Genomic DNA, 90690 nt, shown 5'->3' with positions numbered 1-90690 from the left:
CTTCAAGCGGGCCTTTTTTTATCAAAAATCAAAAATCAAAAATAAACCAAAGCGCCTACCAAGCAAAACGCATCCAAGCTCAATGCGCTCCCAAAACCAACGTGCGCCCAAGTGACAAGGTGAGCCGGAGCGAGTGCGTGAGACCTATCTCGTGAATGTAGAGTGCTCGCGCAGAACCTCTCAATAAGGCCCTACCACGTGGCAGATGTAAGAAAAGCCTCCTTTTCCCATCGACGAATAGCGAAAAATTTTATCCCGATATCGTGATTACAAGAAATATTGTCGCAACTTTGGAAACTGATAAAAGCGCAGTGAAACAACTTCTATGGAGACGATAATGAAGCTCTTTTATAAAACCGGTGCATGTTCTTTGGCTGCGCATATCGTTCTTAACGAAGCGCACTTTACCTATGATCTGGAAGCGGTTGATCTGAAAGCGAAGACGACAGCTAGTGGTGCTGATTATCTGAAGATCAATCCGCGGGGCGCTGTGCCGGCTATAGAAGTTGAACCTGGTGTTGTGATCACGCAGAACGCGGCGGTTCTTCAGTATATTGGTGACCATTCTGATGTGGCTGCTTTCAAGCCACCCTATGGCACAATTGAACGTGCACGTTTGCAGGAAGCCCTCGGCTTCTGTGGCGATCTGCACGTCGCGTTTGGCGGCCTGTTTGCGCCTAACCCGACGGATGAAGCCAAGGCTTCGGTAATCGCTTCGATTAACCGTCGTATGGGGCAACTTGAGGCCATGCTTGACGAGGACCAGGCTTACTGGATTGGAGCCGATTTCACGCAGGCAGATGCCTATGCGTCCGTCATTGTTGGATGGGGGCTGGCTTTGAAAGTGGATCTTACCGCATATCCAAAAGCTCTGGCCTTACGTGAACGGGTGATGTCGCGTCCAGCAGCTCAGAAAGCGCTTAAAGACGAAGGTCTTATCTAAATTTGTAAGCCGAAGGCAAAAAAATGCCTTCGGCTTTTTTTATTCTCGATTGATCATCGCCGTGCTGCAGTCGACATAATCAGAGCGGAACATTCGAGCTCTGTTCTAGCTATTCTCCGGCACGTGCGGCGAATTTGGTGTCATCGCGTTGGATGATGGTGCCGCTTCTGCTGTTTGAGAAGTGACCGCAGCTGAACCTTCCAACTCGAATTTATCGACATGCATTGACTGGTTTTTACGCCAGCCCCCGTGAAGATAGAGCGCTCCAGCCATAAGCATGGTGGATAGCATGGCAACCGGGAAACTGAGCCAAAGCGCATCCGGGCCCAGCCAGTCTCGCATACCCACAGCAACACCCAGACGAACCGGATACATCGATACAAAAAGAATGATAAGCGGCCAGATAACCTGACCGTTTGCACGGACTGTTCCAAAGAGAACCATGGAAACACCAAACGCAATAAAGCCCCACGTGGCGATCTTGCCGATATGCTGGCCGATTGGAATGGCGGGGCTTTCGTTACCTAAGAAGATCTGCATGGCCTGTCTGTCTGCAAGGAGCAGAACAATGACGAGAATGCCGGTCATCAGGATAGCATAGAATACGCCGATCCGGGTGATGCTGTTGACGCGGTCCCACTTGCCTGCACCGATATTCTGCGCTGCCATGGCGCTGACGGCGGCACCCAATGCCATCGCTGGCATCTGCACATAGGTCCATAATTGTTGCGTCGCGCCAAAGGCTGCGGTCGTATTCACACCTTCCTGATTGACCAATCGCATCATGGTCAGCATGGCGCTGGATACCACGATCATCTGAATGCCCATTGGAAGCCCTTTACTGAAGATCAGTTTCAGCACTTTGGGATCAGGAACGAGAAGCCACAGCTCCTCGCCTTTGAGCCGCAGAGGCAGGTCTTTGCGATAGACGTAAATCAGCATAGCGGCGAGACTGATGTAATTTGCAATGGCGGTGGCCAAAGCGGAGCCGGATATGCCGAGAGCGGGTATTGGTCCAATGCCCAGAATGAGCAGCGGATTAAGCACGATATCAAGGATGACGGCCAGTCCCATGAATATGAGAGGCGTTATGGAATCACCGCTGCCGCGAAGTGCCATCATCAGGATGGTCTGCATGAGTATGGCAGGCATGGCGACAAACGTTACCTGAAGGAATGCACGCGCAAGTGGCTCGATGGTTTCCGGCGTCCCCAGAAGCCCCAATACGGATGGTGCCAAAAACCAGCCGACGATGGCGACGATGATGCTGACCGGAATGAATGCTCCGAGCGTTGTGCCCGTGATAGCGCGTGCTGTTTCTATATCGCGGCGCCCGAATGATTGACCAATGAGAATTGTGGACGCCATACCGAAACCAAAGACAAATGCCGTTAGCAAGAACATGACAAGATTGCCGTTGGTGGTCGCGGCAAGTGCATCTGTCCCGATCAGGTGTCCGATCCAGATTGTGTCAATGGAGCCATTAGCGGATTGCAGAATGGAAGCTCCGAGTGTGGGCAGGGCGAATAGCAACAGCGCTTGATTAATCGGCGCGGTTGTCAGGTCAACGGTGTTCTTCATCCGGCCTCAATCTGGTTCGCCTGTGTTGCAAATCATCGAAGTTCGATAATCGAATGTGGACGATAATGCTGCCAAGTCTCCAACAATTCAAATCGCTATCTTGAACAATCATGCCGAATTAGTATCAAAGATAACAAAAACAATGTTTTGGCTTTAAAAGCGGCGTTTGACTGCTATCTTGAACCTGAATCAGGCGGAGCCTCGTTTATCACGCACTGCTTCGCTCACAAGAATATCGATTTTGGAACGGTTTGATATGATCTCTCGTCTTCTCGTTGCTGGCATGACATTGGCGTTTGCAACCTCTGCGAATGCTCAAGCACATACAGCCCAATCAGCTCAGCTTGATAAGTTCATCACTGTTTCACAGGTTAGCGGCATTGAGATCGTGCGCCTTGCAGAGCTGCCGAAAGCTCCGAAAAAGAGCGAAGAGACAGTATCCTGCGATAACTGGACCAGCAAAACGCCAGGTAGCGAGGCGCGGGCGGTTGAACAGCACGGCTGGACTGTGACAGGCGAGGCGAAACTCGGCTCGCTGCAGGTCGTCAGTTTCGTTGCCGATACGGAGGAAGGCACGAGCGGATCATGCCTGCTGAAAGACGGCAATATTGCGTTTTATGAAGGCGGAAAGCTTATTGCGCTCGCTTACGCATCTAAAAAGACCACGTTGAGCCTTGGACGGGTTGAAGCGCGTGGAGATGTTCTGCGCTTTTGGGATGGCGAGCTGGTGCGGCAACCGGTCGCCGACGTGAAGCTTGTTGGAGGGAAAGGTATCGTTATTACCGCATTGCCCAACGAGGAGAAATTTTGCTCGGGGCAGGTAACGGTCCCCAATGTCTATAATGTACCGATCATTCTGGCGCGGATGATGCTCAAGGAACACGGCTGGCAGCCGGAGCAGAGCAAAGAGGAGCTCGATAGCGCATCGAAAAGCCTGGTAGATATGGGAATCACCGAGGTTGATGGCTGTGCCGGGACAGGTTTTGGTTTCTGCGGCTTTGCGTACAAGAATGCAGGCAACAGCCTCTCCGTCGCAACGGTAGGGGATTCACCTGATACACCGTCTGTCATATCCTATGACGTGAAGTGCTCGAATTGAGGTCTATCCGAAAAGAGTGAAACGGCTTTCGGATAAGATGCAGGGTTAAACGGTTATGAGAACACCGACGCTATTGAATTGCTTCGGTGTTCTCATATGTTAAGCCGTTATAATCTTTGCTTTAACGAATACGTCGTAGCGGGTGCTTTTACCCAGTATTTGATGAGAAGGCTTGCGTAGCCCCACCATAGGTTCCGCGCGCAATGGCCATTTCAGAACAACCCGGTTCTGTGCATATTCGAGTGCGACTTGCATAAGTTTTTCGGAATCAGGGTCGCTGCCGACAATCTCGCGGATCTGGCGCATTTCTTTTTTGACCAGTGCCGAGTTTCCGCGTGGCGGATGCATGGGATCGACCAGCACCACTTGTGGCTTGAGTTCCGGGAGTAACAGGCAGGAATCGCCTTGCAGCAAGGTCATACGCGCTACGGTTTCGGCATATAGTCCACCTTCAGACGCCGCGCGTGCCAATCCTTCAGCAAGCAGATCGTGCATCTTCTGCGAGCGCTCGATGAGTGTTACCTTCGCGCCGAGGGCAGCGAGCAGAAAGGCGTCCCGCCCAAGTCCTGCTGTGGCATCGACGATATCTGGCGTGACACCACCAGTCAGTCCCGCAGCCTTGGCGAGTGCCTGCCCCCGGCCTTCACCGGAGCGGAACCTATGGCCGACAGCACCACCAACAAAATCAACGATAAGTTCTGATGCTTCTGCTTTTTGCGACATGGAGGCTCTCAGAATGGGCAGGGGACAACGAATTTGACATCGCGGCCATTCGGATGAAGGAAAGCGACTTCTTCTGCATGCAACAGCAAGCGGTCGGACGCTGCGAGAGCAGCATCTTCGGCATAGAATTCATCACCAAGAATCACATGGCCTATTGCTTTCAGGTGAACGCGTAGCTGATGGGTTCGCCCGGTCAATGGAGACAGGCGGAGGCGGGTCGTATTGTCGCCACGTGCAAGAACCGTCCAGCGCGTTTGAGCTGGCTTGCCGTTTTCATGGTCCACACGATGGCGTGGTTTGTTGTCCGGATCGATTGCCAAGGGCAGATCAATCAGGCCTTCATCAGCACCCACATGCCCCCAGACTTCTGCCACGTAAGACTTTTTCGTCGTGCGTGCTTCAAATTGTGAGGCAATAGCAGCATGGGCTTTGCGATTGAGCGACATCAGCACAAGACCGGAGGTATCCTTATCCAGGCGGTTGATCATCAAGGCATTTGGAAATTCTTTTTGAACGCGCGTAGCAAGACTATCCGACAAGGCAGGATGACGCCCCGGCACGGACAATAACCCGCTCGGCTTATCCAGCACCAGAATGTCCGTATCACGATGAATGATCGAAACATATGGTTCCAGCGGCGGATTATAAATGGGAAACTCGGACGACAACACACTCATATCGGTCATCTAGCATGGTTTGGTTCTATACGAGAAGTGCGCAGAGGGCGAAGTTGCGGTGTCGTTGAGCGTGACGTGTATATAGGTTACTTTAATGAGAGATATCTCAATAAGCACATCCTTTTGGATCTGATAGTGTGACTGTCATTGTTGCTGCAACAGTAGAGAATATGAATGTCCATCAAGGATGACGCCGTGCTGAGCCAGTTGAAAGAAGAACTGGAACGTCTGCGGCTCGAATTAAAAGACAAAGAAGAGCTGATCAGTGAGCAGACGCAGGCGCTGTCTCACGTCAAAAAAATATACGGTCAATCTTCTATTGTCGCTCAGATCGGCATTTGGGAGTGCACACTGCCCGAGGAAGAGTTAACCTGGTCGGACTATGTGTACGATATTTTCGAGCTTCCACGAGGCGCATCGCTCAATCGTGCTGATACACTGGCTTGTTATACGGAAAGTTCGCGGCAGGAACTGCAAAAGCGTCGATCGGGTGCGATCGAAGGGCGCAGCGGCTTCACCCTGGAAGCAGAAATAACGACATTTCGCGGCAACAAACGTTGGATACGGATCACAGCTTCTATCGAATGCCAGGACAATATACCGGTCCGGATTTTCGGTATGAAGCAGGATATCACAGATCAGAAGGCGTTGTTTGACCGGATAATGTATCTCGCAGAATATGATCAAATGACTGGTTTGGCCAATAAAAGCCAATTCCATTTAAAACTCGCTTCGGCGTTTGAACGTGCCAGCATTGACAGTAAATCTGGATTTCTTCTGTTAATTGATCTGGATGGGTTCAAAAATATAAACGACGAGTTCGGGCATCTTGCCGGTGATAATTGTATTCGAGAGATCGGGGATCGTCTCAATAAGATAAAGAATACCGACAATAGCATTTTCAGAATAGGTGGAGATGAATTTGCGGTTATTACGTCAGATTTTTACAATAAGGGGCAAGCAGAAAAACTCGCACAAATCGTAATTGACCGTCTCTGTGAACCTGTTCCTTTCGACGATGGTGATTTAAAGCTTGGAGCGTCTGTGGGAATAGCACAAATATCAGGTGATTCCGCATCAAGTGTTTTTATCAATGCAGATGCTGCGCTCTATTCTGCCAAGGCTGCCGGAAAGACGACATTTCGTTTCTATCAGCCGCGTGTTGAAGAGCGCCAATCTCTAAGTGAATTTTGATCAGAGCCGGTTTTTCGCTTTAAATTGTTGCGCACTGTCTTAGCTTATAAGGGGGCATGCTTAGAAACGTCTTATATTGCTTCAACGAGGGAGATAGCGGATGTCACACTTGAACGTAGCTGTTCTGATTGGAAGCTTGAGAAAAGGCTCCTTTAATCGCAAGGTGGCTATGGGGCTTGATGCCATAACGCCGAGCGGCATGACTTTGACGACTGTCGAGATCGGCGACCTGCCGCTCTATAATCCAGACCTGGACACGGATGCGCCTCCCGCAGCATGGACACGGTTTCGATCAGAGATGAACAAGGCTAATGCCGTCCTGTTCGTGACACCAGAATATAACCGATCTGTACCGGCTGCTTTGAAGAACGCGCTTGATGTGGGCTCGCGCCCATATGGACAAAGCGTTTGGGGCGGAAAACCTGCTGCGATCATCAGTGGCTCACCGGGAAATATTTCAGCTTTTGGTGCCAATCATCATTTGCGGCAATCGCTGGTATTTCTCGACATGCCAGCCCTGCAACAGCCAGAAGCGTATCTTGCTCACGTTGATAAACTGGTCGATGACAGCGGCAAGCTGGTACCTGACACGGCGAAGTTCCTTGGTGATTTTCTTGAGGCGTTTGATCGGTTTGCTCAAAAGAACCTTTGAGGCTTCGATAGAGGGTTTTTGTCTGTGTAAGCGCGGCCTGAAGTATAGGTCTTCTATAGGCCGCGCAGCCTAAATACTATTTGCAGATCATCATGTTCAATAAGAAGATGGTGGGATTAAAACTTGCGGTGGCGTTTCCCTCACGTCGCATTTCAAGGGTATTCCGCATCTGCGGACGTGCCAGCATCCTCTGGATTTGCGCCTGTTGACAGTGTTTACGTGCGGCCCTAATTTATATTCAAGAATTCTTAAATACATATTTTAGTTTTCATGGTGATATGATGATTACACGCCGCCAAATCTGGCTGGGCGCCACTGCAGCCGCTGTTGGTATGTCGATGCAGTCACGATCGGGTAAGGCTGCTGGTTCGTCGGCTCGTGCTGCCGGGTTTTGGTATCCGGAAGAAACAGAACCACATGAGCGCACCTTCATGCAATGGCCGGTGAATCCCGCTGTGCATGACGATCCTGATTTTCTTTATGATATTCAGACAACTATAGCGAAAATCGCCAACACAATCGCGAAATTTGAACCAGTTGTAATGCTAGCGGCGGCACAGCACCATCGTGCAGTCCGCAAACTGGTTTCCGGTAAAGTGGAATTATGGGACATTCCGACCGACGATTTGTGGTGTCGCGATTCCGGCCCATCCTTTGTTGTCAATGGCAAGGGAGGTCTGGCTGTCACACAGTTCAACTTCAACGGATGGGGTAACAAGCAGACCCACGGCGCAGATGGCCAGATTGCTGCGCGGGTAGCCGAACGGTTGGGGTTGCAGGTTTTCAACGCAGGTTTGGTGGGGGAAGCGGGAGGCGTTGAAACAGATGGACACGGCACGCTGATAGCTCACGAAAGCAGCTTCATCAATGCCAACCGCAACCGGGGCAACAAAGCCGAAATTGAGCAGATGTTGCTGGACACGATGGGTGCGAGAAAGATGCTCTGGGCACCCGGAATTATCGGTGCTGATATCACCGATTACCATATCGATGCGCTTGCCCGTTTTGTTAAGCCGGGCCAGCTGCTAATCCAGATGGGAGATAAGATCGACGCAGACGACCCTTGGTCAGTTGCTGCTTTCGAAACGTATGACATTCTGGCCGCAGCCACCGATGCTGACGGAAAAAAGCTGGAAATAGTCATTTTGCCGGAGCCTTATGACATCCGCGCGAGCAGCCGGGATTTTGTGTCCTCCTATGTCAATTACTATGTTTGTAATGGCGCGGTGATTGCTGCTGAGTTTGGGGATCGTGAAGCCGATGAACGCGCGGTGGCCATTCTTGGAAAATTGTATCCCGACCGCGAGATTGTTACATTAAATGTCGACCCGTTGGGCGAGGTTGGTGGTGGCATTCATTGTGCAACCCATGAGCAACCCAAGGCCTGATCATGTGGAACTGGCTGCGACGCAATACTGAGCCCCTGACCGCGTTGGGCGGAATAGCTACGGCCTTTGCCGCGCTTTCCGCACTGGTCATTATTCCGTATCAGATCAGCCAGACTGATCTGATTCAGCGTGATCAGACCGCGCGCGAGATATATCGGGAATTTCTGAATCTGACGGTGCAAAAACCAGAGCTGGCGCAGGCCGATTATTGTTCGCTAAAAGACACAGCGCAGATCACTGGCTATGGGGCTTATGTGGAATATCTACTTTATACCGCTGAGCAGATGATCGAAACCTCGCCGGACTGGCGTGCGCCGATGGCGAGCTATCTGGGAGAACACATGGAATATCTATGTGATCCGGAGAGGCTGGGTACGCGTGATGGAGTGGCCGATCTTCTGGCACAGGCAGGACTGGTCTGTAAGCCCCAGAATACCTGTATGGAAAGCAGGCATCCTTGAAGAGCAGGGGACGGGCCGTGAATGTGATTTTGACTGACGGATGACTTTAAAGACGGAAGCTTGTTGTGCTCACTTGTAGACGGAAAACATAACCAGTGCATTATTTTCAATAAAGAAAATGGCGGAGAGGGTGGGATTCGAACCCACGGTGGAGTTACCCCCACGCCGCATTTCGAGTGCGGTACTTTCGACCACTCAGCCACCTCTCCGCGTTGTGCACTACGGTAAAACGATCTATGAAAATCGCGCCGTTGGAAAGCATCTAAAGCGAATGCTAAGTGTGTAGCGGCTCAATAACGGGCCAAACACAATTAGACAAGACCTAATTTGCATTCAGGGACGAAAATTCTTGACTTTTCCGCTGCCTCATATCTATAAGCACCAGACTTTATGTGTGGGGTAGTCCGCTCATATTGTTTTGATTGGAGATTTCCGGTTTTCCGGGCTCTGATCGGAAGGCTGAAAAGCCTTCAAAATCAATCGACTGATAAAAAGACGGCCCGTGCCCAAGGCGCTTGCGTTGCAGGGTATGAGAGCTGGACCGAACGACCCGAAAGGAAAACAAATGTTCGCAGTCATTAAGACTGGTGGCAAGCAGTACCGCGTTGCCGCAAACGACCTGATCAAGGTTGAAAAGGTTGCTGGCGAAGCTGGCGACATCGTAGAATTTGTAGAAGTACTGATGGTCGGCACGACCGTTGGCGCGCCAGTTGTTGAAGGCGCTCTGGTAACGGCTGAAGTCGTTGAGCAGGGTCGCGCTCGCAAGGTTATCGCGTTCAAGAAGCGTCGTCGTCAGAACTCCAAGCGTACTCGCGGTCATCGTCAGGAACTGACGACTATCCGTATCTCGGAGATCCTCACCGATGGTGCGAAGCCTTCCAAGAAGGCAGAAGCCAAGAAGGCAGCTCCGAAGGCAGACGCCGCTGAAGGCGAAGCCGCAAAGCCAAAGAAGGCAGCGCCTAAGAAGGCTGCAGCCAAGGCTGAGTCGGCTGAGTAAGTAGAAGAGATTAAAGGAGAAATCCAATGGCACACAAAAAAGCTGGTGGTTCGTCGCGTAACGGTCGCGATTCAGAGTCGAAGCGCCTTGGCGTGAAGAAGTTTGGTGGCGAAGCTGTGCTCGCTGGCAACATTATCGTGCGTCAGCGCGGCACCAAGTGGCATCCGGGCGCCAATGTAGGCATCGGCAAGGATCACACCTTGTTTGCGCTTACCCAGGGTTCGGTGTCTTTCCGCGCGAAAGCCAACGGCCGCACCTACGTGTCGGTCAATCCGATCGCGGAAGCAGCAGAGTAAGCCGGACCTCTATAAAGTACCGGCGTCCCATGGACCCGGTACATATGGCGACCTGCCAGAAGATCGAAGGGAAGATGGGACAACCATCTTCCCTTTTTTTCATCTGGAGGACAGAACAATGGTCGTCGAAGTTTTAGAAGAAGATTATTACGAGAGCTGTAGTGAGCGGGAGGACAGCTATGCTGATCTCTCGCCTGGTTTAGATTGCCCCGTCCTCGTGACTGACAGGCTGGTGCTTCGCCCGCCACACACAGAAGACGTGGATGCAATTTCCTATCTTGCCAATAACAACCGCGTCTCCGCCATGCTCGCCCGTATGCCTCATCCATACACCCGCGAAAATGCAGTCGATTTTGTCGAGCGCGTGCGAAAAGGCGAGATGGGCAATTGCATTTATGCAATCACCCAAGCTGAAACCGGCATATTTATGGGCTGTTGTGGTATTCACGCGCATAAACATGGCGAGGGGCTGGAGATCGGTTACTGGCTGGGCGAGCCCTATTGGGGGCATGGTTTTGCCACTGAAGCCGCGCATGTTCTGATTGATTTGGCCTTCCGGGCCACCCCTATCGAGCGGCTGCATGTTTCATGCCGTGTCAGCAATGACGGTTCAAGGCGGGTGATCCATAAATGCGGCTTCCAGTTCAGCGGAATGGGCATGTCGGATTCACTTGCCGTTGGAAATGTACCTGTCGAGCGTTACGTTCTTGACCGTCGGACATGGATCGGCCTGAGAAGCTGGCAGTCTTAACTATAAAGCACCATTATAAGAACTGGCCCTGTGCGCAATCACAGGGCCAATAATAATCGGGGAATGAAATGATTGATATTCACGCGGTAAGCCGCGACCGGATCACCTTACGTGCACTCGACAAGGGCGATCTGCATCGCTTCCGGGCTGTTCGGCTTTCGGCACTCCAGCTTGCGCCGCAGGCATTCGGATCGAGTTTTGATGAAGAAAATGCCTATTCCGACAGCGTGTTCGCGCGTCGTCTGGAACAGGTCAATGGCAATGTGATTTTTGGTGCCTTCGATGGCGAGAACCTGATGGGCATTGCCGGTCTCTCCCGACATGAGCGCAAGTCGGAGCGGCATCGCGGGACACTTGTAAGCGTCTATGTTGCTCCGGAAGCACGCGGACTGGCTCTCGGCAAGGCACTTGTTGAACGGATCATTGAACATGCAGCGCAGCATGTCGTGATACTGGATGCGAAAGTCGTGGCCACCAATGAGCCTGCGAAGCGCATCTATTATGGCCTTGGCTTCAAATCCTATGGCGTGGAGCCGAAGTCGCTTTTCGTGCAGGGGCAGTATCTGGATCAGGAACTGCTCTATATCGACTTCAGCGATCCGGCGCGGAAACTGAGTTTAGGCTGAAAACCTATGTCGTCGAGTGGATTGAATTTGACATTTGTTCTTTGCCCGCAGTGGAGTGATGCAAATGTCGGAATCAGACCACTAGCTGTTTGCAGGACAATGGTTTTGCTGTAATTGCAAATCGGATTGCACGAGATTGCGTGCAGTCCCAAGTTTAAGACGCACTACGATACAAGTTTCGAAGGCGTCGTAAGAGGTAAGGTTCAATGAAATTTCTCGATCAGGCCAAGATTTACATTCGCTCCGGCGCGGGCGGTGCAGGTGCTGTTTCGTTCCGCCGCGAGAAATTTCTTGAATTTGGCGGTCCTGACGGTGGTGACGGTGGTCGCGGTGGTGATGTCTGGGTTGAGGCCGTTGATGGTCTTAATACGCTGATCGATTATCGCTACCAGCAGCACTTCAAGGCCAAGACAGGCATGCATGGCATGGGCCGCAACATGACTGGCGGTAAGGGCGATGATGTTGTGCTCAGGGTGCCGGTTGGTACGCAGATTTTTGAAGAAGATAATGAAACGCTGCTTTGCGACATTACGCAACTTGGTCAGCGTTATCGTCTCGCCAAGGGCGGCAATGGCGGCTTTGGCAATCTGCATTTCACCACGTCTACAAACCGTGCGCCGCGCCGTGCAAATCCCGGTCTGGATGGCATTGAGCGCACGATCTGGCTGCGTCTGAAGTTGATTGCCGATGCGGGTCTGGTCGGATTGCCCAATGCTGGCAAGTCCACCTTCCTCGCAAGTGTGACAGCGGCCAAGCCAAAGATTGCTGATTATCCTTTTACCACGCTGCATCCCAATCTTGGTGTTTCGCGGGTTGATGGCCGTGAATTTGTGATTGCCGACATTCCTGGCCTCATTGAAGGCGCGAGCGAAGGCGTGGGCCTTGGCGACCGCTTCCTTGGTCATGTCGAGCGCACGCGTGTGCTGTTGCATCTGGTATCGGCGCAGGAAGAAGATGTGGCAAAGGCTTACTCTGTCATTCGTGGCGAGCTTGAAGCTTACGAGCACGGTCTTGCTGATAAGGCGGAAATTGTAGCGCTGTCGCAGATTGATACGCTTGATCCTGATGCGCGCAAGATCAAGATCAAGGCACTGAAAAAGGCCTGTGGGCGCGATCCTCTGCTGCTTTCTGCAGTCAGTCATGAAGGTCTGAACGATACGCTGCGTCAGCTTGCAAGCGTTATTGATAAGAGTCGTGCTGCTGAAGCGGGTACAGCGGAAGCCGACGACTGAGCATAATTGAGTGCGGCGAGGAAATGAAAACATGCTGAAACAACTCAGAGACTATCGCCGCATCGTTATAAAAATCGGTTCCGCCCTTCTGGTGGACCGATCAACGGGTCTCAAGCAGAACTGGCTTGAAACCCTCGGTCAGGACATCGCCAGTCTGTCGCGCGCAGGTGTCGAAGTTCTGGTCGTGTCTTCAGGTGCGATTGCACTTGGCCGCACCGTTCTTGGTCTGCCGAAAAAATCGTTGAAGCTTGAGGAAAGTCAGGCTGCGGCTGCTGCCGGCCAGATTGCGCTCGCCAAGGCTTATGCTGACGTGCTTGGCAGCCATGGCATCAAATCTGGCCAGATTCTGGTAACACTTTCGGACACCGAGGAACGCCGCCGCTATCTCAATGCACGCGCAACCATCGAAACGCTTTTGAAGCTTGGTGCCGTGCCGATCATCAATGAAAATGATACGGTCGCAACAACTGAAATCCGTTATGGTGACAATGACCGTCTGGCTGCACGCGTTGCGACCATGATGGGCGCTGATCTTCTGATCCTCCTTTCGGACATTGACGGGCTTTATACAGCACCTCCCCACAAGGACCCGAACGCGCAGTTTTTGCCGCTCGTTACAACGATTACGCTGCAGATTGAGGCCATGGCGGGTGCGGCTGCATCTGAACTTTCGCGCGGTGGCATGAAGACCAAGCTTGATGCGGGCAAAATTGCCAATGCGGCCGGGACTGCGATGATCATAACATCTGGCACGCGAATGGCGCCACTTTCAGCGATCGATCGCGGCGAACGTGCAACCTTGTTTGAGCCGTCACGTGCGCCGGTTAACGCCTGGAAGACATGGATTTCCGGCAATCTTGAACCTGCAGGTAAACTGCTGGTCGATGCGGGTGCGGCCAGGGCGTTGAAGTCTGGAAAATCACTTTTACCGGCAGGTGTCAAAGAGATTGAAGGCCAGTTCGAGCGCGGTGATACGGTTGCAGTTCTCAATGAAGAAGGCCGTGAAATTGCGCGTGGGCTGATTGCTTACGACGCTGAGGATGCACGCAAAATTGCGGGGCATAAAAGCGATGAGATTAGTGCGATTCTTGGTTATGATGCGCGCGCTGCGATGATCCACCGTAATGATCTGGTGGTGCGCGGTGTGAATGCTGTCGAGACAGAAGAAGCATAAAGGGGGAGCGGATGCTGAACAAAGTGGATGGGGGAGCCGATATTGCAGCTATCATGTCAGAGGTTGGTCGTAAGGCCAAAGCTGCTGCTGCACCACTTGCAATTGCAAGCGCTGAACAAAAGAATAAGGCCTTGCTTGCCGCCGCCGATGCGATCCTCGCCAGCAAAGATGCAATTCTGAGAGCCAATCAAGTTGATCTCACCAATGCTGCAGAGAGCGGCATGGCTGCGTCATTCGTTGACAGGCTGACGCTTGATGACAGCCGCATAGAAGCCATTGCCGATGGTATCCGTGCGATTGCTGCTCTGTCTGATCCTGTCGGTGAAGTGATTGCTGAATGGGACCGTCCAAATGGTTTGCACATCGAGCGCGTCCGTACGCCGCTTGGCGTGATTGGCGTGATTTATGAAAGCCGCCCCAATGTAACGGCCGATGCAGGCGCTCTCTGCCTCAAAGCTGGCAATGCCGTGATCCTGCGCGGCGGATCAGATTCCGCTCACTCTTCTGCTGCTATTCACCAAGCCCTTGTGACTGGCCTTGAAGCCGGTGGCTTGCCTGCCGATTCTATCCAGATCGTACCTGTGACAGACCGTGCCGCGGTTGGTGAAATGCTCAAAGGATTGAACGGTGCAATTGACGTGATTGTACCACGTGGCGGCAAAAGCCTTGTTGCGCGTGTGCAATCAGAAGCACGCGTTCCGGTCTTCGCGCATCTCGAAGGCATTTGCCATCTGTATGTCGATGCTTCTGCTGAACTCGACATGGCGCGCGCTATCGCCGTCAATGCCAAGATGCGCCGCACAGGCATATGCGGCTCCGCAGAAACGCTTCTGGTGGATCGTGCTGTTGCCGCAACGCATCTTGTACCCGTCCTGCAGGATCTGGCTGCCAAGGGGTGCGAAATTCGCGGAAGCGACGAGGTAAAGGCACTTTATCCTGATGCCAGAACCGCGACCGATGAAGACTGGTCGACTGAATATCTTGATGCAATTATTTCCGTGAAGCTGGTCGATGGTATCTCGGGTGCAATCGAGCATATCAATCGCTACTCGTCGCATCATACCGAGGCGATTATTGCAGAGGATGCGGGAGCGGTGGCGCGGTTTTTCAACGAGATCGACTCGGCCATTCTGCTACACAACGCTTCGACCCAGTTTGCTGATGGCGGAGAGTTTGGAATGGGGGCCGAAATTGGCATCGCAACCGGCAAGATGCATGCGCGCGGTCCGGTTGGTGTGGAACAGCTGACCTCTTTCAAATACCGTGTTCGTGGGAACGGGCAGGTCAGAGGCTGATGAAATTCGGCTTCGGGCTTTCCGCACTGAAAGAGCAGTATCCAGATGTCGATGCGCATTATCTGCGCATGCCTTATGTCGAGAAAGGCATGACAGTTGGTCTGTTTGGCGGATCGTTCAATCCTCCGCATGGTGGTCATGCGCTGGTGGCAGAAATTGCGATCCGACGGCTGAAACTTGATCAGCTCTGGTGGATGGTGACACCCGGCAATCCGTTGAAGGATCAGCGTGAACTGGCACCACTCGCGGACCGGCTGAAACTGAGCGAAGGCATTGCGAGTGATCCGCGTATCAAGGTGACTGCATTGGAGGCGGCCTTCAATGTGCGGTATACAGCCGATACGCTAGCGCTCATTCGCAAAGCCAATCCCGGGGTATATTTCGTCTGGGTAATGGGGGCGGACAATCTTGCGTCGTTCCACCGCTGGCAGCGCTGGCGCGAGATTGCGCAGAATTTTCCAATCGCAGTGATTGATCGTCCGGGTTCGACGCTGGCGTACTTATCATCGCGCATGGCACAGACATTTTCCGATAGCCGGCTTGACGAACACTATGCGCCCGTACTTGCGCGCCGCACACCGCCTGCCTGGACATTCATCCACGGGCCGCGCTCTTCGCTTTCTTCAAGCGCGCTCCGTAAACAGAAATCTAAAAAGTGAATGGGCTTAAACAGCCAAGACTCTTGAAAGAATACAGGGACTCTGCCTATCTTAGGGTTGTACGGTGCTTATCACTGCCGTACTGCGTTGTTCTTGTCGGAAAGGAACTACACTGAGAACAGCATTTGAGAAGAAGGCTCACCACGCGCCTTCACCGGTCGGGATGAACGAAACAGCTTTCGTGTCCCAGACCTTCGACGCGGCTTTGGCCAGTCTCGAAAACTCCAAAGCAGAATCCATTATCCCCATCGACATTCGCGGAAGATCTTCGATCGGCGATTACATGATCGTCGCATCTGGTCGTTCGCATCGTCATGTGACGGCTGTCGCTGATCATCTTATGCAAGCTCTACGTGAAATGGGCTGCAAGGATATCCGGGTCGAAGGACTCGAGGGCGGTGATTGGGTTCTCATCGATACAGGCGATATCGTCGTCCATATTTTCCGTCCGGAAATCCGCGACTTCTACAATCTGGAAAAGATCTGGATCAACGACGATATCGAAGATCAGCGCGCATCGGGAACGGTGCACTGATCAAATCGTAAGAGGGCGTTATGCGTGTGAGTGTGATGGCTGTGGGCCGGATGAAAGCCGGCCCCGAGCGAGAGTTGGTTGAGCGCTATTTTGACCGGTTTTCCAAGGCTGGGCCGCCATTGGGGCTCGAATTTTCGGGGGTGAATGAGATACCCGAAAGCCGCGGACAAACGGCTGATCTGCGCAAAACTGAAGAAGCACAGCGCATAAATGAAGCACTGGATAATGGAGCAGCCCTTATCCTGCTCGACGAGCGCGGCAAGGCGCTCGGCTCGGAAGCTTTTGCTGAGCGGATTGGCCGTATGCGTGACGATGGCAAGCGGCAGTTGATTGTTGCCATTGGTGGCCCGGACGGACACGATCCGGCTTTGCGTTCGCGTGCTGATCTGGTTTTGGCGCTGGGCGAACTCACATGGCCACATCAGATCGCCCGCATTTTGATTGCTGAGCAATTATATCGTGCCGCAACAATTCTTGCGGGCCATCCTTACCATCGGTCGTAGTTTCATCATGTTTTTGTTATAGGTGACTAAAACAATCAAGTTTCTGATTGTTCTTGTAACTGTCTCATGATCTGCCCGAAGAAATATATGTCGCATTCATCGCCCGCCAGGACGCTTCCCCAGATCGCTTTCGTGACCGATAGCGGTTTTCTAAAACCCACTTTGGTGGCCATGTGGGGCGTGCTGCGCCACTTATCGATGCCGGGAATAATTCATTTCTGGGGAGATGGGCTCAGCGAGCAGGATTGGGACGCGGTCAGGCGTGTGGCTGCGGTAAACCCAGCCGTCACGCTTAATTGCCTCGCTCTTTCTGCGGATGATCTGGATGGTGCAAAAGGACCAACTGCACATATTTCAGCCGCCACGATGGGGCGACTGCATATTCCGTCCCGTATTTCGGGTCGCGTTCTATATATCGACGGCGATACACAGGTGGTGGGTGATGTTGCTCCGCTTTTCTCGCTCAATCTCAATGGTTCCCCGATCGGTGCGGTGCGTGATTGTGTCGTGGCAAAATGGTCGGCGCGTAGTCTTAAAGTGCGCGATAAATGCATGCACCGTATAAGCGAGTTGCAGGGGCTGATGGAGCAAACCGATATATCGCGCTATTTTAATGCCGGTGTTCTGCTGCTTGATACCGATGCTATTCGCGCTGAGCCGGAACTGCACCAGGCCATGCACGATCTTGTCCGCGCATCCTCTTTTCCGCTGGGCGATCAGGACCATCTCAACAATGTGTTTCGTGGTCGTGTGCATCTTCTCAACCCGGCTTATAACTCTTCGTGGCGCGATGCTTCCCGACAGCGGCGGCACATTGCTCGACTTGGTGGCGATGTTGAGGAGAAAAACGCGGTTCCGGATATCATTGTTCATTTCCACGGCCCCGAAAAACCCTGGAAACGGCCACGCCGCGATCTTTGGAAAAGTCGCGCACGTGCCGTATGGCGTTATCGTCGTGAAATGCAGGAATATGCAAGCAAGTATCCAGATCTTGCGCCGTGAGGGCTCTTTTTGCCTGGAGCGCGTCCAGTTAAGCTGAATCGTTGGAACCGCGTCCCATTATTGCTTTGACGCATTATCCAACGCAAAACCGTTTCGTACTTTTGCTGGAAATGCTTCTATGCTGCCGTGCACAACGGTTGGATAAGCAAAGATGCATATCACTCGGCTCGATCATATACAGCTTGCAATGCCAAAGGGTCAGGAAGAAAAGGCCCGGGCGTTTTATGACGGGCTTTTGGGAATTCCGGAAGTGCCAAAGCCGCCAAATCTGGCAGTAAGAGGTGGCTGCTGGTTTGAGCGAGGTTCGTTGAAAATTCACCTCGGGATTGACCCGGAGTTTGTTTCTGCGCGCAAAGCGCACCCCGCGTTTATTGTCGAGGGATTGGCAGAACTGACCGAAACACTCACCGCAGCTGGCGTCTGCATTGTCGAAGATGAACCGCTGGTTGGTTATACAAGATGCTACATCTCCGATCCATTCGGTAACCGTATCGAATTGATGGAACAGATCGCGTCTTGACGGCTATAATCAATCGCTGCGGTTTATGGTTGATGGTTCGTTAACAGTATGCGGCTAGTTTTGGCCTTGTTTGTTCCTGATATAGCGCGCCATGAGTCCTTTTCGCCTTCTCAAAAAGCCTAAACTGTCCGCTGTGTTGCGGGCTGGCTTTGTTGCGACTGCTCTCATGGCCGGCATGCCGCAGGTTTTTGCGCAGGAAGCGCTTCAAGACCAACGTGAGAAGGCTGCAAGCGAATATGAGCAACTCAGCACCGAATTGTCCGTAACAGGTGATAAGCTCACACAGCTTGAAGACGAGGTGTCAAACCTCAAAAAGGATCAGGCAACCATCACGGCTGCACTCATCCAGTCAGCCAAGACGGACAAGAAATTACAACAGGATATTGCCGATAGTGCCGATAAGCTCGTGTCTTTGCGCGAGCAGGAAGATGGCATTCGCAATTCTCTGCGTGCGCGACGCAGCATTCTGGCTGAGGTGCTGGCAGCACTTCAGCGCATGGGTTTGAACCCGCCGCCGGCCATTCTTGTGCGTCCTGACGATGCTTTGGCGTCAGTGCGCAGTGCAGTGCTGCTTGGCGCGGTTGTGCCTGAAATGCGCGAGCAGGTGGAAGAGCTCACCAGCGATCTGCACGATATGCAGCGCGTCACCGCTTCGATCACGCAGGAGCAGGAAAAGCTCAAGGGAACGCGGACTGCGCAGGCTGAAGAGCAGAAGCGTCAATCACTTCTTCTTGAAGAAAAGAAGAAGTTGCAGGCACAATCGGAGCAGGAAATTGAGGCGCAACGCAAGCGTTCGGAAGAGTTGGCGGCCAAAGCGGGCAGCCTTAAGGAGCTGATCGACGGACTTGACCAGCAGATGGCTGGTGTTCGTGATGCGGCAGACGCTGCACGCAAGGCGGAGGCGGATCGCCTGGCAAAAGCGCAGGAAAAGGCCGGAGAAGCAACACCTGACGAGAACCGGCTGCACGCGCAGCTTGATTTTGCATTGCTGCGTGGAAAGCTGGCATTGCCAGCTGCAGGCAAGACAATCCGACATTTTGCTGAAAAAGACGGCGTTGGTGGCAACATGATGGGGCAGGTCGTCGAAACCTTGCCCGCCGCCACGATTACGTCACCTTCCGATGGCGTTGTGCTTTATGCAGGTACATTTAGATCTTATGGGCAGCTCTTGATCCTGGATGCTGGCGGTGGATATCATATCGTGATGGCTGGCATGGGTCGAATCGATGTGGCGCAAGGTCAGTTTGTGTTGGCGGGGGAGCCTGTCGGCGCAATGGGTGAAAAACTTCTCGCAAGTGTTGCACCGATAGAGGTGGGCAATGGCGCGCCATTGCTTTACATTGAGTTTCGAAAGGATGGAAAACCCGTTGATCCGGCCCCGTGGTGGTCTGAACGGCTTTCTGGAAGGACACAAAATGATACGTAAACTGTCGCTGCTGTTCGCCGGAGCCCTTTTGGGGGCGTCAGCCATGGTGATGGTTCAGGGCGCGCCTGCTTCCACTGCCTTTGCGGCAGCGGGGAAAGACAGCGATGTCTATAAGGACCTTGCACTCTTCGGTGATATTTTCGAGCGTGTGCGTCAGCAATACGTGACGCCGCCGGATGACAAGAAGCTGACGGAAAGCGCGATCAACGGCATGTTGACGTCGCTCGATCCGCATTCTTCCTATCTCAACCCGGAAGCCGCGCAGGACATGCGCGTGCAGACCAAGGGTGAGTTTGGTGGTCTTGGCATCGAAGTTACGATGGACAATGATCTTGTGAAGGTCATAGCGCCGATTGACGACACACCGGCCTCAAAAGCTGGCGTTCTTTCAGGCGATCTGATCAGCAAGATTGACGGTCAGGAAGTCCGCGGCCTGAGCCTCAGCGATGCCGTTGAGAAGATGCGCGGTGAAATCGGTTCGCCGATTGAGCTCACACTTATTCGTCAGGGTGCCGACAAGCCTATTACGCTCAAGATCGACCGTGCTGTGATCAAGGTCAAGGCGGTTCGTTCGCGGATTGAGAACGATGTTGGCTATCTGCGTGTGATTTCTTTCACTGAGCAGACTTCGGAAGATCTCAAGAAGGCGATCAAGGATATTCAGGAAAAGCTGCCGGGCGATAAGCTCAAGGGCTATGTGCTCGACCTCCGCCTTAATCCGGGTGGTCTTCTCGATCAGGCGGTTGCTGTTTCAGACACGTTCCTCGACAAGGGTGAAATTGTTTCGACCCGTGGTCGTGATCCGCAGGATGTGACCCGCTTTGATGCCCGCAAGGGTGACCTTGTCGATGGCAAGCCAGTGATCGTGCTGATCAATGGTGGTTCGGCCAGCGCGTCGGAAATTGTTGCGGGTGCTCTTCAGGATCATCGTCGTGCGACGGTGCTTGGCACGCAGTCGTTCGGCAAGGGGTCTGTCCAGACAATCATTCCGCTTGGTGAAAATGGCTCGCTGCGTCTGACGACAGCGCTCTATTACACGCCGTCGGGCAAGTCGATTCAGGGTAAGGGCATCACGCCGGACATCAAGGTTGAACAGCCATTACCGCCGGAACTGCGCGGCGAGGACGTTGTTCGCGGTGAGTCTGAGCTCAAGGGCCATATCAAGGGCAATGCCGAAGACGATCAGGGATCGGGTTCCGCAGCCTATGTTCCGCTGGAGCCAAAGGATGACGTTCAGCTCAATGAAGCCCTCAAGCTTCTGCGTGGTGAAGAGGCCAATGCTGCCTTCCCGCCAGACCCTAAAAAGGGTGTGCTGAACTGATCTGCCTTTGAAGGCGAATGAAACAACAAACGCGGGAGTTCAGGCTCCCGCGTTTTCTTTTGTCGCAGTTTAATAGCATTGAAACGCTATGAACTGCCGCATATCAATTGTTGCACATATCTGCGAATGCACGGAGAACACCATGTCGAAGCATAAAGGTCCTGTCGATCCTGAAAGCCTGCCTTATCGCCCTTGCGTTGGGTTGGTGGTGCTTAACAAGGAAGGGCTCGTCTGGGCCGGTCGGCGTATTGTTATTCCAGGCGACGAAATGGATGGGGCGACACAGCTTTGGCAGATGCCGCAGGGAGGGATCGATAAGGGCGAAGATCCGGCAGTTGCTTCTTTGCGCGAGCTTTATGAAGAAACCGGAATGAAGTCGGTTTCGCTGCTTGCGGAAGCCCCAAACTGGATCAATTACGATCTTCCCCCGCGTCTCGTTGGGCAGGCGCTCAAGGGTAAATATCGCGGCCAGACCCAAAAGTGGTTTGCCTATCGGTTTGAGGGCAATGAGAGCGAGATTGCCATCAACCCACCTCCCGGCGGCAATACGGCTGAATTCGAGGAATGGGCGTGGAAGCCGATGCAGGAACTGCCGGATTTGATCGTGCCGTTCAAGCGCAAGGTATATGAAGAGGTGGTTGCAGCTTTCCGGCATCTGGTGGGCTGATTCCGACACCTGCATCCGGGTATGACAGGCGCAGCCCGAACGCCAAATTCAATCCACCAGTGGCTTAATTCGCATAGGCTCTTGTCTGACAGGCCAACATATTGTCAACTCATCGCAGATGCGTCGCGGGATGCATTATGAGAGGGAGAATTGCTTATGGATGGTGGAAGTCTTCTCGTATTTCTGTTGGTCGGTCTGATCGCTGGCTGGCTTGCTGGCAAGGTGGTTCAGGGCGGTGGTTTCGGCCTGATCGGTAACATCATTGTCGGTGTGATCGGTGCTTTCTTCGCAGGTTGGCTGTTGCCACGATTGGGTTTTTCGGTTGGTGGCGGTATTATCGCTGCAATCGTCAATGCCTTTATCGGCGCTGCGATCCTTCTTGTTATTCTGCGCATCGTTAAACGGGTCTGACGACGCGTTCCAATCTTTAGTAAAGGCCCGGTTTTAAAAGCCGGGCTGCTCTTTTTTCAAAGTTCAATCCCATTTTTCAAAGTTCAATCCAATGACACCGAATTCGCGACTGTTTCTCGGTCTGGCTCTGACCGCGTCGGCAGGCTTCATTGATGGAATTGCTTTTCTCGAACTGGGCGGCTTTTTCGCCTCTTTCATGAGTGGCAATACAACACAGCTCGGGCTTGCTATTTCCGGACAACCCGATGCCATGGGACGGGTCGTTGTCTGGCTTCCTGCTGCTCTTATCGCTTTGTTTTTCACCGGTGCGTTTTTGGGTACACTTGCCGTTCGCGCTCATGGAAAGAACGGTAGCCTCGCAGTCATGGCCAGCGTGGCGACGATACTTCTTCTGGTCAGCATTTTGCGGCACGAGGGGCTCGATCTGATCCATCCGGTGCTGCTTCTGGCAGCTGCCATGGGTGCGCAGAATGCAGCCGTGCAGCCGATAGGCTCTGCGCGTCTCGGTGTGACTTACGTGACCGGAACCCTGTTTAACTCTGCTGCCGATCTTGCCGGTTCATTGCGCGGAGAAGCGCCACGATGGCGCTGGTTGCAACATTTCGCTGTTTGGCTGTCCTTGATGATTGGTGCCGTTCTGGGCGGCGTTGCGCATTATGTCATTGGTCTTGATGCTCTGTTTATTCCGGCGGCAATGATCATTGGGTTGATGGCAATTTACTGGCGGGCAAATTAACTAAAGAGCGATTTCTCGTTCTCCACCAGCTCGGAAATCAAAGCTGAAACGGCGGTAACACGACGCAGGGTGCGCGCGGATTCATGATAGGTCAGCCAATAGGCCCGACGGATGATACGATCGGGCAGTACAGGCACCAGATTGGGATCAGCACGTGCGATGAACGCGTGTAGAATGCCGATACCAGCACCCGCACGAACTGCTTCCACCTGTCCCAGCGCACTTGAAACCTCAAAAGCAGGCTTCCAGTCGCGGCTGATTTCCGGCGCATAGGCCAGAGACGGATTGATCACCAGATCTTCCACATAGCCGATTGTCCGATGATGGTTCAGATCTTCCACGCTTTCAGGCATACCATTCGCTTCGAGATATGAGCGATGAGCATAAAGGCCCAGCGTATAGTCGACCAGCCTGCGGGCGATCAGTCGCCCCTGTTCCGGACGCTCGACGGTGATGGCAATATCTGCTTCACGCCGTGACAGCGAGAAGGAGCGTGGCACCGGTACAAGTTGGATGGTGAGGTCGGGATATTGTTGTGTTAGCCGCGCAAGCCTTGGCGCCAAAAATGTGACGCCAAAGCCATCGGGCGCGCCAATCCGCACTGTACCCGATACCGCAATATCTGCATTGCCAACCTGGGAACGTGCGGAAAGCATTTCTGCTTCCATACGCTCGGCTGCAAGCAGGAATTCTTCGCCCGCCTGTGTGAGTGTCGAGCCGTTGGTACGACGTATGAGCAGTGTCGTTGAAAGGGCCGTCTCAAGTGCAGTCAGCCTGCGAGCAACTGTTGTATGGTTGAGGCCGAGCCTCTTCGCTGCGCCCAGAATCTGCCCAGAACGCGCCACAGCGAGAAATATGCGGATATCGTCCCAGTTCATGGCGTTCTTTGTATGAGCGTGATCATGCTCTATCGTACTATAGAAAATGCACAACGGATACGCTTTTCAGCGCCTTGCAATTGTGAATTTGCAGAGTCAGGATGACTGCCAAGATGGCAGGTTTTAAATCTGCCAGACGGAAACAGAATTCAGGGAGGTCTTTCAATGCGTACTGTAGGGCATTTTATCGGCGGCAAGCATGTAGCTGGCAACAGCGGTCGCACGTCGGATATTTTCCAGCCACTTGATGGCACGGTGCAGGGCACAGTCGCTCTCGCCACAAAAGACGAAGTTCGCGCGGCTGTGGAAAATGCCAAGGCTGCACAGCCAGCATGGGCAGCAACCAATCCGCAGCGCCGCGTTCGTATTCTGCGCAAGTTCCTTGAGCTGGTTGAAGCCGAATATGACAGCCTTGCTGAGTTGCTGGCACGTGAACACGGCAAGACCATTGCTGACGCCAAGGGCGATATTCAGCGCGGTCTTGAAGTGGTCGAGGTATGCCTCGGTTCGGCGCATATGCTGAAGGGCGAATTCACCGACAATGCAGGAACAGGTATCGACACTTATTCCATGCGCCAGCCGCTGGGTGTTGTGGCCGGTATTACGCCATTCAATTTCCCGGCGATGATTCCATTGTGGAAAGCCGGTCCTGCGATCGCCTGTGGCAACGCCTTTGTATTGAAGCCATCCGAGCGTGATCCGGGCGTGCCGATGCGTCTGGCCGAACTGTTCATGGAAGCCGGTCTTCCAGCAGGCATTTTCAACGTCATCAATGGTGACAAGGATGCCGTTGACGCGCTGCTCGATGATCCTGATGTACAGGCCATTGGCTTTGTCGGTTCCACGCCGATTGCGCAATATATTTACGGGCGCGGTTGCTCGAACGGTAAGCGTGTGCAGTGCTTTGGTGGTGCAAAGAACCACATGCTGATCATGCCGGATGCCGACATGGATCAGACCGTTGATGCGCTGATCGGCGCTGGTTACGGTTCGGCTGGTGAACGCTGCATGGCGATCTCGGTTGCAGTTCCTGTTGGTGAAGACACTGCAAACCGCCTGATGGAAAAGCTGATCCCTCGTGTGGAATCGCTGAAGATTGGTCCTTCGACCGATAATTCGGCCGATTACGGTCCGGTTGTCACCAAGGCAGCACTTGATCGCATTCGCGGTTATGTCGATCTCGGTGTCGAAGAAGGCGCAAATCTCGTCGTCGATGGCCGTAATTTCAAGATGCAGGGCTATGAAAACGGCTTCTACATGGGTGGTTGTCTGTTCGATAACGTTACGTCGGACATGCGCATCTATAAGGAAGAAATCTTCGGCCCGGTCCTCTGCGTTGTTCGCGCCAAGAACTACGAGGAAGCACTGGCTCTTCCAAATGAACATGAATACGGCAATGGCGTCGCCATCTTCACCCGCGACGGTGATGCAGCACGCGATTTCGCAAGCCGCGTTCAGGTTGGCATGGTCGGTATCAACGTGCCGATCCCGGTTCCGATTGCTTATTACACCTTTGGCGGCTGGAAAGCTTCGGGCTTCGGTGATCTCAACCAGCATGGCCCGGATGCATTCCGCTTCTATACCAAGACCAAGACTGTTACCTCGCGCTGGCCGTCTGGCGTCAAAGACGGAGCCGAATTCGTCATTCCAACGATGAAGTAGCGCCAGACGATTTTTACATTGCGCGTCCTCGCTTTGCTGCGGGCGCGCGGTGGTGTCAAAGACGGGGTGAATTTGTCATTCCAACGATGAAGTAATTCTGTACCATTCCTTGCAGAGTATCGACCCCGCCCATTGTGGCGGGGTTTTCTTTTCTAACGATGCAACCGGGAGGGAACGGAGTTTCTTTCCATTCGTTTAAAACAAGTACGAAGATTTCCGCATGGTCGTTTCACAGCCGAAGCGATTCACATAAGTTCGGATCAAGGGCGTCAGGCAGAACGCCTTATTGTTTAGCCAGAATTTGGATTAGCCAAAATTTGGATCAGCCAGAATATGCAGGAGTTCTCCATGGCCGCGAAAGTTAATCAACGTATCGTCCTTGCTGCACGTCCTGATGGACATCCGGCGGCTCAGAATTTCCGGCTTGAGGAGGTGGAAATCCCAAGCCCGGGCGAAGGTGAACTTCTTCTGAAACTGCATTATCTCTCGCTTGATCCTTATATGCGTGGGCGCATGAGCGCTGCGAAATCATACGCGGCTCCCGTCGAGATTGGTGCCGTCATGGATGGCGGAACCGTGGGAGAGGTGGTTGAGAGCCGCAGCGCTGGTTTTGCGCCGGGCGATCTGGTGCTTTCACATTCGGGCTGGCAGAGCTATGCGCTTGCAAAAGCCACCGACGTCCGCAAGCTCGATCCGAAGGCAGCACCTGTAACCACTGCGCTGGGCGTTCTCGGTATGCCCGGCTTTACTGCATATTCGGGCCTTCTCACGATCGGGCAGCCGAAAGAAGGCGAGACAGTCGTCGTTGCTGCGGCGACCGGTCCTGTGGGTTCCGCTGTGGGACAGATTGCAAAGCTGAAAGGCGCGCGCGCTATTGGCATCGCGGGTGGCGCAGATAAATGTCGTGCGCTGATTGATGAATTTGGCTTTGACGCCGCAATTGATCATCGTAGCGAAAACTTTGCAGAAGAGCTGGCCGCTGCCTGTCCGAAAGGCATTGATGTCTATTTCGAAAATGTAGGCGGCAAAGTTTTTGCGGCAGTTTTCCCGCTGCTCAATCAGTTTGCGCGTATGCCTGTCTGTGGTCTGATTGCCCAATATAACCAGAGTGGCGCATTCGATGGGCCAGATCGTCTGCCGGTTTTCATGCGGGATGTTTTGTCGAAAAGCCTCACCATTCGTGGCTTCATCCAGCGCGATTTTGTCGAGCAGCGCCCGGCCTTTTACCATGATATGGCGAAGTGGATTTCTGATGGGCATGTGCGCTATCGTGAGGACATTGTTGAAGGACTGGAAAATGCGCCGAAGGCCTTCTTCTCACTCCTTGAGGGTGGCAATTTCGGCAAATTGATTGTGAAAATTGCATGAGTGAACTTCGAAAAATGTGACGCTGTTTCCGGGCGAGTTAGGTCTGATCAAACATTCTGCTTGCAGAACGGCGCTGTGGGCGTGATGCTGTGGTTCTTCTCTGGGGCGCGAGTCTTTTCTTGAGGGCAAACAGATCATGGGTGAACGCCAGCAGGCGGGTATAGGCGAGGGCGGCGGTCCGGGGCGTGAGCGTCAGGATGAGGCGCAGCGTATTCTTGATCGGCTGGAGCGTGAACAGATCGGTGCAGAAGGCATTGTGCGGCGCGGGCTTTCCCGCACCGCCGATCACCTGTCGGCCAGCGATGCACCGGAGAATGATCCCATAGAGCTTTGGGCCACGCGCGTTGGGCGCGGAATAGGCTTCATCATCACGCTGGCGATTATCGTCTGGCTCCTTTTCTATCTCATGCAAAGCTAGGTTCAACATGACGCTTTCTGCGCCGTCGGATGCGACAACCGTTATTGTCATTTCAAGTCATGTCGTGCGTGGTTCAGTGGGCAACCGTGCTGCGGTTTTCGCATTGGAAACACTGGGGTTTCCTGTATGGGCCGTGCCGACTGTGGTGTTGCCCTGGCATCCGGGTCACGGTCCTGCCGGACGTATCGTGCCTCCGCCGCAGGAATTTGCGACATTGATGCAGGATCTGGAACGTGCGCCATGGCTTGGTGAAGTAGGGGCGATCCTGACCGGTTATCTCGGTCATCCCGAACAGACGGAAGCTGTAGCAGGGCTTATCAAAGCGGTGAAAGCGCGCAATCCAAATGCGCTTTATCTGTGCGACCCGGTGATCGGCGATCAGAAGGGGCTTTATGTTCCGGAGGCAACAGCCGTTGGTATCCGTGACAAGCTTTTGCCACTTGCCGATATCGCCACACCCAACCGGTTTGAATTGTCCTGGCTGACGGGCGTCCCGCTGGAAGACAACAAGGCGTTGATGGAAGCAGCACTTGATGCGGGTCCTGCAACAATGCTGGTGACATCTGCTTTCCCGCTTATGACTGGCAGTATTGGTAATATTCTGCTGACGCCCACAATCGCACTGATGGCGGAACATCGCTGTGTCGAAGGCCCGACCAACGGTCTTGGTGATCTGACGTCAGCAGTGTTTCTGGCGCGTAAGCTTTCCGGCTTTTCCGACGAGAAGATGTTGCAAAGCACGACAGCAGCAGTGTTTGAGATCATGGCGCGCTCTGCCAAGCGCGGTGCTGATGAACTGATGCTGGAAGCAGATGCTTCCAGTCTCGCGACACCGATGGCAATGGTACAGACGCGGCGACTGGTGCATCCGACCAAGGGATTACGGGCGTAAGATCTGTTTAAACCGTTGTCGTTGAAACCATTCTGATTATTTGCTTTGTGCCTTCTCCGACGTAAAGCCGCTATACAGTTTTGTCGGAAGTTCGAAACGTCTTCCCGTAATATGCCGGGGCGGTTTATTGTGGCAGCGAGAGATCGCAAATGCTTGAACTTGAACGCCAACGTTTTTGATTGCTCTCGGTTTTCGATAGGGATATTGGAAAGTCATGGCTGATCTACCAGATTCATTACTCGCCGGTTATCGTACCTTCATGAGTGAGCACTTCGCGCAGGAAACTGCGCGTTATCGGGAGCTCGCAGAAAAAGGCCAGTCACCTCAGACTTTGGTCATTGCATGTTGCGATTCGCGAGCCGCACCTGAAACGATTTTCAATACGGCACCGGGCGAAATCTTTGTCCTGCGCAATGTTGCAAACCTTATTCCGCCTTATGAGCCGGACGGTGAATTCCATGCAGCGTCGGCTGCACTCGAATTTGCAGTACAGAGCCTCAAGGTCAAGAATATCGTGGTCATGGGTCACGGTCGCTGTGGTGGGATCAAGGCCGCACTCGATACGGAAAGCGCGCCCCTTTCTCCCGGCGATTTTATTGGCAAGTGGATGAGCCTGATCGGGCCGGCGGCAGAAACGATCAGCGGCAATCAGCTGATGACCCCGACAGAGCGTCAAACGGCACTTGAGCGTATTTCGATCCGTTATTCGCTCAACAATCTGCGCACTTTTCCTTGCGTCGACATTCTGGAGAAGAAGGGCAGACTCACCCTGCATGGCGCATGGTTCGATATCTCGACCGGCGAGCTTTGGGTGATGGATCATCAAACCGGCGACTTCACGCGCCCGGATGCCGGGCTGCTGCTGCCTGCCTCGGATACTTCTGAGTAATACAAAAAAAGCCCGGTTTCCCGGGCTTTTATTTTGATCTGTTCGACGGGATTAATTTCCGTCGATTGCCTTGCCCATTTCGGCAATGGCGCGCTGGTAAACACTTGCAGCATTCCAGCCCTGAATTGCACCATAGTTGGGCTCGCCCTGCTGGTAGCCCGCGCCGCGCTTCCAGCCGTGGCCGACAAGGAAGTTCGCAGTCGAATAAAGTGCATCTGCCTTGGAGCGGGCCATGTCGATATGACCGCTGCCATCACCATCCACTCCGTACTTCAGTACGTTGACAGGCAGGAACTGTGTCTGGCCGATTTCGCCATGCATGGCACCGACAGCATTTGGATCAAGATCCTGATTGTCGATCAGCTTGAGCGCTGCATAAAGCTGCTGCGTGAAATAATCGCTGCGACGGCAATCATAGGCCAGCGTTGCAACGGCTGAAAGCGTGTGCTGCTTGCCGAGATAAGCGCCGAAGCCGGTTTCCATACCCCAGATTGCAATTAGCGGACCGGCAGGAACGCCATAACGCTTTTCGATTGCATTAAAGAGCGCTGCGTTCTGCTTTTTCATAGAACGACCGCGCTGGATGATCGTATTGGCACCGCGCTTCTGCATGAACTGTTCGAAGGAAAGCTTGAAGCTCTTCTGATTGCGATCAGCGTTGATCGTGGCCTGCGCATATTTTGTATTGGTCAATGCACCGATTGCACGCTGTCCAATACCACGTCCCTGCGCGTCCTTGATCGTCTGCTGGAGCCAGGCACTATAGCCAGCGCCGTTGTTTCCGCACTGGGCTGCCTCGGCTATGCCTGATCCGGCCATCATGCCCACTGCAAGAACTGCTGCTGCCGTCCAAGACCGGCCCTTGGCAAACAATGCCATTCGTTTCTCCTTCGGAGTTGATTCTACCTCGGCGCGAATTTGCCATTCTTTGCGTCAAATGTCATGTCGGAACCGGATACCAAGTCCCACCATTTCAAGTATTATATCGCTAAAATAAGGGGTTCTAACAATTTTAAGGCTTTAGAACGAACATTTTCGCCCCTGTTGACAAAGTGCTTCATACCTATGGACTATAGCAGGGCTGGTAAAAACTATTTACCACTGCGACTACAATTTGCTTTTTGAGGCCACGACATTGACGAGGGAGGACGCCACGTGTCGAATGGATTTCTTGCACTATTTGCATTTTTGCCGATTTTCGTAGCCGGTTTAATGCTGGTTGGATTTCGTATTCAAGCCCGGACCGCTATGCCGGTCACATATATTATCACCGTGATTATTGCGATGGCTCTGTGGGGTATGAGCGGCAATCGCATCATCGCTTCTACCATCCAGGGGTTGATCCAGACTGCCGGATTGCTCTGGATCATCTTCGGGGCCATCCTGCTGCTCAATACACTGAAACATTCGGGCGGCATTTCTGCGATCCGGTCTGGCTTCGCACAGATCAGTCCTGATCGACGCGTTCAGGTGTTTCTGATTGCGTGGCTTTTCGGCTCCTTTATCGAAGGGGCATCTGGCTTTGGAACGCCAGCTGCTGTCGTTGCACCTTTGATGGTTGCCGTTGGCTTTCCAGCGCTTGCTGCTGTTACATTCGGCCTCATTATCCAGTCCACACCAGTTTCTTTTGGTGCGGTTGGAACGCCTCTTATCGTGGGCGTTCAGTCGGGTCTCAATCGCGAGGCACTGACGGGGCAGCTGCAGGGAGTCGGTTCAAGCTGGGAATACTTCTTTCACATCATCACGTCGGAAGTAGCCATTCTGCATGCAGTCTGCGGCACTTTCATTCCACTCTTTCTCGTCCTTATCATGACGCGTTTCTTCGGACGGAACCGGTCCTGGACTGAAGGGCTGGCTATTCTGCCTTTTGCACTCTTCGCAGCCTTTTCATTCACAATTCCATATGTTCTGAGCGCTGTGTTTCTGGGAGCTGAATTTCCGTCAATGATCGGTGGTCTTGTCGGTCTGGCTCTTGCGACGCTTGCAGCACGTGCCGGATTTCTGATGCCAAAAGACACCTGGGATTTTGCACCCGCATCAGAATGGCCGGAGGGCTGGATGGGTAGCGTCGAGATGAAACTCGATGAGCTGACATCACGCAAAATATCGTTGGGACTTGCCTGGACGCCATACATACTTCTGGCGTTGTTCCTTGTGATAAGCCGTACATTCCCTGCTGTTGGCAGTGCATTGAAGTCGGTGACTTTCGCTGCAACCAATATCATGGGGGAAACCGGAATAAGCGGTGACTTTGCACCTTTGTTCCTGCCCGGCGGACTGCTTGTCATTGTCTGTCTGATCACCTTCTTCCTTCACCGCATGTCTGTGGTGCAGTTTTCGAAGGCGTTTGGTGAAAGTACAAAGACCCTGCTAGGAGCAGGTTTTGTGCTGCTCTTCACGGTTCCGATGGTTCGGGTGATGATCAATTCCGGTGTCAATTCAAAGGAACTGGTCAGCATGCCGCTGATGGTTGCAGATTGGGTGGCTGTCGAGGTTGGAAATATCTATCCATTCTTTGCTCCATCCGTTGGTGCGCTCGGCGCGTTTCTTGCGGGCTCCAATACTGTTTCCAATCTTATGCTGAGCCAGTTTCAGTACGGTGTTGCGGAAGGACTTGGAGTTTCCGGAGCATTGATGGTTGCAGGGCAGTCGGTTGGTGCTGCGGCAGGCAATATGATCGCTATTCATAATGTCGTCGCTGCGTCTGCGACTGTCGGATTGTTGGGACGTGAAGGCATCACGATGCGGATGACGATCATTCCAACGATCTACTATGTGACATTGGCAGGCACATTGTTGCTGATCGGATTCTACGTGCTTGGGATTAGTGACCCACTCGCCGGAGCCGTTCCGCAATAAGGCTTGAACAAGCGGCTCTGCGCTCGTGGTCTTTTTGATTCCGACATTGGTCCCATGCTTGTTGCTAAGGGATGCAAATGTCGGAATCAGACTACCAGATTGCACAGGGCCGTTTCCCGCCTTTTGCTTGACATTGCGGGCTTATCGCCTTAAAGCCTGCCCCAATCTATCCGCGATCTTCAGAACGCGAGCCGCCGACCGGGACCCATTGTGGTATAAAACGATCCCGGAGGTCCACATCCGACAGCGCGATGCGCCCTCGGGTGCTGTATCTCTTTGGTTGCTTCTTGAACTGGCAGATATGTGGGACGATCTATCCCTGATGAAGCATTAAGCCTCCTCTCGGATTAAAAGGAAATTCGATGTTTGAATCACTTCAGGAGCGTCTTGGCTCCATTCTGAACGGCTTGACCGGACGCGGCGCTCTCTCTGAAAGCGACGTAACGGCTGCGCTGCGCGAAGTGCGTCGTGCGCTGATCGAAGCCGACGTTTCGCTGGAAGTGGTTCGTTCGTTCACTGACAGGGTCCGCGAAAAGGCTGTCGGTGCGGAAATTCTCAAGAGCATCAAGCCCGGTCAGATGGTCGTCAAGATCGTCCATGACGAGCTTATCGAAATGCTGGGCACCGAGGGTGTCACAGTCGATCTGAATGCGCCTGCACCTGTCGTTATCATGATGGTTGGTTTACAGGGTTCTGGTAAGACCACCACCACCGGCAAGCTTTCCAAGCGCCTGACCGAGCGTCAGCGCAAGAAGGTGCTGATGGCGTCGCTTGATACGCGCCGCCCGGCAGCGCAGGAACAGCTCCGTCAGCTCGGCATTCAAACGTCGGTTGATACACTGCCTGTCATTGCTGGCCAGTCGCCGGTTGAGATTGCCAAGCGCGCCGTTCAGGCTGCGAAACTTGGCGGTCATGATGTGGTCATTCTTGATACCGCAGGCCGCACGCATATTGACGAGCCGCTGATGGTGGAAATGGCGGATATCCGCAAGGTCGCCAATCCGCATGAAATTCTGCTCGTGGCCGACAGCCTCACAGGTCAGGATGCTGTCAATCTGGCGCGCAACTTTGATGAACGCGTCGGTATTACCGGTATCGTTCTGACGCGTATGGATGGCGATGGCCGCGGTGGTGCAGCGCTTTCGATGCGCGCGATTACTGGTAAGCCTATCAAGCTGATCGCCACTGGCGAAAAGATGGATGCGCTTGAGGAGTTTTATCCCAAGCGTATCGCCGATCGTATCTTGGGCATGGGCGACATTGTTTCGCTCGTTGAAAAAGCTGCTGAAAACATCGATGCGGAAAAAGCCGCTGCGATGGCCAAGAAGATGCAGTCGGGCAAGTTCGATCTTAATGATCTTGCCGATCAGCTGGGCCAGATGAAAAAGCTCGGCGGCATGGGCAGCATTATGGGTATGATGCCTGGTATGGGCGGGATGAAGGACAAGGCAGCAGCAGCTGGTCTTGACGATAAGGTATTCGATCGCCAGATCGCAATCATCGGCTCGATGACCAAGGCCGAGCGTGCCAATCCCGATCTGCTCAAGCATAGCCGCAAGCAGCGCATTGCCAAAGGTTCCGGCACGAACGCTGCCGACATCAACAAGCTTCTCAAGATGCATCGCCAGATGGCCGACATGATGAAAGTCATGGGCAAGGGCAAGGGCGGAATGATGAAGCAGATGATGGGCGGCCTTGCTGGCAAGATGGGCCTTGGAGGCCTTGGTGGTGGAATGGGCGGTATGCCTGATCTCTCCAAGATGGACCCCAAGCAGCTTGAAGCGCTTGCCAGGCAGGCAGAAGCAGCTGGTCTCACCAAGGGTGGTCCTGGTGGCGGAATGCCGGGTCTTCCTGGTTTGGGTGGACCTAAGCTTCCAGGTCTTGGTGGCGGTCTTCCCGGTTTACCGAAGAAGAAGTGAGTAAGATGGCTGACGAACAGAACACAGTGCCTGCTGAGCTTCTCTCCTTGCGTGCATCTATCGATAACATCGATGCAGCACTGATCCACATGCTTGCTGAGCGCTTTCGCTGCACCCAGGCTGTGGGTGTCCTGAAAGCTGAGCGCGGCCTTGCCGCAGCTGACCCAGCTCGTGAGAAGCGTCAGGTCGAGCGCCTTCGTGGCCTTGCTGTCGATGCCCATCTTGATCCAGATTTTGCTGAAAAATTCCTGAATTTCATCGTGAAGGAAGTTATTCGGCACCATGAGCATGCCGCTGCCAACCACAGCGGAAACTGAATAGCCAACAAGGCTTAACCCATCGCCCTTCAGGGCAGAACTATTGTCTAAAGGAAAGAAAAAATGGCTCTTAAGATCCGTCTCGCCCGCGCTGGCTCCAAGAAGCGTCCTTACTACCACGTTGTTGTTGCTGACGCCCGCAGCCCACGTGACGGCCGTTTCATCGAAACCGTTGGTGCATGGAACCCAATGCTTGCAAAAGACGCTGAACGCGTAAAGCTCGACGCTGACCGCATCCAGCATTGGATTGCACAGGGCGCACAGCCAACCGATCGCGTTCTTCGCTTCCTCGATCAGGCTGGTATTGCCAAACGTGAAGAACGCAGCAACCTGACCAAGGGTCTGCCAGGCAAGAAGGCTCAGGAGCGTCTCGCTCTCGCCAAGCAAGCTGAAGAAGATGCAGCAGCCAAGGCTGCCGCTGCTGCTGAAGCTGCGGCCGCAGCAGCTGCTGCTCCAGCTGAAGAAGCTGCTCCTGCTGAAGAAGCTGCAAGCGAATAGTTTTTCGCAATTTGCGATTGAGAAAAGCGGCGGAGTAATCCGCCGCTTTTTTTATGCGCTTAACATGGGCTTGCCTGATTAGTTTTGCTTCAGGTCCAGCTCCCATGTCTGGCCAACCAGATCCGCGCCAAAAGAATGGTGTGGTGCTTCATCGACCAGCCGGAAACCAGCTCGCTCGTAAAGACGCCGGGCCGCCTTCAGGATATCGTTCGTCCATAGGGTGAGGCCATCATCACCGACCGTTCGGGCACGTTCGATGCAGGCATTCACAAGTCTGGCACCCACGCCGCTGCCGCGTGCGGCTTGCTCGACATAAAGCAAGCGCAATTTGCCAAGCTTCGGCCTGTCGCCCCGAACCAGAAAGACCGATCCCACGACGCGGCCATCGATTTCGGCAATCCAGGCTGCATCATGGTCCGGGTCGAAGGATTCCATGAAGTCGGCAAGAATACGGGTTATGAGTGCTTCGTAGTCATTGTTCCAGCCATATTCTTCTGAATAAAGTACGGCCTGTCGATGGATGATCCAGCCGAGGTCGCCAGGCTGTAAATCGCGTAATTGCACGTCCGCGCTCGTTCGTTCATCGAATATGTGCATGATCGTTCCCGCCGCTGTGAGCAGGTCCTTGCGCTGATCGGGACGCAATCCGTCTAGAAGTTCTCCTACTGCGTCGCAGGTGTTGCTTTCCAGCGCGGCAAATGTCGAGCGCCCGGCTTCGGTCAATTGGATCGGACGGCTGCGCCCACCTTGCGGGTGCTGTGATGTTTCGATCAATCCACGGTCGGAGAAGCGCTTCAGCGTCCTGCTGAGCTGGCCCCGATCAAGTCCCAGAGACCGCATGATAATTGCCGCTGTGGGCGCGGGGCGATGTGCGATCTCGTAGAGGATACGCGCTTCGGTCAGCGTGAACGGGCTTTTGTCGAGATGTGCGTTCAGAAGGCCTAGTCGGCGCGTATAGTTACGGTTGAAGGCGCGCAACGCGCTAATGTCGGTCTGGTTATCTGTGAGCGTCATATCTGCATACGCCGCTATGCGGCGCCTCCATATGTTGACACTATCAATATTAGATATGTTGACTAAGTCAACATAGTAATCAGCCGAAACTTTCCCTCTCGACAATCCATCCGCGAAAGGGGTCGAACCCTGCTTTCTTTCACGCTCAGCGCGCTTTCAGCAAATCGACTGGACGACGAGCGAAATTCGTCTATCCTGTTGATTTGATGGCTCGCATTTTCGTGAACACGACTATGCTGGTGCAAGAAGTATCAATTCAGGCGCTGAGAAAGCGCCTTTTTCAGGAGAACACCATGTCGGCTGCGACAGTTGTCAGTTCTTTGTCTCCCCGCCGCATTTTCATTGCGCTCGGGCTTGCGGTCCTTGTGCCGCTGCTTTCGGCTTGTGGTTTCAACACCATTCCGACGAATGAAGAAAAGGCCAAGGCTGCATGGAGCGAAGTGCAGAACCAGTATCAGCGCCGTGCTGATCTCGTGCCTAATCTCGTCGAAACAGTGAAGGGCTATGCCGCGCATGAAAAGGAAACTCTTCAGGCGGTAATCGATGCACGTGCCAAGGCGACACAGGTGCAGATTACGCCTGAGACGCTCAATAATCCGGAACTCTTCAAGCAGTTTCAGGACAATCAGGCCAACCTCACAAGTGCGCTTTCGCGGTTGATGGTGGTTGTCGAGCGCTATCCGGACCTCAAAGCAAATCAGAATTTTCTTGCGCTGCAATCGCAGCTCGAAGGTACTGAAAACCGTATTGCTGTAGCGCGTCGCGATTATATCGAAGCGGTACGTGTTTATAACACAGCGATCCGCACCATGCCGACGATGATATGGACATGGATCTGGTATCGCGATGCCGTACCGATGCAGACATTCAGTGCGGATGCGGGGAGCCAGACGGCACCACAGGTCAACTTTAACAATTGATCGGGTTTTCCGTGGCAGCTCTGCTTCCCATGCGCGCAGCGTTTCGTGGCCTGAACTGGCTGCGAAACCTGTTTGCTTTTGTCTTGCTCCTGCTCGCATTTTTCATTGCAGCGGGTGCAAATGCACAGGATGCGTCAAAGCCTGCACAGGCTTTGACGGGGCGGGTGGTCGATGCTGCCGGTATCATCGACCCGACAGCAAGGCAGCAGCTCACGCAGAAGCTCGCCGATTTTGAAGCAAAATCGTCCGATCAGGTGGTGGTCGTGACCGTGCCAAGCCTGAATGGCGAGGATATCGAAACCTATTCCAATCGTTTGTTTCGCGCATGGGCGCTGGGGCAGAAGCAGGAGAATAACGGCATCCTGCTCGTCGTTGCTCCCAATGATCGCAAGGTGCGCATTGAGGTCGGCTATGGCCTTGAGGGAACCATGACCGATGCGCTTTCCAGCGTGATCATCAACGGCACGATTATTCCTGCGTTCCGCACGGGCGATTATTCAGGCGGCGTGGTTCAGGGCGTCGACGGTATTCTGTCGGTTCTTTCGGGCGATGCAGCCGAACTTGAAGCACGTGCCAAACGCAACGTTCAAAGCAGTTCTGACGACGTCGACTGGGTGTTCGTTGTTTTCATCGCATTCTGGTGCCTGATCTTCTTCGGAGGTTTTGGCATGGCGATCCTGACCCCGATCTTTGGGCGCAAGATCGGTCCGGGTAAATATCGCTGGCTGGGCATGGTGATCGACCTCAACTCACGCGGTGGGTCAGGTGGCGGCGGCGGTTTCTCTGGCGGTGGCGGTGGATGGTCATCAGGCGGTGGTGGTGGCGGCTTTTCTGGCGGCGGTGGTTCGTCAGGTGGCGGCGGCGCTTCGGGTAGCTGGTAGGGGAGAAATCTGTGACGGGTAAAAACCTAATCGGCGATCAGGATCACAAACGCATCGCTCATGCGATCCGCGGTGCCGAGGCCAATACAAGCGGCGAAATATACGCTGTTCTGGCACGTAGCAGCGATGACTATTTCTTTGCTGCTGGCTTTGTCGCCACTTATGGCATTCTCATAACCTCGGTCATTCTTGCGTTCCTTGCGCATTGGTATTGGTTCGATATCAGGCTACCGATTTTCGGCCTCGCTATTCTGGCGGCTTTCATTTCTGTGATGCTGGTTCTTTGGTTTCTGCCTTCGACCCGCATAATGCTCGTGCCGCGCCGAATCCGTTACAAACGTGCGCATCTCAATGCATTGCAGCAATTTCTGGCGCGCAATGTACACATCACAGAACATCGCACCGGTATTCTGCTCTTCGTGTCTATGGCAGAGCATTATGCCGAGGTGATCGCCGATGCAGGCATCCACGCCCGCGTTGAACAGGAAGAATGGAATGGGATTGTCGCGACCCTTACCCATCACGCTTCGCGCTCGGAAATAGCCGAGGGCTTCGTGCTGGCTATCGGTCAGGCAGGCACATTGCTGGAGCAGCATTTTCCCGCCGGTGACAATGATATCAATGAGCTGGACGATCATTTGATCGAACTTTGATCCGGTTATTACGTGTCAGATTCGCCCGTGATTTGTGGCAAAATTTAGCTTTTGTGACGCTTACGTAAACCTGTCATGTCGATTGACGGGAAGCCAGACGGCATATTTCGAAATTTCCTGAAGCGTTTTCGAAGTTTTGTTCCAAATTAAATGGATTAGATGCAAGGTTTCTGACTTTCACGGAAATATTTGGTTGTTTTCAACGATTTGTCATCGAAACGGATATTCAATCTGCTAGTTTGGCGCGCATTGCCATCATGACAGGAGTATCCGACGTGACTGCAAAGCAGGATCGGTCGAGCAAAATTAAGGGTTCCAAGGCAAGCAAGGAGGAAAAGAAGGGAGGAAAGTCGAAGGCGCTTACAGCCTTTTCGCAGCTTCTCTTCGAATGGGCACCGCCCGAAGACCTCGCGGCTTACGATGCCGCAGCGCTCGATAAATCTGCCCAATATGGCTACGAGGCGCTTGAATCTTACCGCAAGGGCAAGAGCACTATCAGCGTCGATAACAGCATCGAACGCCATGGTCGCCCTGTCAGCGTTATTACCATCGTCAATGACAATATGCCGTTCCTGCTCGACTCTGTCATGGGTGAGCTGAACGATCATGTCAGCCAGATATTTATGGTCGTACACCCGGTTTTCGATATTGAACGGGAAAAAGACGGCCTTACAATCCTGGGCGAAGCATCGCAGCTCGCACCCGCCAAAGGCGTTGAGCGCGTAAGCCTTGTGCAAATTCATCTGCCAGCACTCGACAAGCAGACAAAGGCCAATCTGACCGCCGCTATCAAGCGCGTGCTCGGACAGGTTCGTTCAGCTGTCAGCGACTGGAAGCCGATGATGAAGCGCCTTGATGGCGCAATTGCCGATTATAAGCGGGTTCAGGAATTGACGGGTAATGCCGCAATGCCGGAAGCCATCGCGTTCCTCGAATGGCTGCGCGATGATCGTTTCATCTTCCTCGGTATGCGTGAGCTCACCTTCAAGGGCAAGGGCGACAATCGGGAGCTGGTTCCTGTCAAAGAAACGCTTGGTATTCTGAACGACAGTGAAGTGCGCGTTCTCCGTAAGGATGATGACGATACTGTTACGCCGCGCGAAATCACCGACTTCCTCGATAGCAATGAACCGCTGATTGTGACCAAGGCGAATTCGCTCTCGCTCGTCCATCGCCGGTCTTATCTCGACTACGTCGGCGTCAAGATTTTCGGTGAAAAGGGCGAAGCCATCGGCGAGCTGCGTCTCGTCGGCCTGTTCACCTCCGTTGCATATACCAGCTCTGTTGCTGGTATTCCGTTCATTCGCTCAAAAGCTGATGCGGTCATCAAGCATCTTGGTTTCAATCGCGAAGACCATTCGGGTAAGGCACTCATCAACGTGCTCGAAGAATATCCGCGTGATGAGCTTTTCCAGATCGATACGGAAAGCCTGACGGCCAATGCCGAACTGATCCTGGCATTGGGTGAGCGCCCACGCGTTCGTGCCGTTCCGCGCCTTGATCGTTTTGGACGCTTTGCAACCGTACTGGTCTATATTCCGCGTGATCGTTATGACTCGGTCGTGCGTGAAAAGATCGGCCGCTATCTCGTCGATATCTATAGCGGTGATAGCTTTGAATTCCACCCGGTGTTCCTGCAAAACGGCTTGACCCGCGTGCAGTTCGTTATTCGTCGCCATGAGCGTTCGACGCCACATGTGGATCGCGAAGCTCTGGAAGCGGAAGTGCGTGCCATCGTGCGCACGTGGGAAGATGCGGTGCGTGAAAGTTCAGACAGCGCGGACGCAAAGACCGTCGCTTTGGCTGCAAGTTTCCCGCCATCTTACCGCGAAATCTTTACAGCGCCTGAAGCTCTGGTCGATGCAGAACGTATCGCCGGTCTTAGCGCCGAGGCACCGCTTTTCGTGGACTTCTATCGCTATCGCACCGATGGACCGGATGCGGTTTCGCTGAAGCTCTATCATCATGGCGCACCGGTTGTGTTGTCGCAGCGTGTACCGCTTCTCGAAAACATGGGTTTCCGGGTTGTCAGCGAACAGACCATCGACCTTCCACATGTTGGCAAAGATGAGGCTGGCAAGGGTGGTGTGCCGGTCTACGTGCATGACATGCAGCTCGTGAATGCCTATGGCGCACCGGTTGATCTGTCTGACGATGGCGAGATGCTGGAAGATGTGTTCCGCAATGTCTGGGATGGGCTTGCCGATAATGACGGCTATAATGCACTGGTGCAGACAGCCCGTCTGACGGCGCGTCAGATCATGATCCTGCGCTCCTATGGCCGTTATTTGCAGCAGGCAGGCATTGCCTATTCGCAAGGGTTCATCGCAGCAGCATTGAACCGTTATCCGGAAATTGCCAGTGACCTCTATTCACTGTTTGATCTGCGCTTCAATCCCTCGGCCAAGCGTCGTGAAGCCGCAGAAAAGAAGCTGGTTGACGGTATCGAGACAGCACTCCTTGGCGTGCCGAGCATTGACGATGACCAGATATTGCGTCGGTTCCGCAATCTGATCGAAGCCACATTGCGCACCAACGCCTATCAGCCGGATGGCGAAGGCAAGCCGCGTGTGACGTTTGCGTTCAAGCTCAATCCACGGCTTGTGGAAGGGCTGCCTGATCCGCGCCCTTATCGCGAAATCTTTGTCTATGGACCGGAAGTGGAAGGTGTACATCTTCGCTTCGGTGCTGTTGCACGTGGTGGTCTGCGCTGGTCGGACCGTGCACAGGATTATCGTACGGAAGTCTTGGGCCTTGTGAAGGCACAGCAGGTCAAGAATGCGGTGATCGTGCCGGTCGGTGCAAAGGGTGGCTTCTATCCGAAGCGCTTGCCGGTTGGTGGCGATCGCAATGCGGTGTTTGAAGCTGGTCGTGATGCCTACAAGATATTCATCTCCACGCTTTTGTCGGTCACTGACAACATCCATGACAATGATGTTGTGCCGCCTGTGGAAGTGGTGCGTCACGACAATGACGACCCTTATTTCGTGGTTGCTGCTGATAAGGGCACGGCAACCTTCTCAGATACAGCCAATGCAATCAGTCAGGCCCATGATTTCTGGCTCGATGATGCTTTTGCCTCAGGTGGCTCTGCCGGTTACGATCACAAGGGCATGGCGATTACCGCACGTGGCGCCTGGGAAGCTGTAAAACGGCATTTCCGCGAGTTCGACAAGGATATCCAGACCGAGCCGTTTACGGTTGCGGGTGTGGGTGACATGTCGGGTGATGTGTTCGGCAATGGTATGCTCTTATCCGAGCAGATCAGGCTTGTTGCCGCATTTGATCATCGCGATATCTTCATCGATCCCGATCCGGTTCCTGCAGACGGTTTTGCAGAGCGCAAGCGTCTGTTCGATCTGCCGCGTTCGAGCTGGCAGGATTATGACCGCTCGAAGCTTTCGGCAGGTGGTGGCGTTTATAGCCGTAGTCAGAAGACGATTACGCTTTCGGCAGAAGCTGCAAAGGCGATCGGTCTTGGCAAGACCACAGCATCACCGCAAGAGATCATGACGACGATCCTCAAGGCGCAGGTCGATCTTCTGTGGTTTGGTGGTATCGGCACTTATATTCGTTCGACGGCGGAAACGGATGCGCAGGTTGGCGACCGTGCCAATGATGCGATCCGCATCACCGGTTCGGAAGTGCGGGCGCGGGTGATTGGCGAAGGTGCAAATCTTGGTGTGACGCAACGCGGACGCATCGAATATGCGCTGGCAGGCGGGCTTGATGGCGGGCGCAGCAATACCGATGCTATCGACAATTCGGCAGGCGTGAACTGCTCGGACGTCGAGGTCAACATCAAGATCGCGCTGGCTGCAGCCATGCGTTCGGGTAAGTTGAAGCGTCCTGCACGCGACAAACTGCTGGTAAGCATGACAGATGATGTTTCGGAGCTGGTGCTGCGTAACAATTATCTGCAGCCGCTGGCGCTCTCGCTCAGCGAACGTCAGGGCCTCATAGAGCTGCCTTATCAGGCACGCTTCATGGCAGAGCTTGAAGCGCGCAAGTTGCTGGATCGCAAGGTTGAATACCTGCCTTCCGATGCGCTTCTGAATGATCGTCAGAAATCGGGACAACCACTCACACGTCCAGAGCTCGCTGTTTTGCTGGCCTATGCGAAGCTGTCGCTCTCGGATGATCTGGTCGCGAGCAGGCTTCCGGACGAGGCTTACTTTGAGCAATTGCTGTTCGGCTATTTCCCCAAGCGCATGGTCAAAAACTATGCCGAGGAAATCTCCAACCACCGCCTGAAGCGCGAAATCGTAGCTACTTTGCTGGCTAATGATGTCATCAATCGTGGCGGCATCACCTTCATCAGTCGTCTGGCTGATACGACGGGCAAGTCGCCGGCGGATATTGTGCGAGCCTATGTGGCGGTGCGTGATGGCTTCGAGATCAACGCGATCTATGATGCTATCGATGCACTTGATAACAAGGTTACGGGCGATGTGCAGAACCAGTTCTACCATCTGGTAGGCGAAATGCTGCTGTCGACCACGGCCTGGGTGCTGCGCAACGACACAACGCGGGCCAACCTTACGGAACTGGTGAACACCATCACCACGGCTCGTGCGGCTCTTGAGCCACGCTTCGATGGTCTGATGCCGGACTTCCTTATTCAGTCCGTGCAGGCAGACAAGGCGGCCTTCGTCGAAAAGGGTGCGCCGGAGAAACTTGCGCAACGTCTCGCCAATCTGCAGCTGGCAGGCATCATGCCAGATATTGCGTTGATCGCGCATCTGGCATCTGCCGATCTGGTAGCAACCGCCAAAACCTATTTCGGTGTGTCGGAAGCTTTCCGCATTGGCCGGATCGAGGAAGCAGCACGTACCATCCCTGTCACTGATTATTATGACGGTCTGGCACTGTCGCGTGCGAGCGATACGATTACGCAAGCTGCCCGCGGCATTACGATTGCAGCGCTCAAGAAGTATGGCAAAGACAAGGACCCGGCGGCGACATGGTTCGCTGAAGATGGTGCGCGTATCGATCAGGTCAAAAACCGTATGGTGGCATTGACTGAAGGTGGCGATCTGACGGTGTCACGTCTCGCAGTTGCTGCAGGACTGATGTCTGATTTGACCCAGTAAGACTGCGACAACTCTAGTGGTCTGATTCCGACATTTTCATCCCTCCGTTACAGGCGTTGGACAAATGTCGGAATCAAAAAGACCACTAGCAAGTATATGAAACGAGTGGATTTTTCGAATTTGACGTTTGAAACAGCATTTATGTCGGTCGGGATTCAAACGTCAAATTCAATCCACCAGGTTAAAGGGGCGGCTTCGGTCGCCCCCTTTTGTTTATTGTGGGCTATGGCGGTGCAGTATAAGGTCCACCTTGAATACGGGGGTAGCTTGGGGGCGGACTACTCGGCTGTTGCGAGGAGCCGCTTCAAGCCGAGGAGCCGCTTCAAGCATTGGGGCCAGGAGCAATTCGTTGAGCGATCAATCAGTGAGCGCGAGAGGCTATGCTTCCCGGCGCGGTGTATGGGGCTGGATATTTTTCGACTGGGCGGCGCAGCCGTTTTTCACGGTTGTCATAACTTTTATTTTCGGACCTTATTTTATCTCCCGCATGGCCGAAACGCCTGAAGCGGGGCAGATTGCATGGGGTTATGGCTTTGCGGCCGCAAGTTTCGCAATTGCCATTCTATCGCCCATTCTGGGTTCGGTCGCTGATCAGACTGGCGCACGCAAGCCATGGATCGGGTTCTTTGCCGTCCTCAAGATCGTCAGCCTGATGACACTTTGGTTTGCGGTGCCCGGAGCCAATCTGTTCTGGGTATTGCTGGCCTTCAGCATTGCGATGGTTTCGGCGGAGTTTTCTATCGTTTTCAACGATTCCATGATGCCGCGTCTTGTGCCGCGTGAGGATATCGGAAGGGTTTCCAATCTCGCCTGGGGGCTAGGTTATCTGGGCGGTATGATCGTTCTGATTTTTGTTGTCTTTTGTCTCGCTGCATCACCTGAAACCGGCAAAACAATCATCGGTATGAAACCCTTGTTTGGTCTTGATCCGGCACAAGGAGAAGATGCTCGCATCACCGGGCCGATCTCCGCCATCTGGTATCTGATTTTCATTCTGCCGATGTTTTTGTTCACGCCTGATCAACCGCGTGGAAAGCCTTTACGCACAGCAATGGGCAAAGGCCTGTCAGAGCTGACGGCAACATTGGGCGAGGTACGCAAGCGCCGTGGGCTTGCACGATTTCTGGTTGCCCGGATGGTCTATCAGGATGGTGTTAATGCCATTATTGCCCTGGGCGCAGGATACGCGGCATCGATGTTTCACTGGTCGATTACAGAGATCGGTCTTTTCGGCATGATCATCAATGTGATGGCGATCTTCAGTTGCCTTGTAGCGAGCCGTATGGATGGGCGTTTTGGCTCTAAATTGATTGTGATTTTTTCGCTGGCATTGCTGCTTCTCGCTTCCATCGGCATTGTTTCGACTGGAAAGGATTACATGCTGTTTGGTATGGTGGCGCTTGAATATGGAGCCGCTCAAGGTCTGTTCTCGACCTCCGCCGAACATGCCTACCTGATTTACGGCATCATGCTGGGTGCAGCCTTTGGTCCTGTGCAGGCCTCGTCTCGTTCGTGGTTTGCGCGCAGCATCAAACCGGAAGAATCCGGCCGATATTTTGGCATCTATGCTCTTTCCGGAAGAGCAACCAGCTTCGTTGGCCCGTTTCTGGTGGCAACCGTGACTGCGATGACCCATTCAGCGGCAATGGGTATGTCTGTACTTGTATTGTTTTTTGCGGCCGGTTTGGTGCTGACCGCCAGAACGCCATATCCCGCTGACAGATAAGGAAATGCAGCTGGTAGTCAGAGCGCCGACCTGATTGAAACTGATCGGCGCTCTGACTGTTTTCGAACGCTACATCATGCCAGCAGCTTTAGCGCAGGCAATAGCGACAAGGCCGCCAATGACAGGTGCTGCGACAGGCACCCATGCATAAGACCAATCCGATCCACCTTTACCCGGAATGGGCAGCAGAGCATGTGCAATGCGTGGTCCGAGGTCTCGCGCTGGATTGATTGCGTAGCCGGTCGGTCCGCCGAGCGATACGCCAAGCGCCCAGACCAGGAGACCAACCATCAGCGGACCCAAAACGCCTGTAGCACCAACAGCCTTTGCACCAATTGCGATGACAACGAATACGAGCACGAAGGTGCCGATGATTTCTGTGATAAAATTAGCAGGGATGTTGCGGATGGCAGGGCCGGTGCTGAAAACAGCAAGCTTGACGCCCTTGTCTTCGGTAGGTCCCCAATGTGGCAAATAGGCGAGATAAACCAGCACTGCGCCCACGAAAGCACCAAGCATTTGGGCTGCAATGTAAGGTGCTACCTCTGCGGCAGGGAACGTGCCCGCGGCATAGAAGGCAAGTGTAACAGCTGGATTGAGATGGCCTGCAGCACCCGCCGAAACCGCAACCATGACACCGCAAAGAACGGCAAAACCCCAGCCCGCTGTTATGACGATCCAGCCAGAGTTCTGACCTTTGGATTTAGCCAGAAGCACATTTGCGACAACGCCGTCACCCAGCAGGATAAGCACCATCGTACCGAGAAACTCTCCGATAAAACCGTGACTCATTATCTTCTCCGAGAATAATTGGATACTAAAAATCCGTCCGGTGGGCACATGTGCTCACCGGCTTTAAAAAACATCGTTCATTTTCAGGCAGCGGCCTGTTTGATCAGGCCGGTTTTACAAGCCTCAATCGACCCAGTTAAGCGAGCGCTGCACTGCTTTTTCCCAGGAGGTGAACAGCCGTGTTCGTTCCCTGGATGTCATCTTGGGATGCCAGCGCTGACCGACCTGCCAGTTCTCGATAATGTCGTTCGTCGACTTCCAGTAACCCACGGCGAGACCTGCTGCATAGGCGGCACCAAGGGCTGTCGTTTCGATGATCTTGGGACGCACGACTGGAACGTTCAGAATGTCGGACTGGAACTGCATGAGAAGCTCATTGATGGTCATGCCGCCATCGGCGCGCAATTCGGTGATTTCGACGCCGGAGTCCTTGACCATGGCTTCCAGCACTTCGCGCACCTGATAGCAGCTCGCTTCGAGGGCTGCGCGAGCAATATGGCCCTTGTTTGCAAAGCGGGTAAGACCGGCAATGATGCCGCGTGCAGAATCTTCCCAGCGCGGGGCGTAAAGGCCTGAGAAAGCTGGTACGAAGTAAACATCGCCATTGTCTTCGACGGTGCGTGCCAATGTTTCAATATCGCCGCTGGTTTTGATGATGCCAAGATTGTCACGCATCCACTGCACCAGAGCGCCGGTGATGGCGATCGAGCCTTCAAGAGCATAGATCGGCTTTTTATCGCCAAGCTGATAGGCCACAGTGGTGAGCAGTCCGTAGGTCGATGGAACGAGCTTCTCACCGGTATTCATCAGCATGAAGCAGCCGGTACCATAGGTGTTTTTGGCTTCACCGGGTTCAAGGCAGGCCTGACCGAATAGGGCTGCCTGCTGATCGCCGAGGATGCCTGCGAGCCTGACGCCTTCGAGTGAGTGCAGCGAAATATCGCCGTAAACTTCGCTGGAAGAGCGAATGTCCGGCAGGCAAGCCGCTGGAATATCGAAGAGGCGCAGAATTTCGTCATCCCATTTCAGCGTCGCAAGATCCATCAACTGTGTCCGGGAGGCATTGGTCACATCGGTGATATGGATGCCGCCCTTGGTGCCGCCGGTAAGGTTCCAGACAAGCCAGCTGTCGATAGTGCCAAACAGGGCATCGCCTGCTTCAGCCTTTTCGCGCGCGCCGGGAACATTATCGAGAATCCAGCGTAGCTTTAGCCCCGAGAAATAGGTCGAGATTGGCAGGCCGGTCTTTTCACGCAGACGATCCGCACCGCCATCCTGCACGAAATGATCGACCAGTTCGTCGGTGCGCGTGTCCATCCAGACAATCGCATTATAAAGCGGTACGCCGTTTTTTTTGTCCCACAGCAGCGTGGTTTCGCGCTGATTGGTGATGCCGACGGATGCAATGTCGGATGCCTTGAGCCTGGCTTTCTTCAAGGTCGCGGTGATGACGTGCTGTGTGTTGCGCCAGATTTCATTGGCGCTGTGCTCTACCCAGCCAGCTTTCGGGTAAATCTGTTCGTGTTCCCGCTGGTCCATGGCGATGATGTCGCCCTGCTTATCAAATATAATGAAGCGCGAACTCGTGGTCCCCTGATCGATGGAACCGATAAATTGAGTCATTTGCTTTTGCTCCTCCCATTCGGGTGCTCGTTGCCGGCAGGGTGCAGAATCGTGCGAACCGCCCGCGTTTAAACCAACTTAATACAGGATGACGTCTCAGGCATTCCCAATAGCTTTGTGCCATCCTGCGCATTTTCGATATAGTCCTCAAAAAGCACTATACGAAATAATATGAATGTAAAACGAAAGCAATATGAATTCACTTTTCCGATAATGACGCAAAATTGATCAAAAAATGTCGCTATAAATAGGGAGGCTTTCGTTTCCGAATGTGAATCAAAGCCGCTGAAATTCGCGAGAATTCGCATATTGGAGCGCATTTCGATCTGCTTGAACAAGACCTGCACGCCAAGGGTGCGTTTCAATATTCCTCTTATCCGAAAGCCCTGTCACACCTTTGCAAATCGCGCTTTGAGATGGAAACTGAGTGACGAAAAAGGCTCCGGAAGAATGTCTCCCGGAGCCTTTTTTGAAGCTGAATGCCAGATTTTAAAACTGCGTCAGTGACGGAAATGGCGCATGCCAGTCATCACCATGGCAATGCCATGTTCGTCGGCAGCGGCGATCACTTCATCGTCGCGCATGGAGCCGCCGGGCTGAATAACAGCAGTTGCACCTGCCTGAACAGCGGAAAGCAGACCGTCTGCAAACGGGAAGAACGCGTCGGATGCAACGACGCAACCCTTGGTCAGTGGTTCGGCAAGACCGGCTGCTTCAGCTGCGTCTTCTGCTTTGCGTGCAGCGATGCGTGCTGAATCAACCCGGCTCATCTGGCCAGCACCGATACCGACCGTGGCACCGTCCTTTACATAGACAATGGCGTTCGACTTAACGTGCTTGCCGACGCGGAAGGCAAACTTCATGTCGTTGAGTTCGGCTTCGCTCGGTGAGCGCTTGGTCACGACCTTGAGATCGAGATCATCAACAACGCCGTTGTCGCGCGACTGAACCAGCAAACCGCCAGCGACCGTCTTGGCGGCAATGCCCTTGGCCCGTGGGTCAGGCAGACCGCCGGTTACCAGCAGACGCAGGTTCTTCTTGGCAGCAACAATGGCCTGCGCACCTTCGGTGGCGTCGGGTGCGATAATGACTTCGGTGAAAATCTTGACGATTTCTTCCGCTGCTGCTTCATCAAGCGTCTGGTTCAGCGCAACAATGCCGCCGAATGCTGATACAGGATCGCAGGCAAGGGCCTTGAGATAGGCTTCCTTGATGGTGGAAGCTTCCGCCACGCCGCAAGGATTGGCATGTTTGATGATGGCAACGGCTGCAGTGCGGGCAGGGTCAAACTCGGCAACGAGTTCAAACGCTGCATCGGTATCGTTGATGTTGTTATAGGAAAGCTGCTTGCCCTGAAGCTGCGTGGCAGTAGCAACGCCCGGACGCTCTTCGCCGGTTAGATAGAAGCCTGCAGTCTGGTGCGGATTTTCGCCGTAGCGCATGACCGAATGCAGCTTGCCGGCAACTGAACGGTAAACTGGTGTTTCTTCTTCAATCGCTTCGGCAAACCAATTTGAAATGGCTGCGTCATAAGCGGCAGTGCGCGAGAAGGCTTTGGCTGCGAGCTTCTTACGGAATGAAAGCTTGAGCGAGCCTTCGTTCTTTTCGAGCTCAGCGACAACGTCAGCATAGTCGGCAGGATCAACGACGGTTGCGACATAGGCATGGTTCTTTGCCGAAGCGCGGATCATAGCCGGACCGCCGATGTCAATATTTTCGACCGTGGTGTCGTAGTCGCCGCCCTTGAAGCGCACTTCTTCAAATGGATAAAGGTTGATGACAGCCAGATCGATGCCAGCAATACCATGTGCTTCCATGGCTGCAACATGTTCAGGATCGTTGCGCACTGCGAGCAGGCCACCATGAACAGATGGATGCAGCGTCTTTACACGTCCGTCCATGATTTCCGGAAAACCGGTAACCTCGGATACGTCCTTTACAGGAATACCCTCGGCGGCAATCGACTTGGCGGTACCGCCGGTCGAAAGGATTTCAACGCCATGGGCGTGAAGCGCTTTGGCGAAATCGATAAGACCGGTCTTGTCGGACACGGAAAGGAGGGCGCGGCGCACCCGATGAAGATCGGGAGCGGGAATATGCTTGGAGCTGACAGCCATAGGGAGTTGGTCTCTTCGTTGCTGAAACATAAGCGTTCAGGAAGGGTGGACGGCTGCGAGTTAGCACAGGAAAGAAACGAATCATACCTCAAAAAGCCTCATGAGAGAGGCTTTCTGAGTTAAGCGTAGCTTCCAATGGCGATGCGGCTGAATTGCCAGTTCACTTCCGGCAAGTCGGAGGCAGGGAAGGACAGCACGATTTGCTTCGATGTGACCGGGCCGCGGAAGCCGGCAAAGAAAATACTATCTTCGAGTTGCGGTGCCACTTCGAAGCAGGAAAAAGCCCATGTGTCATCATGAGGTGCGCTCAGGATGATCAAGCCATTTTCATCAAGGGAGATATCAACCGACGGGTGAATATGAAAACGCACGGCGATATTATCGCGCCCGTTGGCTTTCAAAGCCCTGGCATCGCCACGATAGAAACGGTCAGCGCCCTGAATCACGCTGCCATTGTGTGAAAGCACTACCCGACGCTCATGGAAAATTCCGAAGAGCCGAACGTAACCGTCATGGCTGGCGACAAATCCTTGCCGCCCCATATCTTCAACACGGTCCCGCTGTACTTTGGTCGGACCTGCAATGATCGGAGTGCCGATCATGTTGGAAAGGCCTGCATTCAGGCTGAAACGGCACGATGATGTGTCATTGATGGTCGCGGTCGAGTGCGCCGCCGTCGAGCGTCCCAAGGGACGAAATTCCGGTGGACCAAAGCGGTCTACGCCGGAATTGACAATATAGCGCTGACGCCCGGAGGACATTTCAAAAGCGAGACAGCCAGCATGGGCATCACGCGAAGAGGTGACTGGCGGCGGAAGGCCGGTATCCGCGATGATCGTTGTGGCACCCATCGACAGACGCTCATAGCCGGAATAGGGCGCATGGGTCAGCGGTGAGCCTGCAGTTTCATCATGGCGCAACACCGAAATGATGCGTTCCGACATGGTCGGGCCAACACCGTTGAACAACGCAAGGCTACCATCCTGATGACGGAAGAAGCGAAGCGCTGGCAACATGCGCTCGACAGCCTCGATCAATGCCTTGGGCGGCGATTCCGTGCCGTTGGCATAGGTCTGACGCAATGGCAGAAGATCAGCCAGCAATTCGAGAATAGTGACGGGACTGCGCGAAACATGGCCACCGTCAGGCAGGATCTGGCGCTTCAGTTCATATTCGAGATTTCGTCGCGCGGCACGTGCCGTCGGTGGTGAAACCGGTAATGCCAACGCTGCAAAGGCGAGTGCGATGCGAGCACGAAGCCGCTCTTCGCCGTCGTCCATGGCCGACGCGACCGTGCGAAGATAGCGCACCTGCATGGCGAGAGACCGCATGAATTTGCGATAGGCGGGCAATTCAGCGCCCGACAAGATCAGATTGGAATGCTGCAGCCACGCAATGATGCGTTGCGCCGTGACTTCCGGCGACCATGCCAATCCACCTATGCGCTTTCCATAAAGGCGCATCCAGTCATCGAGCAAAGCCCGTGCATTGGCGGTGGCAAGCTCGCTATTGGCGCTTTTCAGATGACGCAGCCAGCTGAAGCTGTGGAGTGCTGCTTCCCACTCGGGCGTCGGCGGCTCAACGGCGAAAGGCGACAGCCCGCCGGTTTCGACAAGGCGACCGGCAAGTGCGAAGCGTCCGTGATAGAATTCCTGCGCGAGCTGAGGGTCGGCGACACGGAGATCGGGCGGGGCAATGAGGATGCGTTCCGGCGTGAAGCCGGTGAAACGCCAGCGATAAAGCGGGCCCATGCGCAGACGGCGGCTGAACCTGCGCCAAGCCTGTGCAATAGCCAGTCCCCAAAGATGCGGGGTTTCGCTCAACGCGACTGCCACCCTTTCGTTCTCCGTATTAAAGTTCATTCTCATTGGACCCGATAAGGCAGGTCCGTCCTTTCATGCGATGATTCATTCGAATGCCAGTTTCCGGGCCTCGGAATCATGCATTAATAGAATCGTATATAATGGTGAACCGAGTGTTAACCATAACGGATGCGGTGCACCCATTATGGTAATTTCATCGATTTTGATTGCCTGAGCCGCGAGATCAGGCTTTCCGCTTGAAACGAGCGGCAAAGAAACCATCCATTCCTGCCATATGCGGATTGCCGTCGAAGTGTTCGGCTGGCAGGTCGGCCGGTGTTGAGCGCAGGAAGCCTTCTTTGGTAATCAGGCCTTCAAGTCCCGGACAGTCATCAAGCGTGATCGGATAGGCTGCAAGCTCAGGATTTTTGAGCGCCTTGCGTGCCACTTCCTCGCCTTCCAATGGATGCAGCGAGCAATTTGAGAAAACAATCGTACCGCCCGGCTTAACCAGATTAACGGCATGGGCAAGAAGCTTTGCCTGAAGTGTGGCAAGTTTTTCAATATCCTGCGGCGTCTTTGTCCATGGCACGTCCGGGTGACGGCGCACGGTGCCGGTGGATGAACACGGCGCATCAACGAGAACGGCATCGAACAGTTCGTCAGGCTTGAAATCCAGAAGATTGGTGACAACGGTTCTGGCTTTGAACCCAAGACGGTCCAGATTGCCCTGAAGCCGCTTCAATCGATTTTCGGACATATCAAGCGCCGTCACATCGGCACCCTGAAGCACAAGCTGTGCCGTCTTGCCGCCGGGAGCAGCGCAAAGATCGGCAACGCGTTTGCCTTTGATGTCACCCATGAGACGTGCTGGCAGGCTTGCCGCTGCATCCTGCACCCACCAGTCACCTTCGGCGAAACCGGGTAAATCAGTAAGGTTGCCTTCGACCGTCTCAAGACGCACTGAGCCGTTAGGCAGGGCAACACCACCAAGCTTTTCAGCCCACGCCTGTGGATCGCTTTTCACGGTAAAGTCAATCGGTGGTTCATAAGCATGCATGGTAAGGATCGCCGCGGCTTTTTCGGCGCCATAGGCGTCTGCAATGCTCTTTGAGAACCATTCCGGAACATTCGTTTCCGGGTGCAATGTGTGTTCCAGTGCGCGTTCTTTGTTGCGCGACAGACGGCGCAAAAGAGCGTTCACGAGGCCTGCATATTTGCGATTGCGCGGGTCAGAATTGGCGGCTTCAACCGCCAGATCGACGGCAGAATGATCGGGCAGATTGAGGTAGAAAATCTGTGCGACCGCAATATGCAGCAGGTGTTTGAGCGCGTGGGCATTTTCTGGCAACGGGCGGTCGAGGCGCTTGTTGATAGCGCGGTCAATGCTGCCGCGATTGCGCAGGGCCGAACCAAGAATAGCGCGAACCAGCGAGCGGTCGCGTGGCTCCAGTGCCAGATATTGCGGATGGCCGTGGCTGTTGTCGGTCAGACCGTCAAGCGATGTGTTCTTTTCAATCACCGCACCAAGCAGGCGTGCCGCAGTCAGACGCGCGGCAAGACCGGGCCGTTGTTCGGCGCGGTCTGCGGCGTAATCATGTGTCTGCGGCTTGTTATTTCCACGCTTCGGCGCAGTTCTTTTATCGTTCACGCTGTTCTACTTTATCTAACGCGCATCTTGTTTTCGGGACGCGCTTTTACGACCAAGGGCCCCGATAACCGGAACCGTCACTGTTGTTGTCGCCTGCATTACCACTACTTTGTCCCCATGGGCCACTGCTTTGTGAGGACGCAGGCGCGCGCTGCGCCATTCCTGACGAACGAATACCCATTTCAGATGCCATTTGTTCAAGTGCAGAAATGCGGTTGTCGGTATCAGGGTGGGTCGAGAACAGGTTGTCTGCACCGCGGCCGCTGAGCGGATTGATGATGAACATATGCGCTGTCGCCGGATTGTGTTCGGCTTCTTCATTCACCACGCTTTTTGCACCGCGCGCGATTTTGCCAAGTGCAGAAGAAAGCCAAAGCGGATTGCCGCAGATTTCAGCACCACGACGGTCGGCGGCATATTCGCGGGTACGGCTCACAGCCATCTGTACGATCATGGCGGCAAACGGGGCCACGATCATCGCAAGGATTGTGCCAATCACGCCCATGATGCCATTGCCGTTTTCGCGATTGCCACCAAGGAAGAAAGCGAAATTGCCAAGCATGGAGATCGCACCTGCAAGGGTGGCGACGATTGTCATGGTCAGCGTATCGCGGTTCTGAACGTGTGCCAGCTCATGTGCCATCACGCCTGCGACTTCTTCAGGTGTCAGGCGCTGAAGAAGACCCGTTGTGGCCGCGACCGCAGCATTTTCCGGATTGCGGCCTGTGGCAAATGCGTTGGGCTGATCCTCATTGATGATATAGACTTTTGGCATTGGCAGACCAGCATTGGCAGCAAGCCCGCTCACCATGCGATAATAATCTGGCGCTGAGCGCGCATCGACTTCCTGCGCATTGTACATGCGCAGCACCATCTTGTCGGAATTCCAATAGCCAAACAGGTTCATGGCAACCGCGATCACCAGCGCGATCATCATGCCGCCGCCGCCGCCCAACAAATATCCGATGCTCATGAACATGACTGTCATGAGAGCAATCAGCATGGCAGTTTTCGTCATATTCATGCGTATTGATCTCCAATTCAGTGAAAGTCTATCTCAAACAGGGTTTTGCTTACCCGCCAAGTTTAACTATATGATGGGTATGAAAAGCCTCAGCTTCAATAATGGGGCTTCAATAATGGATTTGCCGCGGATGACCGATAAATTCAACGAAACCGACATCAATGACAACGTAGCTCCGCGCAAGGTTGACGATTTGCCAGCGGCAGCACAGCGCGCGCTTAAAGAAGCCGAAGAACGCCGCGCGAGCGAAAAGGCGGCAAAACCACCGCGTGAAATCGGCGGTCGTGGCGGCAAAGATCCTGCCCGCTTTGGTGACTGGGAGATCAAGGGGCGCACGATCGATTTTTAAGGGTCGGTATTTCTGCTCTGCGCTCAGTTTTACCTTTACCCTGAGCCGGTGTAAAAGCACCGTGTCGAAGGGCGGGTTTGAAGGTTCTTGACCCTTCGAGACAGCGCTTCGCGCATCCTCAGGGTGAGGGACATCACGATACTTCCAAAGAAAAGCCCCGGTTTCCCGGGGCTTTTTGTTATTTCTTGTTCTGACGATTTTCGATCAGATCGTCCACAACGCCCGGATCGGCGAGGGTCGAAGTATCGCCCAGCGAGCCGAACTCATCTTCTGCGATCTTGCGCAGGATACGGCGCATGATCTTGCCTGAACGGGTTTTCGGCAGACCCGGTGAGAACTGGATCTTGTCCGGTGTTGCAATTGGCCCGATTTCCTTGCGCACATGGGCCACAAGTTCTTTGCGCAATGCGTCGGCATCCTGTGTTTCCGCACCTGTCATCAACGTGACATAGCAATAGATGCCTTGTCCCTTGATCGGATGCGGATAGCCAACGACAGCAGCTTCTGAAACCGAGTGATGCGAGACGAGTGCCGACTCGATTTCTGCCGTGCCAAGACGGTGACCGGAAATATTGAGCACGTCATCGACGCGGCCGGTAATCCAGTAATAGCCGTCGTCATCGCGGCGGCAGCCGTCACCAGTAAAATACTTGCCTTTATAGGTCGAGAAGTAAGCCTCGATGAAACGCTTGTGATCGCCATAGAGCGTACGCATCTGGCCGGGCCAGGAGTCGATGATGCAGAGATTGCCATCGACCGCGCCTTCGACAACTGCGCCCTCGCCGTCAACCAGCTGCGGCTTGATGCCAAAGAAAGGACGCGTCGCCGAACCGGGCTTGAGGTCCGTCGCACCGGGCAGTGGCGTAATCAGAATACCGCCGGTTTCAGTCTGCCACCAGGTATCAACAATAGGGGACTTCTGATCGCCAACGACATTGTAATACCATTCCCAGGCTTCCGGGTTGATCGGTTCGCCGACCGAACCAAGCAGCCGCAATGTCGAGCGCGACGAACGTGTAACGAAGTCGTCACCTGCGCCCATCAATGCGCGGATTGCGGTTGGTGCGGTATAGAAAATGTTGACGTTGTGCTTGTCTATGACTTCCCAGAACCGCCCCTGATCGGGGAAGTTCGGCACGCCTTCAAACATCAGTGTGGTCGCGCCATTGGCGAGCGGACCGTAGACGATATAGGAATGGCCTGTTACCCAGCCCACATCCGCCGTACACCAGTAAACATCGCCATCATGATAGTCGAAGACATATTGATGTGTCATCGAGGCATAGACGAGATAGCCGCCGGTGGTGTGAAGCACGCCCTTCGGCTTGCCGGTCGAACCGGAGGTGTAAAGGATGAACAGCGGGTCTTCCGCATTCATTGGTTCGGGTTCGCAGGTTGGCTCAACGCTTGCCACTTCCTGATGATACCAGAGATCGCGGCCCGGGCCCCAGCTGACCTTGCCGCCGGTGCGGCGAACGACCAGAACCTTGTTGACCATGACATACTGCTTGGCAGCGATGTCGATGGCAGTATCGGTGTTTTCCTTGAGCGATACCGGCTTGCCACCACGCACGCCTTCATCAGCGGTGATGACGAAAGTGGATTCGCAGTCGACAATACGGCCAGCGAGCGCTTCCGGCGAGAAGCCTGCAAAGACCACCGAATGGACCGCGCCAATGCGGGCGCAGGCGAGCATGGCATAAGCCGCTTCCGGGATCATCGGCAGATAGATGGTGACACGGTCGCCTTTCTTGACGCCATGCTTTTTCAGCACATTTGAGAGACGGCAGACATTTTCGTAAAGTTCACGATAGGTGATCTTTTTATCGATGTAAGGGTTGTCGCCTTCCCAGATGATCGCGACCTTGTCGCCACGGCTTTTCAGATGGCGGTCGATACAATTGTAGGAGACGTTGGTAACGCCATCTTCATACCACTTGATCGATACGTCGCCGTTGAAATCGGTGTTCTTGACTTTGGTAAATGGCTTGAACCAGTCAATGCGTCGGCCGTGCTTGGCCCAGAAGCCATCCGGGTCGGTTACGCTTTCATTGTACCAGTCGAGATAGGTCTCGTTGTCAATGAGCGTGTTTTTCTTTGCCCCCGGCAGAACGGGGTAAAGCTTTTCCGACATGTGTTCCTCCATAACTGTCCGGCGATCCTCCCGCCAGAATCGACAGCCCGCATCGGGCAAAGCTATCGCCAGACTCATCTACATTCCGTCGCGTCCAACGTAAATTAGACATTGGGATCGACTATGGTCCACAATGACGCAGCACAAAAATATGAACGGAGCGGCAGCACTCACGCTGTGTTGATGCTAACATACTGTTTTTACACTTTAAAAACTATTTTTAGCGATTATAATTCCTGTCGGAGCCGCTGAACATCTATAATGGGCTCCCTATAAAAAGGGGAAATCGCCATGACGACATCCGCTTTTATTTCAAAGTCGGTCTTTGAATTGCAGCTCGCCGGTTATGGTCTGACGACGGCGAAAATCTTCTATCACATGCCCGATCATCCGCATTTGTTGCAGCTTTTTGTCTGGCAGGACTATGATCTCGCGCCAGAATTTCCAGTGCTCAATCATTTCATAGAGTTCTGGAAGGAAAAGATCGACGGGCCACTGCATTCGGTCGCCTACGCGCATCATCGGTTGCTGGGCCCATCAGACTGGAAGAACGTGCAAGGAGAAATTCTTTTACACTGACAACGGCTCATCTATGATGCGTGCCACGATCTGATTTGAGAGCGGTTCCAGTTGAGGTTGAATCGTTGGAACCGCGTCCTCACGATTTATCCTTACGCATTATCCGACGCAAAGCCGCTTCGCACTTTTGCTGGAAATGCTTTAACTGAGGCTGCTGGAAGGCCAAATGGCGTTTGTGCATCTTTCCCATCCAGAAAAGGCGCTGCTCTACGCCTCAAAGACGTTGCTTGGCTGTCTGATCTGCTGGTTTGCATTGCAATGGGCAGGGATTGAGCATCCGATCTGGGCGGTCATCACGGTCCTTATTATTTCTGATCCAGACGTTCGCACGACGCTCGCGCTTTCGCAGGCGCGGGCAATCAACACAGCCGTTGGGTGTGTTATCGGCATGATAGCCATATGGCTTGTGGGTTATTCGCCGATTGCGAGCCTGTTCGGGGCTGCTTTGACGGTATTCGTGATCCTGATGATCGACCGATATCCCGTCAATTGGCGACTGGCGCCCGCAACCGTGGTGATTGTGATGGATGCGGGACGCTTTGCTCAGACGCGCAACGAGGAGCTGTTGCTTGCCTTATCGCGGTTGATCGAAATCGCGCTCGGCTGCGTGGTGGCGATTGCTTTGGCCTGGATTTATACCAAGCTCATTGAGCGGGTGCGAGCACATAGGCAGCAACTGCCACCTCATGCGGAAGGCGAATAGTTTCGTCCGCCAAAGATCGCCGAACCAACGCGCACTGACGTTGCACCAAAGCCAACGGCGGTCTCAAAGTCGCCCGACATGCCCATGGAAAGTTTGCCGACATTGGCTTCGCGCGCCAGCTTTTCCAGCAATGCGAAATGCGGCCCCGGATTTTCGTCCGCAGGTGGAATGCACATCAGCCCTTCGATTGTCAGGCCGTGCTCGTTGCGGCAACGCTCGACGAAGGCAATTGTTTCTTTGGGCGCAATACCAGCCTTTTGTTCTTCAAGCCCGGTATTGACCTGAACATAGAGCTTCGGGCTTTTGCCGTGCTTTTTGATCTCGGCAGCAAGAGCTGCTGCAATCTTTTCACGATCCACGGTTTCAATCACATCGAACAGAGCGACGGCGTCGGCTGCCTTGTTGGATTGTAGTGGGCCAATGAGATGCAACTCAATGCCCGGATAGGCTTCGCGAAGTGCTGGCCATTTGCCCTGTGCTTCCTGCACGCGGTTTTCACCGAACACGCGCTGACCGGCATCAAGGGTTGGGCGAATGTCCTCAGCCTCGAATGTTTTGGACACGGCAACGAGTGTCACAGAACCCTTATCGCGGCGCGCTTCTTCTTCGGCATTGGCAATGATGGCCTTGACCTTGTTCAGGTTCGCTACAATATCTGACATGAAACTCTCGCTTTCAGGCTTTTCATCCGCAAAAGGTTGACGCTTTCGCCAATACGTGGTGAAGGTCGCCATTAATGACGACTCTCCTTATTGCATCATCTTCGTACGAGTAAATACGCTCATGGCAGCCGAACGTTATAATCCGCGCGTGGCGGAAGCACATTGGCAGAAAATCTGGGAAGAAAACCAGACTTTCGAGACGGACAACAGCGACAGCCGCGAAAAATATTACGTGCTCGAGATGTTCCCCTATCCATCGGGGCGCATTCACATGGGCCATGTGCGCAACTATGCGATGGGTGACGTGGTCGCTCGCTACAAGCGCGCCAAAGGTTTCAACGTGCTTCATCCAATGGGATGGGACGCGTTTGGTATGCCTGCCGAAAATGCTGCCATGCAGAACAAGGTACATCCGAAAGAGTGGACCTATCAGAACATCGCCACGATGAAGCGTCAGCTGAAATCGATGGGTCTGTCGCTCGACTGGTCGCGCGAATTTGCGACCTGCGATGTTGAATATTATCAGCGCCAACAGATGCTGTTCATTGACCTGTTTGAAAAAGGTCTGGTGACGCGCAAGACTTCCAAGGTCAACTGGGACCCGGTCGACAACACCGTGCTCGCCAATGAGCAGGTTGTGGATGGTCGTGGCTGGCGTTCGGGTGCGCTGGTCGAACAGCGTGAACTGACGCAGTGGTTCTTCAAGATCACCGATTTCAGCGAGGAATTGCTGGCCGGCCTCGACACGCTCGATCAATGGCCGGAAAAAGTCCGCGTTATGCAGAAAAACTGGATCGGTAAGTCGGAAGGCTTGCAGGTTCGCTTTGCGCTGGATGCCAGGACTACGCCTGCAAACTTCTCGGAAGTGGAAGTCTACACGACCCGTCCAGATACACTGTTCGGTGCGTCGTTTGTGGCGATTGCTGCTGATCATCCATTGGCGAAGAAGCTGGCCGAGACCAATGCCGATCTGGCTGAGTTTGCAGACGAATGCCGTCGCACGGGAACCTCTGTTGCAGCACTCGAAACGGCTGAGAAAAAAGGTTTCGACACAGGCGTCAAGGTCAAGCACCCGTTCGATGAGAACTGGGAGCTGCCGGTCTATGTCGCAAACTTCGTGTTGATGGAATATGGAACCGGCGCGATTTTCGGTTGCCCGGCTCATGATCAGCGCGATCTGGATTTTGCCAACAAATATGGTTTGAAGGTAACGCCTGTCGTTCTGCCAAACGGCGAAGATGCGGCGAATTTCGTGATTGGTGAGACTGCCTTTACCGATGATGGCGTGATGGTGAATTCACGCTTCCTCGACGGCATGGCGCCGGAAGCAGCTTTCAACGATGTTGCGGATCGTCTGGAGAAGACTGATCTTGACGGTCGTCCGCAGGCACAACGCAAAGTTCAGTTCCGTCTGCGCGACTGGGGCATTTCGCGCCAGCGCTATTGGGGTTGCCCTATCCCGATGATCCACTGCGACAGCTGTGGCGTCAATCCGGTGCCGCGTGCCGATCTTCCGGTCAAGCTGCCGGATGATGTCGAGTTTGACCGCCCAGGCAATCCACTTGATCGTCATGCAACATGGCGCCATGTGAAATGCCCGAAATGTGGCGGCGAAGCTCGTCGCGAAACCGATACGATGGACACATTCGTCGATTCGTCCTGGTATTATGCGCGCTTCACGGCCCCTTGGGAAAACGAGCCCACCGACCGCAAGATTGCCGATCACTGGTTGCCGGTTGATCAGTATATTGGCGGCGTCGAGCACGCGATCCTGCATCTGCTTTACTCGCGCTTCTTCACCCGTGCGATGAAAGTGGCCGGTCATGTCGGCATTGACGAGCCGTTCAAGGGCTTGTTCACGCAAGGCATGGTGGTGCACGAGACCTATAAGTCTGATGGCCAGTGGGTGGCACCTGCCGATATTCGCATTGAAGACATTGATGGCAAGCGTATCGCTACCATGCTCGATAGTGGCGCTCCGGTTGACATTGGTTCAATTGAGAAGATGTCGAAGTCGAAGAAGAATGTGGTCGATCCCGATGACATTATTTCTTCTTACGGCGCGGATACAGCACGCTGGTTCATGCTCTCCGACAGTCCGCCAGAGCGCGATGTGATCTGGACGGAAGCGGGAGCAGAAGGCGCGCACCGTTTCGTGCAGCGCGTCTGGCGTCTGGTATCGGAAGCGGCACCTGTTCTGAAAGATGTTGCGCCCAAGTCCGGCATCGACGGCGATGCTCTCGCTATTTCCAAAGCTGCTCACAAAGCAGTTCAGGCTGTTGGCGACGACATTGAAAAGCTCGCTTTCAATCGTGCGGTTGCGCGTCTTTATGAGTTGGTGAATGCGCTTGCAGCATCGTTGCAGCTGGCCGCATCGGATAAGGCTGACGATCAGTTGAAGGGAGCTTTGCGTGAAGCGACCGAAATGCTGGTTCTGATGCTGGCACCGATGATGCCACACCTGGCTGAACAGTGCCTGATTGAACTCGGCGGCAAGATCACTGGCAAGGACACGCTGGCAGCAACAGCACCCTGGCCATTGTTTGATGCAGCGATGATCGTGGAAAACGAGATCGTTTTGCCGGTGCAGATCAACGGTAAGAAGCGGGGGGATTTGACAATCGCCCGCGACGCTGATCAAGCTACAATCCAGCAGGCGGTGCTCGAACTTGACTTTGTCAAGGCTGCGCTCGATGGGAGCTCGCCGAAGAAGATCATCGTGGTGCCGCAAAGGATCGTCAATGTCGTTGCCTGATCGCCTCATTTCCGCATTCAAGGCTTTCCGCGTCGCAATCGCTGCTCTTGGGGCAGCGGTTCTGATCGCTGGCTGCACGGTACAGCCGCTTTATTCTTCCGGTGGTGCCGGTGGCACGATCGGTGGCAATGTCACCCCGGATATGCGCAGCAAGCTTGCGTCGATTGCGATCGACCCGGCAGGCAATGTGTTCCAGCAGCAGGTTCGTAACCGTCTGATCTTCCTGCTCAGCGGTGGGGCCGGTGAGTCGGCAACTCCGAACTATCGTCTCAGCCTTGGTCTGAGCAGCAACACGCTGAACGCAGTGAGTGTGGATATTGGCGATCAGACTGACCGTACCGGTCGGCCATCGGCTGGTATCGTCAAAGCGACATCCAACTATGTGTTGCGTGACAAGGACGGCAAGCCTCTTGTCTCGGGCACGCGCACAGCTGGATCGTCATTTGATCGTCCACGTCAGGAATTTGCTAACCTGCGCGCACAACGCGATGCGACCAAGCGTGCAGCGGAAGAACTGGCAGAACAGATATTCCTCTCACTTGCGATGCAGATGTCGAAGCTCTGAGCCGGTTAGGTTTTGTCAATTTCAAAAGGCGGTGCATCTTGTACCGCCTTTTTTATTAATCAGAGGGAATTATGCGTCTCGTTTCGTTCTCGGCAAAAGGCTATCGCTCGCTTCGATCCGTCCGGTTTGAGCTTGGACAGGTTACAGTCTTTGTCGGTGAAAATGGCGCTGGAAAGTCCAATCTCTATCGTGCTCTTCAATTGGTGAAAGCAGCTGCTGAAGGCACGTTTTCGACCGAGATTGTACGTGAAGGCGGCATGCAGTCTGCCATGTGGGGCGGAATTCGACGCAAACAGGAGCAGGCCCGAATCATTCTGGAAGCCGAGTTCGAAGACGAACGGCTCGCATCGCGCCTGTCTTATAGGGTTGAGGCGGGACTGCCGCCTCCCGTATCAGGGGCTTTTCCGTTCGAGCCGCAGATCAAGGAAGAACAACTCAATCTCGACACTGGACGCCGCCCCGTTGACCTGATGGATCGCAAAGGCCCGGCCGTTTTTGCGCGCGATGGGGAAGGGCGGAGGATGGAACATCCGGCCCGGCTTCTTACTTCCGAAAGTGGCCTCGCGGTTCTCGGTCAGTCAGGGCATTATCCGGAAATCGGCGATCTGTCGGCTCAATTACGTAGCTGGCGCTTTTATCATGGTTTCAGAAGTGATCGTGACGCGCCGGTGCGACAGCCATCCATTGCTGCAACGACAGCGATGCTGGACGAGGATGGCAGCAATCTCGCATCTGTCTTTGCGACGCTTGCGCATATCCGTCAGGACACAGTTGATCTTGATCGGCTCATTGCAGATGCTTTGGAGGGCGCTAAGCTGGTCATTCCATTTCCAGAAGAAACCGCAACTTTCGGCCTCAACTTTCCCGCTTTCCCGCCCCGCATATTCAGGCCCGGTGAATTATCGGATGGTCAGATCAGGTTGCTGGCTTTGGCAGGTGCGCTTTTGTCTTATCGTTTGCCGCCGCTGATAGCATTGAACGAACCGGAAGCAAGTCTGCACCCTGACATGATACCTTCACTTGCCAAAATGATTGCACAGGCATCTGAGCGCAGCCAGATCTGGGTGGTTACGCATTCGACCCGGTTGGCAGATGCCATTACCGAATATTGTGGCAGCAGGCCCATCCACGTTGCCAAGCACGATGGCGCGACGATGTTGGAATAAACAAAAACGGCGGATCAATGATCCGCCGTTTTATATCAATCGTCAGGCTTGATTAAGCGATTTTCTGGCCGGTCTTCGCCCAGTCGGCGAGGAAGGTTTCGAGGCCCTTGTCGGTCAGAGGATGCTTGACGAGTGCCTTGAGCGTTGCCGGAGGTGCTGTGATGACGTCGGCACCGATCAGTGCAGCTTCTTTGACGTGATTGACAGTGCGAATCGATGCCGCGAGAATCTCGGTTCTGTAATCGTAATTGTCAAAGATCGTGCGAATTTCGGCGATCAGTTCCATGCCATTTAGGCCAGTATCGTCGAGGCGGCCGACAAATGGCGAAACGAATGTAGCGCCAGCTTTAGCAGCGAGCAGAGCCTGATTGGCTGAGAAGCAGAGCGTCACATTGGTCTTGTGACCGTCCGAGGTCAGAGCCTTACACGCCTTAAGGCCATCAAGGGTCAGTGGAAGCTTGATGCAGATATTGTCTGCAATCTTGGCAATCACTGCCGCTTCCTTCATGATCTGCTCGTAGTCGGTTGCAGCAACTTCAGCCGAAACCGGGCCCTTGACGATGGAGCAGATTTCTTTTGTTACTTCAAGAATATCACGGCCCGATTTCAGGATGAGGGATGGGTTAGTGGTTACGCCATCGACCAGACCCAGGTCGTTGAGTTCGCGGATTTCCTTGACGTCCGCAGTGTCGACGAAAAACTTCATAACAGCGTTCCTCCATAATGAGCGCGGGTGTTGTGGGAAACTAAATCCATTTAATTCCCGGAAGGTGGCTTTTCTTTAGCGCAAAGCCACGCCAAGGTCACGCAATCATGTCGAAAGATTCGCACGATATTTTGGGCCTCTTTGCGGAACCCACTCCGAGTGTGGTGCCGGTGCTTGTACCCATGCCCGCTGAGCGGCCATATTCTTATATGGTGCCGGAGGGAATGCGTGTCCAGCCCGGCTCGATTGTGCGCGTCCCGTTGGGGCCGCGTGAAGTTGCGGGAATTGTCTGCGACGGCGCGACCGATGCGGTGGATGCCAAAAAGCTTCGCGCAATTTCACAGGTTTTTGATTGCCCGCCAGTGGATGCCGAGATGCTGCGCTTCATGCGTTGGGCGGCTGACTACACACTTTCACCACCCGGAATGGTGGCGCGTATGGTGCTGCGTGCCCCTGCGGCATTTGATCCGGAGCCCGCTGTTCCGGGGCTTCGCTACAATGGCGGTGAACCGGAACGTATGACCGATGCCCGGGCACGTGTCATGGAGCTGGCGCGTGATGGGCTTGCGTGGACACGCTCAGGCCTTGCCCATGCAGCCGGTGTTTCACTGACTGTTGTCGATGGGCTGAAAACGCAGGGTGTGTTTGAAGAAGTGATGCTTCCGCCGCCTGCGGTGGTGGCGACACCCGACACTGATTATGCCCGCGCCACACTTTCGGAAGACCAGCAGGCTGCAGCCGAAATGCTGGCCGAATCAGTTGAGGAGAACTGTTTTTCGGTCTCGCTTCTCGATGGTGTGACGGGCTCGGGCAAAACAGAAGTTTACTTCGAGGCGGTGGCCAAAGCGCTCGATCAGGGCAAGCAGGTAATGATTCTGTTGCCTGAAATTGCGCTGACACAGCAGTTTCTCGACCGTTTCCATGATAGGTTTGGTGCAAAGCCCGCCGAATGGCATTCCGATCTTGCCCCTCGAACGCGGGAACGTGTGTGGCGACAAGTGGCGGAAGGCACGGTGCGTGTTGTCGCTGGCGCACGGTCTGCACTGTTTTTGCCGTTCAAAGAGCTTGGCCTGATCGTTGTCGATGAAGAACACGACCCTGCTTACAAACAAGAAGATCGGGTCTTCTACAATGCGCGCGATATGGCCGTGGTGCGCGGACATATCGGTAATTTTCCGGTCATTCTGGCATCGGCAACGCCTTCCATCGAGAGCCAGGTTAATGCCGATCAGGGGCGTTACAAGCGAATCAAGCTTTACGGTCGTTATGCGGAAGCCGCTTTGCCGACGCTTAAAACCATTGATATGCGGCGTTCGCCGCCGCCGCCGGGACGCTTTCTTTCGCCAGCTTTGACAGAAGCGGTGGGAAAAACGGTGGAACGTGGCGAACAGGCGCTGCTGTTTCTCAACCGTCGCGGTTATGCACCACTAACGCTTTGCCGGGTGTGCGGACATCGCTTCCAGTGTCCGCAGTGCTCAAGCTGGCTGGTCGAACATCGCTTTCGTGGACAGCTGATGTGTCACCAGTGCGGCTATCATGAACCGGTGCCGGAAGCTTGCCCCGAATGCGGTACGCTTGATCATCTGGTTGCCTGTGGTCCGGGTGTCGAACGTATTGCTGAAGAAGTGGCCGCGACTTTTCCAGATGCGCGAATCATAGTTCTTTCGTCTGATATGGCCGGTGGTGTGAAGCGTTTGCGGCTTGAGCTTGATGCCATTGCCAAAGGCGACGCCGATATCGTGATTGGCACGCAGCTTGTCGCCAAGGGGCATAACTTCCCCAACATGACGCTGGTGGGCGTGGTGGATGCCGATCTCGGGCTTGCCAATGGTGATCCCCGTGCCGCCGAGCGCACTTTCCAGTTGCTTAATCAGGTAACAGGGCGCGCCGGGCGTACAGGCCGTAAGAGCCTGGGTCTGCTTCAAACCTATCAGCCGGACCACCCGGTGATGCGCGCGATTGTCAGTGGCGATTCGGAAGCATTTTATGCCCGCGAAATCGAAGAGCGGGAGCGCAGTGTATTGCCTCCCTTCGGTCGTTTTGCGGCACTTATCATTTCAGCTGATAATCGACCGGATGCGGAAAACCATGCACGTGCGCTGCGCCGTGCGGCGCCTGCATCACCAGAGATTTCTGTGCTTGGACCGGCGGAAGCACCACTTGCACTGGTACGTGGCAGACACAGGTTCCGCATCCTCGTCCACGGTACAAAACGAGCAGATATTCAAGGGTTCATACGCGCTCTGCTGTCCGCTGCTCCAAGAGAACGCGGTTCTATAAGAGTACAGGTCGATATTGATCCTCAGAGCTTTCTCTAGCTCTGCATTCAAAAAAGAAGACGGGAAAATGATTTGCTTCTCTAGTCACTAGAGGATGTAGCCTCTGTCTTATTCATTTTTCAAGGCGTTAAAAGATGATGAGAGACAACCGAATGTTGCAACAGCAACACAAAGGCAACGGCACCCGCTTTTGGACTATCTCCTTGTTTGGATTGGTAATCTGGTCTCTGACGGTCTGGCTTGCCTATTTTTTCTCTGATGCCGTAATCGCCTGGATTGACAGCAGTGGGCCAGCACTGACCTCGATTGGGAAAACGGTGGTCGGCAATGAGGCGAGTGCAATGATCGGTGTTCTCAAGCTTGATCAGCTGGCCAGCTCAGGCGTGGCTCTTCTGCGGATTTTGCTTGCGCCAGCCCTTTTGATCATCTGGGTCATTGGTGCAGCGATTATTCTCTTCATTCCGTCAATTCTGGCGCGCATCGTCACAATGCGTCGCACCATGAAGCATTGAACCTACTGCGGTTCCATCGGATTGCTGTGTCGTTGCGAGTTAATATACTGCGGTGGGATCTATGGGATCGGTTTTCGACGGCACAAAACTGGGTTATAGCGAAGCTGTTCAGATTGAGGGTGCAACGCAATGGAATTCTATCTTCCCACCACAACCGGCGAATGGCTCGCATGGAGTGCAGCGGTCGTAACTGCTTTTGTCGGCATCGTTATGCTGTTTGCACCCGGCATCACCATGAAACTGATGCGGCTTCAGCCGATCAATGCGCGTCCGGAAGCTTACAGCTCCATTCGTGCCGTGCTCGCTGGTCCTTATCTGGGGATAGGGCTAGGCTGCCTCATTTTTGCACAACCATTTTTGTGGGTTGTTTTGGGTGCAGCTTGGGGATTTGCGCTGTTCGGACGTTTCATTTCGATGATGTCCGATAAGGGGGGGACTTTCTACAACATCATCGCTGCTGTCATCGAGTTTGCGCTGGCTGCTGGACCTTTGCTTTATGCATTTGGCTTTGTCAGCTGAAGTCGGATTGCTGCGCTAAAGAGCACCTTGCTGTATTAGTGGGCTTGGTTAGTACTTTTCTAACCTAAAATTGCGGCAAAACTTACGCAAAAGTGCGGGATTCGCGTGTTGCGAGTCTGGTTCGTCTATGCTAGACGGCAATCACATTTCGGTGTTGTCGCGCTCGCGCGTCAGGGGTTACCCGGAAACATTCAATAAAATCATCTGCTTGGCCTTTCGGTCCTGCCGAATTCCCAAAAAGATGGTTTCAACGTAGAGAGCAGGTTGTTCGTGGCAGAAACGTCTTCGCTCATTTCAGGTGTCGCACAGCGTTACGCCGGATCGTTGTTTGAGCTTGCGCTCGACGCTAAATCCGTTGCTGCTGTGGAAAAAGATCTTGGTCGTTTCGAGGCGCTTCTGAGCGGAAGCGAAGACCTGAAGCGCCTGATTTCCAGCCCGGTCTTCTCCTCTGAAGACCAGCTTCACGCTATTAGCGCGATTGCTGACAAAGCTGGCATCAAGGGTCTGGTCGGCAATTTCCTGCGCGTCGTCGCGCAAAACCGTCGCCTTTTTGTGCTGCCGGGCATCATCGCCGCTTTCCGTAAGATTGCAGCCGAACATCGCGGTGAAATTTCCGCTGATGTTATCTCTGCGCACGAGTTGACACTCGCGCAGCAAAACGAATTGAAGGCAACGCTGAAAGGCGTGGCCGGCAAGGACGTGACGATCAATGTCACCGTCGATCCGTCGATCCTCGGCGGTCTTATCGTCAAAATGGGTTCGCGTCAGATCGACACGTCCCTTCGCACTAAACTTTCTTCTCTCAAGCTTGCACTGAAAGAGGTCGGCTGATGGACATCCGCGCCGCGGAAATTTCCGCTATCCTGAAAGAGCAAATCAAGAACTTCGGCAAGGAGGCTGAGGTCTCCGAAGTCGGTCAGGTTCTGTCCGTCGGCGACGGTATCGCCCGCGTTTACGGTCTGGACAATGTTCAGGCTGGCGAAATGGTCGAATTCCCTGGTGGTATTCGCGGCATGGCGCTTAACCTTGAAACCGACAATGTCGGTGTGGTTATTTTCGGTGCCGACCGTGACATCAAGGAAGGCGACGTCGTCAAGCGTACCGGCGCGATCGTTGACGTTCCAGTCGGTCCAGGCCTGCTCGGCCGTGTTGTCGATGCTCTCGGCAATCCAATCGACGGTAAAGGCCCAATCGTTGCCACCGAACGTCGCCGCGTCGACGTCAAAGCACCGGGCATCATTCCGCGTAAGTCGGTTCATGAGCCAATGTCGACCGGCCTTAAGGCTGTTGACGCTCTGATCCCGGTTGGTCGTGGTCAGCGCGAGCTGGTCATTGGTGACCGTCAGACCGGCAAGACCGCGATCATTCTCGATACCTTCCTTAACCAGAAGCCAATCCACGACAACGGCCCAGACAAAGAAAAGCTTTATTGCGTCTATGTCGCTATCGGCCAGAAGCGTTCGACTGTTGCTCAGTTCGTTAAGGTTCTCGAAGAACGCGGCGCTCTCGAATATTCCGTCGTGGTCGCGGCTACCGCTTCCGATCCGGCTCCGATGCAGTACCTTGCACCATTTGCAGGCTGCGCGATCGGTGAATATTTCCGTGACAATGGCCAGCACGCTCTGATCGGCTATGACGATCTTTCCAAGCAGGCTGTTGCTTACCGTCAGATGTCGCTTCTGCTTCGTCGTCCTCCGGGCCGTGAAGCTTATCCTGGCGACGTTTTCTATCTGCATTCGCGTCTTCTTGAGCGCGCTGCAAAGCTCAACGACGAAAACGGCGCTGGTTCGCTGACGGCTCTGCCGGTCATCGAAACGCAGGGCAATGACGTTTCCGCGTTCATTCCGACCAACGTGATCTCGATCACTGACGGCCAGATCTTCCTCGAAACCAACCTGTTCTATCAGGGTATTCGTCCGGCTGTTAACGTCGGTCTGTCGGTTTCCCGCGTTGGTTCGTCCGCTCAGATCAAGGCCATGAAGCAGGTTGCTGGTTCGATTAAGGGTGAACTCGCCCAGTATCGTGAAATGGCAGCATTTGCTCAGTTCGGCTCGGATCTTGATGCTTCGACGCAGCGTCTGCTTAACCGCGGTGCACGCCTGACCGAACTTCTCAAGCAGCCACAGTTCTCGCCGCTCAAGACGGAAGAACAGGTTGCCGTGATTTACGCTGGCGTGAATGGCTATCTTGATAAGATCGCCGTCAACCAGGTTGGCAAGTTCGAAGCAGGTCTTCTTTCTTCGCTGCGTACCGAGCACAAGGATGTGCTGGATGCGATCCGCGATGAAAAGGCACTCACCGACAACATCAAAGCAAAGCTCAAGGCAGCGGTCGACGCGTTCGCCAAGTCTTTTGCTTGAATTTTGTGACGGGATGAACGGATGCCTTCACTAAAGGATCTGAGAAACCGTATCGCCTCGGTCAAGGCGACGCAGAAAATCACCAAAGCGATGCAAATGGTCGCTGCGGCGAAGCTGCGCCGTGCCCAGGAAGCTGCGGAGGCCGCAAGGCCTTACTCGCAGCGCATGGGCGCCGTTCTTGCAAATATTGCACAGAACGTGAGCGGCGAAGATGCACCGGCTTTGATGGCTGGTACGGGTAAGGACGACGTGCATCTGCTCGTCGTCTGCACTGCAGAACGCGGCCTTTGCGGCGGTTTCAACTCGCAGATTGCGCGTTTTGCGCGTGATCATGCCCGCAAGCTCCTCGCTGAAGGCAAGACGGTCAAGATTTTGACAGTGGGCAAGAAGGGCGCAGATATTCTGCGTCGCGAATTTGCCTCGCTGCTTATTGATCATGTCAATTTGCGTGAAGTCAAACAGCTCGCTTTTGTGCATGCCGACCAGATCGGCCACAAGGTGATCGAGTTGTTTGAACAGGGCGCATTTGATGTCTGTACGCTGTTCTATTCCGAGTTCAAGTCGGTGATCGCTCAGATTCCGACCGCACAGCAGCTCATTCCGGCGTCAGCTGGTGCTGTTGCGCAGGCGGATACTGCAGGCGATGCGATTTATGAGTACGAACCTGATCCTGCGGCGATCCTGAGCACGCTGATCCCGCGCAATATTTCGGTCCAGATTTTCCGCGCTCTGCTGGAAAATGTGGCGGGCGAAATGGGCGCGAAGATGAGCGCAATGGACAATGCGACGCGTAATGCCGGTGACATGATCAACAAGTTGTCGATCACGTATAACCGTCAGCGTCAGGCTCAGATCACCAAGGAACTGATCGAAATCATTTCGGGCGCGGAAGCGCTCTAATCGGAAGGTAAAGGATCGATGGCAAAAGCAGCGACCCCGAAAACTACCGCCGCGGCCGAAGCGAAGCCAGCAGCGGCCAAAGCTCCAGCCAAAAAGGCTCCAGCCAAGACTGCTCCAGTTAAGGCAGCTGCCGCTAAGTCTGATGCAGCTCCTAAGGCTGCAAAGGCCGGCGCAGTAGGCAAGATCACTCAGGTTATTGGCGCTGTTGTCGACGTACAGTTTGAAGATGGTCAGCTCCCGCTGATCCTCAACGCTCTGGAAACCGACAATCTGGGCAACCGTCTGGTTCTCGAAGTTGCACAGCATCTGGGCGAAAACACTGTTCGCACAATCGCTATGGACTCGACCGAAGGTCTGGTTCGCGGTCATGAAGTGCGCGACACGGGTAACCCGATCATGGTTCCGGTTGGCGAAGAAACGCTCGGCCGCATCATGAACGTTATTGGTGAGCCAGTTGACGAAGCCGGTCCGATCAAGACCACTGCTCGTCGCTCGATCCACCAGGAAGCTCCTGAGTATATCGAACAGTCGACCGAAGCTGAAATCCTTGTAACGGGCATCAAGGTCGTCGACCTTCTCGCTCCTTACGCCAAGGGCGGTAAGATTGGTCTGTTCGGCGGCGCAGGCGTTGGCAAGACCGTTCTGATCATGGAACTGATCAACAACGTTGCTAAGGCGCACGGCGGTTACTCCGTATTCGCAGGTGTCGGTGAACGTACCCGTGAAGGTAACGATCTTTACCACGAAATGATCGAATCGGGCGTTAACAAGCTCGGTGGCGGTGAAGGCTCCAAGGCCGCACTCGTTTACGGTCAGATGAATGAGCCTCCGGGTGCGCGCGCTCGCGTTGCTCTGTCGGGTCTGACGGTTGCTGAAAACTTCCGTGATAAGGGCCAGGACGTTCTGTTCTTCGTGGACAACATCTTCCGCTTCACGCAGGCTGGTTCGGAACTCTCGGCACTTCTCGGCCGTATTCCTTCCGCAGTGGGTTATCAGCCAACGCTGGCAACCGACATGGGCCAGATGCAGGAACGCATCACCACGACGACCAAGGGTTCGATTACCTCGGTTCAGGCAATTTACGTTCCTGCCGACGATTTGACCGATCCTGCACCAGCAACTTCGTTCGCTCACCTGGATGCGACCACGACGCTGAACCGTTCGATCGCTGAAAAGGGTATTTACCCGGCTGTGGATCCACTGGAATCCACATCGCGTATGCTCGATCCAATGATCGTTGGTGAAGAACATTACGCAGTTGCACGTCAGGTTCAGTCGATCCTTCAGCGCTACAAGTCGCTTCAGGACATCATCGCCATCCTCGGCATGGACGAACTGTCGGAAGAAGATAAGCTGACTGTTGCGCGCGCTCGTAAGATCGAACGCTTCCTGTCGCAGCCGTTCTTCGTTGCTGAAGTGTTCACCGGTTCGCCAGGCAAGCTGGTCGATCTCGCCGACACCATCAAGGGCTTCAAGGGCCTTTGCGCAGGTGAATACGATCATCTTCCAGAACCAGCCTTCTACATGGTTGGCTCGATTGAAGAAGCGATCGAAAAGGCGAAGAAGCTGGCTGCTGAAGCCGCGTAATGAATTGAGTTTTCGGCGGGCTTTAAAGCCCGCCGCAAATGCCTGTTCATTTGTTTGAGCATGATCTTTTCCGAAAATCGGTTTCCACTTTCGGGATCAAGCTCTGGAAATTTAAGTGAGAACCATGGCTCAAGCTTTCCAATTCGAACTCGTGTCGCCTGAACGCCTTCTGCTATCCGCACAGGTGACGGAAGTCGTCATTCCGGGCAGTGAAGGCTATTTGACGGCTCTTGCCGGTCATTCGCCGTTGATGACGACGATCATGCCCGGTGTTGTTTCGGTTAAGCTGAGCGACGGCAAGTCCGATTCCTATGTGGTTTTTGGCGGCTTTGCCGACATTACCCCTCAGGGCTGCACTGTTCTGGCCGAATCTGCAACGCATGTTGACGACATTGATCCAGCCGATATTCAGAAGCGTATCGAACTCGCTCGCAAGCATCTTGAAGATGCTTCGTCGAACGAACATCGCACAAAGGCAGAGATTTTCCTGCATCAGCTGATGACACTGCAGGGGACGGTGTTACCGGCCTGAAAGGGTTAGGCTTCGGCTTCCCATATCGCAAATTTTTGAAAAGCGGGCTTCGGTCCGCTTTTCTTATTTTGAGTTTTATTGGCATGGATTTTTCAACAGGGCCGATTTCACGTGATACTTATACCATCACGCTTGCGTGAGGTCCGTATGATCGCTTGAAAACTGTGTGTCGGCAATTTATCTCATTAGTTAATTGTTAGGTCCCTAATATAAGGCTTTCACGATGAGCAGAGCAGATGTGAGTGCGGAAATGATCGACGCGATGGCGAAGGTCAATCGCAGACTTCGCACATTGTTTGATGCTCGCGTCAAAGAAAGGGGCCTTACACTGGCCCGTGCACGTACTCTGCTGACGCTGATTGATCAGGAAGGCCTTTACCAGAAGGAATTGGCAGAGGTGCTTGAGATCGAAAATGCCACCATGGTTCGTTTGATCGATGGATTGGAGCGCCAGGCTTTTGTGGAACGCCAGGCTGTTGAAGGCGATCGTCGCGCAAAGCGCATTGTAATGACCGAAGAAGGCAAGTTGCTCGCTGAGCAGGTGGTGAAGCTTGCTGGCGATGTACGCGCTGATTTGCTGGAAGGCGTCAGCGACGAAGAGCTCAGAACCGCACTCAATGTAATGCGCAAGATGTCGGAATCGATGAACAAGACACATTAGCGTCTTTCGGGATTCAGATTTCAGGCGGGACGAATCTCGGTTTGGTGAATAGTCGCCCTGACTTAGATCGGTATTTGCCATTTTTCGGACATGAGCTTCAGCTTAATTTCCCCCCAATTAAAATTCATGGCGGAGCGTCGGAGATGCGTTACTCGTCACAAACAATGGTGGGGCTACTGGCGATTCTATCGATAGCCTCAGTGCAGACCCGCGATATGGAGCACGGAACGCGACATGCCTACGCGCGTGCATTGAATGATGTCGGCACCGATGATGGACTGGTCTTCGACACCGATGCCACAACGTCGCTTTTCGTCAGCCGAACCAAGCGAGCATCCAAAGCTTTAAGCGCGCGGTGATGCTGAGTGATCACGGCGCAAGCGTGCGCAGATAAGCCATCAATTCGCTGGCCGTGTCGCTGGCGCGCTCCGGTTCACGGGATATAATGGCTTCGATCAAAGCGGCATGGGCATTCGCTGAACCCGTGATACCAGTGGATGGCCGCAGCCTGAACCAGAATCTGCGACTATGGGTCTGTAGGGGCGCTGCCAGACGTGCTGCGTAAGGATTGCTGGCTGCCGCACCGAGCACGATATCAAATGCCTTGTCCGCATCCAGAAATAGCGAAACATCTTCTGCTGGTATGGCCTGACGCATGGCGTCGGCAGCAGCTTTCAGCCGTTCATAATCGCGTGCGCTGCCAAAGCGGGCGGCATCCCGCGCCAACACACGCTCGACACCTTCGCGCGCATCCAGAACCTTGGTGAAATCCGTTGGGTCAATCTGCGCGATCGCAATACCGGAACGGGGGCGGACCTCAACCAGTCCTTCCCAAGCCAGGCGCTGAATCGCTTCGCGTATCGGGGTGCGCCCCATTCCGGTCAGTTCTATCAGGGACCGTTCGTTGACGATTGCACCAGGTTCCAGTTCAAGCGTCACAATCGAGCGTTCCAAAACGCGATAGGCTTGTTCGGCGAGGCTTTCGCTTCCCCAGCTGTCGATAAGAGCTATGCTGTGTTTCGCTGTATTGTCGTGGACGCTTGCATGTTCCATGCAGATCTAAGCCTTATCCTGATAGGAATTGACACAAACGGACCTTACAGATATATCTGTGATATATCAATGAAGAGCGCGATGTCGCTGCACAATAACAAGAATACCGCGACAGAGCGATTATCATCGATAGCGAGCTTTTGGCATGGTGTCATTCCAAAAAATGGATGGACAGACCCGGTGTGACTGGCGCGAAAATAGATCAGAGTTGTAAGCTGAGACGAATATTAGAAGACCGGTCGGGAGCCGTGCATTTATGAATTCTGATCTGAAGGGGCAACACGACATAGTCATCATTGGCGGTGGGATCGTTGGTGTTGCCACTGCTGCACTGCTGGCTGAAAATGGTCGTGATGTTCTTGTGATTGACCGCAGCGGCATTTGCGAGGAAACAAGTTCCGGCAATGCTGCGGCCCTCGCATTTTCCGACATTCTGCCAATGGCTTCAAAAGGCGTCATGCGCAAAGTTCCGGGATGGTTGATGGACCCGCTCGGGCCGTTCACTATCCGCCCTTCCTATCTCCCTAAAATGATCCCATGGCTTTATCGTTTCTGGCGCGCGAGCAGCGCCGAAGCGCTTGAAAAGACCACGGTTGCTCAAGGCAATATGATGCGCCTTGCGGAAAGCGAGATGCTGGGGCTGATTAATCGTGCGGGTTTGCGCGATAGATTGCAGGAAGATGGCAATCTCGAACTTTATGAAAGCGAAGCCGAGCTTGCCGCATCGCAAGCCGGGTGGGATGCGCGTGAGAAGGCGGGCATAGCCTATGAACATGTGCGCGGAAGCCGCTTGAAGGAATTGCAGCCGGGGCTCGCCCCGCGTTTTGTGGCCGGCACTTTCGTTCCCGGATGGAAGAATGTAAGCGATCCGAAATTATTCGGTCAGGCCATATGGGCTTATGCGGAAAGTAAGGGTGCGCGCTTCCTGCAGGCTAAGGTGGTAAGCGCACAAAAGCTTGATGGTGGTGCGGTTATCAGCCTTGAAGATGGCAAGGAAATTAACGCTGCGAATCTCGTGCTTATGGCGGGTGCATGGTCGCGGAATCTGGCCCAGGGATTTGGCGATGCCGTACCGCTTGATACGGAGCGCGGCTATAACACGACGCTTCCCGTCGGAAGCTTTGATGTCAAGCGCCAGCTGACTTTTCCCGGTCATGGCTTTGTTGTTACGCCGATGGCGACAGGTCTGCGCGTTGGCGGAGCTGTCGAATTTGGGGGGCTGCAATTGCCGCCAAACTTTGCACGCTCGGCTGCAATGCTGAAAAAAGCCGCTATGTTTTTACCGGGGCTGAAGACCGAGGGCGGACGGCAATGGATGGGCTATCGCCCGTCACTTCCCGATTCAATGCCGGTTATCGGCCGCGCATCTTCAGGCGGCAATATCTACTATGGTTTTGGCCATGGGCATCTGGGCCTTACACAATCTGCGGCGACAGGGCGACTTATCTGTGATCTCATCACGGGGTCCACTCCTGCCATCAATATTGAACCATTCAAGCCACAACGTTTTCGGAACTGACCATTATGGCAAAACATTCTTTCTTCTGCATCGACGGACATACATGCGGCAACCCGGTGCGTCTTGTTGCAGGTGGTGGCCCGAACCTTGAAGGTTCCAACATGATGGAAAAGCGCGCACATTTCTTGCGCGAGTATGATTGGATTCGCACAGGGCTCATGTTTGAGCCGCGCGGACATGACATGATGTCCGGCTCCATTCTCTACCCGTCGACACGTCCGGATTGCGATGTCGCGGTGTTATTCATTGAAACCTCGGGCTGCTTGCCGATGTGTGGACATGGCACCATTGGTACAGTGACGATGGTGATTGAGCAGGGGCTTGTGACGCCCAAGATACCGGGAAAGCTCAATCTCGATACGCCCGCAGGACTTGTGTCCATTGAATACGAGCAGAACGGCCAATATGTGGATCGCGTCCGTCTCACCAATGTTCCGGCCTTCCTTTATGCGGAAGGACTGGAAGTGGAATGCCCTGATCTTGGGCCGATTAAGGTCGATGTTGCCTATGGCGGAAACTTCTATGCAATTGTCGAGCCGCAAGAAAATTACACCGACATGCAAGATTATTCTGCTCTGCAGTTTATTGCCTGGAGTCCGGTGCTGCGAGAGCGTTTGAACGAGAAATATAATTTCCAGCATCCAGAGCTAGCGGACATCAATCGTCTGACGCATATTCTCTGGACGGGAAAGCCGGTGCATCCTGAAGCCCATGCGCGCAACGCAGTTTTCTATGGCGACAAAGCGATTGACCGTTCGCCTTGTGGCACAGGCACTTCGGCCCGAATGGCGCAGCTTACGGCCAAAGGAAAGCTGAAACCGGGTGATGATTTCGTGCATGAATCGATCATTGGATCGCTGTTTCACGGTCGGGTGGAGCGCGCAGTTGATGTGGCTGGCGGTACGGGAATCATCCCTTCCATTGCAGGCTGGGCGCGCATGACAGGCTATAATACGATCTTCATTGATGACCGCGATCCGTTTGCGCATGGGTTTACTGTTGCGTAAAACCGGTACGGTAGGCAAAAATAGGGGGAAACTCCCTATTTTTTGTCTGTGACGCATTGGGAAAACTATGGAATAAATGGCCCTTGGTAGGAGAAAAAAATATATACAGGGTCCTTTATAGGGGACATAACTAGTTTGTGGAGGAAGGAAGTCATTAGTCTTTTGTCTGAGACAAAAGGGGCTTGCATTCCTTTATACAGCCGTTAGGTGTAATTATCCGGGAAAAAATGAAGTCGCACGAAATAATGATGCGGCAATAAAACCGGATAGAGTAAAATGGGTGGCTTCTAGATGGAATATTTCTTCCAGCAGGTGATCAACGGGCTCGCGCTCGGATCGATCTATGGCCTGATCGCCATCGGGTATACGATGGTCTACGGCATTATCGGCATGATCAACTTTGCACATGGCGATGTCTTTATGCTCGGCGCCTTTATGGCGCTGATTGTTTTTCTAATCATCACAACATTCATAGGAGCGCTGCCAATCGCGCTCATGTTGCTCGTTATGATGGTCGTTGCAATGCTTCTGACGGGGCTTTGGAGCTGGACGATCGAGCGGGCGGCTTACCGGCCTCTGCGTGGATCGTTTCGCCTGGCGCCGTTGATCACGGCAATCGGTATGTCCATTGCATTGTCCAACTTCGTCCAGGTGACGCAGGGACCGCGCAACAAGCCGGTGCCGCAATTGCTGAACGGCTCTTACAGCATCTTCGGAACCGAGGTAACGATCTCGCTTAAGCAGATCGTGGTCATCGTGGTGACGGCGTTGTTGCTGACGATCTTCTGGTACATCGTTAACCGCACATCGCTGGGTCGTGCGCAGCGTGCCTGCGAACAGGATCGTAAGATGGCGGCACTTCTCGGCATCAATGTCGATCGCGTGATTTCGCTGACCTTCGTTATGGGGGCCATGCTGGCGGCTGTTGCCGGTACGCTTTATCTCTCCTTCTACGGCGTGATTTCCTTTGCCGACGGGTTTATCCCCGGCGTCAAGGCGTTCACGGCTGCGGTTCTGGGCGGGATCGGCTCTCTGCCGGGTGCTGTTGTTGGCGGTTTGCTGATTGGTCTCATCGAGGCGTTGTGGTCAGCTTATTTCTCGATCGATTACAAGGATGTTGCCGCGTTCTCGATCCTTGCCATCGTACTCATCTTCATGCCGTCCGGCATTCTTGGTCGTCCTGAAGTCGAAAAGGTGTAATCATGGCCGTACAAGCAGGTTCACGCCCGGATTCCCTTTTTGCCCGGGCCATTCGTGAAGGTTTCATTGCCGGATTACTGGCATTGGGGCTTTTCGTTCTCATCGTTGGTTTCAAGACTGACCAGAACATCAATAATGAGCTCGTGCTGCAACAGCGCTGGGGAGCGCTTGCGATCCTGGTCGCAATGGCTGCTTTCGGGCGTTTTGGCTTTATCGCTTTCTTGCAGCCCTGGCTTGAAGCTCGCAAATTTGCGAAGGCGAGTCGTCCGACAGTTGCTGCCGGAAGCCCGTCTTTCTTTCGCAAACATTTTTCGCAGATTGGCGTTGTATTTCTTTTCGTCTACCCGGTCCTGATCGTCAGCATGCTTGGCTGGCAAGGTTCGCTTAAATGGGTCGACAATTTCGGCGTCCAGATTCTTATCTATGTGATGCTCGCATGGGGCCTCAATATCGTGGTTGGCCTCGCCGGTCTGCTCGATCTGGGTTATGTCGCCTTCTATGCAGTGGGTGCTTATTCCTACGCGATCCTTTCTTCGTATTTCGGCCTGTCGTTCTGGATGCTGTTGCCGATTGCAGGCATTCTGGCGGCAACTTGGGGCGTTATTCTGGGCTTCCCGGTCCTGCGTCTGCGTGGTGACTATCTGGCCATTGTGACGCTCGCTTTCGGTGAAATTATTCGACTGGTGTTGATAAACTGGACAGATCTGACCAGGGGCACGTTCGGTATTTCCGGCATTGCCAAGGCGACCTTCTTCGGTCTGCCATTTAATGCCAGCAAGGATGGCTTTGCCGCTTATTTCGGCCTGACTTTCTCTGCCGCTCACTACAAGTTCTTCCTTTACTACGTGATCCTCATCCTCGCTCTGGTTACGGCTCTGGTCACGATCCGTCTGCGCCGCATGCCTGTCGGACGTGCATGGGAAGCATTGCGTGAAGATGAAATCGCCTGCCGTTCGCTCGGCATCAACACCACCACGACTAAGCTCACCGCCTTTGCGACGGGTGCGATGTTCGGTGGTTTTGCCGGTTCCTTCTTTGCTGCCCGTCAGGGCTTCGTCAGCCCCGAATCCTTCGTGTTCCTTGAATCCGCAGTTATTCTCGCTATCGTTGTTTTGGGTGGCATGGGATCGCTTGTCGGTATCGCCATTGCTGCAATCGCGATGATCGGCGGCACGGAAATTCTGCGCGAAATGGGCTTCCTGAAGGCTATCTTCGGTCCAAATTTCACACCTGAACTCTACCGCATGCTGATCTTCGGTCTGGCCATGGTGGTGGTGATGGTCTGGAAACCACGCGGATTTGTCGGAAGCCGAGAACCAAGCGCATTCCTCAACGAGAAGAAGATGGTGTCGGGTGCCTTTACCAAGGAAGGGCACGGCTGATGGCGGAGACAAAAATTATGGCTGGCAATGGTTCGAAAGACACCATTCTTACAGTTGAGCATCTGTCGATGCGCTTTGGCGGTCTCGTCGCGATCAACGATCTGAGCTTCGATGTGAAGCGGGGCGACATCACAGCGATCATCGGTCCGAACGGTGCAGGCAAGACTACGGTCTTCAACTGCATTACCGGCTTCTATAAGCCGACCGGCGGCATGTTGACGATGAACCGGAATACGGGCGAAAAGTTCCTTCTGGAACGCTTGCCCGACTTCAAGATCACGCAGGAGGCGCGTGTCGCTCGTACGTTCCAGAACATCCGTCTCTTCTCGGGTCTGACTGTTCTGGAAAACCTGCTCGTCGCACAGCACAATACACTGATGCGATCCTCGGGTTATACGATCCTCGGGCTTCTTGGTCTGCCGGGCTATAAGAAAGCTGCAAAGGCAGCGATTGAGAAAGCCCGTGACTGGCTTGAAAAGATCAATCTTATCGACCGTGCCGACGATCCGGCTGGCGATCTGCCTTATGGCGATCAGCGCCGTCTGGAGATTGCTCGTGCCATGTGCACAGAGCCTGAAATACTTTGCCTGGATGAACCGGCTGCAGGGCTTAATCCGCGTGAATCAGCTGAGCTGAACAAGCTGCTGCTCGATATCCGCAAGGAAACGGGCACGTCGATCCTTCTGATCGAGCACGACATGTCGGTGGTTATGGAAATTTCCGACCATGTCATCGTGCTTGAATACGGCACCAAAATTTCTGATGGCTCACCTGAGAAAGTCAGAAATGATCCGCGCGTCATCGCTGCCTATCTTGGCGTGGACGATGACGAGATTGCTGACCTGATTGAAGAAGCGGATAAGCCTGGCGTTGCTGATCCTGCTGATTTTATCGCAGCTCAGCTTGCGGAAGAGGTAATCGAAGAAAAAAAGACCGAAGCACCGCAATATTTTGCCGGTGGGCTTGCCGCAGCGCGTGGTGGAAAACCTGATAATCTGACGCTCATCAAGGGTATCGGCGCAGTCAACGAGAAAAAGCTCAACGAACACGGCATCTATCATTTCGATCAGATCGCCGCTTGGACGGAAGCCGACATTGTTGAAGCTGAAACCTATCTGAAATTTGATGGTCGTATTGCCCGCGAAAACTGGGTTGGTCAGGCAAGCAAGCTTGGCTCAGGTCAGGCTACCGAGTTTTCATCCCGTGTTGAAGCTGGCGATGTTCCCACGAGCCATAAGACTGCCCCCGTAAAGGCAGCCAGAGCCGCTAAAGCGACAAAGACCGCCAAAGCTCCGGCGAAGCCCAAGAAGGGAAGCGAATGATGCAGGCTGAAACCATGCAGGCTGAAACCATGCAGACCCGCCAACCGCTTCTGGCCGTTGAAAAGGTCGAAACCTATTACGGCAATATTCGTGCTCTGAAGGGCATCGATCTGACGGTTAATGAGGGTGAAATCGTAGCACTCATCGGCGCGAACGGTGCTGGTAAATCCACGCTAATGATGACCATCTTTGGTTCACCACGTGCCCGCACTGGCCGTATTCTCTTTGGCGGTAAGGACATCACGTCGATGCCGCCGCATGAGATCGCAAAGCTCCGCATTGCGCAGTCGCCGGAAGGCCGCCGTATTTTCCCACGCATGACGGTTCTGGAAAACCTTCAGATGGGTGCAAGCCTCGATCATCAGCAATATTTTGAAGAAGATGTTGCGCTGATGTTCGATCTGTTTCCGCGTCTGAAAGAGCGCGTCACACAGCGCGGTGGTACACTTTCAGGTGGTGAGCAGCAGATGCTGGCTATTGCCCGCGCGCTGATGGCGCGTCCGAAGCTTCTGCTGCTTGATGAGCCGTCGCTCGGTCTTGCTCCGCTTATTGTCAAGCAGATCTTCGAGGCCATCAAGGAGCTCAATCGTACGCAGGGTCTGACCGTGTTTCTCGTCGAGCAAAATGCTTTTGGTGCGCTCAAGCTTGCTGATCGCGGTTATGTTATGGTGAATGGATCAATCACGATGAGCGGCGCTGGCCGCGAATTGCTGGCTGACCCAGAAGTGCGTGCCGCCTATCTCGAAGGCGGAAGGCATTAAGGAGAAAAATCATGCAGGGAATTCTCTACGAAGAACCGTCATTCTGGTTGTTTTTTCTCATCACCTGCCTTTTGGGCGGTTGGGCGGCGTGGATGACTGGTCGTGCCTGTGCGCAGACCTGGCGAACCTATCCGCAGCTGCTGCTCTATCTCATCCCTTTGGGTGCAGCGGTGCGGTTCATCCACTATGCTTTGTTTGAAGGCACGCTGCTTTCGCTGCACTATTATCTGGTTGATGTGATCGTGCTGATGATCATTGGCACGGTGGGGTATCGTTTTACCCGTACCAAGCAAATGGTCCGTCAGTATAACTGGCTTTATGAAAAAGCTTCGCCTCTCAGCTGGAAGGCAAAATAATTCAAAGCTTCGCCGTTATGCGGCGGAGCTTTTTTAAAAAGATCACGCTGAAAAACAGGTTCAGCGTAGATATTGCTGGCTAATCAGCAAGATAATAAGGCGATGCAAAAACATCGTTTCGGGGTAACTATAATCGGGAGTTCAAGTAATGAAGAAATCGCTTTTCTCAGGCGTTGCTCTTGCAGCAGTGATGGCTTTCAGTGGCTCGGCTTGGGCAGATGTACTGTTGGGCATTGGCGCACCGCTGACCGGTCCGAATGCTGTTTATGGTGCTCAGATTCAAAAGGGTGCTGAAGCTGCAATCAAGGAAATCAACGACGCCGGCGGCATCAATGGCGAAAAGATCACAATCACGCTCGGAGACGACGTGTCGGATCCGAAGCAGGGTATTTCCGTTGCCAACAAGTTCGCTGCTGACGGCGTAAAATACGTGATCGGCCACTTCAATTCCGGTGTTTCGATCCCGGCTTCTGAAGTCTATGCCGAAAACGGCATTCTCGAAATCTCGCCAGCTGCAACCAACCCAGTCTATACCGAACGCGGTCTGTGGAACACTTTCCGTACCTGCGGTCGTGATGATCAACAGGGCATCGTTGCCGGCCAGTACATCTTCGACAACTTCAAAGATGCCAAGATTGCTGTGATCCACGACAAAACGCCTTATGGTCAGGGTCTTGCCGACGAAACCAAGAAGAAGCTCAACGAACTTGGCACGAAAGAAACACTTTACGAAGGCGTAAACGTCGGCGAAAAGGACTTCTCCGCTTTGATCGCTAAAATGAAGCAAGCCGGTGTGACGGTTGTCTACTGGGGTGGTCTCCACCCGGAAGCCGGTCTCATCATCCGTCAGCTCGCTGATCAGGGTCTGAAGGCGCAGTTCATTTCGGGCGATGGTATTGTCTCCAACGAGCTGGCTTCGATTGCAGGTCCTGCGGTTGAAGGTACGCTGAACACATTTGGCCCGGATCCACGCAATGCCCCGGGAAATGCTGAACTCGTCAAGAAGTTCCGCGATGCGGGCTTTGAACCAGAAGCTTATACGCTTTATTCCTATGCAGCCGTTCAGTCGCTTGCAGGTGCTGCAAAGGCTGCTGGCAGCAACGACCCACAGGAAATTGCCAAAGCTCTGAGAGAAAAAGGTCCGTTCCCAACCGTGTTGGGCGATCTTTCCTATGATGAGAAGGGCGATCCGAAACTTCCAGGTTACGTAATGTATAAGTGGGAAAAGGGCGCTGACGGGAAATATAATTACATTCAGCAATAATCTTTCTGCTGTATTGTTTCGTTAAGCCAGAGAATGCCCGGTCATGTGCCGGGCATTTTTATTTAATGAATTATTTCGATGCATGATGTCATGCGAAAAGAGCATCATAATTAGCTAATAAAGAGGGTGGACAAGAGCAACGCAAGTCATTTTACCTAATGCAACGATATTGTTCGGTGTAAATCACGGTGAGCAATTCGTTCCCTGGAGGAGAGGCGAGGGCATTGGGGAGTATTCATGGGACGAGGATTTATACCACGTCTGGTGATGTCTGCCGCTCGCAACAACGGCACGTTGAAAACTCTCGTCCAGTGGAATTGACGGCTCCGGAACTCGGTTCGGAGATCGTTGTTCAATGGGAGTAATTGAAATGAAAAAGTCCTTATTCTGCGGCGTATGCCTTTCTGCACTGGTTGCAATGGGTGGAGCCTCTTTCGCTGACGTGCTGGTGGGTGTTGGTGCGCCGCTGACGGGCGGTCAGGCGGCTTATGGCGACCAGATCAAGCGCGGCGTCGAGGCGGCTGTTGCAGAAGCCAACGCCAAGGGCGGCATGAATGGCGAGCAGATCACGATCGTTTATGGCGATGATGCTGCCGATCCTCGTCAGGGAATTTCGGTTGCCAACAAGTTCGTCGGAGACGGCGTTCAGTTCGTAATCGGTCATTTCAATTCGGGCGTCAGCATTCCGACATCGGATATTTATGCTGAAAACGGTGTGCTGATGATTGCGCCGGGCACCACCAATCCAACCTTCACCGAGCGTGAATTGTGGAACACCTTCCGTACCTGCCGTCGTGATGATCAGCAGGGCATTGTTGCGGGCAAGTACATTGCCGACAATTACAAGGACGGCAAAGTCGCCATCCTGCACGACAAAACGCCGTATGGTCAGGGTCTTGCCGATGAAACGAAGAAGTCTCTTAATGCCAATGGCAAGGAAGAGACGCTTTACGAAGGCATCAATCAGGGCGACAAGGATTTCTCGGCTCTGATCTCGAAAATGAAGGCCTCAGGCATCACTGCCGTTTATTGGGGTGGTATGCACCCGGAAGCCGGTCTGATCATCCGTCAGATGGCTGATCAAAGCCTGAAGGCCCAGTTCATTTCCGGTGACGGCATTGTATCCAACGAACTGGCCTCTATTGCTGGTGATGCTGTTTCGGGTGTTCTGAACACGTTCGGCCCGGATCCTCGCGACGACGCGGCCAATGCCGATCTGATCAAGGCATTCCGTGACAAGGGTTTTGAACCTGAGGCTTACACCTTCTATGCTTATGCCGGTGTTCAGTCGCTGGTGGATGCTGCGAACGCTGCCGGAAACAACGACCCGCAGTCGGTGGCCGAAGCAATGAAGAGCAAGGGTCCGTTCAAGACCGTGCTTGGCGATGTATCCTATGATGCAAAGGGCGATCCAAGCCTTTCGCCTTATGTCATGTTCGAGTGGCGCAAGGGCGATGATGGCAAGTATAACTACTTCCAGAAGAAATAGGGCTTCTTGAGTCAGACTCACCTGTTTGAGCAGTGGTCTGCAACATGCGTGAATAGCTGAAGAGACTATTTCTTCAGTAACATTGTGCAGACTGCCTCATATATTAGCATAATTTGCTTTAAATTTTGGCAGAATGCCCGACTTTTGGTCGGGCATTTTGTTTTTATCTCCTGAATGCACAGTTTGTTTGCGCTTGCCCATTTTGCGGGTTAAGCAAAGGCACATTTATCATTGCAGCCCGGGAGACCTGCCTTGTCCATCCGTAAAATACTGGTCGCCAATCGTTCAGAGATTGCCATCCGCGTGTTCCGTGCAGCCAACGAGCTTGGCATAAAAACGGTTGCGATATGGGCTGAGGAAGACAAACTTTCGCTGCATCGTTTTAAAGCGGATGAGAGCTATCAGGTCGGTCGTGGACCGCATCTGGAGCGCGATCTCGGTCCGATTGAAAGCTATTTGTCGATTGATGAAATCATCCGCGTCGCCAAGATTTCAGGCGCAGATGCTATTCATCCAGGCTATGGCCTGTTGTCAGAGAGCCCTGAATTCGCGGATGCTTGCGCTGAAAACGGCATTATCTTCATTGGCCCCAAGCCTGAAACCATGCGCCGTCTTGGCAACAAGGTAGCTGCGCGCAATCTTGCTATCGAGATTGGTGTGCCTGTGGTGCCTGCGACCGATCCACTTCCTGATGACATTGAAGAAGTGAAGAAGCTTGCCTCCAGGATCGGTTATCCTTTGATGCTGAAAGCCTCGTGGGGTGGTGGCGGTCGCGGTATGCGCGCCATCCACGCAGAGGAAGATCTTGCTCGTGAAGTGTCCGAAGCCAAGCGTGAAGCCAAAGCTGCTTTCGGTAAGGACGAGGTCTATCTGGAAAAGCTCGTTGAGCGTGCCCGCCACGTTGAAGTGCAGATTTTGGGTGATACGCACGGCAATGCGGTTCACCTTTATGAGCGCGATTGTTCGATCCAGCGCCGCAATCAGAAAGTCGTTGAGCGTGCACCAGCACCTTATCTCAATGACGCGCAGCGCCAGGAACTGGCCGGACATGCGCTGAAGATTGCCCATGCTACCGATTATATCGGTGCGGGTACTGTCGAATTTTTGATGGATGCCGATACGGGCAAGTTCTACTTCATCGAAGTGAACCCGCGTATTCAGGTGGAGCACACCGTTACGGAAGAAGTGACGGGGATCGATATCGTCAAGGCACAAATCCATATTCTGGAGGGCTTTGCGATTGGTATGCCCGAATCGGGTGTGCCTGAACAGAAGGATATTCGTCTTAACGGCCATGCACTGCAGTGCCGTATCACGACGGAAGATCCCGAGCACAACTTCATTCCCGACTATGGCCGCATTCAGGCCTATCGCTCAGCATCAGGTTTCGGCATTCGCCTTGATGGCGGCACGGCCTATTCGGGCGCGGTCATCACGCGCTATTATGATCCGTTGCTGGTGAAGGTAACGGCATCGGGTGCGACGCCGCTGGAAGCTATCCGCCGTATGGATCGTGCCCTGCGCGAATTCCGTATTCGCGGTGTGGCGACGAACCTCACCTTCGTGGAAGCGATCATCAATCATCCGAGCTTCCAGGCGAATGAATATACGACGCGCTTTATCGATACGACGCCTGAGCTCTTCACCCATATGAAGCGTCAGGACCGTGCGACCAAGCTTTTGACTTATATTGCTGATGTCACGGTCAATGGTCATCCTGAAACCAAAGGTCGCGCCGAGCCATCGCAAGATGCTGCAAAGCCTGTAGTGCCCTGGTTTGGGGATCGTCCGGTTGTGGATGGCACCAAGCAGTTGCTCGACAAGCTTGGACCGAAGAAGTTTGCCGAATGGATGCGCAACGAAAAGCGCGTTCTCATGACAGACACGACTATGCGTGATGGTCACCAATCGTTGCTGGCGACGCGCGTGCGCACCTATGATATTGCGCGCGTGGCGAATGCCTATGCGCAGGCGCTGCCGAACCTGTTCTCACTGGAATGCTGGGGTGGGGCGACATTCGACGTCTCCATGCGCTTCCTGACGGAAGATCCGTGGGAGCGTCTGGCAATGGTGCGCGAGGGTGCTCCGAACATTCTGTTGCAGATGCTTCTGCGCGGGGCTAACGGCGTTGGCTACAAGTCTTATCCTGACAATGTGGTGAAGTATTTTGTCCGCGAGGCTGCACGTGGCGGCATGGATATCTTCCGTGTGTTTGACAGCCTCAACTGGGTTGAGAATATGCGTGTGTCGATGGATGCGGTGCTGGAAGAAGATAAGCTCTGCGAAGCAGCCATCTGCTACACCGGCGATATCCTCAATCCGGACCGCGCCAAATACGACCTCAAATATTATGTTGACCTGGCCAAGCAGGTTGAAAAGGCTGGCGCACATATCATCGCGCTCAAGGATATGGCGGGGCTGTTGAAGCCTGCGGCTGCTCGCGTGCTGTTCAAGGCGCTGCGTGAAGAAACCGATCTGCCGATCCACTTCCACACCCATGATACGTCTGGCATTTCGGCTGCGACCGTACTTGCGGCGGTCGATGCGGGTGTTGATGCGATTGACGCGGCAATGGATGCCTTCTCCGGCAACACTTCGCAGCCTTGCCTTGGTTCGATTGTCGAGGCCCTGCATGGTTCGGAGCGCGATCCGGGCCTTGATACCGAAACGATCCGCCGCATTTCCTTCTATTGGGAAGCGGTGCGCAATCAGTATGCGGCCTTTGAAAGTGATCTGAAGGGACCGGCTTCGGAAGTCTATCTTCACGAAATGCCGGGTGGTCAGTTTACGAACCTCAAAGAACAGGCGCGTTCACTGGGGCTTGAAACCCGCTGGCATGAAGTGGCGCAGGCCTATGCCGATGTGAACCGCATGTTTGGCGATATCGTCAAGGTCACACCATCCTCCAAGGTGGTGGGCGATATGGCGCTGATGATGGTTTCTCAGGACCTCACCACCGCCGATGTTGAAAACCCGGACAAGGATATCGCGTTCCCGGATTCTGTTGTTTCGATGATGCGTGGCGATCTTGGTCAGCCGCCATCGGGCTGGCCGAAGGCGCTTCAGAAAAAAGTGCTGAAAGACGAAAAGCCGTTCACGGTGCGCCCGGGTTCGTTGCTTCCAGCGGCTGATCTTGATGCAGAACGCAAGTCGGTCGAGGAAACGGTTGGCCGCGAAATCAGTGATCAGGAGTTTGCGTCTTCGCTGATGTATCCAAAGGTCTTTACCGACTATGCGGCGGCACAGGAAAACTATGGCCCGACCAGTGTTTTGCCAACGCCAGTCTATTTCTATGGTCTGAAGGCTGAAGAAGAAGTCTTCGTCGATCTGGAGCGCGGCAAGACACTTGTCATCGTCAATCAGGCGATGAGCGAGACGGACGAGAAGGGCCTGGTCACCGTATTCTTCGAGTTGAATGGCCAGCCGCGCCGCGTGAAGGTGCCTAACCGCGCAAAGGGAGCGTCGGGCGGTGTCAAACGCAAGGCGGAGCTGGGCAATGACAAGCATGTCGGCGCGCCGATGCCGGGTGTTGTGTCTACGGTTGCTATTTCGCAGGGACAGAGTGTGAAGGCAGGCGATGTGCTGCTTTCCATTGAAGCCATGAAGATGGAAACCGCTCTGCGTGCAGAACGCGATGGTGCAATTGCCGAGGTGCTGGTGCGTCCGGGTGAACAGATCGATGCGAAAGACCTGTTGATCACTTACGCTGAATAATCGACCACGTTTTCAGAATTTCCAAGCGCCGCGTCCTGCAAAGGGTGCGGCGCTTTCTTTTGCCTTGCGCCGCTATAGAAATCTGCTATGCACGTTTATACCGATTCATGCATGTTTATGCGTGTTGATAGGAAAGCAACAATGACAGAGCTTTTATTGCACGAGAGACAGGCACGGATTCAGGAATTGCTGGATCAGACCGGACGTGTGCTGGCCAGTGAACTTGCAGATACTTTTGGGGTTTCGGAAGATACGATCCGCCGTGATCTGCGTGAGATGGCGGCTGCGGGTCTTTGCAAACGTGTCTATGGTGGAGCATTGAAGGCGGCACCTTCCTATGCGCCACTTGCCGAGCGCGATTGCGAAAGGCCTGAAGCAAAAGCAGCACTGGCTATGGCTTTAGCCGGGTTGATCGAGCCGGACATGACGGTGTTTCTGGATTCGTCATCAGCAAATCTTGCTCTTGCCCGTTTGCTGGTGGAGCGCGGCGATCCGTTGACCGTTGTCACCAACACACCGTCAATCGCTGCTATTCTTCTGCAATCAGAAAAGATCGATGTGATCATGATCGGAGGGCCTGTCGACCGCCGTGTCAGTGCGGCGGTGGGGGCTCGTGCTTTGCGCGATGCAGAGCTGGTGCGACCTGATCTCTGCGTGCTGGGTGCTTGCGGTATGGCGGCAGAAATAGGCGTAACCGCGCTTCATCTGGAAGATGCAGAATTCAAGCGGGTGATTGCAGGTCGCAGCCGTAAAGTTGCCCTCGCTATCACCACAGAAAAGCTTGGTACAGTTGCTGCCCATGATGTCATCTCACTGGATGATGTGAATGTCATGGCTGTTGAAGACGATGTCGATGAAGATGTGCTTGCGCCTTACATGGCGTTGGGCCTGAATATAATAAGCGCGGCACAGCGTCGTGACTGAGGACCAGATGGAACAGACTGCCGGACGAAATGATGCGCTGAATGACCGTGCGCCAATCGTGACCAGAGAGCGGGTCGCCGTGGCGATGCTTTTTCTCATGAATGGATATATTTTTGGTGGCTGGGCGCCAAAAATTCCTGAGTTTGCGGCACGCCTTGGGCTCGATACCAGTGGTATGGGGCTGATGATTCTCGTTTTTGGCATCGGATCTCTTTCCATGATGCCAGTGGCCGGGGCACTGTCTGCGCATCGCGGGTCGGGAGCGGTGGTCAAGCTATTCGCGATTGGCGTTATTCCGACGCTCCTTATCATTGCGCTTGTACCCAATGTCGTCACGGCTGTTATTGCGATGTTCTATTTTGGCGGAGTATTTGGCGCGATGGACGTCGCTATGAACGCCAATGCGGTGGGCGTTGAAAAGAAAATGCGCCGTGCAATTATGTCGTCCTGCCATGCTTTCTGGAGCCTTGGCGGCTTGATTGGCGCTGCAACTGGCGGCTTCCTTATTGCGCAATTCGGTTCCACCGTGCATGCGCTGGTCACAACCATTGTTGCGGCCGGGTTGATCGCTTTTGCCTGGCCTGCGATTATCGCCGACAAGTTCCAGCATCCGAGTGGCGCGAAGCAGAAGCTTGTGCTGCCGCGTAATCCGCTGCCATGGCTTGTGGGTGTGATTGCTCTGTTTTCGATGATCCCTGAAGGTGCAATTCTCGACTGGGGCGCTTATTATCTGCGGGATGAACTTGGCGCTTCGGTCACTGTTGCCAGTTTTGGCTTTGCGGCCTTCTCCGCGACCATGGCGATCATGCGCTTTGCGGGTGATCTGGTGCGAGACCGCTTCGGTGCGATCAAAACGCTGCGCTTCTGCACCTCGATTGCAATCGTTGGAATGGTGATTGTTGGCCTGTCGAGCCATCCTTATGCGGTGATCTTTGGCTTTGCCATTTGCGGCATCGGCATTTCCAACATGGTGCCGATTGCGTTCTCAATCGGGGGCAACATACCGGGCATCAACCCAAGTGTTGGCCTGTCGATTGCCACCACCATGGGCTATTCCGGCATGCTGGTCGCACCTTCTCTGATCGGCTTTGTTGCCAAGCATAGCGGTTTCAGCGTGGTGTTTCTCGCACTGCCTGTCCTGTTACTGGTTGTTCTGGCCTTCTCGGGACTGGCAAAATATGCGGATAGTTCGCATTAACAAGCCTTTCCAGCAAAAGTGCGCAGCGGTTTGCGTAGGATGCGGTTTTGCGTAGGGTAATGCGATGAAAAAATACATCGAGCGGCTATCGCTCGATGTTTACTCAGCGGTCCAGCCGCCCTCAATTGGCAGGGCGGCACCGTTGATTTGTGCTGCGGCGTCCGTTGCAAGAAAGGACGCAAGTGCACCGATCTGAGCGGTGGTGACAAACTCCTTCGTCGGCTGTTTATCGAGCATGACTTCGCGGATCACGGTTTCGCGGTCCATATGGTGAGCTTTCATCTGATCCGGAATTTGTGCCTCGACAAGCGGGGTCAGCACATAGCCGGGGCAGATGGCGTTGGCTGTAATCTTTGCGGTGGCAAGCTCCAGCGCAAGTGTCTTTGTAAAGCCGACAATGCCGTGTTTGGCCGCCACATAGGCCGACTTGAACGGAGATGCTACAAGGCCATGTGCAGACGCGATGTTGATGATGCGACCCCAGCCAGCTTTGCGCATATACGGGATTGCAGCGGCTGATGTGTGAAAAGCCGAGGTCAGGTTTATGGCGATGATCCGGTCCCATTGCTCGGTCGGAAACTCTTCGACGGGAGCGACATGCTGGATACCGGCATTGTTGACGATGATGTCTGCACTGCCGAAAGCTTTCACGCTTTTTGCAACCAGC

82 protein-coding genes and 1 tRNA gene (1 of these 83 only partly in view) are annotated in these 90690 nt (G+C 53.9%); 65 read left to right on the top strand and 18 right to left on the bottom strand.

From position 1 onward, the window contains the following. The first annotated feature begins 337 nt into the window (after window positions 1-337). Window positions 338-943, top strand: a complete 606-nt coding sequence (locus tag CEV32_RS17090; RefSeq protein WP_094578310.1) for a glutathione binding-like protein — start codon at window positions 338-340, stop codon at window positions 941-943. Between the two features lie 105 nt (window positions 944-1048). Here CEV32_RS17090 and CEV32_RS17085 read toward each other — a convergent pair whose 3' ends face one another. Further along, entirely contained in the window at window positions 1049-2524 is a 1476-nt protein-coding gene (locus CEV32_RS17085; protein WP_094578309.1) for an MATE family efflux transporter, read from the bottom strand. Window positions 2525-2780: 256 nt separating this feature from the next. Between CEV32_RS17085 and CEV32_RS17080 the strand changes: the two genes are divergently transcribed. Then, window positions 2781-3623 carry a hypothetical protein gene (locus CEV32_RS17080; RefSeq protein WP_094578308.1) on the top strand — a complete coding sequence of 281 codons (843 nt, stop codon included), beginning with the start codon at window positions 2781-2783 and terminating at the stop codon, window positions 3621-3623. 99 nt (window positions 3624-3722) lie between these two features. On the opposite strand, the gene CEV32_RS17075 is transcribed toward CEV32_RS17080, so the two are convergent. Then, window positions 3723-4346, bottom strand: a complete 624-nt coding sequence (locus CEV32_RS17075) for a class I SAM-dependent methyltransferase (protein ID WP_094578307.1) — start codon at window positions 4344-4346, stop codon at window positions 3723-3725. 8 nt (window positions 4347-4354) lie between these two features. After that, on the bottom strand, window positions 4355-5023 hold the full coding sequence (locus CEV32_RS17070; protein WP_094578332.1) for a pseudouridine synthase: 669 nt from the start codon (window positions 5021-5023) through the stop codon (window positions 4355-4357). Between the two features lie 174 nt (window positions 5024-5197). Between CEV32_RS17070 and CEV32_RS17065 the strand changes: the two genes are divergently transcribed. The 4 genes from CEV32_RS17065 (at window position 5198) to CEV32_RS17050 (ending at window position 8718) form a co-directional block, all read left to right on the top strand. Further along, window positions 5198-6217, top strand: a complete 1020-nt coding sequence (locus CEV32_RS17065) for a GGDEF domain-containing protein (RefSeq protein ID WP_094578306.1) — start codon at window positions 5198-5200, stop codon at window positions 6215-6217. 100 nt (window positions 6218-6317) lie between these two features. Then, on the top strand, window positions 6318-6869 hold the full coding sequence (locus CEV32_RS17060; RefSeq protein ID WP_094578305.1) for an NADPH-dependent FMN reductase: 552 nt from the start codon (window positions 6318-6320) through the stop codon (window positions 6867-6869). Window positions 6870-7147: 278 nt separating this feature from the next. Further along, window positions 7148-8257 carry an agmatine deiminase family protein gene (locus tag CEV32_RS17055; RefSeq protein ID WP_374883162.1) on the top strand — a complete coding sequence of 370 codons (1110 nt, stop codon included), beginning with the start codon at window positions 7148-7150 and terminating at the stop codon, window positions 8255-8257. A 2-nt stretch (window positions 8258-8259) separates the two neighbouring features. Further along, on the top strand, window positions 8260-8718 hold the full coding sequence (locus CEV32_RS17050) for a hypothetical protein (protein ID WP_094578304.1): 459 nt from the start codon (window positions 8260-8262) through the stop codon (window positions 8716-8718). A gap of 119 nt (window positions 8719-8837) precedes the next feature. Here the strand turns inward: CEV32_RS17050 and CEV32_RS17045 are convergent. Then, window positions 8838-8927 (bottom strand) — tRNA-Ser (locus CEV32_RS17045). 356 nt (window positions 8928-9283) lie between these two features. Between CEV32_RS17045 and rplU the strand changes: the two genes are divergently transcribed. From rplU to CEV32_RS16960, 17 genes are all read left to right on the top strand, one after another. Further along, window positions 9284-9715, top strand: coding sequence for a 50S ribosomal protein L21 (gene rplU, locus CEV32_RS17040; RefSeq protein WP_094578303.1), 432 nt, complete (start codon window positions 9284-9286; stop codon window positions 9713-9715). A 26-nt stretch (window positions 9716-9741) separates the two neighbouring features. Next, complete coding sequence (gene rpmA / locus CEV32_RS17035; RefSeq protein WP_094578302.1) at window positions 9742-10011, top strand: 50S ribosomal protein L27; 270 nt, start codon at window positions 9742-9744, stop codon at window positions 10009-10011. Between the two features lie 118 nt (window positions 10012-10129). Further along, complete coding sequence (locus tag CEV32_RS17030) at window positions 10130-10762, top strand: GNAT family N-acetyltransferase (protein WP_094578301.1); 633 nt, start codon at window positions 10130-10132, stop codon at window positions 10760-10762. A gap of 68 nt (window positions 10763-10830) precedes the next feature. Continuing rightward, window positions 10831-11388: a GNAT family N-acetyltransferase gene (locus CEV32_RS17025; RefSeq protein ID WP_094578300.1), complete on the top strand. Its 558-nt coding sequence runs from the start codon at window positions 10831-10833 to the stop codon at window positions 11386-11388. A 206-nt stretch (window positions 11389-11594) separates the two neighbouring features. Beyond that, a complete protein-coding gene (obgE, locus tag CEV32_RS17020; RefSeq protein ID WP_094578299.1) occupies window positions 11595-12620 on the top strand; it encodes a GTPase ObgE in 1026 nt (341 codons plus the stop codon). Window positions 12621-12651: 31 nt separating this feature from the next. Beyond that, window positions 12652-13794 carry a glutamate 5-kinase gene (proB, locus tag CEV32_RS17015; protein ID WP_094578298.1) on the top strand — a complete coding sequence of 381 codons (1143 nt, stop codon included), beginning with the start codon at window positions 12652-12654 and terminating at the stop codon, window positions 13792-13794. A gap of 11 nt (window positions 13795-13805) precedes the next feature. After that, window positions 13806-15089, top strand: coding sequence for a glutamate-5-semialdehyde dehydrogenase (locus CEV32_RS17010; protein ID WP_094578297.1), 1284 nt, complete (start codon window positions 13806-13808; stop codon window positions 15087-15089). After that, window positions 15089-15748, top strand: a complete 660-nt coding sequence (locus tag CEV32_RS17005; protein ID WP_094578296.1) for a nicotinate-nucleotide adenylyltransferase — start codon at window positions 15089-15091, stop codon at window positions 15746-15748. Before CEV32_RS17010 ends, CEV32_RS17005 begins: the two co-directional genes overlap by 1 nt. 163 nt (window positions 15749-15911) lie before the next feature. Continuing rightward, window positions 15912-16283, top strand: coding sequence for a ribosome silencing factor (gene rsfS, locus CEV32_RS17000; protein ID WP_094578295.1), 372 nt, complete (start codon window positions 15912-15914; stop codon window positions 16281-16283). Between the two features lie 20 nt (window positions 16284-16303). Then, on the top strand, window positions 16304-16786 hold the full coding sequence (gene rlmH / locus CEV32_RS16995; protein ID WP_094578294.1) for a 23S rRNA (pseudouridine(1915)-N(3))-methyltransferase RlmH: 483 nt from the start codon (window positions 16304-16306) through the stop codon (window positions 16784-16786). Window positions 16787-16873: 87 nt separating this feature from the next. Then, window positions 16874-17788, top strand: coding sequence for a glycosyltransferase family 8 protein (locus tag CEV32_RS16990; protein WP_094578293.1), 915 nt, complete (start codon window positions 16874-16876; stop codon window positions 17786-17788). Between the two features lie 151 nt (window positions 17789-17939). Beyond that, window positions 17940-18308: a VOC family protein gene (locus CEV32_RS16985; protein ID WP_094578292.1), complete on the top strand. Its 369-nt coding sequence runs from the start codon at window positions 17940-17942 to the stop codon at window positions 18306-18308. Between the two features lie 91 nt (window positions 18309-18399). Further along, entirely contained in the window at window positions 18400-19734 is a 1335-nt protein-coding gene (locus tag CEV32_RS16980; protein WP_094578291.1) for a murein hydrolase activator EnvC family protein, read from the top strand. Continuing rightward, window positions 19724-21055, top strand: coding sequence for a S41 family peptidase (locus CEV32_RS16975; RefSeq protein WP_094578290.1), 1332 nt, complete (start codon window positions 19724-19726; stop codon window positions 21053-21055). The genes CEV32_RS16980 and CEV32_RS16975 overlap by 11 nt, the downstream gene beginning before the upstream one ends. 142 nt (window positions 21056-21197) lie before the next feature. Beyond that, window positions 21198-21722: an RNA pyrophosphohydrolase gene (locus CEV32_RS16970; protein ID WP_094578289.1), complete on the top strand. Its 525-nt coding sequence runs from the start codon at window positions 21198-21200 to the stop codon at window positions 21720-21722. Between the two features lie 156 nt (window positions 21723-21878). Continuing rightward, window positions 21879-22133 (top strand): GlsB/YeaQ/YmgE family stress response membrane protein, encoded by a 255-nt coding sequence (locus CEV32_RS16965; RefSeq protein ID WP_094578288.1) that lies wholly within the window; start codon window positions 21879-21881, stop codon window positions 22131-22133. 91 nt (window positions 22134-22224) lie between these two features. Next, complete coding sequence (locus CEV32_RS16960; RefSeq protein ID WP_094578287.1) at window positions 22225-22869, top strand: YoaK family protein; 645 nt, start codon at window positions 22225-22227, stop codon at window positions 22867-22869. On the opposite strand, the gene CEV32_RS16955 is transcribed toward CEV32_RS16960, so the two are convergent. Then, the gene (locus CEV32_RS16955; RefSeq protein ID WP_094578286.1) at window positions 22866-23747 is read right to left on the bottom strand and encodes a LysR family transcriptional regulator; all 882 of its coding nucleotides are present in this window, start codon (window positions 23745-23747) and stop codon (window positions 22866-22868) included. The two genes, CEV32_RS16960 and CEV32_RS16955, sit on opposite strands and share 4 nt — an antisense overlap. 165 nt (window positions 23748-23912) lie before the next feature. Between CEV32_RS16955 and CEV32_RS16950 the strand changes: the two genes are divergently transcribed. From CEV32_RS16950 to CEV32_RS16930, 5 genes are all read left to right on the top strand, one after another. After that, window positions 23913-25409, top strand: coding sequence for a CoA-acylating methylmalonate-semialdehyde dehydrogenase (locus CEV32_RS16950; RefSeq protein WP_094578285.1), 1497 nt, complete (start codon window positions 23913-23915; stop codon window positions 25407-25409). A gap of 348 nt (window positions 25410-25757) precedes the next feature. Next, window positions 25758-26777, top strand: coding sequence for an NADP-dependent oxidoreductase (locus CEV32_RS16945; protein WP_094578284.1), 1020 nt, complete (start codon window positions 25758-25760; stop codon window positions 26775-26777). Between the two features lie 136 nt (window positions 26778-26913). Beyond that, window positions 26914-27195 (top strand): hypothetical protein, encoded by a 282-nt coding sequence (locus CEV32_RS16940; RefSeq protein WP_094578283.1) that lies wholly within the window; start codon window positions 26914-26916, stop codon window positions 27193-27195. Between the two features lie 7 nt (window positions 27196-27202). After that, on the top strand, window positions 27203-28087 hold the full coding sequence (pdxY, locus tag CEV32_RS16935) for a pyridoxal kinase PdxY (protein ID WP_094578282.1): 885 nt from the start codon (window positions 27203-27205) through the stop codon (window positions 28085-28087). A gap of 214 nt (window positions 28088-28301) precedes the next feature. Then, a complete protein-coding gene (locus CEV32_RS16930) occupies window positions 28302-28976 on the top strand; it encodes a carbonic anhydrase (protein ID WP_094578281.1) in 675 nt (224 codons plus the stop codon). A 51-nt stretch (window positions 28977-29027) separates the two neighbouring features. Here the strand turns inward: CEV32_RS16930 and CEV32_RS16925 are convergent, their stop codons facing one another. Continuing rightward, a complete protein-coding gene (locus CEV32_RS16925; RefSeq protein ID WP_094578280.1) occupies window positions 29028-29855 on the bottom strand; it encodes a lytic murein transglycosylase in 828 nt (275 codons plus the stop codon). Window positions 29856-30131: 276 nt separating this feature from the next. On the opposite strand from CEV32_RS16925, the gene CEV32_RS16920 reads away from it, so the two are divergent. The 4 genes from CEV32_RS16920 to rpsP all read left to right on the top strand — a co-directional run bounded on the left by CEV32_RS16920 (window position 30132) and on the right by rpsP (window position 34569). Continuing rightward, window positions 30132-31835, top strand: coding sequence for an L-lactate permease (locus CEV32_RS16920; protein ID WP_094578279.1), 1704 nt, complete (start codon window positions 30132-30134; stop codon window positions 31833-31835). A 362-nt stretch (window positions 31836-32197) separates the two neighbouring features. Continuing rightward, on the top strand, window positions 32198-33754 hold the full coding sequence (gene ffh / locus CEV32_RS16915) for a signal recognition particle protein (protein WP_094578278.1): 1557 nt from the start codon (window positions 32198-32200) through the stop codon (window positions 33752-33754). A gap of 5 nt (window positions 33755-33759) precedes the next feature. After that, complete coding sequence (locus CEV32_RS16910) at window positions 33760-34071, top strand: chorismate mutase (protein ID WP_094578277.1); 312 nt, start codon at window positions 33760-33762, stop codon at window positions 34069-34071. Between the two features lie 63 nt (window positions 34072-34134). After that, a complete protein-coding gene (gene rpsP, locus CEV32_RS16905; protein ID WP_094578276.1) occupies window positions 34135-34569 on the top strand; it encodes a 30S ribosomal protein S16 in 435 nt (144 codons plus the stop codon). A gap of 78 nt (window positions 34570-34647) precedes the next feature. On the opposite strand, the gene CEV32_RS16900 is transcribed toward rpsP, so the two are convergent. Then, window positions 34648-35583: a bifunctional helix-turn-helix transcriptional regulator/GNAT family N-acetyltransferase gene (locus tag CEV32_RS16900; RefSeq protein ID WP_094578275.1), complete on the bottom strand. Its 936-nt coding sequence runs from the start codon at window positions 35581-35583 to the stop codon at window positions 34648-34650. A 293-nt stretch (window positions 35584-35876) separates the two neighbouring features. Here CEV32_RS16900 and CEV32_RS16895 point away from each other — a divergent pair, with 293 nt between their 5' ends. From CEV32_RS16895 to CEV32_RS16875, 5 genes are all read left to right on the top strand, one after another. Next, the gene (locus tag CEV32_RS16895) at window positions 35877-36503 is read left to right on the top strand and encodes a LemA family protein (protein WP_094578330.1); all 627 of its coding nucleotides are present in this window, start codon (window positions 35877-35879) and stop codon (window positions 36501-36503) included. A 29-nt stretch (window positions 36504-36532) separates the two neighbouring features. After that, window positions 36533-37384, top strand: a complete 852-nt coding sequence (locus CEV32_RS16890; RefSeq protein ID WP_094578329.1) for a TPM domain-containing protein — start codon at window positions 36533-36535, stop codon at window positions 37382-37384. Window positions 37385-37395: 11 nt separating this feature from the next. Further along, complete coding sequence (locus CEV32_RS16885; RefSeq protein WP_094578274.1) at window positions 37396-38037, top strand: TPM domain-containing protein; 642 nt, start codon at window positions 37396-37398, stop codon at window positions 38035-38037. A 275-nt stretch (window positions 38038-38312) separates the two neighbouring features. Continuing rightward, window positions 38313-43130: an NAD-glutamate dehydrogenase gene (locus CEV32_RS16880; protein ID WP_094578328.1), complete on the top strand. Its 4818-nt coding sequence runs from the start codon at window positions 38313-38315 to the stop codon at window positions 43128-43130. A 349-nt stretch (window positions 43131-43479) separates the two neighbouring features. After that, on the top strand, window positions 43480-44856 hold the full coding sequence (locus CEV32_RS16875; RefSeq protein ID WP_094578273.1) for an MFS transporter: 1377 nt from the start codon (window positions 43480-43482) through the stop codon (window positions 44854-44856). 69 nt (window positions 44857-44925) lie between these two features. On the opposite strand, the gene CEV32_RS16870 is transcribed toward CEV32_RS16875, so the two are convergent. From CEV32_RS16870 to htpX, 6 genes are all read right to left on the bottom strand, one after another. Next, window positions 44926-45648 (bottom strand): MIP/aquaporin family protein, encoded by a 723-nt coding sequence (locus CEV32_RS16870; protein WP_094578272.1) that lies wholly within the window; start codon window positions 45646-45648, stop codon window positions 44926-44928. 123 nt (window positions 45649-45771) lie between these two features. Continuing rightward, entirely contained in the window at window positions 45772-47271 is a 1500-nt protein-coding gene (gene glpK, locus CEV32_RS16865) for a glycerol kinase GlpK (protein ID WP_094578271.1), read from the bottom strand. A gap of 500 nt (window positions 47272-47771) precedes the next feature. Next, the gene (gene purH / locus CEV32_RS16855; protein WP_094578269.1) at window positions 47772-49388 is read right to left on the bottom strand and encodes a bifunctional phosphoribosylaminoimidazolecarboxamide formyltransferase/IMP cyclohydrolase; all 1617 of its coding nucleotides are present in this window, start codon (window positions 49386-49388) and stop codon (window positions 47772-47774) included. 119 nt (window positions 49389-49507) lie between these two features. Next, the gene (locus CEV32_RS16850; protein WP_167382822.1) at window positions 49508-51223 is read right to left on the bottom strand and encodes a heparinase II/III family protein; all 1716 of its coding nucleotides are present in this window, start codon (window positions 51221-51223) and stop codon (window positions 49508-49510) included. A gap of 211 nt (window positions 51224-51434) precedes the next feature. Continuing rightward, complete coding sequence (locus CEV32_RS16845; RefSeq protein ID WP_094578267.1) at window positions 51435-52841, bottom strand: RsmB/NOP family class I SAM-dependent RNA methyltransferase; 1407 nt, start codon at window positions 52839-52841, stop codon at window positions 51435-51437. Between the two features lie 46 nt (window positions 52842-52887). Continuing rightward, window positions 52888-53865: a zinc metalloprotease HtpX gene (gene htpX, locus CEV32_RS16840; protein WP_094578266.1), complete on the bottom strand. Its 978-nt coding sequence runs from the start codon at window positions 53863-53865 to the stop codon at window positions 52888-52890. A 130-nt stretch (window positions 53866-53995) separates the two neighbouring features. Between htpX and CEV32_RS16835 the strand changes: the two genes are divergently transcribed. After that, on the top strand, window positions 53996-54214 hold the full coding sequence (locus CEV32_RS16835) for a DUF1674 domain-containing protein (RefSeq protein WP_094578327.1): 219 nt from the start codon (window positions 53996-53998) through the stop codon (window positions 54212-54214). A gap of 178 nt (window positions 54215-54392) precedes the next feature. On the opposite strand, the gene acs is transcribed toward CEV32_RS16835, so the two are convergent. Continuing rightward, window positions 54393-56348 carry an acetate--CoA ligase gene (gene acs, locus CEV32_RS16830; protein ID WP_094578265.1) on the bottom strand — a complete coding sequence of 652 codons (1956 nt, stop codon included), beginning with the start codon at window positions 56346-56348 and terminating at the stop codon, window positions 54393-54395. A 291-nt stretch (window positions 56349-56639) separates the two neighbouring features. On the opposite strand from acs, the gene CEV32_RS16825 reads away from it, so the two are divergent. Next, complete coding sequence (locus CEV32_RS16825; protein ID WP_094578264.1) at window positions 56640-56927, top strand: usg protein; 288 nt, start codon at window positions 56640-56642, stop codon at window positions 56925-56927. A gap of 166 nt (window positions 56928-57093) precedes the next feature. Then, window positions 57094-57630: an FUSC family protein gene (locus tag CEV32_RS16820; protein ID WP_094578263.1), complete on the top strand. Its 537-nt coding sequence runs from the start codon at window positions 57094-57096 to the stop codon at window positions 57628-57630. On the opposite strand, the gene CEV32_RS16815 is transcribed toward CEV32_RS16820, so the two are convergent. Further along, on the bottom strand, window positions 57612-58292 hold the full coding sequence (locus CEV32_RS16815) for a YggS family pyridoxal phosphate-dependent enzyme (RefSeq protein ID WP_094578326.1): 681 nt from the start codon (window positions 58290-58292) through the stop codon (window positions 57612-57614). The genes CEV32_RS16820 and CEV32_RS16815 overlap by 19 nt on opposite strands. 121 nt (window positions 58293-58413) lie before the next feature. On the opposite strand from CEV32_RS16815, the gene leuS reads away from it, so the two are divergent. From leuS to CEV32_RS16800, 3 genes are all read left to right on the top strand, one after another. Continuing rightward, on the top strand, window positions 58414-61047 hold the full coding sequence (gene leuS, locus CEV32_RS16810) for a leucine--tRNA ligase (protein ID WP_094578262.1): 2634 nt from the start codon (window positions 58414-58416) through the stop codon (window positions 61045-61047). Beyond that, the gene (gene lptE, locus CEV32_RS16805) at window positions 61034-61612 is read left to right on the top strand and encodes an LPS assembly lipoprotein LptE (RefSeq protein WP_094578261.1); all 579 of its coding nucleotides are present in this window, start codon (window positions 61034-61036) and stop codon (window positions 61610-61612) included. The genes leuS and lptE overlap by 14 nt, the downstream gene beginning before the upstream one ends. 71 nt (window positions 61613-61683) lie before the next feature. Beyond that, window positions 61684-62778, top strand: coding sequence for an AAA family ATPase (locus tag CEV32_RS16800; protein ID WP_094578260.1), 1095 nt, complete (start codon window positions 61684-61686; stop codon window positions 62776-62778). 52 nt (window positions 62779-62830) lie between these two features. Here the strand turns inward: CEV32_RS16800 and fsa are convergent, their stop codons facing one another. After that, the gene (gene fsa / locus CEV32_RS16795) at window positions 62831-63484 is read right to left on the bottom strand and encodes a fructose-6-phosphate aldolase (protein WP_094578259.1); all 654 of its coding nucleotides are present in this window, start codon (window positions 63482-63484) and stop codon (window positions 62831-62833) included. Between the two features lie 107 nt (window positions 63485-63591). On the opposite strand from fsa, the gene CEV32_RS16790 reads away from it, so the two are divergent. From CEV32_RS16790 to CEV32_RS16745, 10 genes are all read left to right on the top strand, one after another. Next, a complete protein-coding gene (locus CEV32_RS16790; RefSeq protein ID WP_094578258.1) occupies window positions 63592-65802 on the top strand; it encodes a primosomal protein N' in 2211 nt (736 codons plus the stop codon). 113 nt (window positions 65803-65915) lie between these two features. Then, window positions 65916-66275, top strand: a complete 360-nt coding sequence (locus CEV32_RS16785) for a hypothetical protein (protein WP_094578257.1) — start codon at window positions 65916-65918, stop codon at window positions 66273-66275. 129 nt (window positions 66276-66404) lie between these two features. After that, the gene (locus tag CEV32_RS16780; RefSeq protein WP_094578256.1) at window positions 66405-66794 is read left to right on the top strand and encodes an AGROH133_08824 family phage infection protein; all 390 of its coding nucleotides are present in this window, start codon (window positions 66405-66407) and stop codon (window positions 66792-66794) included. Between the two features lie 270 nt (window positions 66795-67064). Then, on the top strand, window positions 67065-67625 hold the full coding sequence (locus tag CEV32_RS16775) for a F0F1 ATP synthase subunit delta (protein WP_094578255.1): 561 nt from the start codon (window positions 67065-67067) through the stop codon (window positions 67623-67625). Further along, window positions 67625-69154: a F0F1 ATP synthase subunit alpha gene (atpA, locus tag CEV32_RS16770; RefSeq protein WP_094578254.1), complete on the top strand. Its 1530-nt coding sequence runs from the start codon at window positions 67625-67627 to the stop codon at window positions 69152-69154. Before CEV32_RS16775 ends, atpA begins: the two co-directional genes overlap by 1 nt. A gap of 21 nt (window positions 69155-69175) precedes the next feature. Beyond that, window positions 69176-70054 carry a F0F1 ATP synthase subunit gamma gene (locus CEV32_RS16765; protein ID WP_094578253.1) on the top strand — a complete coding sequence of 293 codons (879 nt, stop codon included), beginning with the start codon at window positions 69176-69178 and terminating at the stop codon, window positions 70052-70054. Between the two features lie 18 nt (window positions 70055-70072). Further along, window positions 70073-71641: a F0F1 ATP synthase subunit beta gene (gene atpD / locus CEV32_RS16760; RefSeq protein ID WP_094578252.1), complete on the top strand. Its 1569-nt coding sequence runs from the start codon at window positions 70073-70075 to the stop codon at window positions 71639-71641. A gap of 124 nt (window positions 71642-71765) precedes the next feature. Continuing rightward, complete coding sequence (locus tag CEV32_RS16755) at window positions 71766-72173, top strand: F0F1 ATP synthase subunit epsilon (RefSeq protein WP_094578251.1); 408 nt, start codon at window positions 71766-71768, stop codon at window positions 72171-72173. Window positions 72174-72396: 223 nt separating this feature from the next. Continuing rightward, window positions 72397-72834, top strand: coding sequence for a MarR family winged helix-turn-helix transcriptional regulator (locus CEV32_RS16750; protein WP_094578250.1), 438 nt, complete (start codon window positions 72397-72399; stop codon window positions 72832-72834). A 143-nt stretch (window positions 72835-72977) separates the two neighbouring features. Then, window positions 72978-73193 carry a hypothetical protein gene (locus tag CEV32_RS16745; RefSeq protein WP_094578249.1) on the top strand — a complete coding sequence of 72 codons (216 nt, stop codon included), beginning with the start codon at window positions 72978-72980 and terminating at the stop codon, window positions 73191-73193. Window positions 73194-73203: 10 nt separating this feature from the next. Here CEV32_RS16745 and CEV32_RS16740 read toward each other — a convergent pair whose 3' ends face one another. Beyond that, window positions 73204-73887 carry a GntR family transcriptional regulator gene (locus CEV32_RS16740; protein WP_094578248.1) on the bottom strand — a complete coding sequence of 228 codons (684 nt, stop codon included), beginning with the start codon at window positions 73885-73887 and terminating at the stop codon, window positions 73204-73206. Between the two features lie 256 nt (window positions 73888-74143). On the opposite strand from CEV32_RS16740, the gene CEV32_RS16735 reads away from it, so the two are divergent. The 12 genes from CEV32_RS16735 to CEV32_RS16680 all read left to right on the top strand — a co-directional run bounded on the left by CEV32_RS16735 (window position 74144) and on the right by CEV32_RS16680 (window position 90023). Then, window positions 74144-75406, top strand: coding sequence for an NAD(P)/FAD-dependent oxidoreductase (locus tag CEV32_RS16735; RefSeq protein ID WP_094578247.1), 1263 nt, complete (start codon window positions 74144-74146; stop codon window positions 75404-75406). Window positions 75407-75411: 5 nt separating this feature from the next. Then, complete coding sequence (locus CEV32_RS16730; RefSeq protein WP_094578246.1) at window positions 75412-76413, top strand: 4-hydroxyproline epimerase; 1002 nt, start codon at window positions 75412-75414, stop codon at window positions 76411-76413. A gap of 291 nt (window positions 76414-76704) precedes the next feature. Further along, on the top strand, window positions 76705-77613 hold the full coding sequence (locus CEV32_RS16725) for a branched-chain amino acid ABC transporter permease (RefSeq protein WP_094578245.1): 909 nt from the start codon (window positions 76705-76707) through the stop codon (window positions 77611-77613). Between the two features lie 2 nt (window positions 77614-77615). Beyond that, entirely contained in the window at window positions 77616-78995 is a 1380-nt protein-coding gene (gene livM, locus CEV32_RS16720) for a high-affinity branched-chain amino acid ABC transporter permease LivM (protein WP_094578244.1), read from the top strand. A 17-nt stretch (window positions 78996-79012) separates the two neighbouring features. Next, on the top strand, window positions 79013-80317 hold the full coding sequence (locus tag CEV32_RS16715) for an ATP-binding cassette domain-containing protein (RefSeq protein WP_094578325.1): 1305 nt from the start codon (window positions 79013-79015) through the stop codon (window positions 80315-80317). A 14-nt stretch (window positions 80318-80331) separates the two neighbouring features. Continuing rightward, window positions 80332-81078 (top strand): ABC transporter ATP-binding protein, encoded by a 747-nt coding sequence (locus CEV32_RS16710; RefSeq protein ID WP_094578324.1) that lies wholly within the window; start codon window positions 80332-80334, stop codon window positions 81076-81078. An 11-nt stretch (window positions 81079-81089) separates the two neighbouring features. After that, window positions 81090-81434 (top strand): DUF6867 family protein, encoded by a 345-nt coding sequence (locus CEV32_RS16705; protein WP_094578243.1) that lies wholly within the window; start codon window positions 81090-81092, stop codon window positions 81432-81434. Between the two features lie 148 nt (window positions 81435-81582). After that, window positions 81583-82698 carry a branched-chain amino acid ABC transporter substrate-binding protein gene (locus CEV32_RS16700; protein WP_094578242.1) on the top strand — a complete coding sequence of 372 codons (1116 nt, stop codon included), beginning with the start codon at window positions 81583-81585 and terminating at the stop codon, window positions 82696-82698. Window positions 82699-83068: 370 nt separating this feature from the next. Then, window positions 83069-84187 (top strand): branched-chain amino acid ABC transporter substrate-binding protein, encoded by a 1119-nt coding sequence (locus CEV32_RS16695; RefSeq protein ID WP_094578323.1) that lies wholly within the window; start codon window positions 83069-83071, stop codon window positions 84185-84187. 252 nt (window positions 84188-84439) lie between these two features. Beyond that, window positions 84440-87901 (top strand): pyruvate carboxylase, encoded by a 3462-nt coding sequence (pyc, locus tag CEV32_RS16690; protein WP_094578241.1) that lies wholly within the window; start codon window positions 84440-84442, stop codon window positions 87899-87901. A gap of 141 nt (window positions 87902-88042) precedes the next feature. Further along, window positions 88043-88825: a DeoR/GlpR family DNA-binding transcription regulator gene (locus tag CEV32_RS16685; protein WP_094578240.1), complete on the top strand. Its 783-nt coding sequence runs from the start codon at window positions 88043-88045 to the stop codon at window positions 88823-88825. Between the two features lie 7 nt (window positions 88826-88832). Next, window positions 88833-90023, top strand: a complete 1191-nt coding sequence (locus tag CEV32_RS16680) for an MFS transporter (RefSeq protein WP_094578239.1) — start codon at window positions 88833-88835, stop codon at window positions 90021-90023. 99 nt (window positions 90024-90122) lie between these two features. On the opposite strand, the gene CEV32_RS16675 is transcribed toward CEV32_RS16680, so the two are convergent. After that, window positions 90123-90690, bottom strand: partial view of a 3-hydroxybutyrate dehydrogenase gene (locus CEV32_RS16675; RefSeq protein WP_094578238.1) — the 3' portion only. It continues 224 nt past the right edge of the window; only the last 568 of its 792 coding nucleotides appear in the window; the start codon falls outside the window, past its right edge; the stop codon is at window positions 90123-90125.

This window comes from Brucella rhizosphaerae (assembly GCF_002252475.1).
Classification (GTDB): domain Bacteria; phylum Pseudomonadota; class Alphaproteobacteria; order Rhizobiales; family Rhizobiaceae; genus Brucella; species Brucella rhizosphaerae.
Note: the sequence above shows the minus strand (reverse complement) of the source record. Positions and strands in the feature narration are given on the sequence as shown.

Coding starts and splice junctions, on each gene's coding strand:
- CEV32_RS17090 (WP_094578310.1), top strand. CDS start 338: ATGAAGCTCTTTTATAAAACCGGTGCATGTTCTTTGGCTGCGCATATC.
- CEV32_RS17085 (WP_094578309.1), bottom strand. CDS start 2,524: ATGAAGAACACCGTTGACCTGACAACCGCGCCGATTAATCAAGCGCTG.
- CEV32_RS17080 (WP_094578308.1), top strand. CDS start 2,781: ATGATCTCTCGTCTTCTCGTTGCTGGCATGACATTGGCGTTTGCAACC.
- CEV32_RS17075 (WP_094578307.1), bottom strand. CDS start 4,346: ATGTCGCAAAAAGCAGAAGCATCAGAACTTATCGTTGATTTTGTTGGT.
- CEV32_RS17070 (WP_094578332.1), bottom strand. CDS start 5,023: ATGAGTGTGTTGTCGTCCGAGTTTCCCATTTATAATCCGCCGCTGGAA.
- CEV32_RS17065 (WP_094578306.1), top strand. CDS start 5,198: ATGTCCATCAAGGATGACGCCGTGCTGAGCCAGTTGAAAGAAGAACTG.
- CEV32_RS17060 (WP_094578305.1), top strand. CDS start 6,318: ATGTCACACTTGAACGTAGCTGTTCTGATTGGAAGCTTGAGAAAAGGC.
- CEV32_RS17055 (WP_374883162.1), top strand. CDS start 7,148: ATGATGATTACACGCCGCCAAATCTGGCTGGGCGCCACTGCAGCCGCT.
- CEV32_RS17050 (WP_094578304.1), top strand. CDS start 8,260: ATGTGGAACTGGCTGCGACGCAATACTGAGCCCCTGACCGCGTTGGGC.
- rplU (WP_094578303.1), top strand. CDS start 9,284: ATGTTCGCAGTCATTAAGACTGGTGGCAAGCAGTACCGCGTTGCCGCA.
- rpmA (WP_094578302.1), top strand. CDS start 9,742: ATGGCACACAAAAAAGCTGGTGGTTCGTCGCGTAACGGTCGCGATTCA.
- CEV32_RS17030 (WP_094578301.1), top strand. CDS start 10,130: ATGGTCGTCGAAGTTTTAGAAGAAGATTATTACGAGAGCTGTAGTGAG.
- CEV32_RS17025 (WP_094578300.1), top strand. CDS start 10,831: ATGATTGATATTCACGCGGTAAGCCGCGACCGGATCACCTTACGTGCA.
- obgE (WP_094578299.1), top strand. CDS start 11,595: ATGAAATTTCTCGATCAGGCCAAGATTTACATTCGCTCCGGCGCGGGC.
- proB (WP_094578298.1), top strand. CDS start 12,652: ATGCTGAAACAACTCAGAGACTATCGCCGCATCGTTATAAAAATCGGT.
- CEV32_RS17010 (WP_094578297.1), top strand. CDS start 13,806: ATGCTGAACAAAGTGGATGGGGGAGCCGATATTGCAGCTATCATGTCA.
- CEV32_RS17005 (WP_094578296.1), top strand. CDS start 15,089: ATGAAATTCGGCTTCGGGCTTTCCGCACTGAAAGAGCAGTATCCAGAT.
- rsfS (WP_094578295.1), top strand. CDS start 15,912: ATGAACGAAACAGCTTTCGTGTCCCAGACCTTCGACGCGGCTTTGGCC.
- rlmH (WP_094578294.1), top strand. CDS start 16,304: ATGCGTGTGAGTGTGATGGCTGTGGGCCGGATGAAAGCCGGCCCCGAG.
- CEV32_RS16990 (WP_094578293.1), top strand. CDS start 16,874: ATGTCGCATTCATCGCCCGCCAGGACGCTTCCCCAGATCGCTTTCGTG.
- CEV32_RS16985 (WP_094578292.1), top strand. CDS start 17,940: ATGCATATCACTCGGCTCGATCATATACAGCTTGCAATGCCAAAGGGT.
- CEV32_RS16980 (WP_094578291.1), top strand. CDS start 18,400: ATGAGTCCTTTTCGCCTTCTCAAAAAGCCTAAACTGTCCGCTGTGTTG.
- CEV32_RS16975 (WP_094578290.1), top strand. CDS start 19,724: ATGATACGTAAACTGTCGCTGCTGTTCGCCGGAGCCCTTTTGGGGGCG.
- CEV32_RS16970 (WP_094578289.1), top strand. CDS start 21,198: ATGTCGAAGCATAAAGGTCCTGTCGATCCTGAAAGCCTGCCTTATCGC.
- CEV32_RS16965 (WP_094578288.1), top strand. CDS start 21,879: ATGGATGGTGGAAGTCTTCTCGTATTTCTGTTGGTCGGTCTGATCGCT.
- CEV32_RS16960 (WP_094578287.1), top strand. CDS start 22,225: ATGACACCGAATTCGCGACTGTTTCTCGGTCTGGCTCTGACCGCGTCG.
- CEV32_RS16955 (WP_094578286.1), bottom strand. CDS start 23,747: ATGAACTGGGACGATATCCGCATATTTCTCGCTGTGGCGCGTTCTGGG.
- CEV32_RS16950 (WP_094578285.1), top strand. CDS start 23,913: ATGCGTACTGTAGGGCATTTTATCGGCGGCAAGCATGTAGCTGGCAAC.
- CEV32_RS16945 (WP_094578284.1), top strand. CDS start 25,758: ATGGCCGCGAAAGTTAATCAACGTATCGTCCTTGCTGCACGTCCTGAT.
- CEV32_RS16940 (WP_094578283.1), top strand. CDS start 26,914: ATGGGTGAACGCCAGCAGGCGGGTATAGGCGAGGGCGGCGGTCCGGGG.
- pdxY (WP_094578282.1), top strand. CDS start 27,203: ATGACGCTTTCTGCGCCGTCGGATGCGACAACCGTTATTGTCATTTCA.
- CEV32_RS16930 (WP_094578281.1), top strand. CDS start 28,302: ATGGCTGATCTACCAGATTCATTACTCGCCGGTTATCGTACCTTCATG.
- CEV32_RS16925 (WP_094578280.1), bottom strand. CDS start 29,855: ATGGCATTGTTTGCCAAGGGCCGGTCTTGGACGGCAGCAGCAGTTCTT.
- ffh (WP_094578278.1), top strand. CDS start 32,198: ATGTTTGAATCACTTCAGGAGCGTCTTGGCTCCATTCTGAACGGCTTG.
- CEV32_RS16910 (WP_094578277.1), top strand. CDS start 33,760: ATGGCTGACGAACAGAACACAGTGCCTGCTGAGCTTCTCTCCTTGCGT.
- rpsP (WP_094578276.1), top strand. CDS start 34,135: ATGGCTCTTAAGATCCGTCTCGCCCGCGCTGGCTCCAAGAAGCGTCCT.
- CEV32_RS16900 (WP_094578275.1), bottom strand. CDS start 35,583: ATGACGCTCACAGATAACCAGACCGACATTAGCGCGTTGCGCGCCTTC.
- CEV32_RS16895 (WP_094578330.1), top strand. CDS start 35,877: ATGTCGGCTGCGACAGTTGTCAGTTCTTTGTCTCCCCGCCGCATTTTC.
- CEV32_RS16890 (WP_094578329.1), top strand. CDS start 36,533: ATGCGCGCAGCGTTTCGTGGCCTGAACTGGCTGCGAAACCTGTTTGCT.
- CEV32_RS16870 (WP_094578272.1), bottom strand. CDS start 45,648: ATGAGTCACGGTTTTATCGGAGAGTTTCTCGGTACGATGGTGCTTATC.
- glpK (WP_094578271.1), bottom strand. CDS start 47,271: ATGACTCAATTTATCGGTTCCATCGATCAGGGGACCACGAGTTCGCGC.
- purH (WP_094578269.1), bottom strand. CDS start 49,388: ATGGCTGTCAGCTCCAAGCATATTCCCGCTCCCGATCTTCATCGGGTG.
- htpX (WP_094578266.1), bottom strand. CDS start 53,865: ATGAATATGACGAAAACTGCCATGCTGATTGCTCTCATGACAGTCATG.
- CEV32_RS16835 (WP_094578327.1), top strand. CDS start 53,996: ATGACCGATAAATTCAACGAAACCGACATCAATGACAACGTAGCTCCG.
- acs (WP_094578265.1), bottom strand. CDS start 56,348: ATGTCGGAAAAGCTTTACCCCGTTCTGCCGGGGGCAAAGAAAAACACG.
- CEV32_RS16825 (WP_094578264.1), top strand. CDS start 56,640: ATGACGACATCCGCTTTTATTTCAAAGTCGGTCTTTGAATTGCAGCTC.
- CEV32_RS16820 (WP_094578263.1), top strand. CDS start 57,094: ATGGCGTTTGTGCATCTTTCCCATCCAGAAAAGGCGCTGCTCTACGCC.
- CEV32_RS16815 (WP_094578326.1), bottom strand. CDS start 58,292: ATGTCAGATATTGTAGCGAACCTGAACAAGGTCAAGGCCATCATTGCC.
- leuS (WP_094578262.1), top strand. CDS start 58,414: ATGGCAGCCGAACGTTATAATCCGCGCGTGGCGGAAGCACATTGGCAG.
- lptE (WP_094578261.1), top strand. CDS start 61,034: ATGTCGTTGCCTGATCGCCTCATTTCCGCATTCAAGGCTTTCCGCGTC.
- CEV32_RS16800 (WP_094578260.1), top strand. CDS start 61,684: ATGCGTCTCGTTTCGTTCTCGGCAAAAGGCTATCGCTCGCTTCGATCC.
- fsa (WP_094578259.1), bottom strand. CDS start 63,484: ATGAAGTTTTTCGTCGACACTGCGGACGTCAAGGAAATCCGCGAACTC.
- CEV32_RS16790 (WP_094578258.1), top strand. CDS start 63,592: ATGTCGAAAGATTCGCACGATATTTTGGGCCTCTTTGCGGAACCCACT.
- CEV32_RS16785 (WP_094578257.1), top strand. CDS start 65,916: ATGTTGCAACAGCAACACAAAGGCAACGGCACCCGCTTTTGGACTATC.
- CEV32_RS16780 (WP_094578256.1), top strand. CDS start 66,405: ATGGAATTCTATCTTCCCACCACAACCGGCGAATGGCTCGCATGGAGT.
- atpA (WP_094578254.1), top strand. CDS start 67,625: ATGGACATCCGCGCCGCGGAAATTTCCGCTATCCTGAAAGAGCAAATC.
- CEV32_RS16765 (WP_094578253.1), top strand. CDS start 69,176: ATGCCTTCACTAAAGGATCTGAGAAACCGTATCGCCTCGGTCAAGGCG.
- atpD (WP_094578252.1), top strand. CDS start 70,073: ATGGCAAAAGCAGCGACCCCGAAAACTACCGCCGCGGCCGAAGCGAAG.
- CEV32_RS16755 (WP_094578251.1), top strand. CDS start 71,766: ATGGCTCAAGCTTTCCAATTCGAACTCGTGTCGCCTGAACGCCTTCTG.
- CEV32_RS16750 (WP_094578250.1), top strand. CDS start 72,397: ATGAGCAGAGCAGATGTGAGTGCGGAAATGATCGACGCGATGGCGAAG.
- CEV32_RS16745 (WP_094578249.1), top strand. CDS start 72,978: ATGCGTTACTCGTCACAAACAATGGTGGGGCTACTGGCGATTCTATCG.
- CEV32_RS16740 (WP_094578248.1), bottom strand. CDS start 73,887: ATGGAACATGCAAGCGTCCACGACAATACAGCGAAACACAGCATAGCT.
- CEV32_RS16735 (WP_094578247.1), top strand. CDS start 74,144: ATGAATTCTGATCTGAAGGGGCAACACGACATAGTCATCATTGGCGGT.
- CEV32_RS16730 (WP_094578246.1), top strand. CDS start 75,412: ATGGCAAAACATTCTTTCTTCTGCATCGACGGACATACATGCGGCAAC.
- CEV32_RS16725 (WP_094578245.1), top strand. CDS start 76,705: ATGGAATATTTCTTCCAGCAGGTGATCAACGGGCTCGCGCTCGGATCG.
- livM (WP_094578244.1), top strand. CDS start 77,616: ATGGCCGTACAAGCAGGTTCACGCCCGGATTCCCTTTTTGCCCGGGCC.
- CEV32_RS16715 (WP_094578325.1), top strand. CDS start 79,013: ATGGCTGGCAATGGTTCGAAAGACACCATTCTTACAGTTGAGCATCTG.
- CEV32_RS16710 (WP_094578324.1), top strand. CDS start 80,332: ATGCAGGCTGAAACCATGCAGACCCGCCAACCGCTTCTGGCCGTTGAA.
- CEV32_RS16705 (WP_094578243.1), top strand. CDS start 81,090: ATGCAGGGAATTCTCTACGAAGAACCGTCATTCTGGTTGTTTTTTCTC.
- CEV32_RS16700 (WP_094578242.1), top strand. CDS start 81,583: ATGAAGAAATCGCTTTTCTCAGGCGTTGCTCTTGCAGCAGTGATGGCT.
- CEV32_RS16695 (WP_094578323.1), top strand. CDS start 83,069: ATGAAAAAGTCCTTATTCTGCGGCGTATGCCTTTCTGCACTGGTTGCA.
- CEV32_RS16685 (WP_094578240.1), top strand. CDS start 88,043: ATGACAGAGCTTTTATTGCACGAGAGACAGGCACGGATTCAGGAATTG.
- CEV32_RS16680 (WP_094578239.1), top strand. CDS start 88,833: ATGGAACAGACTGCCGGACGAAATGATGCGCTGAATGACCGTGCGCCA.